Below are 85,019 nucleotides of genomic sequence, written 5' to 3'. Positions count from 1 at the left end.
ATCAGTCCACGAGCAGCATCGATGTCACCGACCTGTAAGTGAAGGCCCTCGTTGAGACGCAGTCCCATGGAGTAGACGGTCCAAAAGTACGCGAACATGCGTTGAGTGGTAGTGGCGGCGATGAGTCTGTCTAGCGACAATTAGTTTTCCCCCTCCGCGGCAATTAAAATTCCCCTGTTGAGGTAACGGGCGTGGGTTTCACGACCCCCGCGTTTCCCAGCTCAGCGACAATTAGAATTCCCCTGTTGGGAAAGATAATCGCACCATCGCAAGCTCCTACTTTCCAAGGAGATAGCGATGGTCACGGACGGACAAGTTTCTGAACTCAGGCGATGGCTGGCTGCTGGCAAGTCACTCGCCGCATCTGCCAGGATGGCTTCGATGGACAAGAAAACAGCAAGGTCGTATCGCGATGATGGGCGACTGCCGTCCCAGCGAAAGACGACGCGGAACTACCGGACTCGGACCGATCCTTTTGCGGACGTTTGGGCCGATGTGGAGCAACAGCTCCGGGGCGAACCGCGGCTCAAGGCGAAGACCCTCTTTGACGATTTACAGCGACAGCGTCCCGGCGAATTCGATGACTCAACGCGTCGAACGTTCGAGCGGCGGGTCGCCAACTGGCGAGCGATTCATGGCCCCGAAAAGACCGTGTTCTTCCCGCAAGATCACCACCCCGGTCGATTCGCCGCGAGCGATTTCACGGTTTGCAATTCGCTCGGCGTCAAGATCGCCGGAGCCGTTTTCAAGCACACGCTGTTTCACTGCGTGCTGACCTACAGCAACGTCGAATCCGTTTCCCTGTGTTTCTCCGAGTCCTTCGAAGCACTCAGCGAGGGAATTCAAAATGCGTTCTGGCAGTTTGGTGGCGTTCCGATTCAGCATCGTACCGACTCGCTCAGCGCGGCTGTTCGCAACCACTCCGACGGCAAGTCACTGACGAAGCGATACTCGGCACTGATGCAGCACTACGGCTGTGCGGCTCAGAAGACCAACGCCCGATGCGCCAATGAGAACGGGGATGTCGAATAGGGATTAATTGGTGCCACCCACCATTGACCAGTGGCGTGGTGGTCCGTAGAATTCGGGAAATTACTCAAACCGGGAGATTGCCATGCCTCGTCCACAACGCTCCGAACAGTTCTCGCCAGAAGAGATTTGTTATGTGCACTGCATACAACGCTGTGTTCGGAGAGCATGGCTGGCTGGGGTCGATCCGGTCTCGGGGGTCGATTATTCGTTCCGGAAAGAATGGATTCGCAGGAGAATGGAGGCACTCGCCTCGGTGTTCGCGATCGATGTGCTTTCCTATGCGATTATGAGCAATCATATCCACCAGATCCTGCGAAATCGGCCCGATGTCTGTGCGCAGTGGTCCGACGAAGAGGTCGCGATCCGCTGGTTACGGGTCTTTCCTGGTCGACGGATGGAAGAACATTTGGCTGAACCGACCGAGAATGATGTCAAAACACTTGTCCGGGATAAGAAACGACTGGCGGAGGTGCGTAGGCGACTCTGCGATGTATCCTGGTTCATGAGGGCACTTTCGGAGCCGATCGCACGGATGGCTAATTTTCAAGATCAGTGCACGGGTCGATTTTGGGAAGGTAGGTTCAAGGCTCAAAGAATTATCGATGACGCAGGGTTGCTTGCCTGCAGCATGTACGTGGATTTAAACCCAGTGCGGGCGGCAATCGCGGGAGGTCCAGAAGGGTGTCGGTTTACGAGTGCTTATGATCGCGCTGAGGCACAAAAGGGAGAACAAGTCGACTCCGCCGCGTTCGATTTGAAGCCGATTCCGACGGAGGAAGCCGGCCGCAAGATCCGCGAAACACCGGTCGATGACCTGCGGAAAGAACGCAAAGCGAAGCGAAAGAACCCAACCGGCCGTCGGATCCTGCGTGACGCTTGGTTGAGCCCCTTGACCATGAAACCCAATGTCCTGTCCGGCGAAGCCGAGGTTCACTCCGGTGGCGTTCGCAGTAGTGATCGTGGGTTCTTGAATCTGTCTTGGGAGGACTACTGGGAACTGCTTTGCTGGACGGCCAAGCAAAGTGTCCAGGGCGTCAAAGCGGAGGTGCCTTCACGACTGGCGAAGCGTTTAGCGGCGTTGGGTATTGACGTGTCGATGTGGCGAGATTTGGTATGGAACTGGCAGCGTTACTTTGGCAAGAGCGCGTGTGTGGGTCGTCCTGAGTCCATGAAGCAGCACGCCGAGCAAACGGGCCGTCACCACTACCGAGGCCAGGGTAGCGGCGCGGCCTGCTTCGCGTAGTCGCCCTGCTTCCAGTCGTCGTCCGTTCAAACTGACAGCTGAACCGGTCGGTTAGGCTTGCCGCTGCCCTGATCGTCATATCAAACGTGAAAATCGCAATCATTGCAATTCAATGCCAACCGAATTGCAGCGATGACCGAACCAGCGTTCGACCACGATTGGCTCGATTACTATCGTCCTTCGATCGATTACGAGCACGAGCACCGCGATGCTGAGCACGAGCACGAAAGAGGGTCGAAACCAGGCCGTGCACCGAGCGATTGGAAACGTGGATGGCACCTTCCGGATTGCTATTCGTTAACGCTTGCCGATCTTTTGCCGCCCGATTTGTTCGGCGGTTTTGTTTTGATAGAATCCGGTCGACGGTCCTGTCCGGCCGAGTCCCTTTGCCGCGACAGGTTTCAACAATTGATCTTTGAGACAAAAACAATTGATCCTTTGAGTTTCAATCATGAAGAACCGAACTGAAGTATCCTCATGATTACTGACGTTGAAGAGTACTTTCTGAACGGTTGTGGTCGCTGCGAACGGTTTGCGACTTCGGACTGTTCCGCTCGGCAGTGGAGTGCGGGTCTCGCAAAACTCCGCCAAATATGTCTTGGCGTGAATTTGACCGAGACCGTCAAATGGGGGCATCCTTGTTACATGCACGCCGATCGCAACGTCGTCATCATTGGAGCCTTGCGCAATGACTTCCGCCTGAGTTTCTTTAACGCCGCACTGATGAAGGACCCCAATGGGGTGCTCGAGAAGCAGGGACCCAATACTCAGCATCCGGACATGATCCGATTTACGGCGAACAACCAAGTAGCGAAGATGAAGGAGGTGATTGAGTCTTATTTGCTTGAGGCAATGGGATATGCCGAATCGGGCATCAAGCCTCCGAAGCACACGAGCGACATTCAAATTCCCGACGAATTGTTAGAGGCGTTTGAATCCGATCCCGAACTTGCTGATTCCTTCTACAAGTTAACGCCTGGTCGCCAAAAGAGTTATGTGATCAACCTGAATTCAGCCAAGAAGGCCGAAACGCGTATTTCACGTATCAACAAGTTCCGAGACAAAATCCTAGCGGGGAAAGGCGCGCTGGAACGGTGAAACCACCAGAAGGTCAACGTCGGTGGGTGACGTTGTGCCGTGTCGGGTTCAAATCGGTATGGTTAGTTTGGCCCAGCTTCTGGAATGGGCCGGCCGTGCGGGTCAGTCGACGGCGAATCGGTTTGCGCGTCGAGTTGGTCTTGTAGATCGCGGTTGGTGAAATGTTCGAGCGTGTGCGCCGTTTGGTGCAAACGTTTGTCTTCGACTTCAAACCGTGTGACTAAGTACTGCTCCCACAAACGGTGGGAACGGACGATCGTTTCGGCTTCCGTCCTGCCGAGTTCGGTCAACTGCGGCAATTCTGGCGAGTCCTCGTGATCGGATGCGGTAATCCGCATGTTGGATTCGACGCGTCCGCGCCACCGGTGAAAACGAATCGCCATCCGAGCTGCCGTTGGCGTTGTCAGGAGCGTTTCGGCTATCCAATCGATTGCATTGGTTTGTGATTTCTTCCAAGGCGTCCGCAACGGAATCGCTTGATCGCCATTAACTGATTCATCCAGCCGATAGAGCAACGTCAAAACGTCATCCGTCAAGATTGACCACCGCAGCCGTTGTCTGCGCACGAGTCCCGGTACGACGCCTTGCTGCGGCGCGAACAGAAACGCGAGCGCGAAAGCCACACCTGAGGCGACCGCCATCATGCCCGCCGTCGTCGTGCTGCGATATCCGAACCAAGTCGGCACGTGCAACGCACCTAAGTGACCGACAACGGCGGAGGTCGCACCGATCAAACATGCCAAAACGACCATTATGCTGAGCCGGTTCGTTAACAGATACGCCGTCGCGGGTGGCACGATCAACATGGCAACGACCAAGATGTTCCCGACGCTTTCGAACGAAGCGACCGCCGTGATCGCGACGAGCGTCATCAGCACGTAATGAATCAACGTCGCCGAGAAGCCGCTCGCGGTCGCCAAGGCTGGATCGAACGTCGAGATCTTCAGTTCTTTAAAAAACAAACCGACGAACAACGCATTGATCATCGTCACTACGGACAGCACCGCGACGACTCGGGGAACCTGCATCGAGCCGAAGCCTGGTACTGGGATTTCCCACCGATCCCACGGCGTTTGTTCGATCGCGCCGTAAAGTACGCATCCGGGGTCCAGGTCGACACGATCGGCTGCGACGACGATCATCAACAAACCTGCAGCGAATAGGGTGGTAAAGACGACGCCCATCGAGGCTCCTTCGTCGACTTGGCCGCGATTGTGAATCCAATCAGATAATAACGCCGTCAAGATGCCGACCAAGACCGCACCGACGAACATCCAAATGCTGCTGCGAGAGCCCGAGATCAAAAATGCCGCCGCCAATCCGGGCAATACAGCGTGGGAAATCGCGTCGCCGAGTAAGCTCATCCGTCGTAGCAGCAGAAAACATCCCAGCAATGACGACGCGACCGCGCACAGCACGCCGGCGGCGACGATCCAACCATCGAACGACCATTTCCACGCGATTTCGATCATAAGCTTCTGCCAGTGCGATTCGTATCGACCATCGAAATTGGTTTGGATTCGAGGTCGGCCGTGTCGCTCGAATTATCGCCTACTAATTCGCCCGCATGGGGATCGTCAGGCATGCGGGATCGGCCTAGTTCCGCATCGAGTAGCGTTTCCAATTCGGCGACAATTTCTGGCTCGAGCACGTGTTCGATCGCGTCAGCGTCGCGATCGACACGTTGGGGTGCGATGTCGGCGTGTTGAATCAGATACAGCTCCCACAACCGGTGGCGGCGGGTCAATCGTTTGGCTTCGTCCTTGCCTTTGGCGGTCAATGCAAATTCCATTCGCGAGATGTTCTCGGTAATCCAACTTTCTCGCGACGCCTGATTGAGCATTCGCCGCAATCGTTTCTTCGACCAACTTCGACGCGGCAGTAGTTCCTCGTACGGGACCGATAACCGCGACGGATCCTGTTCAAACATTTCGAACAACTCTCGGAGCAAATGTTGATGATCGATACTGTCATTGAGGCGTTTGCGTCGCCACCATCGCACGGCCACGCCGCGTTGACGGCCGAACATCAAGCTGACGAGGAACCCCACTCCTGTGACGAGCACGATCATTGCTCCGCTGGGTAAACGCGGAAAGATCGCACTGGCGGAAGCTCCGAACAAGCAACCGAGCATCCCGAGAACGGAAGCGATCATCATCATCACGATTAAGCGATCCGTCCAAAAGCGAGCCGAAGCGGCTGGAATGACCAATAAGGCGATCACCAAGACTAAACCGACCGCCTGCAAACCTACGATCGTAACGACGACCACCACGCCCATTAACACGGTATCGAGCAACAGCACCGGATAGCCGCGCGCGCCAGCAAACGCTTCGTCGAAACACAGTAGCTTGAGTTCTTTGAACAACGCTAGCGAAACGAGCACGCAGCCGATCGACGCGGCACCGATCAACCATGCGTCGCCGGAAGTCATCGTGGCCGTCTTGCCATAAATGAACGCTTCCAATCCCGCCGCATGACCGCTGCTCATTTGTTGCACGACGCCCAACAACGCTACTCCCGCGCCGAAAAACACGCTCAGCACGATCCCTAACGCTGCGTCTTCTTTAATCCTGGTGTTTTTGCGGATTAATAGAATCGTCACGATGCCCAGCAAGCCCGACGCGGTCGCACCAACGAGTAATAGCGGCAAGGACTTGCCGTTGTACCCCAGCGCGGTCGCGGTCAAGAAAGCAATCGCAATACCCGGCAGCGCCGCATGGGCGAGCGCGTCACCGACGAGGGCACGACGTCGCAACAAAGTCAGGCAACCCACCAAGCCGGAGGCGAACCCCAGCATCGCGGTGCCTAGGATGACCACCCGAGTATTGTGGTCCTGCAAACTCAACACTCGCCATAAGTGTTCGTTCAAATCCCTCGCTCCCGTCGACGCATGGCCTCCGTCGCTTCCTCCAACAACGTCAAGCGACCGCCATAGGTTCGTTGCAAGTTCTCATTCGTGAACACGTCTTCGGTCTTGCCTGCCGCGACGACTCGCATGTTCAACAACACCACGTAATCGAAATACTCCGGGACGCTCTGCAGGTCATGGTGAATGACGACCGCGGTCTTGCCGTCCGCTTGCATTTGTTTGAGCAGTTCGACAATCGCCGCTTCGGTGGCCGCATCGACGGCGGCGAGCGGTTCGTCCATCAGATACAGATCGGCATCTTGGACAAGGGCGCGAGCCAAGAAGGTTCGCTGCTGTTGCCCGCCCGAAAGCTGACTGATTTGTCGGTGGGCGAGATCGGCGATCCCGACCCGCGCGAGCGCTTCTCGAGCGGCGTCGCGGTGTTTTTTTCGCAAGGGCAAGCACCAGCCCACGCGGCGATACAACCCCATGGCCACGACATCTAACGCATCGACGGGAAAATCCCAATCGACGCTCTCTCGTTGCGGAACGTAACCGACCCGTTGAATCGATTCGGCGTAAGGTTGTCCGAACACCTCCACGCGACCGGATGCCCGTGGGATCAGGTCCATAATGGCCTTGAGCAACGTACTTTTGCCGGCCCCATTGGGGCCGACGATCCCGACCAGTTTGCCTTCGGGAATCTCAAATTCCACGTCCCAAATCACCGGTTTGCGGTGATAGGCAACAGTCAGATCGTCGACGGAAAGTGCGGGGACCAAGGGAGACGTTATCGGCAAAAAGGAGAAATTCAGGAAGACGAGCTCCGCCCATTGTAGCGACACCTGGAACGCACGACACGGCATCGAAGTCGACACCTCGTCGCATCGCTCGCCAGTGGTTAAGGTGCCCCGAGTTGCCCACCCACATGGCGAAGCTACAATCAGCAGCATGGCAACGCGCGAGAACGAAACGGATTCCGCTCCCCCCGATCCGCCGTCGGGCGACGAAGCGATCCAATCTCCCTACGACCGTCTAATTAACCGAACGCTGCAACAGATCGAGGCGGCACGGAGTCTGCTTGAGTTGCACCTGCCCGAAGAACTGACTCAGCATTTGAAGTTGGCAACCATGGCCCAGGTTGACACAAGTTTTATCGATCGGAATCTGCGACGTCGATTCGCCGATCGACTCTTTTCGGTCGATGTCTCTGATGAGATCGTCAACAGTTTGGAGATGAGGACCAAGTACGCGTATCTGTTAGTTCTGATCGATCACAAGAGCACGGACGATTCGCAGACTCTGATTCAAATGCTCGGTTATATCGTCCGCATTTGGGAGAATGCACTTGAGAATCACCAACCCCTCATGCCCATTATTCCTTGGGTCATCTACAACGGGGTCCGCCCGTGGCGATCCGCCCGCAGCCTCGATCAGTTGATTCCGGTCCCGGCCAGCTGGAAACGTTACGTTCCGGGGCTGGAAATACCGATTTTGGATGTTAGTCGGATGGACGACACCACAATGGTTGGCGAACCAATTTTGCAACTCGCCTTGACGTTGTTAAAATACGGACGAGAGCCAACCTTGGATGTCGCGCTGCGTCCCGTGCTGCAGTTACTCGCCCAAACGGTCAGCCCGCAGCAGGCTCGAAATCTGCTTGATACCATTAGGATTTATGTTATGTCAGTGAACCCAATCATCGGCGAAGAAAAATTCAACGAAATCGTTACTGAATTTTGGCCCGTGAAGCCCGAACCGGGCTCGGTAGCGGATCAATTGATTCGAAAGGGGGAAGCACGTGGAGAAACGCGTGGAAGAGTGGAGACGATTCGGATTCTCCAATCAATCCTCGGCGTTCCTCCGTCGACCGACGACTCGCTGGCAGGCAAGAGCCTCGATGAAATGCAGGCGACCATCGAATCGCTGCAACAACAAATTATTGACCGGCGGGGCGATTGAGGATTGCACGGACACTGCCCAATTCTTAACACCAAAGCATTTCCCCTCGCGAAGTGATCATTCTTCGTTGAGTTTGCCTGATCGCCCACGCTGCGGGGCGGTGCCTCCGAGGGCTCGGGCGATGATGGTGACGTTGTGGTCGATCATGCCCTCGTAAGTGCCCTCGTAGGTTCCCGCCGGTCCGGCGGCGTCGGAGTACATTTCGCCGCCGATCGTGACGGTATGTCCCCGAGATGCGGCGCCCTCGATGAGCGCTTCGATGCTCTTCTGCGACACACTGGTTTCAACGAATACCGAGGGAATCTTCTTTTCAACGAGCAAATCCACCAACTCATTGACTCGTCGCAAGCCGGCTTCGGAATCCGTTGATATGCCTTGCACGCCCATCACTTCGATCCCGTAGGCGCGACCGAGGTAGCCGAACGCGTCGTGCGAAGTGATTAGGATTCGCTGGGATTCGGGAATCGTCGCGAGTGTCTCGTTGGCGTAATCGGCAAGTGGTTTCAGCTCGGCTTGATAGGCATCCGCGTTCGCTTTGAACTGTGCGGCGTGTGCCGGCAAGGATTCGGCAAGTACCGCGGCGACCACATCGGCGGTTCGCGACCACAACTCCACGTCAAACCACACGTGCGGGTCGGGGTGATGAGCGTCGCCAAGGAGTTGATCTGATTTCAAGTCGCGGGTAATCGCGTGGACTGGTTTCGACTTTCCGACTTGATCGAGCGTGTAAGTCATTTTCCCTTCGAGCAACAACCCGGAATAAAAAACCACGTCCGCGTCCATGATCATGGCGACATCGTCGCGCGATGTTTTGTACAAGTGTGGATCAATCCCAGGACCTAACATGACGGTCACGTTGACGTGCTCGCCGCCGACACCGCGAACGACATCACCGACCATCGCGGTGGTGGCGACCACATTCAATTGACCGTTTGCGGTTGCCGAAGTTTTTTGTGGAGGCGTGGAGGACTGGCATCCGAACGCACATGCGGTCGCCAGACAAATGGCACCGAAGAGATAACGATTCAAGGCAAGCATGGAGTCAGGCGATCTTTGTTTGGGTTCATTCATGCGATCGAATCTTCAGCCAATGCTCCAGCGCCCGGCGATTGGAAAAGAAAGCCATGTCGTCGAGATACTCAGGGCCGGGAACGCACCAGCGGTAATCGTTCAACTCCGAAGCGGCCAGCTCGACGGACTGTTCATTTTCCACAGAGCACAGATAAAACAGATCGATCACATCGGCGGTGACACCCGCGTAGGTGTAACGATTCGGACCGGTCAACATAAGTGAACAATCGCGGACGACGAGTGACGTTTCTTCCAGCACTTCGCGAGCCAAGGCTTCCTCGATGGTTTCATCGCGATCAACAAACCCGCCAGGAAGCCCCCATTGGTTTTTGCCGGGATTGCGTGATCGGCGGACCAACAGGACATTGTTGTCGGAATTGATGATCAATGCTCCGACGGCCGCCACAGGACCAAAGAAAAATGCAAATCCGCATTCTAGGCATCGAAACGGAATCGAGCCTCCGCCCTGGTTGGCAACGCCGCAACTGGGGCAGAAACGAAAGGCTTGTTCGATCGGTTCGTTGCGGGACGTTTGCGTCATGAATCCTGATCATCGTACTGGGTGAGACGGGCCACCGAAGCGGCGTGAAATTGAGCGGCACGGATCACACCGGCACCTTGGAATGATTCGCCGAGTTTGCGAAGTTCCTCGACCGAGCCGATGACGCCCACCCCGAGGGCTTCAACATCCGCACTCGCCAGTTCGCTGTGCAATAAAATTCGGTGATCCGACAGCAACATCGCCAACCGCCTTGCCAAGACTCGTTCGCCATGCCAATCATTGAACTCATCCACCGATCGCGGAGTCGATTCCCAATCGTCAGGTCCGAGTTCGCTTTGCCAAACTTCGTTGGGTGCATGATCGATCCGCGACCAAATCACGATCATCCCTTCCCCTTCAGTGTGCTCTGCTGCGGCGATCGCCGCGCGGGCGACATTAGCCCATGTTTGCGCCGTCGCGTCACCATCGAGCGCCGCGATCACCAAACCTGCCTTCGGGCTGGTTTCGGTTTCGACGACGGCATGCAACGTTTCCAATTCATGGCGGATCGCGTCAGGGGTTCCCGCCAAGATCCGTCCGACCAAACCATCGACCTTGGACGATACGACGATCATCAATTGAATGCCCAATAAAAACCCGACTTCATTGACGGCAGCGTTGGACGCCGTAACGGACGCGTTTGATTGCGGCTCACTCGCCGACTCGACGTCTTCGTCGATCGTATCATCGCCGCCGGTAAACGTCGGCAGGATCCCACCCTGATACCGCCTCGTCGTCGATGAATCGGCGAACATCGGAAAAACGCCCGTCTTGTCGAGTCGACCGATCGCGTCGGCCGCACGCGCCGCGACGATCGGAATGGCGAAGTCCGCGTCGACCAAGTCCCGCGACAGGTAGATTGCCTCGGCATCGGCGTCGGCAGCGACGTATCGCATCAGCGATCGCATTTGGGGTTCATGCCGGATCACGGTCACCGCCGGTCCACCGCTCGGAGGGCTCACGTCGCTCGCATCAGGATCCACGTTTTGAAAACGTGTTTTCAACGATTCAACGACCATCGCTGAGGTCTCCGGCCACAACACGATACTGATCCTGCCCGCTTGGCAACCGGAGAGCGCTTCGATCACGCCCTCGATCACGTCACCGACTTGCGGCACATTGGGGTCGACCGCCAAGGCCACATGATCACCATCGAGGATCGCGGCATCGATCGACGGAAAGTCAACCGGTGTGGCCAACGAAGACGTCGCGAGTTTCGCGACCGACGCGGATGAATTGTCTCGCGGTTCACTTCGGTACGAGATCGGCCCCACGATGGACGCGGGACTGAGTTCCCACATTTCACCGGGAACGGCGTGCCGATAGTCCGCAGCGGCAACGACCGGCAGCGAGATGGATCTTGGATTTGAATTCATAACGTCAGACCGGTTCAACCTTTCGCGGCGATCTTGGCCCATGTGTCACGCAGTCCGACGATGCGATTGAAAATCACCTCCTCGGCGGTGCTGTCGGGGTCGACGACGTAGTAGCCCAATCGTTCGAATTGTACCCGCTCGCCGATCGCGGCTTTAGCCAACGCAGGTTCGACGAGCGCCGTCGTGGTGGTCAACGAATCTGGGTTCAAGTGATCCAGAAATGTCTTGCCCTCGGCGGTCGAGTCGGGGTTCTCGACCGAGAACAATCGATCGTAGTTGCGGACCGTCACGCTTGCCGCGTGATCACGACTAACCCAATGGATCGTGCCTTTGACTTTGCGACCCGAATCGTCATGTCCGCTTTTGGTTTGCGGATCGTAAGTGCATAAAATTTCGATCACCTTGCCGTCGGCGTCTTTGACCACGTCGTGACAATCGATGATGTAGCCCGAACGCAAACGAACGGCTCCGCCTTTTTTCAATCGGAAAAATTTACCCGGGGCCTGTTCCATAAAGTCATCTTGTTCGATCCATAGTTTCCCGGTGAATGGAATCATGCGACTGCCCGCCGATTCGTCGCCAGGGTTGTTGGTCGCTTCAACCATTTCGACAACGTCCTCGCCGTTTTCTTGAGGCCAGTTCGTAATCGTCAATTTGATCGGATCCAATACCGCCATGCGACGAGGCGCGACCTCATTGAGATGTTCGCGAATGGCGTTCTCCAATCGAACGACATCGATCGTGCTGTTGAACTTGGCGACGCCGATATCCGCACAGAACATCCGAATCGATTCGGGCGTGTAACCACGTCGGCGAAGCCCCACGATGGTTGGCATTCGCGGATCGTCCCAACCGTTAACGTGTTTCTCTTGAACCAGCTGCAACAGCTTACGTTTGCTCATCACGGTGTAGGTGATATTCAAACGTGCGAACTCGATTTGTCGCGGGTGGTGGATGTCGAGCGACTCGCAGTACCAATCGTAGAGCGGTCGGTGCTGTTCAAATTCCAGCGTGCAGATACTGAACGAGATCTTCTCCAACGAATCGCTCTGTCCGTGCGCCCAGTCGTACATCGGATAAATGCACCATTTGTCACCGGTTCGGTGATGGGAGACCTTGGCGATGCGGTACATGACCGGGTCACGTAGATTGATATTCGCCGCGGCCATGTCGATCTTCGCCCGCAAGGTCCGCGAACCATCGGGGAACTCGCCCGCTTTCATGCGGCGGAACAGGTCCAGGTTTTCGTCTGACGTGCGATCGCGATGCGGGCTGTTGCGTCCCGGTTCGGTGAGCGTCCCACGGTAGGTGCGAGTTTCCTCAGCGGTCAAGTCGCAAACATAGGCCTTGCCGTCTTGGATCAACTTTTCCGCCCAATCGTAAAGTTGGTCAAAGTAATCGCTCGCGAAGTGCAGTCCGTCCCAATCAAATCCGAGCCACCGCACGTCCTCTTGGATCGAGTCGACGTACTCAGTGTCCTCCTTGATCGGATTGGTGTCGTCGAAACGTAAGTTGCACGTCCCACCCATGTCCGCGGCCAAACCGAAATTCAAGCAAATGCTTTTGGCGTGACCGATGTGCAGGTATCCGTTCGGTTCGGGCGGGAATCGTGTGCGAACGGCATCGAAACGTCCCGACTTCAAGTCGGACTCGATCGCCTGGCGAATGAAGTGTTTCGACGGTTCAGGTTTGTCGGAATCCGAATTCGGCGTCGGGTCGGGCGAGGAAGATGCGTTCACGGCGTGCGATAGACAAAGGGGGGAAAGGAACGGAGCGTCCGTCCGGAAGAACCGCGGACCGACCGATCCGTCTGAACTGGTTCCGGTGAAGTCCGATTGTGACCTTTTCGGGGGTGTCTTGGCTAGACGGTTGCAGAAATCGTCGGAAAGCGTTCGGCGACATTGTCAGACTTTTTTACCGACTGCGGAGCGTTCGGCCACTCTCATGCCAAATCAAATTGGTTAGATTGATGGCGATCGCTTCCATTGCCTCAATACATTGGTGCTCATGAAACCGTTAATGCAACGCACGCTCGCCACCGCCGGGCCGCTGTTGGCCCTCCTAATAGTCATCGCGTTCTTTGCGCTCGCCGAGTGGGTATCGGGAACCGAAGGCAACTTCACCTCGATCTCGTCAACGCGTTTAGTCGGCGTGCAATCGATCAAGGTCGGGATTGCTGCGTTGGGAATGACTTTAATCATCATCAGCGGTGGGATCGATTTGTCGGCTGGGACTGCGTCGGCGTTGTGCGGTTGTGTCGCGGCGGCCTGTTTGGATTCGGGTTGGTCCATCTATGCCTCCATTGTCGCTGCCGTCGTGGCGGGCGCCGCGTGTGGTTTATTCAACGGCGTGTTGATTGCCGGATTGCGTTTGGTCCCGTTTATCATCACGCTCGGCTCGATGACGATATTCATGGGGATCGGCAAGTTTCTTTCCGATCAAGGCGGCACGATCACGCCGCCCCGCGAGACGATTCCGGATTGGCTGCGGATGATGGTGACGCAGTATCCCGATCCGGCGTGGATCGCCTACCCGTTGATTCCGAATTTTGGTTGGGGCGTTTGGATGACGCTCGTGTTGGCAATCATGGTCGCCGTCGGTTTGCACAGGACGATCCTGGGACGGCATATTTTTGCGATCGGCTCGAGCGAGGCGACCGCACGGTTGTGCGGCGTGCGGGTGCAGTCAACCAAGGTGCTTGTTTATGTAATCGCCGGCGCGTTGTTCGGTTTAGCCGGTTGCGTCGATATCGCCCGACTCGAAAAAGGCGACGCAACGGCGGGATTGGGGATGGAACTGGAGATCATCGCGGCGGTCGTGATCGGCGGTGGTTCCCTGCTCGGCGGCCGAGGCAGCGTTGTGGGAACGCTGTGCGGCGTTCTGATCATGGGCGTGATCAATCTCGGGTGCACCGCCTTGGAACTGGAAAACCAAGTCGAGAATATATTGTTGGGCGTGATCATCATCGCCGCCGTGTATGTCGATCGATTGCGAAGTCTCAAGACAAGTAAATCTTAAAGCCTATCCGAAAAGGGGGCTGCCCCTCTCCGACGATGCTTAAGGCGGCTACGCCGCAAACAAACAAGCCCGACGCGCAAGCGAGTGGATTCGCTGGTATTGAAAAGTTTGGAAGTAATTTCCTCGCTCGCACGTCGGGCTTGTATCAATTGCGTTCAAAAAACAACAAAAGCGGCGATAACTGCCGTAGCTAGCTACTGTTTCCATGCCTGGAAAGGCTTTCGATTCATGGGAGCACTACGTCCCGATGCTTTGAGCCTACGCAATAATTCCTGAAGCTCATTCCGTTTGGTTTCTTCCGAGAAATAGAGATTGTTCGTTTCATACGGATCGTCGTTCAGGTTGTAGAGTTGGCCCGGTGCGTTCGAAGCCTTCTCTGGAATGATCCACCGCTTCATGTTCGGCACGTCGTAGTTGTTTCCGCCGGAGCCTTTGTGATCCAAATATTTCCATGCACCTTGACGAATCTGAAACTCGCCACCAAAGCTCTGCGTCAGCAAGTGCGGGCGTACGGAAATTGATTCATCTTGCTGACCCAACATCACAGGCCACATGTCAAAGCTGTCGGTGGCTGCATCATCAGGAAGCGACACGCCAACAATTGAGGCCACTGTTGCAAAGATGTCGGTGGTGCTGGTCATCTGAGACGACACCTGGTTCGGTGGAATCTTGCCGGGCCAGCGAGCGATGAAGGGAACGCGATGACCGCCTTCCCATCCATCCCGCTTCATGCCACGCCATCCACCTGACGGATCGTGGTCATGATCTTCTCGCATCCAATTGACGTGAACCGTTTCGGCACCGTTGTCTGAATTGAACAAGACTAAAGTCTCGTCATCGATATCCAGTTCTTTCAACAGATCGAGAACTCGGCCGACGATCACATCCAACTCCCAAACGAAATCAGCTCGTGGTCCGGCATCGGTTGCCCCGTTGAATTCTTCAGCGGGCAAGACAGGAGCATGAGCTATCTGAGTTGAGAGGACGGCAAAGAATGGTTGGTCGGGAGTGTCTTTTCGATGCTCCGTAATGAACGTCTTTGCCTTTTCAAAAAACAACAGGTCCGCGTTCATGAAGTCATATCCTGGTGACATCCAGCCGGCATCGTTGTCCCATCGCCATTTGCCGCCGGGGTTGGGAAGGCTTTTCGGATCGTGTCGCTGACTTGCTCGCGTGGCCACCATTCCATTCTCGATGTAAACGTACAGCGGGTCGGTGTTGGGGCAGTTTGGCGTGATGAAAGACTCGTCGAAACCACGCTCGTTAGGGCCATCAATCAGCGGTGTGCTCTTCTCGTAATCAATCAGCAAAGAATTTTCAAAACCACCGCCCAGTCGTTGGCCATCCTTATCGAACCAGGTGAGTCCCACGTGCCACTTGCCAAAGACCCCCGTGCGATATCCTTGCTCCTTTAGCATCTGGCCAATTGTCAGGGTGTCGGGCTTGAGATAACTGGGGCCTCCCGGCCCCTCAAACGCTCCACCACCACGACCGGTCGATCGGAAAATCTGTTGTCCTGAGAAGAGCCCGTACCGCGAAGGTGAACAAATCGTTGACGGGCTGTGGGCGTCGGTAAACCGAATCCCCTCGGCGGCCATTTGATCCAGTCGAGGAGTCTCGTAGGCGGCGTTGTTGTTGTAACAGGACAGGTCGCCGAAACCGAGATCGTCGGTATAGATGATGAGGATGTTGGGACGTTCGTTAGCCCGAATCGCGTCAGTCATCGACCACAACACACCAATCCAGCACAAGCATCGAACGATGGTTGCACAAAGCCGGCTCGCGTGAATCAAAACGAAAACCAGGAAAAGTTTGTTAGGAATTAGAGGTTTCATCGTGATTCAGGGACGACGTTCGTTGTCGCGTCGACCTTGGGCTGGTCATGCCGCGCGGACAGCGTTTTTGGGATTTCGTTGAGAGTGTAATAGGCATTGGCATGCAGCAGTTTTTCCTGATCTCGGGAACGCAGATCGGGCAAAAAGAAATCATGCACATGGCCTTGTACTAGACCATCGACTTCAATCACCACGCTCATCGCATCATCGGCAACGGTGACCGCGGACACTTTCGGTTCGGTCTGATCGACTTCGGGACTTCCGTACGCTTGGCGATACATGTGCGTGAACGTTTTCAACTGATACGTCGTCGCCTGAGCCGCTAGCTTGCGATCAACGGGTTTGGTAAACGCGATGTTAAATCCTTCCGGTCGGGCGGTGATCTGTTTGATTTCAAAAGGCATCCGTCCGGTCCAGTCCAGCCTTTGAATGGCGTACGCCTTGGAGCCGCGAACCGGCCAGCCTCGATTGGTTCCCCCGGCAATCAGGCTGCCTGTGGGCGTGAACTGAACTGCCAATAAACCGGTGTCGAACCCTTCGCGAAACGGGTAGCAGGCTCCTTGCCAGACGCCGTTGACCTTTTCAGTCGTTGCCCGCATGACCACTCCGAGACTGAAGTCCGCGACGAACAACTGGTTCTCAAACGGTCCAAACTTTCCCCCTGTTTGATCGACTTGGAATCCGGAGATGGATCGGCCCATCCGAATGTATGGAAAGACAACGGCGTAGGGAACAAGCTGCTTGACTCTTTGGCGTTCGATTTCCAGACGGGACGGAGTATTGGGCTGCACCGGGACGGGGCCCATTTCGGGTGCCAACTCGTACCAGTTGAAGCTGATCGGATGGCCCATGAAACCGCCCGGTTCCAGTACTTTTAAACTACACGAACCGTTCCACGGTCCCTGGCTTTCGGCATAGAACATCACTCCATGTTCGTTGGGGCCGATACCGCAGGGACTGCGAATGCCACTGCAAATTGGGATGGCTTTGCCCTCAGGCGTAATCTTCAGGCACCATCCGCGAAAGGGTTCGTCGGAGTGATAAGACTTTGACAAGCAAAGAGCAACCCAAACGTTTCCGTCGGCATCCGGCTTGGAACCGAATGCGAACTCGTGGTAGTTTCCGAATCCCCAAGCATCACTGATCGTGTCGAAACGGTCGGCTCGACCATCGTTGTCAGTATCGGTAATTCGGCTGACTTCGGCTTGCTGAGTCGCGATGAAAGAACCGTCGCGATAGGCCAGCCCGAAAATCTCATCGAGACCTTCGGCGAACTTACGGAATTTTGGTTCAGGGTGTTCGTCAAAAACACCTTCGGCGATGAAGATGTCTCCGCGTCGCGTTGCGATGGCAAGTGCTTGGCCGTCGGGCATGACCTCAAAGCTACCCGCTTCGATCGCAAGTTCCTTGGGCAATGGAACGTCAACCAACTTGTAGTACGTTGACTCCTCCTCACCGCTGCCCCAGTACTCGCCCAGCGGCTCGGCTTGAGGAGCACACGTGATCGTGATGGCGGCTAATGTTTTTAGAAGTATGGTGAACATGATTGCTAATGTTTTGGTGAAAGTGGGCTATGTTAAACGCAGGAACCATTTCGTTTCCGTCACTCCCAAAGATATTCGACTAAGATTTTCTGTGTCTGATTGCGGGCGAGTGTCAACGGAACGATAAGCTGTTTGTCTTCCACAAGTTCTGCGGATTGGTCGGCCGGTACCCGAATGGTTAGGCCGTTGCCGATTTGATATTCGTTGTCAGTACTCGATTCAATCTTATCGTTGCTGGCCAAACGAAACCGCAGTGTTTTACGTTCTTCACTCGACGTGAATGTCACATGCCGTCGCAGCTGAATTCGCCCGCTGGGATCTTCGTTGAATTCGCAGAAGTAATCTTCGACTGCAACCGAACCAAACTCGTACCGAAATGTCGGACGGCGTTGATCATCGAGTGAATAGCCTTTGAATCGGTAGCCATCGGGTCGGCTGTCATCTCGGACCATCCGTTTCGTGGAATCATACAACTCGGGCCCCTTGGGCAATTGAATTGGTGGTCCCATCGCGTGAACGCTGCCGCTGCCTTGACCGTACCAAGCCGCCGAAGGGTCGGCAAATTTGCCTTTCCAAACGGTGGCTAGTCTCATCTGTTGTGCGTCGTAGGCGAGGTTCACTCCACCTGGATAGCCGATGCCAATGCCACGTTTTCCGATTTCTGGATACTGACGTCGCAACATTCGTGCTTCGTTGGTGACAACAATCTCCAGTGGCTCCCTGACAACGCCGGCTGGTGCTCTAGCTTGTCGCCCCTCTAAGAGATACTGCCAGATCGATTCAATCTGTTCTTCGGGAGTACCGGAGATGTCGGCTCGTAGCGCTTTGCCGCTTGGCCAATACGAAGGCATGACGGTGTTGGGGCTGAATTTCTGCGGGCTCAACATGTAGTGGTAGAACCAATCTTTCTTCAAGCGTTGCGCCATCTCAGTCAGATCGACGGCCGGCATCGTGTCGGACAATTTGTACTGATACGTATGACAAGCGGCGCAGTTGAGCCCTTCATTACCGACCAGTTTCCATCCTTCTTTTCGGCTTTCATCGACGTCGGCGGAGGCCGCGAATGTTGTTTCGGCAAGCTCGTCCGTTGATTGAAACAAGTCGATCAGATGTCCAATGTTTGATTCTCCAAATTGTGGCATCCGGGTTTTCATGTACGGACGAATGGAACGACCGTTCACAAGGACATCACGCATCCATTTCGGATTCAGTTTGGCACCGACGCCGTTAAGTGTCGGCGGAATGCTTCCTTGCTCGCCAAGATTCTCGTTGGTCGTTTGGAAATGACTTCGTCGGTCCTGGGCAACACCGCCCAGGTTGTCGCGAGAATGGCAGGACGTACAGCGGAAAGTTACCAGCGTGAAGTCGATCGTTTGCCGAGCATCCAAGGTAGCAAACTCGCTAGCAACCGCTGCTCTGATGTCGTTCGCTTCCACCTCGGTTAAGGTAAAGTCCGGCCAATCGCCGGTTGCATCGGACAGGCAACCTTGGTCTGTATTCAGCTTCGAAAGTTGTTCAAAAGGCGTCGATGCCACATTGGGCTCAAGGATACCGGCATGACATTGGCCGCAGTTGAACTTGGTAAATAGTCGTTTTCCCTTTTCTACTAATTGTGTGTCAACGGCCCACGGGCTGTCTAATACAGCGGTTAACAACTTGTCGTTCTGAAGTAAGTAGTTGGCGATGTCACTAGCTTGTCCACGAGCCAAACGCAGACTGGGCATGCGGCCGGACGGTCTCGCAACGTGTGGATTTTCGAGGAAGTCAACGAGACTTTGCCAACTGTATTTGTCTCGGAGCTCTCCCATCGGGACAGAGCCGACTATCGGTAGTTCCTGCGCCGATTCGTCGCGTGGTGAGTGGCAGGCCACGCAGCCGACGGAATGAAACAAATTGCGACCGCTGACGATTGAATCCTGATCAACCTCGACAACTTCTTCAGGGATCCGATCGCCGGTCTTGGAGATTAAAAAATGAACGATTGCTTCGGCCGTTGCGGCACGTTCGGCTTGATCCATTTGTCCCAGCAACGACGGCATGTCCGATCCAGGTTTGGTTTGTTGTGGATCGGCAATGAATCGGGCCAGATAACGCGGATTCAATCGCTGAGCCGACCAGATCAGGTTGGGGCCTGGACGAGCCGCCGGTAACGCGGAGATTGACGACGATCCATGACAAGCAGTGCAGTTGCGTTCGCGAATGAGTATCAAGCCTTTCATTTCGGCGGTGAGTTCACGAATTGCCGAGGAATGGGATCTAACCATCTCATTTGCGGGGCCGCGTTCTTTCAGGTCGATGACATATCTCAACAAATCCAAGAATTGCTGACGCCCAGTCAATTGATCGGCCAGCCCGCCGGGCATGATCGAAACCTTAACGGGACTTGATTCGTCAACGTCGACTCGCGGGATCGCGTGCAGCTTATCAATGTCCTGGCTGTCTCTGAGCACAAGCAGATTGTCGTCCTGGCTAGCAACAAGGCCATTGAAGACACGGCCATCTACGGTCAAGACGCTCAGCGTCTCGTATCCTTCTGAAATCGCCTTGGATGGTTCAAGGATGGATTCGACCAACGAGGCATCGGTGATCTTGTCATCAAGTCGGCTCAGGTCCGGTGCCAAGCGTTTCTCGCCAGTGATCGATTGATGACATTTGGCACAATTGATGTTGCCCTGATGAAAAAGGATCGCGCCTCGCACGATATCGCCGGACTGACGCGACTGAAGAACAAGCTTCTCCGGGGATTCCTGAAGGAGTTGCTCCGTCAGCGTTTTCTCCTGGCCGAAGCAAGGGCCTGCGCAGAATACGATGAATGCTATCGCAAGCCAAATGACTTGCTGTGTCCTAATTGTCCGTCTAAACGAACTGTCGTGGAGTGGTGGCTCAACGCGATGTGCAATCATACTTGTGATCTTCAAGACAACTGACCCTGTGGAATAAACTTCTCTTAGTTGAGAAGGAGATAAACGATTCGCTTTCGAATAGGCTCTAAATGTACCATCGCCGCAGCGTTTCAGGTGAGACACCCAATGCGAACGCGAGTTGGATCATCCAGTTGCGGACCGTTTGGCGGACGACGCCGTATTGGTTCCAACGTCGCGGGCTGACGACCAATTTGCCGGGAAGCAGCGAAGCCGATTGGATCCGTTTGAGCTTTGCCGACAACAGGACATCTTCCATCAGATCGACTTCGTCGAAACCGCCCACGTTTTGGTAGGTGGTTCGGTCGACGAATATGCCTTGGTCGCCAAAGACGCGCGAAAACCAACGAGCCCTCGCCGCGTTGCCGAACTCGAGCCAGCGAAACCGCCATCGTTCATCGTCGATGCGTTGTTCGAACCCGCCCCATACCGGCCAATCGGCGTCGGTCATTTGCTCGGTCAGATCGCCGCCGAGTCGGTTGTCGCAGTGCAAGAACACGAATAACTCTCCCGTCGCACGTCGGGCCCCGGCGGCCAGTTGCCGACCACGGCCTTGTGCCTCGTTGATCACCGTGATTCGAGGATCGTCCCTTTGCATCGTGGTCGCGATCGTCCGTGTGGCGTCGACGCTGCCGCCATCACTGATGATGATTTCGACCACGTCGTGCCTGCACGCCGACCGGATCGCTTCCTCGATCGTCGCTTCTTCGTTGAAAGTCGGGATGATGATCGAGATCGCTTTCATGTGGGATAGGCTACTAAGACGTTTTTCGTTGACGTTTAATCAACCAGCTCATTGCCCGGTGGGCGGCGTGAAAGAGGTGTTCGATCGGAACTCGACGGACGTGACCGTGGCGGTCGGTTTGAGTCAGCTCTTCGGTCTCCAAGTTCATTGCCGTTAGGTAACCGCCGCCGAAACAATACGTATCCACGCCGACCAAGTGGGCGTGCCGCAGGATGTCGCCGCCTGATTGAGGTGAATGGCCGACGTACACACGTTTTCCGCTGTAATGGGGCAACGGAACCGGAGTCGGTAAATGCGTCCAGTATGTAAGCTCGTCGCTTTGTTCGCGTATGTTTTGCTGTGGATGGTACATCGCGTGAACGAAGATTTCTTTGGACGTCTCATGATAGCGTTGCAGGTCTTGAAAGAAGTCCAGGTGTTTCGAAGGAATCTTCGTTGCCGAACCGCCATAGCTCGCGATCGTTGCGTTGCCGCCGCTGCGCATCCATGTTTCGTCACTCATGTCGCACATCACGACGCCTTGCAACATGACTTCATGGTTTCCCCTCAGCGTCGTCAAGCGACATTGCTGTTTGAGCGTCAAGAGTTGGTCGATCACATCGCGGCTGTTGGGACCGCGGTCGACATAATCGCCGACGAAGATCACTTCGTCGGTTGATCCGAGTTGAAGGGCTTCAAGCAGTGACCGCAATGCCTTGCTGCAACCGTGGACATCGCCGATCACGTAGCGTGCCATCGGCGCTAATTCATACCTGGATCGAACGACTCGCTCTCCGCCGGCATCGCCAAGTCGGGTCGTAGGTCTTTTAAGATCGCGTGGCCGCATCGTTTGACGAGTTTTTCCCAAACGTCATCTTCGTTGCCGAAGATCGATTCGGCTTCGGCGGGCGTGACCAACCAACCGCCTGCTTCGAGTTCATCGTCCAATTGGCCTGCACCCCAGCCCGAATAACCGACGATGAATCGGAGCTTGGCGTCTTCGCGACGAGATAAGAGCCGCAAGTGGTCCTCGTCTGCGGTCATCCACGCCGGAACATCGGCCCACTGGATCGACATCGACCCGAACGACTCGGCGGGATGATCGTTCACGACCGCCTGGGTTCCATGGGAATCCGATTCGTCGTCGATACCGCACGGTTCGCCGATCCCGGCGATGTTGTGAAGGGCCAGCAACGGTCCATCAACCGGTCCGCCGATGTGGATCCAATCGCGATAGACATCCGATCGAGCCAGCTGGTCGTTCGAACTCGAAGATGGATTCGCGAACGAGGCTTCGTTCAAATTCAGGTCCGACGCCGTATCCACCAGCTTGGACGACTTGATTTTGGATGACGATTTTGAAGACGATTTTTGCCAAGTCGGGTCGGACATTTCGACCACTTCGCTGAACCGTTGCTCGCCGACTCGATTGATTACAACGCCGAACGCCCCTTCGCTCGTATGTCGGACGATGAATACGACCGCGCGAAAAAAATGCCCGTCGGCGAGATAGGGCGAGGCGACGAGAAAACAACCAGTGCAGTTCGGTGTGTCGCTCATTGGGGGTCCCCGTAAGGAATGATTATTTTGCAGCCTGAAATTGGTCTCGCCATAGGCATCCCGCCCACGACAGCCCGACCCCGAAACCGACCAACAGATTGGTGTGATCGGCGGCGAGTTCGTTCCGCGACCGAACACGATCGATCAAAATGGGTAACGTGCAGGAAACGGTGTTGCCGATGTCCGCCATATCGATCGGCAGTCGCTGTTCACACACGTTCATCCGCAACCGCAATTGATCGAGCATTTTCCAGGTCGCTTGATGCATTAAGTATCGGTGCACGTCGGCGTCCGTCAAACCGTTTTCGCTGAGGATCTCTTCGCACAATCGCGGGATCGCCTCGACGGTGAAATTGATCAGGCTCGGCCCGTCCATGTACAGACGGCTTTTCCAACGTTTTCGGTGCCGGGGCCGGATGGCGTCGTCGGCGGACCGGCATCCCCCGTCGCCTACGATCAGCATGTCGGCACCGCTGCCGTCGCTGCCAAATTGAAACCCCCATAGGCTCGGCGACTCTTCGGCGGTCAGAAGCGTGGCCGCCGCCGCGTCCCCGAAAATCGTTCTCAGGCTCCGGTCCGCTTCGTCGATGTACTTGCTGTACGTTTCGGCCGTCAAAAGCAAGATCCGCTTGGCCGCACCGCTTTTCATCAGCCCGTCGGCCATCGCCAGCCCGTAGACAAAACCGCTGCATCCCAAATTAAAATCGATCGCCCCGCACCGGGTCGACAATCCTAAACGGTCTTGGATCAAGCAAGCCGTCGTCGGCAACGGGTAGTCGGGGGTTTGCGTGCAGAACAGCACGAAATCGATCGTCGACCGATCGATCGATTCCCGCTCGAAAAGATCTTCCGCAGCGGCAACGGCCAAGTCCGATGAGGTGACTCCCTCGGCCGCAATGTGACGCTGAGTAATGCCGGTTTTTTCGGCAATCAGGTCCAAATCCCAACCCGGGTATTGCTGTTTTAGCGATTCGTTGTCATCCACCCGAGGCGGCAAATGCACCGCGATAGGACCAATTTGAGCGTGAGGCACGATAAAAACTGCGAAGAATGAAACGGTTTGGTGGGGATCGCCCCAAGGTTAGCAGTCCGGCCCGTCCGGCGGAAGGAATCTTGACGCGAAACCAAATCCATCTCGACAAAAACAAGGGATCGTAGGACCATGCGGCCTCCACGACTCGCCCCAATCCTTTTTTTCAGACGGCTTCCATGATCGAACGCATTCTCGTTACCGGTGGTGCCGGTTTTCTTGGCTCTCACATCTGTGAGCGTCTTGTCGACGCCGGACACGATGTGATTTGTTTGGACAATTTCTTCACCAGCCAAAAGACCAACGTGGTCCATCTGCTCGACCGGCCGAACTTCGAGCTGATCCGCCACGATATCACTTTGCCGATTCACCTCGAAGTCGACAAGATTTACAACATGGCCTGCCCGGCTGCACCGGGGCACTATCAATTCAATCCGATCAAGACAATCAAAACGAGCGTTCTCGGGTCGATCAATATGCTGGGCATCGCCAAACGATGCGGGGCAAGAATCTTGCAAGCGAGTACGTCAGAGGTTTACGGCGATCCGGAGGAACACCCGCAAACCGAATCGTATCGCGGCAATGTTAACCCGATCGGCATCCGCGCTTGTTACGACGAAGGCAAACGTGTGGCCGAAACGTTGTTCATGGATTATCACCGTTCCAACGGAGTCGACGTCCGCATCGTTCGCATCTTCAACACCTACGGACCACGGATGCATCCTTACGACGGTCGCGTTGTATCGACGTTCATTCGCCAAGCGATGGCGGGCGACGACATCACGTTATTCGGTGACGGATCTCAAACGCGGTCGTTCTGTTACCGCAATGATCTCGTCGACGCGATCATCGCGATGATGGACCAAGACGATTTCATCGGTCCGGTCAACATCGGCAACCCGGACGAATTCACGATCAAAGAACTCGCCGAAAAAGTCATCGCCATGTCGGGTTCCAAGAGCAAGTTGTCCTTCGAACCGCTTCCCGCCGACGACCCCACCCGTCGACGACCGGATATCTCGTTGGCCAAGCAAAAGTTGGGTTGGGTTCCCGGTATCAAACTCGACGACGGACTTGAAAGCACGATCGATTGGTTCAAGACGATCCGCTTGAGCGATTACCGGCCGCCGACGCCGAACTTCAAGTAATGAGCATGACAGAGAAACGCTCCAGTCGCGTCATCGGGATCACCACGCTCGCTTCGGCGGTACTGTTGTACTTGACCGGGCCGGGCATCAACTTGTGGCCTTTGGCGTTCGTGGCTTTGGTGCCGTTGATCCAATTGGCTCGTGACGAGCGTTTGTCCGCACGAAGCGGTGTGAAATGGAAACGCATCGTTTATTCGGTGTTCGTCGGTTATTACTTGGCGTCTTTACAAGGATTGCGGCACGCTCATCCGTTGATGTTCGTGCCTTTGACGGCGATGGCCGCTTACCTTGCGATCTACCCGCTGTTGTTCGTCGTGCTCTTGCGTCGGCATGACCACCCGCTCACTGCGGCGGCGTTGTGGGTCGGTGGCGAATGGGTTCGCAATTATTTTGCGACCGGAATTTCCGTCTTGATGCTAGGTCACACTCTCGTTGACATGCCCGGCGGATGGTTGATTCAAATTGCGGACTTGCAAGGCACCTACGCGGTCAGTTTCCTAATCGTGATCGTCAACTACGCGATCGCCGACGCGGTTTCGGCCTACCAAGGCACGCCAGCACGATGGATACGGTCGACGTCGATGGCTGCGGTCTTTCTGATCACCTCAGGTCTATACGGCAACCATCGTTTGAGCTATCCGGTTACGCCGTCGGACACTCGGATCCTATTGGTCGGACGTGACGAACAAACCGAATACCAGCAAGACCTCGGCCGCGAACAAGAAATTTTCAATCGTTACGCGTCGCAAACAATCGACGCGATCGCCAATTCGGACGTACCGATCGATGCGGTCGTTTGGCCGGAGTCGATGTTCTCGGGCGGGCAACCTTGGATCATCGCCGACGCCGAACTGACCGTTCCAGAAGAAGCAGGCGGCGAGAAATTCCGATTCACCGAATCGCAATTTCGCGAGATTATCGCGGACACTCAGCGACAATTCGTTCGCCGATCGATCAATTTGCAAGCCGCTATGACGCCGTTGAACGAAGGCGATGCATTCCCACCGCCGTCGATCATCGGAGGCTGCGGGGTGGTTCGTTACGGCCGGACCGCAAAACAGTACAGCGGCGTGTTGCACGTTGATCCGAGCGGGCAAGTCGAAGGGGTGTATGCCAAGAATCATTTGGTCATGTTCGGCGAGTACATTCCATTGATTCGTTCGATCCCGATCTTGCGAGATCATGTGCCGCCGGGGTTAGGATTGGACGCCGGCGATGGTCCCAACGTTTTTAACGTGGGCGGTTTGAAACTGTTGCCAAATCTGTGCATTGAGACCGCCGTCGAACGAATCGCCGTGAATCATCTGCACGAGCGTCCTGAAGCGAATGCGATCGTGACGTTGACCAACGATGCGTGGTTCGATCACACCGCCGTGGTCAGTCATCATCTACGATGCGCTCAAATGGTGGCGATCGGAACGCGGCGTCCAGTGTTGTCGGCGGCCAACGGAGGCCCGACCGCCTGGATCGATAGCTTCGGCAAGATCGTCGAGAAAGTCCCGTTGGATGAGGCGGGCCAAATCATGACCACGCCCGGCCTCGACGACCGCCGCACGTTGTACGTTCGCGTCGGTTCGTGGCCGACCGCGATTGCCGGAGGCTGGTTTATCGCGATGTTGGCCATGATGATTCGGCGCGATCCCACTCGCGATCAGCCATAAGATCGGCGAGTTCATCGAGTGTTCGTTTCGGGGCGGATTGGTTGCGACGAAGTTTCAATAATTCAAGAGGCAACGCCAATGCAGCGGACTCAGGAATCTTACTGCCGCTTTGTCGACTCTTGAGAACGCGTTGAATGATTTCTAAATCACGAAAACCAAACTCGCGACTGGGTTCGATCTGGGTTCCCTCACCCCAATCGTTCCAGGTCGCGATCTGGATTGCGACCGGGTTCCATTTCAGTGCATGCATGAGGGACCCCGACAACGTGCGTCCCTGGTTGTCGTCGAGTATCGGATAGCCTTCGCTCACATTGGCTTCCGAATAGATATCGTTGAATCTTGGAAACGCCGCCGGGATCGCGTGCGTCCACTTCTGGGCTTCGCTCGCAAATCGTCCCACTTGGGTCAGACCGTTGCGTGGCGAAGGCCAGCCGAATCCGCCGACGGCACATGAACGACGATAGTCTTGACTGAAGTAAGCAATCGGCGTCGGAACCTGGACTAGGCACTGGGTCCACTCATCATCGTTCAGGCCCGCATGTCCAAACGACAAGAGGATCGGTCGGTCGTCGAGCTTCAGGTAGGCTGGCGACTGAAACCAATACTGGGTGAGCCACTGAATCTCGGATGCCGCATGAGAGACCCGTTCGGTCGCATCGATTCGCTGGGCATCGACGAGTTTCGGGATCGTTTGATCTTCGTAACAGATCACGAACTTCATTTTCAATCGTTCACACTGTTGCAGAACTCGCGTCGTGTTTCGATGAAGGATCGCATAGTCGTTCAAATCCGTCAGCCCGTACCAATCCACGATCACTCCGTCGATGCCGGCGGCTTTCATCATCAGTAAATGGCACTCGATCACGTCTTCGTCGCCCGAATCGTAGGGACCGATTATTGGATAGTAATGGGACGCGATCTCGCGTTGACCGTCTACCGTCTTCTCGGGATCGAATCGATCCATCGTCCAGTGCCACCCCCAACGTTCGCTCATCGGTTTCGCCGCGTACCACGGCATGTAGTGCGCGAGGATGGTTGGATTTCGAACCGGCGGCTGAGCGTACAACGGTGGGTTTGGCGCAAATGCGGTGGCACCAACAACGACCATCAACAGAACGACGCGAATCATGCTTGTTCCTCACGAACAGAGTCTTTCATTTTTTCCCCGGTAGATCGAACGCGACGGCTTCTTCGCCGTTGCGAACGAGTAGTATATTGCCTGAAAGACTCGGTACATTCCAGGTTTTTTGGTCCAGAGCCGGGATTCGAATCAGCTCGTTGAACTCGTTCGGTTCGGCGGCGACGAGTGCGACGTCGCCCATTTCCGCTTGAACGATCAGGACGTCTTCGGCCAAGATCACTTGGCCTTGACCGTAGCGACCTCCTCGGCCTTGTTCCCATAACCGTTCGCCGGACTCCAGTTCGACCGCTTGCAACGCCCCGTTGGACAATCCGTAGGCAATGCCATCGCGGACGACACAGTGGTTGAACTTGGTTTTCATGACGCGATTGGAACGCCAAATGTCGTTGACCTGCCAATCTTCACCGTTAAGAGTGACTTCGATCAAAGCGCTGCCGCCGCCGTAGCCTTTTCCGACAACGAAGCGGTTCGTTCCCGCCGCAATGGCAGCGGCGCAGTTCGCGCCGCCACTCGATTGACCCGGCCAATCGGTTTGCCAAAGGACCTTGCCGGTATCGATGGCATGGCCGGTGATGTTCGATTCATTGACCGAAACGATCTGTCGCACGCCATCGAGTGTCATCAACTGAGGCGACGCGTAGCTGATTTGTTGATCGCCCGCTGTCCAACGCGTTTCACCCGTTTGGGCGTTAAGCGAGATCAGTGCACGGTCGGCTTGCTCGCCATTGACCACCGTCGGCCCTCCCAGGGGAACGATGCACTGCCCGTCGACCAACAGCGGCGAGCCGCTGCGTCCCCAAGTGATCGCGATTTCCGAGGCGGCTTGATCCCAACCACCGGCCTGCAATAAATCCCGTTTCCAAATCTGCTCGCCCGTTTCGAGGCTCAAACACCACACCATCCCCGTCGCGCCTTGGGCGTAGACTCGATTGTCGTGGATTGTCGGTGTTGATCTTGGGCCGCCTTCGCCGAGCGGATGAAAGTGATACGCTTCATGATCGACGATCCATTTCAATTCACCATTCGATAGATCGTACGCGGTGACACACTCGCGAGCTTCACGCTGTTCGAGTGTCACCGCAATGCCGTTGCCGTCGGCATCGGTCGCGATCGCAAACGAAGCCCAACCGCCACCGATGCCGATGTTCCAACGTTTGGTTACCTCTGCCGAAGATTCAGGAATCTCGAACAAACGCTCTCCGACCACGCCGTCGCGTTGGTTACCCAGGAACTGGCCCCAGGTGGTGATCCACTGAGACGATGGCGGTTCGATGAGCTCGGTGGTGGTGTCGTCGGCATTCGGATTCGTTTCCGCTTGAACGGATTCGATCGGCACCGCTTGGGGTGCAATTTGAAGTTCGGGTACCTTCCGCGACGCGAACCGCCACTCAAATTGAGGAATCATTTCGCCCGAGAGCGTCTTCACACGGACGGTGCCGAAAAAGGTGATCGCCACCAACGTCGCGACGGCGGGGACAAGCCATGGATATCCGGTGCGGTGAAACGCGATCTGTAAGAACAACGAAACCGTCGCGATCGTTACCAAGCCGATGGCCACCGTTGCGAAGAACGCATATTGATAATCCGTCGAAGGGGCATAGACTTGAACCGCGACCAACAATCCGCCACCGATCAAACCAGACGCGATCGCTCGGCGTAATGGACCACGAGCGGAATTTTGCGAAGGCGTGGGCATTTTCGAATTCATTTGTCAGGTTGCTCGTTTTTGGGCAGGCTCGATACCGCGAGATACATACTGATGCACGATACCAGCTCGCCAAGAATCGTGAAATTGGTTCGTTCGGGCGACGGCGATCTTGGCAATCCGTTGACGATCGCGTTCATTTCCGATTTGCATCTGCTCAGCTCCCGCCATGATTACGCACGCCACGAGGCATCGGTGCGCCGCGCCATCGAATCATGCAACGTGTGCATTTGGGGCGGCGATTTGTTTGATTTCCATTGGTCATGCGAAGGCGACGGGGCGACTTCGCGGCGAATCGCGATCGCGTGGTTGCAGCGTTGGCGTGATGAGTTCGATCAGAAAACGTTCGTGTATTTGACCGGGAATCACGACGCTCAACCGTCCTTTCAAACCGAACTTCGTTCTTGGGCCGGACCGTCGCCCGAGGGCGACGTCTGGGCGATGCCCGCCGGATCGACGTTCGCCGGGTTGGACGCCGTTCGGATCGACGATTGTTTGTTTTTGCACGGCGACGTGATCGAGTCGATGCCCAAGCGAATCGGTCGAAACGTCTCATTGACCCACTATCGACGTCGATGGGAGCACGAACGTGTCGGCGACCATGAGCCGCCCATGATTCGCAATCGTTTGTATAACGCCGCCGTCGCAGCGCGGCTGCACTTGGCAACGGCCGGAGTGGCACATCGACGGCGCAGCGTCTGTTTGCGGATCTTGAGATGGGTTCGCGACCAACCGGAATGGGTCGGCGACGGGATCGAACGTATCGTGTTCGGACACACACATCGTCGCATGGATGCCGTGACCGTCGCAGGTGTGGAATTTCACAACGGGGGCGCGGCGGTGCGTCACGTTCCGTTCGAACCGGTTATCGTCCTCGTTTGAATAGATACTTGCCGAAATCGATCAGACCGGTGAAGCGGTATTTACTGTCGACGTAATGTTCGATCACGTAAAACGCAAAGTAATAAAACCGACAAAAGCTCCAAATGGTCAGTCCGAGCAACAACAGATTTCGGATCGAAAAGATCGAAGTGAGCAATAACCCGCCACTGAAGATTCCCAGCAGCAAAAACAGCATCCCTTTGGCGATGATCACCGGTTTCGACCGAAGGTCACGTTGAAGCATCAGCCTAACCCCGCGTCTTTCATCAGCATTTGCAGATCGGCCCAGGCGGCTCGTTTGGCCTCGGGTTCTCGCAACAGATAAGCCGGATGATAGATCACGAGCACTTTGGAATCGCGGTACTGATGAAAGGTTTGTCGCAATCGGCCGACCGAGAGCTTGGTGTTTAGCAACGCCTGTGAAGGAACCGCACCCAAGCAGATAATGTATTCAGGCTGCAAAATTTCGAATTGTTTTTCAAAGTACTCGCGACAATTCGCGATCTCCCCCGGGGCCGGGTTGCGATTGCCGGGCGGGCGGCATTTGACGGTGTTGAGGATGTAGACCTCGTCACGCGACAACTTGCAAGCCTCGATCATCTTCGTCAACAGTTGGCCTGCTTTGCCAACGAACGGTCGCCCGGTGGCATCTTCGTCTGCCCCAGGTCCTTCGCCGAAGAAAACGAACCGGGGGGTCAAGTTGCCCTCGCCAAACACGGTATGTGTTCGACACGCGGCCAGTTCTTTACATCGTGTGCACGCTGAGACCGTGCCGGCCATTTCCGCAAAGACGGCCTCCCGATCGGCCAGTGGCAAGGCACCCCCCGAGTACCCGGAGCCATCGGACCGCACTGCCGCGACCGGTGCCAAGCGGCTGGTCGCCGGGTTGACGGCTGGGCTGACCGCAGGCCCCGCAGCAGCCGAAACCGGTTTCTTGAGCGGCGAATCTACCGACGCTGAGGCTGGCGGTGCGGGGTCGGCGGACGAAGTGACAGCCGCTTCCGCTTCGGATGCGAACTGTGTTGACCATGATTCCACACCATGTTGACTCGCGATGGGCACAAATCGAATGCCGCTTCGCCGCAAATGCTCCAACAACTCGTGTCCGGCGGCGGCAATTTCGCCCGCATCGAGCGATTGAAGCGGCTGATCGGTGGTGGATTCGGTTTTGGTCATGAATCCGTTAAGGCTTTGCGTCGGAAGGGATTCTTGAAAATGGCCCAGCAGACTAAGATGAAAGCGAAGAGCCTATCCGAAAAGGGGTCTGACCCTCTCCCGCGATACTAAAAAGACAGCAAGACTTGACTCGCCTCCAAAGGGTCAGACCCCTTTTCGGACAGGCTCTAAGAATAGAGAAAACATCACCATATCAGATACGCTCGTTCCGGTCCCTCCCCGAAAAATATGCCCGTTCCCCAAGTCGCCATCGTCGGTCGCCCCAATGTGGGCAAAAGCAGCCTTTTCAATTGGCTGGCCCGACGCCGTCTCGCCATCGTCGATAACTACGAAGGGGTGACGCGCGACCGGATGACGACGTTGATCGAGACCGATGATCGTTTTTTTGAATTGATCGACACGGGCGGAATCGGCGTGGTCGATGCCGACAACTTGACGGCCGATGTTTCTCGCCAAATCGAAATCGCCTTGGTTTCAGCCGACGTGATCATTCTCGTCGTGGACGTGCAAACAGGCATCATGCCTCTGGACGTCGAGGTCGTCGAGCGACTTCGCGGCATCGAGCGGCCGGTGATCTTGGTCGTCAACAAAGCCGACCAGGAACACCAAGATATCCACGCCGAAGAATTCCGTCAGCTCGGTCGCGGTTTGCTGTTGACCGTCAGCACGATGCAAAACCGGGGTCGCGAAGACTTACTTCAGGCGATCGTCGAAAGATTACCCGAAGACGATAACACCGTGTCGCCTGAATCGACGATGAAGATGACGATCGTCGGACGACGTAACGTCGGCAAGAGCACGTTCGTCAACTCGTTAGCCGAAACCGACCGGATGATCGTCAGCGAAGTCGCCGGCACGACGCGTGACAGCGTCGATGTTCACTTCGAACTCGACGGACAAACCTTCACGGCGATCGACACCCCAGGTTTGCGAAAACGCAAATCGGTGCGAACCGACCTGGAGTTCTACAGCACACACCGCGCCCAACGCAGTGTCCGCCGTGCGGACGTTGTGCTGATGTTTTTCGATGCCGCTGAGAAGATCAGCAAAGTCGACAAACAACTCGTCGGCTACATTATGGAGAACCATAAGCCGGTGATTTTCGTCGTCAATAAGTGGGACTTGTACGCGGGCCAAGTCCCGTCCGAGAAATGGGTAGACTACCTTCATCACCAGTTCACGACGTTGACCTACGCTCCGATCGCATTCATCACGGGCAAAGCAGGCAAGAACGTCAAGACATTGCTCAATCACGCTCAGATGCTGTTCAAGCAAGCTCAAACGCGGGTCTCGACCGGTGAACTCAACCGGATCGTCCAGGCCGCGATCGTCCAACATCCGCCACCGATGTATCAAAACCGCCGTCCCAAGATTTTTTACGCGACCCAGGTATCGACCGAACCGCCGACGATCGTCGTGATGTGCAGCGAGCCGAACGCGTTGGGCCATGATTACCAGCGTTATTTGTTGAGTTGGTTTCGTGATCACCTGCCATTCGGCGAGGTTCCGATTAAACTGTATTTGCAGAAACGGTCCCGAGCGGAGGCGAACACTTGACGCAACCTAATCGAAAAGCCCCCTTGGCCGCGCACGTACAGTCCGCCGGTCGCCAGCACGAAGCCGGTCGTCACAACGTTCCCGGTCGAATCAATGAGGCCTTGGTAGGCGTCGGTAACCGCCGTGGATTTTTTGCCAAAAGCTCGATGGCGATCGCCGGCGGAGCCGTCTTGGCGGCCGAGCAAACGATCGCACGCGCCGCTCATGCGTTCGGCAGCGACACCCTCCGCGTCGGCTTGATCGGTTGCGGGGCCCGTGGCAAGGCCGCCGCGATCGAAGCGTTGCAAACCAACCATCTGCTCGATTCCGGACGTGTCGAGTTGTTTGCGATGGCCGACGCATTTGGTAACCAACTGCAATCCGCCTATCGAGCGATCAACAGCCGTCAGTCTGGATTCGTCAACGTAGGCGATCGCCGTTTCGTCGGACTAACCGCCTGGCGACAATTGCTCGCCACCGACATCGACTTGGTCATCTTGGCGGCCCCGCCCGTGTTTCGCGCCGACCAATTTTCCGCCGCAATCGAGGCGGGTAAACATGTGATGATGGAAAGCCACGTGGCGATCGATCAAAACGGCTTGGAGAAAATCCAGGCGGCCGCGATCGCCGCGCGAAACCAACGATTGGCCGTGGCCTCCGGATTACAACGACGCCACGAGGTCCGGTCACAACAGACGATTGAACAACTTCGCATTGGAAAGATCGGTCGCCTCGTCAGCGCCAATCTGTACGCTTCGCAAATCGGCTTACCGCCATCGGCCGAGCGGAACCAGACCCGATCGGGTGACTTCGAGCTGAAGCACTGGATGCATTTCCGCTGGGCAGGCGGTGACGTGATCGATCACCGTTTGCTCCACTCGCTCGACGTTGTCAATTGGGCTTTCGGCGCAACACCTATCTACGCCGAATCCGAGGATCAAGCCATACGTTATACTTATTCCGACGGTCGGATCGCGCTAGCGAGTTATGGTGGCGACCACAGCCAACGTCGTGGAATGGGCGAGTTGCTCGAAGGCAGCTTGGGAAGTTGTGATTTCGCCCGAGGCTTGATCCGCGATGCTGCGGGAAAGATTGTCTGGCAAAGCGACGCGAAAGAAATCGCCGGTAAAGGCTGGCAAGGCCAGTTCAATGCGTTCATTTCAGCGATCCGCTCGGGGCAACCCTTGGACGAAACGGACCTAGCGATTCAAAGCACCTCGAGTTGGTTGGTCGGACGCGAATCGTTGCTAGCGGTTGCGGCACATTCCTAATCAAATCAGCCCTAACGCTTCCACTCGTTCCCTAGGCTCCCGCCCTCTTTATCCTACACATCTTTTTGACCCCCACGAGCTCGTCTCGTGGGTGAATAAGGTTTGCAAGCTAGACACCGACGCCCTCCCAACCTTCCGAGTTTCACTTGTGCTCGCGGCTTCAAGCGGCGAGCACAAGTGAAACTCGGAAGGTTGGGAAAACTGCGGTTTGTGTCTAGCTTGCCAACCTCGGCTTCCTGCCAGACGAGCTGGCAGGGGAGCAATTCATAATGACTTGTGGGGTATAACGAGCGCGGCAGCCTGGAAACCAGTTTGGACAATCCACTCGTTCCCAGACTCCCGCCTGGGAACGCACTGCCTAGGAGGCTCCGCCTCCCGATCCCGAAGTTCCGTACCTCGAAGTCACCCCGTAGCGCTGCGGCCGATAACATGTTTCTGGTCGGTTCTTTGTTCTCTATTCACCATTTGATTTTCCGATGAATACTCGCCTTTTTGCTTTGCTGATTGTTGTTTGCGTTTGGTTCAAGCCGACGCTCGCATCCGATCCACCCAACGTCGTCTTTATCCTTAGCGATGACCAAGCGTGGACCGACTACGGTTTCATGGGCCATCCCGATATCCAGACGCCGCATTTAGACGCATTAGCCCGGCGCAGTTTGGTGTTCGAACGTGGCTACGTCGCCTCACCGTTGTGTCGTCCTTCGCTCGCATCCATGTTGACGGGGCGGTATCCGTTCGAGCATGGGATCACGGGCAACGATGTCGACGGAAAGAACCAACGGGCGGCGCTCGATGCGCCGATGCGCGAGGCGTTTCATCAGTATGCCAGTTTTGTCCGCTGGTTGACCGATCGCGGATACCTGGCTCATCAATCCGGCAAATGGTGGGAAGGTTCCTGGAGCGACGGCGGATTTACCGACGGCATGACGCACGGCGATCCCCAGCGTGGCGGACGTCATGGCGATGAGGGATTGAAGATCGGCCGCGAGACGATGCGACCGGTGACTGAATTCATCGACCGGGCGACGCAAGCCAACAAACCGTTCTTAGTTTGGTACGCTCCATTCATGCCGCACTCGCCTCACAATCCGCCGAAGCGACTATGGGACAAATATCGTCGCGACGGTCGGGCCGAAGACGTCGCGTGCTATGATGCGATGTGTGAATGGTTCGACGAAACGTGCGGTGTGTTGCTCGATCATCTCGATGCCAAAGGAGTGCGTGAGAACACGTTGGTTATTTATATCTGCGACAACGGATGGATGCCGATCAGTACCAACGCCGACGACCCGAACCAAAAACAATGGCGTCAGTATGCATTGCGTTCCAAGGGTTCGCCCTATGAATACGGCATCCGCACCCCGATCATGATCTCGTGGCCCGATAGAATTCGCGCCGGTCGCTCGGACGACCTAGCCCACGCCATCGATATTTTCCCGACGATTGCCGCCGCCGTAGGTGAGCGACCGCCGGCGGACTTGCCGGGTATCAACTTGATGGACGACAACGCGAGATCGAAGCGCCAAGCCGTCTACGGCGTGACGCACGCGATTCACAACATGACCCCCGACGCGCCCGACGACACGTTGCAATATCTGTGGTGCGTCGAAGACGATTGGAAACTGCTGGTCCGCTATCATGGAAAAGACACAACGCTTTATCGCGACGTGCATTCATGGGATGATCAACCAGTGCGTTTGTATCATCTCAAGACCGATCCGCATGAAAAGATCGAAGTCTCCGCGAACCATCCCGACGTGGTCTCGCGGATGAGGCGTCAAATCGAAGCTTGGCACCTAGTCGATTTGAAGTAGGGCGTGTGTTTCAGCTTGCCAGTACGGCTGAATCGCCAATCCGGTGAACATGAGCACCCTTGATGCGGATTAAGGGCTAGTTCATCTTCGTTCACACTTCGGCTCATCATCCGATCAACCGGACCGCGAGAAAACCGGCCAAGATTATTCGGGTGGGGGTGATACCAACCGGAAGATTTGTTCTACACTCTGACGGTTCCGCCAACCAAAATGGGGACCATGAATACAGAATCACTTTATTCGTCGACAGACGCGTTCGACGCCGCAGTGCTCGCCAACCGACCGCCTTCGACTCAGCCGGCATCAAGTCGCCCTGAAGCCGTCACGGATTTTGATTTGTCCGTTGTCGTTCCGGCGATGAACGAGGAAGACTCCGTCGCACGTCTGCACGGCCGTGTAGTTGAAGTTTGTCGTTCGTGCGATAAGTCGGTCGAGGTAATCTTCATTGACGATGGCTCCACCGATGCGACGTGGGAGAAGATGAGCGGATTGGCGGGGTTGGTATCGTCGTCCGTTCCGGCATCGCGAACTTTGGCGATCCGTTTGCGTCGCAACTTTGGCAAGGCGGCGGCACTTGCGGCCGGGTTTGCAGTCGCTCGTGGTCGCGTCGTGCTAACGATGGACGCGGACTTACAAGACGATCCCGATGAGATCCCACGTTTCTTGGATGCGATCGGACAGGGGCACGACGTGGTCAGCGGATGGAAGCGGGTCCGGCATGACCCATGGCACAAGGTCTTGCCCAGTCGTGTGTTCAACGCGATGGTCAGCGGGCTAACCGGAGTTCGGCTGCATGACCACAACTGCGGCTTCAAAGCCTATCGGCGTGAAGTGCTCGCGGAAGTCGATTTGTACGGCGAGCGGCATCGTTTTATCCCCGTCTTGGCGTCCGCTCGCGGATGGCGGGTGGGCGAGATTGAGGTGCTGCATCATCCCCGGCAGCACGGCCATTCGAAGTACGGGTGGTCGCGAATCGGCAAGGGATTCTTGGACCTGATGAGCGTTTATTTGTTGACCGGTTACGGTCGCCGGCCGCTGCATCTGATCGGCTCGGCGGGATTGGCTTGTTTCGCTGCCGGGTCGTTGGGCATGTTGTATCTCAGCGCCATGTGGGTGATTACTCGAGTCTCTGGCGGCGAGCCATTGCATTTGCACGCGACCGCGATTTTTTATTACTGCATTCTCGCTGTGTTGTTGGGAGCGCAATGTGTGCTCGCGGGATTGATCGCGGAGTTGATCGTTTCAGTTTCGGCGGCTCGAGACCGCTCTTTAAGGCAAATCCAGATTCAATCCAACGTCGGAGGTGGAGCGAGCGTTTTGCCGATGCAACATGTCACCTACAGCGTCTCGCAAGTTGTCGGCTTTGATGATCCACGCGGAACCCATTCGTAATGCGGAAACACGAGCAACCGCAGCAGCGGCGGATCCGGATGCACTTCATCCTGATCGCGATCACGTTGGCGTTAGTATCCGGCCGGATCGCGACCGTCATCAATCCCGAGGGGGATTCAGCATTTCTGAGCGCGAACGATCGCAGTCGATGGGTTAGCGTTGCCGCGTTGGTCGAGAAAGGCACCTTTGCGATCGACGAACTGATCGTGATTAAGACGCCCAAAGGTCATCGGTTATGGGATACGATCGACAAAGTCCGACACGTCGGCCCGGATGGACGGCTGCACTACTACAGTAGCAAACCCACTTTGCTGACCACGTTGATCGCAGGTGTTTACAAAGCGTTGCACTGGAGCACCGGCTTGTCGATGACGGATCAACCGATCTACGTGCCGCGAATGTTGCTGTTGTTGATCAATGTGCCCACGCTCGCACTGTTTTTGGTCACCATGATGTGGACGGTCGAACGCACCGACACGACCGATTTTGCCAAACGGCTCGTCGTCGCCGCAGCGTGTTTCGGCACGATGCTGACACCGTTTGCCATTGCACTGAACAATCATTTGTTCGCCGCTGCGGCGACTTCACTGACGTTATGGATTTACCTGCGTTGTTGCGAACGAATTCATGACGATTTCAGTTCACTGACCTATATGCCGCGATTTTGGCCATGGTTTGTCGCCGGCACCTCAGCCGCTTTTACGGTCGCGTGTGAATTGCCCGCCCTTTCCATGTTCTGTTTATGGGGCGTGCTGTTTGCGTGGGAGGCTCCTCGATCGATTCCCGGCTTTCTGCTCGGCGCGATGATCGTTGCCGCTGGCATCTTCGGCACCAATTACTGGGCGCACCAAAGCTGGCGGACGCCGTATGCCCATCGAGGTTACGGCGACGTTCAAGACACGTTTGAGTGGAATGTTGCGGCACAAGATTCTGAAAAGGCGGTCGCCGACTCGCTGCGCGACGCGTTGCGAGAAACTCAGCCGCTCGAATCGGCAAAGAGCATTTTGGTGCGATCCCTGTTCGAGGGTGGATACGCGATCGTCGCGGAATTTGAGCAAGATGGGAAGTTTCGAGAGATTCAGTATAAGGTCGAGCAAGATCCGGCATCCAAATCCGGAGCACGGTGGAATCTCCGCAGTTGGGATGATTGGTACGAATACCCTCGCAGTTATTGGCGGTCGGGCAACCGACGCGGGGTAGATTTGGGTGAACCGAGCCGAGCGGCTTACCTGTTTCACGCGACCGTCGGACACTACGGCCTGTTTTCCTTGACTCCGATTTGGATTCTCATGCCGTTTGGGCTGGCTTATCGTTGCCTAAAGGGACCGGGATACGAACGAAGATTGGCGGTTTCGGTTGCCCTTTCCTCTCTCGTATGCTTCGCGTTTTACGTGGCCAGACCCGAGATCGACCGAAATTATGGCGGTGTCAGCATTTGTTTCCGTTGGATGCTGTGGTTCGCCCCCCTGTGGTTGTACGGGATGCTGGCCGAAGCGGACTCGTGGAGCGAAAAGGCGGTAGGGCGAATTATGTTGGGAGTGCTTCTTGCGGCGAGTGTTTTCTCGATGTCGACATCGCTCGATTCGCCATGGCAAAGTCCTTGGTTGTATCGTTTTGCATCGTTTTTGGGGTGGTTGAGTTAGGAAACAAGGCGGTAACATTGGGAATTCCTCCACGTTCTCAAGGACGAGACCGTTACGTTGCCCAAGCCGGAATCCGATCCCCCGTCACCACCGAAACCGGGACGCGTGAAAGCGTTGCTGGTCTTGGTGGTCGTCTGCGCGGCGATCTTCTTTGTCGGGCGGACGATCGCACCTCAAACGATCGGGGAACAAGCCCGGCGTGTATTTGAAAAACAACTACGAGAGCATTACGTCGATTGGGACGTTTCAATCCGCCGTGGTATTTATCGCCCGGGAATCGGCCTGCAGTTTGAAGGCATCGCCTTTTCACCCAAGTCATCGGGTTCGGGCGTCCTTCCGCTGGCCGCCTCGGTGTCCAAATGGATCTCGCGGGCCCCGGTCGAGATCGCCTCGATTACCGTTTTCGCGGACGTTCATCCGGAAAAGTTCTTCGGAGATGGAAATCCCCTAACGACCCGTCGGGTTGTTTTGGACGGGGTCCATGCAGCATTGAACTTGGGTGCCGATGGAGCGGTGTCGCTTGCAGGTTTGTGGCCGCCGCCGCAACTCGGTCCGGTTTGCCCGCAAATCGAACTGCGTTCGACAGCGATCGATTTGACCGTCGCCGATCAAACCGAACGACCTTTGCAAATTCGTTGCAACGACATGGTGGTCTTATCGTCTTGCGATTCGGGAGGGGGCACCCAACTTGGCGCGAAAACGCCATCGGTTCCGTCGGACAAACGAATCACGATCCGAGGCGAAAGCGACCTTTGCGGCGGTTTTGAAATGAAACTGAGGTCCCACGACGATGGACAGCAGCGACGTCTGACGCAGATGCAGATGTCGGTGACAAATTGGAAGATCGATCAATCGGTTCTAAGCCGTTTGCAGCCATGGTTGGGCGATTCGAAGATCATCACCCCGGAGCTCAAATTCGAGATGCTGGGCGACTTGCAAGTGCAGTTCCAACATCTTGTCCGACCAAACCAGCCGACCACACTGGACTATACCGCTGACTTGGCCGTCCATCGAGCGATGTGGCTGGACAAGCGAATCGGAGACGACATTCGCGATTTAAAAGGGGCGATTCATTGCACACCGCAACGCATCGAGTTGCTGCCGTCGTCAGTACGGTTGGGCGATGCTCTTTGCCAGGCAACCGCATCGGCTGATCTGAATCTGCAGATGCTGCCGAGTGAATTCGTCGTTACGACACCACAAGATTCGCCAGTGCTCCGCATTCCAATGGGACCATCGACGCTCGTTGTTTCTGTCGCCAACGCTGACCTCGTGTTGTCCGCCGAAGACTTGCAGATCGATCGCCGCTACGAGTCGATCCTTCCTTCCCGCTCGATGGTACTGTTCGATCGGTTTGAACCGAACGGTCAGATCGACGTGAACGCTCGATTGCGTTCCGCTTTCCCACTCGCCCTTGGATCGCTAGCCGGATCGTGGCTCTCGCAATGGCAGATCAATGCGGAAGTTTATTGCGACCAAGTCGACGTGAACTATGAGAAGTTCCCTTACCCGATCGAGCAGTTGACCGGATGGATTCATATCGCCGACGGACAAGTCAACGCCGAACGCTTAACCGGCTTGGCGGGCGGTCGACGTATGCACTGTCAATTTGAAGTTCCTTTGAAATTGACTCCCGAGCAGGTCGTCACTCCCAAGAAGAAGATCTTAATCCAATCCGAAGGGGCGATACCGATTGACCACGCTTTGATCGCTTCATTGACACCACGCGATGGCGAATTCGCACGAGTCCGAATGCCGCATCCGCTACCGGGTGCAACAATTCAAAGTGATAGCCGATCGGTCTCGAAACTCGAGTCATTCGTACGATCGTTGCATCCGCGAGGTGCCGTGGAACTCGCATCCGCCCTCTTTCAAACCGATGAACAAGGGACGACGACTCGCCAAGTGGACCTGCGAGTCACCGGTGGAACATTGCGATATGACCACTTCGCCTATCCCCTCTACAATGTCGATGGACGAATACAAGTTCGGGACGATCTTGTCCGGATCATCGGGTTCACGGCCAACAACGCGGGCGCGGCTAAGATCGCTTGTGATGGTCTCTACGAGATGCCATTGGCGGAAGACCGAACGGACGGACTGTCCAGGCCATCGGAGCTGAACCTGCGATTCCGCGTGGCCGACTTGGCGATGGACCAAGCATTGCGGGTGTCATTGCCCGAGTCGTCTCGTCCGATTTGGGACGCATTGACGCCCGCCGGCACATTGGACCAGGTCGACGTTCAAATACACCAGCGCGGCTCTCAACCGATCGATTTGTCATTGACGGCAGCGCAACGGTCCGGCGAAAGCGTCCAGCCGAACGCCTTAAGCATACGCCCAAAAGCGATCCCATATCGGATCGATATCGTCGGTGGCAAAGTAACTTATCAGAATCAACGCGTTGTGATCGAGAATCTGCGTGGCCGCCACGACGCATCGCGACTGATTGCCGACGGCGTATGTGAGCCGGACACGGGCGGACAGTGGTGGTTGTCGATGGACTTGCACACCGGTTGTCGCCTGATCCCCGACGAAGAACTCATCGCGGCCCTGCCCGAACAAATGGCGTGGGCGATGCGTGGATTGGATCTACGAGGACCGTTAGGGATTCGAGGTACGACTCACATCCGCCTTCCCGATGAGACTCATCCCGACCCGGCGTTGGATTGGGACGTGACGGTGCAATTGGAAGGCAATCGAATCAGTGACGTCGGCCCGGTCCATTCGTTGCGTGGGGAAATCGACGTTCGTGGCATTAAAGAGGGCGAAATCATTCGTGCAGGCGGGCGGGTTGCGATCGACTCGTTGCACGCCTTCGGACTGCAAGCGACAGGAATTCGAGGCCCGTTTTCGATCGCCGGCGATCTCTTGCGATTGGGGACTCTCTCCAGTGCCGACGATCCGATCACCGGGCAACCGCTGCGATCGACCAATCCGCTTAACGAACGTCCGGTGACCGGCCAAGCGCCGGTGGTTGGCAACCTATTCGGCGGTTTGATCGACATCAGTGGGACGGTGGCGCTATCGAGTGGTGATTTTGACGTCGGCGTTTCATTGTCGGACGCCAAGATCGCCACGATCCTGGCAGAAATGGGACAAACCCGTTCGGGCATCAAGGGGAGGTTTGACATGAACTCCCGAATCGAAGGACGCTTGAACGACACCGATCTATTAAAAGGATCGGGAACAGGAAGACTCAGCGGCGCAAACCTATACGAACTACCCTTGATCGTGCAGACGCTCAACCTACTGCGAATCACGCCCACCGAAGCGGTTGCGTTCACCGACGGTGAGACCCAGTTCAGCCTGTTCGGGGAAGATGTTCATTTCAATCGTTTGACATTGTGGGGCGATCTGGTCGCACTCGATGGCGGAGGCACGCTGTCGCGACAAGAGCACTTGGATCTGACATTCAACACCCGCGTCAGTCCACAAAACTTGTTCAGCAAAGTCATCAGCCCGCTGCGTGATACGAGTTACACGTTTTGGACCATCGAGGTCGACGGGCCGCTGGCATCGCCTACGATCCAACGCCGCGCTCTTTCCGGAGTCAGCCAAACGCTTGAAGATTGGTTCCCCGGCATGGTCCGTTCGACAACCGCCGACACGTCTGCCGTCTCGAGGTAGGTCACCCGCTTTGCCGAGTCCTTTCCAGGCTTCCTTAACGGGCGACAAGACTGGATTGACGAACTTGGTCGTCCATCAATTTCCGGCATGTGGTCAACGCGTCTTTCCAATCGCCGACTTTGGCACGACTGATGACCATGGCGATTGCATGTCTGGATTCGTTTGAAAGACTCTGAAGTTCAGGGGATTGATCAAGGCTACGAGCTACTTTCTCGAGACCCTCGGCGTCTTCCTGGTTGCAGATTCGATACAGTGCCATGGTGAGTTGGTAGCCAGCGTCATCGAGTGTCACCGTCGGCGTCGGCCAGAGCCAATACGCCGATGATACTAGCACGACGAGCGAGGCGAATGCGATGCTCCAGGAGCGTTGCTTTGATGGGCCCGCCGATCGATTTTTGGATTGAGACGATGGCATCAGAACTTCTCCCAATCAATCTGTTCACCTTCGTTCATGCTCGATAGCTCGGCCCAGAGGTAGAGATCGACGAAGTTGGAGACGAAGCGAACCGATCCGTCGCCCAAGCCGACCATCCCGCCTCCGGGATGCTCCGAGAACATCTGGCCGACGTGATAGGTCGGGAAGTTCACCGGGTGAATGATCGGCGAGCCGGTGATGTCGAGTTCACCTCCGGACGGTCCGGCGTGAACGAGCGTCAGCGTTGCCGCAGCGTCGGGGCCGTTCTCGGGCGAGAGAACCTGCGGGTGAGTGAAGGCCCCCGGTACGACTCCGACCCATGTTTTCTCGCTCAACGCCGAACTATGCTCACCGAAAAAAATGGTATTCGAGGTGCCATCGAGTACATCGCGCATCCGGGTTTTTGAATTGCGAAAGAATGGACCGTCGGCAACTCGGCCGGCATCACCATCGATCGGTACGATGGTCGTAGTTGAAGTGTAGATGTTGGTAAACACTTCTCCGGTTGCTGCCGAACCGCATTCGCCCCAACAGCTTTCTTGGCCGTGGCTGGCCACGTAGTGACTGCGTCCGATACGCACTTCACGACCGGCGATCACCAAAGGATTGCCCGACTCGTCGCGAATCACAAACGGCTCATCGCCGCCGGTGGTGCTGGGACACAGAAACATCGGGATCGTCGAGCCGATCGCCTGCTCGTTCGAGGCTGACCAAATCGGATCGTCCATTCGCAACTGGCCGACCACCGCACTGGCTTCGGCAAAGGGCAACAACCCGGCGGCCCATCCCCAACCCGGTCCGGCGTCCCAGGTGGTCGCGTCCATATGGACCGATGCGGGGGCCAATCCGTTGTTCGTCGCGAACGACACATAGCCGGAGGGGAAGCGGTTGTAAGCGGCATGATAATTGTGAGATGCCAGCCCCACTTGGCGAAGGTTGTTGCTGCATGACATCCGTCGCGCCGCTTCGCGGGCCGCTTGCACGGCGGGCAATAGCAGTCCGACCAACAAGCCGATGATCGCGATGACCACGAGCAGTTCGATCAACGTAAACGCTCTATATCGTGCACGGTGTTTCAATATTTTCATCGGATTGTTTCCTTCATTCAATGTTAGCTGCGACTAACTTTTGCGCGGGAAGTTAGCCCGGGCTAACTTTTCGCCCAACGATAAAGGTCGGTCGAGCCGAGATCAAGAGGGTTGGCGAAGTTTTCATCGTTCGCTAACATGCGCTTCCGCTTGGCGGATCGACCGCAGGCGTCATCCACGCCGTCAACCAGACCCAAAGGGGTGGCCGTTTGCCATCGAGAAAATATCAGCGAACTCGATCCGATCACGCCAGTGAGGTGGCCGAGGATTACGTCGAGGCGATCGCGGACGCCATCGCCGACGCCGGCGTCTGCCGAGCGATGGACCTGGTCTCGCATTTCGACGTTACTCATGCGACGGTCAGCAAGACGGTCGGCCGATTGCAACGAGACGGGCTGGTCGAAACATCGCCTTATCAGCCGATCACGCTGACGAGCAAAGGGAAACGCTTGGCAACCAAATCGCGACGGCGGCACGAGGTCGTCAAGTCGTTCTTAAAGCGGATCGGCGTCAGCGAATCGGCGGCGGCGATCGACAGCGAAGGGATCGAACATCATGTCAGCGACGAGACGCTAGCGGCGATGAAACAGGTACTGGACTCGGGGTTGCCGATGAAGCAGATTGACTAGTGGTCTGTTACAGCTAAGAACTAGGGTTGGCTGTAGTGGATCTTGTTAAAGATCCGACCGCTACAGGATCTTTAACAAGATCCACTACCCTAACTTTTAGCTGTCCCAGACCACTAGAGACAATGCCGGGTCTTCGCCGAAGCGGCTGCGACCCAGCCTACAGGAAGACAAAAAAACCTCAGGGCTTTCTTGCGAAAACCCTGAGGTGTCGATTGTCACCGGGAATCCCGGACAGGTCGCCGGTGACGGTCGTTGAGCAGCGGTGGCGTCCGCGTCGAAGCCAGATCAAGAGCCGCGACGAAGACTTTTATGCCACCACGATCAACTTAGAAGTTGAAGTCGGCTCCGACGTAGGCACCGTGGAGAATCAAGCTCTTGTCGGCATGAATCGCTGCGGCTGCGGTCGATGACGTGTAGTCGCGGGCATAGTCGCTCGCGGTAGCGATTCCGGTCACACCCATGATCCGGTAACCGCCGCGAACCGTCCAAGCATTGCTTACGCGGATGCCCAAACCGAGGTCGAGTTCGCCCAAGGTCGACAAGACGGTATCTTCAGATTCGTAATTGATATCCAAGCCTGGCATCGCGGCGAGCTCGGCGAAATCGTTGAGCGAACCCAAGGTATGGCGTTGTTCGACGTTGTTCCCGTAGATACCGAACTTGCCGGCGACGTTGAAGTTCACCCGATTGTGCAGGCAGTAAATCAAACGGCTTCCGAATTGGTATCCGAACAGGTTGTTTTCGACTCGTGTGAAATCGTAAATGTCGTTGTCGGTGTATCCAACTCGTCCATCGACGTCGTAAGCGAAGTCGGTGGTCTCTTCAAACTGGAACCAACGGAATCCGTGACTGGTGACGACTTGGACCTTCCCGTTGCAGGGTCGAACGAGTGGGCCGGCCGCACCACCGAACCCGAAACGCGGTCCGCAGGATTGGGCACATGGATCGCCACAGGGCTGGCATGAGTCGCCACATGCACCGCCGCCGTAGCCGCCGATACCGCGGTAACCGCCTAGACCCAAGAACGAACCGATTCCGGTTCCGCAACCACCACCGCCGCAGCTCAGCGCCGACGCACGTTGGGCACCCATCAGACCGAAGCTGAACAAATTGAATTCGATGCCTTGGATATCAACGTCACGCTGTGCGCGAATCCGTACGGCTTCGGCGTTCGAGGTTACGCCCGCGCCACCTGGGGCGGCATCGGTGTCGCCACCATCCAGCGCGGTTTGTCCGGCATTACCGTCGATGATGTCGTAGACGGTGTACGGCGACCCGGCACCCGTGACAGGGTTGTAGACTCCTCCGCCGTTGTCATACAGGTATGCCATTGTGGCGCCGTTGTATTGCGGCATTCCAGCTCGCAAACCACCTTCGCCGTTGGCAGCATCGATCGGACCGGCACTGAACAACGAGACACTCTCTTGGCTCGGATCGAAGTTGAAGTACGACACACCAAGGCCGTATTGCCCGCAACCGAGATACCGTCCGAACGTCAGGTTGTAACCCAAGGCGTTATCAGGATCGATCGACGAGGAACCCATCGCGGGCAAGTAAGGTCGGGTCGGATCAACTGCGGAATAGGCTGCCGCGACGGTGCGATCTTTTCCGTTGGTTTCGAGGTCGAAAAACAGCAGGTCGAACGATCCGAACCACGGGAACAGCGGCGCACGGACGGGTGCGGCGACAGGCATTCCGCACGACTGTGCTGCGTAGGAAACACCTTCCCAAGGCTGGGAAGCGGCTTGGACGAATTGGCTTTGAACTGGGGCTTGGTTGCATGATTCGCAGTATGCATCATTAACCGGTGCACCGATGTGAACCGGAGCACCGTGTTGCTCCATCGTCGAGTACTGCACGGGAGCGGAGTGCTGCACAGGTGCCGAGTACTGCATCGGTGCCGGTGCCGAGTACTGAGCCTGCGGCGCGTGTTGATAGGAGTCTTGCGAAGGAGCGTTGGAATACGAAGGACCACCGTAGTTCGGTGTCGGCGTAGGAATCGGTTCGGGCGCCGGAAGCATCTCTGCTTGACCAGTGGACGCAGGTTGAAAAAGAGCCGGACCGCTGTTGTTTCCGATCCCGAAGTTGCTCCATTTGGACGGGCTCTGGTAGCTCGGTGGCTGGTAGGCCGGTTGCTGGTAGACGTTGCTACCGTAGGACTGGAACGCCTGAGTTCTCGGCACGCCAGCTTGAGCTTGCGAAGGAGCTTGTGAGTGGTACGACTGAGGCGCACCGTAACCATAGCCGGCCTGTCCGTAGGGGCCAGCGGGTGTTGGGCCGTATTGCGCCGAAGCGATGGTGCATACTCCCAAAGAAAGGGACGCGGCCACGCTTCGCAAGACATTGAATTTCATTGTTTCGACTCCTTCGTTCAGTCGCTTCAGGTGCGTCATTGCATTGACCGATCCGCGAGGCCCGAACGAAGTCGTATGGAAGGTTGATCGTTTTTGTGGCGGAACGAAGCCGGATGACCGTGAGGCCTGTCCGACGGGAGAGGCACTTGCTCCAACAAAATCGTATCAATCCAGTCACCAGTTATCTTCGATTGGGAAGACAATGGTGACTACACGACCGTCCAGCTTGATTGCGGGTTGGCATGGAAAGGGATTTGTGGTGAATACGCCTAGATTCGCACGCCTATGCTCGCGATCAACCGCAATCCCAACGCCCTATCTGATCGGCGAGGGTGAAACCTTATCCACCGTGCAAAACCAGGAAAGTGAGTAAACCCGCGTCGTCGGCAGATCACAATGCATTCGACCGCCAAACGCCCCTCAACCGGTCCAGTGTGACTACCGGGAGGACTTTGCCCATCCGTTACAGGTTCCATGTCTAGGGAATACAGGATGTCAGGAAGACAGGGAAACAGGAAGACAGGGAAACAGGAAGACAGGAAGACAGGAAGACAGGAAGACAGGGAAACAGGGAAACAGGGAAATAGGGAGGGCAGGATGGGGGAAACCTTGTCATTGGACTGTCGTTGATCGGGGAGTTTTTTCTATCCTTGGGAAGACCGAAAAATCCTCACGGGGGACACCAATATCATGCACGAACGAACCACGCGGGCGATCGCTCGATGGCTGTTCGTTGCCTGCTGCGCTCTTCCGACCGCCCTGACTTTGGTTGCGATCGTCGTCACTTGGACACCATGGTATGAGAGCCAGGTTCGGGAACAACTGCAGCGTGAACTGGCTCTTCAAACGGGCTTGGATGTGAAAATCGGGCGATTCGAACGTTCCAATCCCCAAACTTGGCGGCTCTACGACGTTCAATTGTCCGACGGTGAGACGATGCAAACGATCGCCACGGTCCGTTCGCTATGTTGGATCAGCGAGTCGCCCACGACCGTCATTCGGCTCAGCCAACCTGAAATTCGGGTCGAGTCGCTCGACCGGATTGCTAGCCTGGTACACGACCGATTCTTGTGCCGGCCGGAACAGACCCGACATGCCGTACGAATCGCCGCCGACGATCTGACCCTGCGAGGCTCCACTGTTTCGCAGACGATTCGGGATTTAGACGCCCATTTGACGCCCCAAGGGCCGCGGGTCTCGATCAGCGTGCGGTGCGTTCCTGCCGAGGGTGAGTTGCACGTCGAGGGGCTCAATGCCCACATCACCCGTGACCGATCAACGTCGCCGCCGACGACGGCGTGGTCGTTGCAGACCGGCCCGATGGCTTTGAACGTCGCGACCTTGAGCGATTATCTGCCTTTCCTGCGGCGATTTGGAGACGATGCGACGTTCAGCGGGCTGATTTCGGGACATCGGCAGGATGGGCTATCCCAGGGTTTCGGACCGCCGCCATGGGCGATCGACCTGACCGGACGGTTTGACCAGGTGGATCTAGGTCGGCTCACCGAAGAGCTCCCGCATCGAGTGACCGGACGCGCCACATTGGCCTTTTCGCGATGCCGATTAGACCGCAGCGACGCCGAAGGCGGCGTGAACGTTTCAGGCGAACTTCGGTCAGGCACGGGGTGGATGTCCGCATCATTGCTGCCGCGCCTGGCTGAAGATTTGGGGTGCGAACTGACCGCCGTGACGGCGACTGATTTTAGTTACGACGCACTGGCCCTGCGGTTCGAATTGTACGCGGCGCAACTCCGCGTCGAGGGCATCTGTCGAACTCAACCTGGGCAGGAGTGGTTGCCCGCGGGCGTCGTTGTTTCCGCAGCCGGACGCCCGGTCGTCGTTTCGGCTGACCAGTGGTTGCCGGCTACTAATTTGGCACGGTTGGTCGCTTCGCCGCATTCGGTTTCGATTCCTCTGTCCAGTCAAACGGCGGGCCTCTTGCAGATCTTGCAACCACCACGACAAACTTTGCCGCAGATGATCTCCCCCAACGGCGAATCGCTCGTTCCGGCTGCCGCCGACGCCAATCCCACCGAACCGGCCGCCCGGATCGGGCGTTTGCAGCCATGGAGCGACCAGCCACGCTCGATCGCACAACCGTTTTGAAAGTCCTCATGCTCTTTGACACCCACGCCCACCTGAACTCCGATGTCTTTCGCGAGAATGTCGACGAAGTCGTCGAGCGTTCACGTGCCGCCGGGGTCACCGGCATCGGCGTGATTGGAATCGATGTGACCACTAGTCGCCGGGCGTGCGAATTAGCCGCGATGTATCCGGGCTACTTGCACGCCGTCGTCGGTATTCAACCCAACTGCGCCGCCGAAGCCGGGCCGGACGATTTCGCCGTGATCGAGGAATTGGCCGGACAACCCGGTGTGCGAGGCATCGGTGAAACCGGGCTGGATTGCTATTGGGACGATACTCCGATGGACCTTCAACGCGAGTACTTCGATCGACATTTAAATCTCGCCCGCCAAACCCGACTGCCGGTCGTGATTCACATGCGTGAGAGCTGCCCGTTGGTGATTGAACAACTCCAACGCCAATCCGGACCGCTTCCGCACTGCGTGATGCACTCCTTCACCGGGAATCTCGACGAGGCACGCCAGTGCTTGGATCTCGGGCTGATGATCAGTTTCGCGGGAATGGTCACGTTCAAGAAAAGCGATGAACTTCGTGAAGTCGCCAAGATCGTACCGGATGATCGATTGTTGATTGAAACCGACTCACCCTATCTGTCTCCCGAACCGATGCGAGGCAAACGGCCCAACGAGCCGGCTCGAGTGCGGCACACGCTCAACAAACTGGCCGAGGTTCGAAACGTCGCGCCGGAGCGACTGGCGGAGATCACCACGGCCAACGCCAAACGCTTTTTTCAGTTGCCCTAGTAGGCTGGGTGGAGGAGGGCTTTGACGACGAACACCCGGCGGACTTGAAAGTGACGAACAGCCTTCCGCTTTTTAGCGGGAATAAGGCTAAACAGGTCAGCCAAGAACCAAGAACCAAGAACCAAGAACCAAGAACCAAGAACCAAGAACCAAGAACCAAGAACCAAGAACCAAGAACCAAGAACCAAGAACCAAGAACCAAGAACCAAGAACCAAGAACCAAGAACCAAGAACCAAGAACCAAGAACCAAGAACCAAGAACCAAGAACCAAGAACCCGCAGCCCCTCAATGCCGGGTCTCCGCTATCGCTGCGACCCAGCCTACTTTTTTAAGGATATTGATCTGATGTCGGTTGAACTGACCGCCCTTTACAATGGCAAATTGCACTGCACTGCTACCCACGGGCCCAGCGGAAAGACTCTGACGACCGATGCCCCGGTCGACAACGGCGGATCCGGGTCGGCGTTTTCGCCGACGGATTTAGTGGCGACGGCACTGGGGACTTGTGTTCTGACAATCCTTGGTTTGGTTGCTCAACGACACGAGCTCGATTTAGCGGGAACGACCGTGCACGTCACCAAAGAGATGGTTCAAACTCCGATTCGCCGGATCGGCAGCCTCGTCACGACGGTCACTTTTCCGTCCGGATTGCGACTCGATGCGGCGATGCGAGCGCGTCTTCAGGCAGCCGCCGAACACTGCCCCGTCCATCAAAGTCTGCATCCGGACATTCACGCCCCGATCGAGTTGGTGGGTGGCGAGTAATTTCGGTATTTTCGGCAAAAAAGTGGAAGATCGTCGTGGTTTCCTAGGAATTCTGCTCCTCCCGACTGGTGATCGCGCCGGGAGGCGATCATACTTTGCCAGCAACCGCTTCTCGCTTCCCGCCCCCCCACACACTTGAACTCCGTTATTGCTCGCGATCGGCCGTCTTTCATGAATCCTTCCGACCTCGTCATCACCGGTGTTGGAATGGTCTCGTCGATCGGTATCGGACGCGATCTGTTCGCTCAATCCTTGTTGACCGGACGCAGTGGTTTGATGTTGATGGAGGACATTGATACGTTATCCGATGAACAAAAGAGCACGGATTACGTCGTGCGTCGTTATCGGTATTGCGATGGCGAGGTTCGTTTGGACCCGCGAACGGCCGTGACGGCCCCGATTGTCGATTTCGACGCCAAGCAGTTCGTCAAACCGCGCAAGGCCCTCAAGGTCATGTGCCGAGAGATTCAAACTGGATATGCGGCGTCCCAGCTCGCTGTCCACGATGCGGGGCTGGATCACTACCTCCCGGCGGAGCTCGAGGCCGATCCGGATTACCGACATGGTGGCAAGATCTCCAGTGACCGGATCGGCACGGTCTTTGGCAGTGAAATGCTTTATGGTCCACCGGCGGAATTGTCCGACGCGTTTGCCGCCTGCATCGACGAACAAGGGAACGTCGACACCACGCCGTTCGGGGCCGCCGCGATGCGAGGCATCACGCCCTTGTGGATGTTGAAGTACCTACCCAATATGCCCGCGTGCCACTACGGCATCGTGATCAATGCCCACGGGCCCAACAATACGATTACCGTCGGTGACACCTCAGGACCTGCGGCGTTCATCGAAGGATGTGGCTACTTGCGCCGCGATATCGCTGACGTGATGGTCGTTTCGGCCGTCGGCAGTCGGCTCAATGCGACGCGTGCCTTGTTCACCGAAGACCAGCCCCTCGCATCGGTCTGCGATCCGATCGCTTGGGCCAGCCGTCCACATGCGAAAGACGCCGACGGTTTCGTTCGCGGCGAAGCGGCGGGCAGCCTCGTGTTGGAGACGAGCGAATCAGCACGTTTGCGGGACCGCAAGCCGATCGCGACCGTGTGCGGCGCGGCATCCCGGTTCGTCCCGTCGATCAGCTTCAAGACCAACGAACGAACCGCCGAGATTCGTCCCGATGCGGGGCGAGGTTCAACGGCCGCGATCGTCACCGCGATACAAGGTGCGATGCAGCAAGCCGGTATCACCGGTGAACAAGTCGGCGCGATCGTGGGCCATGCGTTCGGCGATCCGATCATCGATGCCTGTGAACGAGAAGCGATCCATCAGATCGCGCCGAACGTGCCGGTAACGTTCCCGGCTGGATTGATCGGACACACGTCAGCGGCCAGTGGAATGATGGTGTTGTTGGCCGCTTGCATTTGCGTGCAGTCGCAACAAGTCCCACCGGTCCCACATGCAGCGTTGTGTGAGGAAGGCTTGAATGTCAGCGACCGAGCTCGCCCACTCGAGAAACCCTATGTCATCGCGATCGCTCACACGTCACCCGGTAATGCTACCGCCGTGGTTTTGAAGTAGCTAGCTAGTACTTTGGACAACTCTAAATTTAGGGTTAGCCGTTTTGACGCTAGCGGGCTGTTGATTTAGTTTGCATCGTAACCCGAAGCGTGAGCGAGGGATACCTACAAAGGATTTAATGACGTTCAATCCCTCGCTGACGCTTCGGGTTTCGATTAAATCAACAGCCCGCTAGGCCCAAACGGCTAATGTTGCCAACCCTAAAGTTGAATCTAGACAAAGCACTAAGGGTCTGGCACGACTTAAGTTTAGGGTAGAGAAACGTGCCAAGATTTTCGGATTGGCCTATTAGTCGCCGAAAGTCTTGGCGAGTTTTGATTCGCCATAAGCTCAAGAACGTCATTGATTCATGTGCGTTAACGATCGCTTGCCGACGCCGGTTGTTCGGTCGTCGGGGCTACTTTCCCGTCGCGTGCGTTAGCGATTTGAGCTGCGGCCTCTTTTTCATTGAGGTTAGCTTCCTTCAGTTCTGCGTCAGCTTTCGCGGCTGCTTCGGCGGCGGACTTTTGAACCGCTTCTGCGGTTCTTTTTGCACCGATCGCACGCTTGGCATCTTCGACCGCTTGCAGAGCTTTTTCGGCAGCCGATTTGGCAACTAACGCGGATTCACGTTCGCGGTTAGCACGCAAGATGGTCTCGTCGGCTTGACGTTTGAGTTCTCGAGCGAAGCCCAATTGCTCGTTCGCTTGACTCATCAGCGCCGCAGCGGCCTTCTGTTCCATCTTCGCCGCTTCGACGGCGGCATCGGCTTCGGCGATACGGGAGGCGGCGACTTCCTGTGCGGAAGTGGATTCTTGCATCGATTCGTTCGCCCTTCGCTGGGCGGCGATCGCTGCATTTTCAGCTTGCCTCGCTGCGGTCTGTGCCGTTTCGGCTTTCTCGGCAATTGCCGCGATACTTGCCTTCTCTTCCGCCGCTGCTTGGCGAGCGGATTCGGCGGCGGCTTGAGCGTTGGTGGCTGCGGTTTGGCTTTCCTGCATCGCCTTCATCACCACGTCGATGGCGTCGCGTTCTTTTTTTGCCGCGTTCTGCAAGTCGACGAGCGAGGCCTTTTCTCGAATCGCAGCTGCTTTGGCTTTCGCCGCCTGCTCGCTGGCTTGGCCTGCCAATTCGATCGCCCGCTCGGCATCAGCTCGCGCATGGCGAGCGGCTTCGGTTTGCTTTTCCGCTTCCAAGATTCTAGCTTCCGCTTCGCGGCGGATCTCTTCCGTTCGGGCACGCTCTTTGGAAGCTTCTTGTTTGGCGAGCGTCGCCGCGTGACGAACTTCTTTTGACGCGATCGTCTGCATTTCCAATGCCGACTGCGCTGCTTTGACGGCTTCGAGTTCTTGTTTGGCGGACTCACGTTCGGCGGTCAAGGAAGCGACCAGGTCTTTTGTCTCCTGCATTGCTTTTTCGGCAGCAGCCCGATCGCGGGCGGCTTTCGAGGCGGTCTGATCGACCTTCTTTTGGGCAGTCACGACTTCAGCGAGTTTCTTTTCGTTGGCAGCCTGAGCGGATTCGGCATCCATCTTAGCTTGCGTCGACTTCTCTAAAACCACTTTACTGTCAGCGACCAGTTTCTCAAAATCGGCCTTTTCCTTCTTGGCCGCCTCGAGCATTTCTTGAGCTTGTTTGCGATCGGATGCCGCTTGCGTCTGTTGCATCTTTGCGGTTGCGAGATCGGCTTTGGCGGCCGCAGCGTTCTTCATCGCTTCGGTTTTTAGCTTGGCAGTTTCTTCCGCCACTCGGTTCGCTTCAACAAGTTTGGCGTCCGTTTGTTTGGCGAGTTCTTCGTTGCTCTTGAACTTAGCGTCAAGTTCCTTCGCTCTTTCTTCGAGTGACTTCGCCTTTGTTGCGATTTCTTTGGTCATCGCGTTAAGAGACTCGGCCTTCGCCTCGAGTTTCTTCGCTTCGATCTCGTTGACTTTGGCTTTTTCATTGGCCATTTGCATCTGCCGGTCGGACTTGGCTTGGGCTTCATCGACGGACTGTTTCATCACCAATACTTCCGACTTCATCCGCTGAGTTTCGGTTTGGCTCTTGGTCGATTTCTCGTTAAGTTCCAACGCCTGCGCTAATTGCTTCTTTGCATCTTGCATCATCGCCTCGGCTGCCTTCATCACTGCTTCGCTTGCCTGTTGTTTTTGCATGGCTTGCTCAGCGATCGCTTTGGATTCAGACATCTCTTTTTGGGCTTGGGAGGCGTCGGTCTTGGCCATTTCGATGGATTGCTTGGCTTGCTCTTGGGCCAAGGAGGCAGCTTCCTCACGTTTCTTGGTGGCTTGCAGCTTTGCCGTTAATTGCTCAGTAAGTTCATTGTTCGCGTTCAGCTTTTCGCTCAGCTCCTTCGTATCAGCACTGAGTTTCTTGGCGAGTTGCTCCGCACGCTCGCTTTGCGTCTTGAGTTCGCGTTCGGTCTGTTCCAGTTGCTTTTCTTTTGCCTGGAATGACTCCGCTTGCTTCCGGTTTTCCGACGTCACCGCTTCCGCTTTTGCCAACGTTTGTTTGGCTTGATAATCGAGCAACTCGGCGGATCTCATCATCGCTTGAGCTTCGGTTTTCATCGCGACCAACTCGGTTTCCCGTTCAGCTAAAGCCTGCTTCTCTTCGGCTGCCTTTCGGAGTTCCTCGGCGGTCGGTCCGCAACCCAGAACGAGCAGACCCAAGAACGGAATGATCAGGCAACGTCGGATCGTCATCGAAATAATTTCCTGCTTGTTGTTGTCTCAAAGAAGTTTCATCGCTCAAGCCCCTCGCGATGTCCATACGCTTTTGGAGTATAACTACGCTGACGATTGGTAGCGCATCGGAACCGGCGGTTGAGCGCTCTTTTTGAATGCCGATCGTGTTTTCTTACTTAATGGATTGATACAAACGAATGAATGCTATCACGTTGACTACATCTGAGTTGCGGTGCGATCGGTTGTTGGAGCGATTCTTGCGTTACGTCCAAATCAACACGGCCGCGAACCCGCAGGCGACGGGTTACCCGAGCAGCGCAGGCCAATTGGAATTGGGCCGCATCTTGGCCGACGAATTGTCGGCGATGGGGCTGGACGATGTTCGGTTCACTGATGACGGGTTGGTGATCGCGACCGTGCCTGCGACGGTTCCGGGCACCTTGCCAACCGTGGCTTTAGTCGCCCATTTAGACACATCACCGGAAGCCCCCAGCGATCACGTCCGACCGCAAGTAATCGAGAACTACGCGGGCGGCGACATCGCCTTGCCCAACGGCCGTGTGATCAGGGTTGCCGATTGCCGCGACCTGGAATCGATGGTCGGGGAAACGCTGGTAACGACCGACGGCAATACTTTGCTCGGCGGGGATGACAAGGCAGGCGTGGCCATCATCATGGAACTTGCTCACACGCTCGTCGAGCATCCTGAGATTCCACACGGCCCCGTTCGCGTCGTGATGACGTGTGATGAAGAGATCGGTCGCGGGACGGACAAGATCGATCTGGCCGAATTGGACGCCACGGTTGCCTACACGATCGACGGGGGTGGTCGTGGCGTCGTCGATGTGGAAACGTTTTCAGCCGATGCGATGACGGTGACGTTCGATGGTCACAACATTCACCCGGCGATCGCCAAAGATAGGATGCTAAACTCGATTCGAGCGGCGGCGAAGTTTGTCGACTCGTTGCCCATTGATTCGCAAACCCCCGAAACGACCGAAGGACGCGATGGGTTTATTCATGTTCACGATATCTTTGGTGGGGTCGGGACGACGCGTGTTGAGTTGATTTTGCGTAGTTTTGAAAGTGACGAGTTGGTTTCCTTCGCTGCCCAAGTTCGTTCGCTCGCCGAGCAGGCCGCTGCGACGATTCCGGGAACAAAGGTGGAATGCCAAGTCCGACGACAGTATCGCAACTTGCGCGACGGATTAGCCGATCTTCCCGAGGCGATCGATTTGGCAGAGCAAGCCTTCGAAACGATCGGCGTGAAACCGACCAAGGCGATCATTCGTGGCGGCACCGACGGCAGTCAATTGACCGAGAAAGGTTTACCGACGCCGAATTTGTCCTCGGGGCAGCACAACATTCACAGCGTATTGGAATTCGCCAACCTAAACGAAATGGCCGATTCGCTGCGGCATTTGCTCGAACTACTGAAGCTCTGGGGGCAAATTCGTTCATGATTGGTCTGGCGATTGGACCAGGACACGTGGTATCGCGGACGCATCCTCGGATGCTTCTTACCCGGAGTCTTATCTTATGTTCGAGTTTTTGAAAAAAATCGGCCAAGTCGCCCGTCATGGTTCCCTTTCCATCGGCAGTACGAAATCTGCGTCGGACGTCACCTTTTGGGTCGACATGCCATCGATCCCCGATGTCCCCGACCGTCGCTGCGATGCAACGCCACGATTGATCGCCGCGTCCGACATCGTTCCCCAAATGATCCCCTGTGAGAACGCCGTCGCGCGTGGAGAGGCGGCCCTTCGAAACGGATCGCATCGAGAGCGATTGTTGGCGATGAAGTTGGAGCATCTTCAATTCTGTCCTCCACGTCGATGTCACCAACTAGCCGACGTCGGCGTCCAAACCGCTGGGGACTTGGTCTACAGCGATTTACCGAAGATCGCATCTCGTCTGAGCCATCCCGAACGTGCCGAGCGTGCTTTGCGACGATATCGGGCGGCGATCCGAATGTCGTTGGCGATCGATACGATGATGCCCCGAGACGCGTTGCTGTTGGTCGCGATTCATCGCCGCAGCGTGGCAAGTTTATCGCGAGAATCCGCCGCCCAATTGCATCGTGATTTGGAACGTTTTTCTCTCAGCAGTCGAGGCAGCAAACTGTTGGGAAATCGCGGCGTTCCCAGTCTCCGCCGCGTCAAAGCATGGGTGTCAACGTGCCGCCACCTCGCCGAACACCACTCGGCCCCGAACACACAGCCTGCGCTTCAGTAAGCGGGTGGACATCCGCATCAGGGTTCACTCGCTTGGTGACAAACGCCAACGGCTCGGTGGCGTGAAGTCTTTTCCACCTACTGAGTAAGGTGGTACGGAATCGACCGGTTGAAGCGATCGATGTTGGATCAGCATTCTCCCTAACTCGGCGACTTGCTCAGGATGAGCTGCACTTACATCGTTATTCTCAAGCGGATCGTTCGAGAGTTGAAACAGTTCGACACGATTGGTCCCATCGGAAAGTTGATCCAAGGTTTCAAGTCGCGGCCCATTGACCTTGAGTTTCCAGCCCTCACTGGTAACGGCTAGGTGTTCGTTGTCTTCACCCTGTTGACCGTGATACGAAAACCAATGTCGGGACCGAAAATCTTGTTTGGTTGACGGTTCTCCGGTCAGCAGGCCGAGCAGGTTCATTCCGTCGAGCGGTTCTGATGAAATGTAGGGCGGATCTCCACCGGCGGCGGCTACGACCGTCGGGAAGATATCAATGTACCCGACCGTTTCGTCGCAGCGACTTCCCGGCGAAATACGGGACGGCCAACGTACACAAGCCGGCACCCGTATGCCGCCCTCGTATACGGTCAACTTGTTTCCACGCAAAGGACGGTTGTTGCCCGGGATCTCGCCGACTCCGCCGTTGTCACTGAGGAACCAAACCATGGTGTTGTCGGATTCACCCGAACGCTCGATCGCATCCAGTATCCGACCGATTCCTTGATCCATGACCCACACCATCGCCGCGAGCGTTTGCAGCTTCTTTTCGCGTGACTTGGCTTGCTTGCCACTTCCACCGGTGGAAAGTTGCGAGAACCGTTGAATCGCCTCGTCAGGTGCCTGGAACGGCGAGTGCGGTGCATTGAAAGGGACATAGCAAAAATACGGCTGATCCAGCCGGGCGGCTTCACTGATCCAATTCGCCGCCGCATCAGCGATCAAGTCCGTGCTGTAACCTTCCTCGTCGCTTGGTTGCCAATCGGTGTGCCAATCACGCTCGCCGTCACGCGTCAGGTCGAAATAATCGATCGCACCGTTGTAGTGACCGTGGAAATGCGAAAAACCTTGGTTCAGCGGATGCCATTGGGCACGCAAATGTCCCAAATGCCATTTCCCGAAAACGCCACGTCGGTCGTAACCCAGCTTACCGAGTGACTCGGCCAGCGTTGTTTCGTCGACCGGTAGCCCGAAGTCGCGTTGCGGAGGGATGACCGCGCGGGCAAGCCCGAATCGGATCGGATAACGCCCGGTCATCAAACCCGCGCGTGTCGGGCTACACATCGGCGCGACGTAAAACCGGTCCAACTCCACGCCGTCGGCGACGAGTCGGTCGATGTTGGGTGTTTGAAACCAATCTTCGTGATAACCCACACCCGCCCATCCTAAGTCGTCCGCCAACAAGACGACCACGTTGGGAGGATCCGCGGCACTTGCTCGCTCTGCAATACTGCCCACCGCTGCAAGTGCAAGACAAATCAAAAGGTTGGATGAAGCGAACAAATAAAAGGTTGAACGACGACGATCCATGAATAACTCGCAAAGTTGGGCTGTTAATAGTGAAGACCTATTCTAGTGCCTTTCCATTCCCTTGATGCATGGAACGGCCCCAACGTTGAATTTTGAAAAACACTTATTGACATGTCGCAATATGACGATATGTTTTAGATATCGAATCGAGGAGAGATCACAGTGTGATGCAGAGAGACGCGATGACCACCAGCAAGCCGATCAAGAAAGCGAAGAAGCAAACGAAGCCGCCCGGTAGCGTGCGGGACTTTGCCGATGCGGCGGAGTGCTTGAAAACACTGGCGCATCCGGTCCGATTGCGAATGGTTCAATTGCTACTTCATGGTCGGTTCACGGTGGGGGAGATCGCCGAAGATTGCGAGGTTCCCGACAACGTCGCGTCGGAAAATTTGCGTCTGTTGCAACGATGCGGCTTCCTTGTCAGTGAGCGTGAAGGCCGCAAAGTGTTCTACCAGATCGCCGAACCGCACCTGGCTGGGTTGATGAACTGCATCGAAGGGCGTTTTTTGAAAACCGGTTCGGCGAGTGGATAAAGTTTTTTTCGGCGAAGCCGATTGCTAATGAATCACAACTTAACGTATCGCCAACTATCGATACAACGACATAATGACCAGCGGTCAAATGGAAAGGATTTTTCGATGCAAACGATTGACGTGAAACGATTGGCCGACGAGCAAAGTCGCGGCGAAATTGACTTGATTGATGTTCGGATGCCGACGGAATTTCGTGGGGTGCATGCGGAGTGCGCACGCAATGTTCCGCTGGATTCGCTGAATCCCGATCAAGTGATGGCATCACGAAAGAGTTCGGCGGATCGGCCGCTATATGTGATTTGCCAAAGTGGTGCTCGTTCGGCTCAGGCCTGCAAGAAGTTCCGAGACGCCGGATTTGACAACATCGTTGACGTCGAGGGTGGCACGACCGCATGGGAGCGAGCGGGGCTACCTGTCGTCCGAGGCAAGAAGGCATTCCCGCTCATGCGACAAGTCCAACTGACGGCCGGTTTCCTCACCGTGCTTGGCGTCGTGTTGGCCTACTTGGTTCATCCTAATTTTGTTGGACTGTCGGCTTTCATCGGTGCAGGATTGATGTTTGCCGGTGCGACGGGCTTCTGTCCGATGGCAAATGCGATCGCCAAGATGCCATGGAATCAATGCCAAGGCAGCTCCTGTTCGACCTAGTTACAGAACCCGTCCGGAAAGAATAGCCAAGATGCGACGCAAACAATCGATTGAAAATCTACAGCTTGCCCTGCCGATGGAACTGACCGCCATGCACATGTCGACGGGTTCGGCCAAGTAGTTTTTCGTTTCACTATTTAACCTTTTGACGGAGCCAACCCATGAGCCGTTCGACTAACTTTTTGAGCCTGGTCTTCCTTGGCGGGCTCGCCGTGACGTTCGCTTTTGCTCCGGCAGTTACGACGGCATCGGCGCAAGATCAACCCGGAACGAGACGCGGGATGGGATTCGGCGGGGGTGGAGGCCCCGGTCATGGACGTGGCATGGGTGGGCCTCAGGGTCGCGGGATGATGCAGCGATCCGCAGCCGAGGAACATGTGGATCGACAGAGTGAAGTCACTTATCCGGCAATCGCGGGATACGGCGGCGTTGTTCGTTTACCCAATGCCGATCAACAACCTCGTGCCTCGACGAAGTTGCTCGTCGACCTGACCAGCGGCGGCGATGCAGATCGACTGAACCCCGGCCTCGAGAAAGTTGCCAAGTATCTGAATATCTACGCGGGTGGAGGAGCTCGACCGGTCGACGTCAAAGTCGCCGTTGTCTTTCATGGCGAGGCAACTCTGGCGGTTCTCAATGAAGACGCATACGCCGCGAAGTTTGAAACCAACGGCAATCCCAACTTGAATCTGCTTCGACAACTCGATGAGTCGGGTGTGGATCTGTACGTGTGTGGCCAGTCATTGATTTCAAAAGGATCATCGACCAATGACGTAGCGGGTTTTGTCAAGACGGCCGTGTCGGCGTTGACGGCTGTCGTCAACCTTCAAACCGATGGCTTCGCATACGTTCCGATCGCGCAAGCCTCACCCGCGCCGTCGCCCCAATCGCAACCGTCGAAGGCAGAAAAAAACCGAGATCTCGCCCAAGAAGGACACGGCCATGGACCGGGACCGGGGATGGGACGCGGTCGCATGGCAACGCAAGGACACGGTTCCGCACCGGGCATGCAATCCGACATGAGCACGCTGCACGCTATGTTCGCCGACCGGCACAAGATCAAGCGAACCGTGAAGATGTTACCTGATGGGGCGGTGGCGGTCACAGAATCCGATGATGAAATGATCGCTGCGATGCTGAAAGAACATGTGCCGGCAATGGAAGACCGAGTCCTCGGGAACAAACCCCTGCCTCCGATGACGTTTCATCCGGTATTCGTTGGCTTGATCCAACACGCTGACGACTACACGCTGACCCATGAAGAAACGGACAAAGGTGTCAAAGTTACCTATCACTCCGACAATCCCTACGTCATCATGCTGGTCCAGGAGCACGCCAAACTAGTCAGCCGGTTCATTAAGAACGGCATGGAAGAAATTCACACTCCCTACGAGCTTCCCGAGGTTTCGAATAAGGTTGATCCGAATGATCGCTAGCAATCTTTCACTTCGAAACGATCCTCGTCCACTTGGCGACAAAGACTACATGTCAAACACGACTACCAAATCGATCAAGCTTTCGCTGCTTTTCGCGTGCTTTCTATCGATGGTCGGGTGTTCGTCGAAAGAGAAATTCGATCCCGTCGTCGCCTCCGGCGAAGAGCGTGAGGCAACGATCGTCCCGGGGCAATCACCCAGCGAGGAAGCAAAGGCCGAATTGCTCGCCGCGAAAGAAGCCTTGTTCACAAGACTATCCGGTCGACTAATGGAAGCGATCGCGAACCGAGGACCAGCCGCCGCGATCGCCGTCTGTCAACAAGAAGCCCCGACGATCGCCAAAGAAGTGGGTGCCGAACAGGGACTACAAATCGGACGCGTCGGCGTGCGTTTGAGAAACCCAAACAATGTCGCGCCATCATGGGCGGCCGAACTGGTGCGAGATAAAACCGAGTTACCGATGTTTGTTACCCTCGACAACGGTCACGCTGCCGCACTCCTTCCGATCAAGTTGCAGACGCAATGTCTGATGTGCCACGGTCCCAATGACCAGATTCCGCAAATGATTCAAGAGCAACTAACAAGACAGTATCCAAACGATCAAGCCACCGGGTTCCAGGAAGGTGAACTGCGCGGCTGGTTTTGGATTGATTCACCAAACACTTAAAAGAATCGTTGGCAAAAGTGGCGGCGACTGTCAGTCACCCGACCCGGAATCGTCGACTAAGGGTCGGCGCCACGGAAAAAACTTTTATTTCCATACTCAGTTCACTAAGGCACCGATCCATGAAAAGCAATCTCGTTGTCCCCATGATCGCCCTCGTCCTAACGTTATTCGTTGAAGCTCCGATCGCTTCGGCGCAATTTGGCGGGTTGTTCGGTGGTCCAACCGTCGAAACGATCGAAACAAGTTCGCTCGCCAAGATGCTTCAGCAACAACAGCAAGCCGAAACCAAAGCGAATGAATCCGGAGAAGCTCCACCGAAGTCGGACTTTGTCGTTGTCGACGTGCGGAGCGAAGCGGAAGTCAACGTTTCGGTGATTCCTGGTGCGATCACGAAAGCTCAATATGAAAAGAACAAGGCACAATACCAAGGTCGATTGGTGATTCCCTATTGCACCGTCGGTGGACGCAGCGGGGCGTACGCTAAACAACTCGCCAAAGCGGGCGTGAAGGTCAAGAACTACCAAGGCAGCATTCTGGAATGGGCTCGCGCGGGGCTTCCCGTGGTCACACTGGATGGCCAACCGACCAATCGAATCCACACCTACAGCGATCGACATCGCATCCCCGACAAATACGAGCAGGTGACCGAGTGACCGCACGGACCAAGCACGTCGTTCTGCTTGGTATCGGCCACACGAACGCTCATGTCGTCAAGCAATGGGCGAGCGAACCGATTCCGGGTTGCACACTCACGTGCATCAGTCGCTTCTCAACGGCAACGTACTCGGGCATGTTGCCGGGAACGCTCGGAGGTCAGTTCGACGACGACGAAATGAGAATCGACTTGCAAGGGCTTGCCGATCGTGCCAGCGCAAAACTGATACTCGCGGATACTTGTGGGCTTGATCTTGATAACGGGCAAATTCACTTTTCCGATCATGAACCGATTCCTTTTGACGCACTTTCGATCGGCGTCGGCTCAATGCCAACGGGGTGGAGCGATCACGCCGATTCGCCGCTGATGGTTCCGATCAAACCGATGCAGACATTTATACAGCGGTTCGACGCGCACTTGTCGGCCGCAAATCGCCCCGTGCGGGTTTCGATCGTCGGCGGAGGCGTCGCCGGACTCGAGATCGCGTATTGCCTGGACGAAAAATTTCGCAAACGTGATCCTGAGCATCGGGCAACCATTGAAATTTTTACGAGCGGTGACCGCATCGCCGACGGCATGACCGATCGCAGCATTCGTCGCGCTGAGAAGTTATTGGCTACGAAGAGCATCGCCGTCCACCGTGGCCAACGCGTGACTGAGGTGGCGGAAACGCACCTTGCGACCGAAGACGGCATACGACACGCGACCGACTGTGTCGTCTGGGCGACCGGAGCATCGCCACCGCCGGTTCTCGCGACGCTCGGCCTGCAGCGCGACCGACGTGGTTTTCTCGCAACAAGTGAAACCCTTCAGTCCCTATCGGATCCACGAATCTTTGCGGTCGGCGACAGCGGCACCGTCGTCAAGTCGCCATCGCCCAAAGCGGGTGTGTATGCGGTACGACAATGCCCAATCCTGTGGCACAACTTGCAAGCATTGCTTCGGGGAGGTGCGATGAAGTCGTTCTGTCCCCAAAACGACTTTCTGAAAATCCTCAACACGGGCGATGGAAAAGCATTGTTGCAATACGGTTGGTTGACCGCTCACGCTCGCTGGTGTTGGCATCTAAAAACATGGATCGACAAACGCTTCGTAAACGAATTTCAAGTCGCCCAAAATGATTGAACCCTATGACTATTGAAGATCCTCATCACGCGTTGGTCGATCGAATCCAGCGAATCCTTCAACGTCTCGGCTTCGACGATTGCGACGTGCTTGACATCCATGAAGGGCGGGCGAAATTGCTAGCCTCGGAAATGGATCGCGACGATCAATGTCTGATCCAAGCGGCGATACGTGTGATTCCCGGTGTTCAATCGGTGGTGTTTGTAGACCATTCGGAACAGGAAAACAAATTATGAAATCGATTGCCTTTCGCAGGTGGACGAGCGGGATCGTGCGAGTGTTCACGGTGATCGCCGGACTCGTCGTCTTGGTGATTACCATTGGCTGGCTATCCGGGATGTTTGAATCGAAGGTTCAGCCGGGACGCTCCGATCGTCATGTCCGTCGACTCGCCAATGAACGGACCGATGTCGTCCACGAAATCGAGAAATCAACGATCGAGGAAGCTATCGGAACGCTCAAAGCGTCCAGCCGGACCGTCGTGTCATCAAAGATTATGGCAACGATTGATGAGATTGCCGTGGTGGCAGGCGACCAAGTCGAGCAGGGGCAAGTTTTGATCCGGCTCGACGACAAAGAGTATCAATCGCGATTGGATCAAGCAAAGCGAGCGCTCGATGCGGCGATCGCGAATCGCAAACAGGCGGAAAAACAATATCAACGAGTTGAAACACTGAGCCAACAAAACGCCGCCTCGCGTTCTGAGTTTGATTCCGCCTCGCGTGACGTTCAGGTAACGCTCGCGGACGAAGCTCGCTCCCGCCAAGCCGTTTCGGAAGCGGAAGTGATGTTGTCGTACACGACGATTGACGCCGCAAAAAGCGGCCGGATCGTCGATCGTTTGGCCGAACCGGGAGACATCTCCCAGCCCGGCGTCCCGATACTGGTTCTTTACGATGCGACGTCCTTGCGATTGGAAGCACCCGTGATGGAACACTTGGCCGTCCAGTTGAAACCGGGCGACCAACTCAAGGTCTACGTCGACGCGCACCAGCGTGAATACAGCGCAACAGTCGACGAAATCGTTCCGCAAGCCGACGCACCGAGTCGTTCGTTCTTGGTTAAAGCAAGTCTGCCTAAGTCGGACGATTTGTATGAAGGTATGTTTGGACGACTGTTGATTCCGGCGGGCGAGCGACGTCACCTTTGTCTTAACACCGACGCACTGATCGAGGTCGGACAACTTGAGTTTGTCGACGTGGTTCTTCCGGAGGGAACGATCGAGCGCCGCCTCGTCAAGATCGGCCAGCTTGGGATGCCGGGACGACGAGAAGTCCTCAGTGGTGTCGAGGCCGGCGAACGAGTCCTGATCCGCTCCGAGGAGACATCCGATGCCCAATAGTATGGATGCCGAGGAACCGAATGTTCCAATGATGACTCGCATTGTCGAGGTCTTTCTTCGTGGCGACGTCGCGATACTGCTGATCTTTGTTTCGTTGATGTTAGGGGCTGCCGCGTTGGTGCTGACTCCTCGTGAAGAAGAACCGCAGATCGTGGTGCCGATGGCCGACGTGTTCGCATTCGCACCCGGTCTCTCCGCGGCCGAGGTCGAGCGTCAAGTCACCGATCGCCTCGAAAAACTGCTTTACCAAATCGACGGTGTTGAATTCGTGTACTCGATGTCCCAGCCGGGGCAGTGCGTGGTCACCGTCCGATTCTATGTCGGCGAGGACCGCGAAGATTCGCTGGTGAAGATCTACAACAAGATCAATTCTTCGGTGGACCAGATTCCATCAGTCGTGGAGTCTTGGGTCGTTAAGCCGATCGAGGTCGACGACGTGCCGATCGTGATCGCGACCTTGTGGTCCGATCAAACGCGACGATACGGCGATCACGAACTGAGACGCATCGCAGAGGAAGTTCAACATGAATTGCAGGCGATTCCCAACACCAATCGTGTCGAAGTGGTCGGCGGTCGCCCGCGACGGATCCTTGTCAATTTGGATGCGCAGCGTCTAGCGGCGCATGCCACCTCTCCGATGCAGGTCGCGCGGGCGTTGCAGGTCAGCAACGTCACGGCACGCAACGGAAGTTTCGAACAACAAAACACCCAATTCAATGTCGAGACCGGCACATTCATCCGCAGTGTTGACGATCTGAATGAGATCGTTGTGAATGTCTCCGGCGGTCGCCCTGTCCATTTGAAGAATGTCGCAACGATCACCGATGGACCGGCGGAACCGGATAATTACAGTTGGATCGGGTTCGGCGCGGCCGATGAAGAGCACTCCGACAAGACCGAAGTGTATCCCGCTGTTCATATTTCAGTGGCCAAACGCAAAGGAGCCAACGCTGTCCACGTCGCCCATGCGGTCGATGCAAAACTTGACGAATTGAAAACGACCCATCTGCCCGATGGCGTCCATTTTCGGATCACCCGCGACTACGGCGAAACCGCGAACGAGAAAGTCAATGAACTGATCGAGGGCCTCTTGGTCGCGGTGCTCACCGTGATCGGATTGATCGGTTTGACGATGGGATGGCGTCCGGCTCTCGTAATCGCGTTGGCGATTCCGGTCTGCTATAGCTTGACGTTGTTCATCAACCTGATGGTGGGTTACTCCATCAATCGGGTGACGATGTTTGCGTTGATCTTAGCGCTCGGGCTGCTCGTCGACGATCCGATTACGGATGTCGAGAACATCGCCCGCTATTTCACGATGAAGGTCTTTCCACCGCGGAAGTCGGTGTTGCGAGCGGTTCAAGAGGTTCGGCCCGCGTTGATTCTTTCGACACTCGCGATCATCGTCAGTTTCTTGCCGCTGGCATTCATCACCGGCATGATGGGACCCTACATGGCACCGATGGCGCTCAATGTTCCCTTAACGGTGACGGTATCGACGGTGGTGGCGTTCTTGATCACGCCTTGGCTGGCAATGGTATCACTGAAGCAACTCAACGACACGATTGGTGAGGAACAATCATACGACCTTAAGAAAACGGTGCTTTACCGATTATCCCGTTGGATGTTGTCGCCGATTTTGAAAGGCCGCGTTGCTGCCGTGGCGGTGCTATTGCTGATCGCTGGCCTGTTCGTTGTCGCGTTGATTCCACCGGTCATGCGGTGGGTTCCGGTGAAGATGCTTCCCTACGACAACAAAAACGAGTTTCAAGTCGTCATCGACATGCCTGAAGGCACGACGCTGGAACGTACCGATGTGGTAGCACGTCGGCTGGGCGCGTTTCTGGGAAGTCAGTCCGAAGTGAAGGATTATGAAATCATCGTCGGCAAGTCCTCACCGATGGATTTCAATGGTTTAGTTCGGCACTACTTCTTGCGGCAGGGAACCAACGTCGCCGACATACGCGTGAATCTTCTTGCGAAAGAACATCGCGTGCAGCAGTCCCATGAGATTTTACTTCGTATCCGGGACGAGATGACAGCGCTAGCCGAATCAATGGACGCGAACATCAAGTTGGTCGAAGTTCCACCGGGGCCGCCGGTACTCGCTTCGATCACGGCGGAGGTCTACGGTCCGCCCGATGGGAACTACGCCGCCCAAATCGATGTTGCTCGTACCGTCAAGAAGCGTTTGCGATACGAACCCGGAGTCGTTGATCTGGATACCAGTGCTGAGGACGACCAAGTCCGGTTCGTTTTTGAAACCGACAAACAGAAAGCCGCGTTGTCGGGTATTTCCACCCAAACGGTCGCCGACACCATCGCGACGGTCCTCAGCGGCCACAAAGCGACGGTTTTCCATTTGCCGCGTGAAGTCGAACCGTTGTGGGTTGAATTACGGCTTCCACGGGCGAGCCGATCGGCGCTCGATGATCTTGAAGAGGTCTATGTGCAAGGTGACGCGGGGCAGTCGGTGCAGCTGGGATCGTTGGGCGAGTTTCGTGAGACGATTGAAGACAAGACAATCTATCACAAGAATTTGCGACGAGCTGTTTATGTTTACGCCGAAGTCGCCGGAAGGCCACCGGCCGATGCGATTGTCGATGTGGAATGGGATCGATCATCGAGTGCCGCGATCCCGAGTGACCCAACACCGCGGCCCATCAGCCAGCGATCTTGGATATCGCCCGGTGGCGATGTCCCTTGGTCGGTTCCCTCTGGCTACGTCGTCGAGTGGGCTGGCGAGGGTGAATGGGACATCACGCTCGATGTTTTTCGTGACCTCGGGTTGGCATTCGGTGCCGCGTTGCTCGGCATCTTCGTTGTCTTGATGTTTCAAACCGGTTCGCGAACGTTGCCGGTCCTCATCATGTCCGCCATCCCACTCTCGATGATCGGGATCATGCCAGGTTTCTGGGGGCTCAACGCGATCATGAATGTCCCCGTCGGCGGGCATCCCAACCCGGTCTTCGTTACGGCCACTGCGATGATCGGCATGATCGCGTTGGCAGGAATCGTTGTGCGAAACTCAGTCGTCTTGATTGATTTCATTCACTTGGCCCAAGCCGAGGGGCACGATCTGCGCGAATCGATCATCCGCAGCGTCGCCGTCCGCACGCGTCCGATTCTACTGACGGCGGGAACGACCTTGCTGGCCAACTGGGTCATCACGCTCGATCCTGTTTTCTCAGGCCTCGCCTGGGCGATCATCTTTGGAATCGTCACATCAACGTTCTTCACATTGATCGTGATCCCGGCGGCCTACTGGCTTCTCTATCAAGCGGATTCAGCTTAGAGCCTTTCCGAAGAGGGGTCTGACCCTGTCCGGCGATACCATGAAAGTAACGAATATCGACTCGCCTCCAAAAGGTCAGACCCCTTATCGGACACGTCTTACAACTACTGAACTTGGCTGAGTGACTCAAGGTAGTCGAGCAATGATGCGAGTTCGTGCGTGCTGTATTCGTTCATCACGCCGGTCGGCATTACCGAAATCGCGGACGTGATTCTGTCTTCGATCTCGTCTTTGCTGATCGTGTGTTCTTTCGCCTGTTGATCACGCAAGGTCACTTGGTCGCTCTCCTCCAACGTGACAAACCCTGTCAATACGTTCCCGTCGATCGTTAGGATTGTGTTGGTAGCGAAACCCTGAGCAATCGTTTTGCTGGGATCCAAGATAGCGACGGCTAGATCAGGCCGCTTGTACGTTTTCGCGATGTTCCCCAGATACGGTCCCTTTTGGGCTTCGTCCTGGCTGACCGTATGGCAGGAAACGCAGTTCGCCTTGGTGAAGATTTGTTTGCCCAGTGACACGTCCCCCTTCATCGCGACCACCTGTCCGACCGCATCGGCGGGTGACAATGAACCGATCTTGGGAGTGTCGTCGGTCACCTGCGATTGAATCTTCATCTTGGCTATCGTGGAATTGGCAATCTCAGCGATCGCCGGGTCTTGGTCGTCACGAGCGGCCAGTATTTTCTGGTCCAGATAATGGTTGTCGACTCGGGCTGCCGCTTGCATTAATCGCCCCCGCCGTTTGGCATCTTGCCATGCTTTCTCGATCGCCGCTTTCGCCGCCTCGGCGGGCTCGGGGCTGGCATTCGGCTTGGTCGCGACGGTCAGTAACGCAATGTCGGCCCAGAAACCTTGGTTGGAAACATCTTTGGCGGCGACCTCTTGGTAGATCGGTAGGAGCGATTCCAAATGAACGGAACGCAAAAATATCTCGCGAGCTTTGTTCTGCTCATTGCCGGCGCTGCGTGACCGGTCGAGCGTTGAGAGTGCCGCAAGCATTCCGGTCGATGCCTCCGGGACATTGAGTTTCGCCAATGCGGCCATCGCGTCAACGAGAACTACCGGATTGATGTCATTCTTGGTGGCTGCTTTCATGAGTAGGGCGACTCCGTTTTGCGGGATGTCGTCCGCTGACGCTAATTGCGAAACCGCTGCGGCGAGTAGTTCATCGTTCGACATCGCGAGTTGCAGCATTTGGTCGCGTGCTTCGTCGGAATGGATTCGATTGCGATGCATGGCTTGCAGCAGGTCTGCTGCATCGCTGGGACTTGCCGAATCGAGTGCGGCTTTCAGGATGCTCGCGATTCGATTCGTTTCGCTCCATGGTTCCGGTTGGTAGTACGGGCCGCGCGTGTCAGGTCGTGTCCCCCAAGAATCACCCTTCCAAGGGCCTTCGGTGTGATAGAGCCGACAAAGTGCCACGAGAATCTCTCGCTGTAAAACAGGTTGGGCTCGAGGCAGCCGTTGGATCAAGCCATCGACGACTTCGGGCTGGTGCATCATTGCGAGGGCACGGAGAATTAGTTTTGACGGCTGCGTGCCGTCGTCGATTGCTTGCATGCAGGCTGTCGATGCATTGCGTTTGGCGAGACAACGGACCGCCGTGTGAACGACGACTGGATCTTCACTCGACATCGCTTCAATGCATTGTTGATCGGTCGCATCCGATTGAAGTTGATCGAGCAAGTTTCGCAACGGGCTGCGAGATGCAACGCCTGCTTCGAGCAGCTGCTTCCACGCCGAATTGCCACGCCGGATTAATTCGCGTTGGGCTTCCACTCGACGGCGATAGCTCGGTGATTCCAGCACATTGATGAGTTCTTGATCAGTCGCCGATGCAAAGTTCGGCATCGGAGCCGGCTGGAACGACTTCGGCTTGACGCAAACGATGTAGCCGACATCCGGTCCAGCCCAATTGAACGTCGCACCACGCCAACTGGCACAATACACTCGGCTGTTCCCATCGACGTCCGCATCGGTGGGGCGTGTCATCTTAATGAACGACTTCGGCGATTCGGTCTCTTGGTAGGTTGCACCGACGGGGGCGACCGTATGACGATAGAGCGATCCGGTGCCCCAGTCGGCCGTGAAGGGAGCACCATTCCAATCGCCAAATCCCGGCTCGTCGATGTAGACCGCACCGCACCCGGAACCGCCACCGTAGTCGGCCAGCGGTTGCACACATTCGTCGTTGAAGTTCTTGTAGAGACGAGGATAGCCGTGGTCATCCATCCCCGTGAAGTGATGCAGCCGAACGTCCCATCCGCCACCGTCGTTGGTGTTATCGCGAGTGAACATATCCATCGTGGGGCTGATCGCGACCTCGAGGATGTTACGCGTCCCGGTCGAGTAAACTTCCAAACCGGTTCCGTCGGGGCGGACTCGGATCACGCCACCGCCGCGATGAGTTAACTTTCGTCCGTCGGTTCCCTCGGCGTCGATGAAGCCAAAATCACCGCCGGCGATATAGAGCCAACCATCGACCCCAAGGCTGACGCCGTTGGTCGTGTGATCGGCGGGCCGCTTGTTGTAGCCGAACGCGAGATTTTTCACGAGCGTCTTTTGCTCATCGGCCACTCCGTCGCCATCATGGTCAATGAACGCGCTCAAATTGGGCGGATGCATGAGATACAGGCGATCGTGATCCCAAACCAATCCTCGGGGTGAGTCGATCTCGCAAAACACCTTCGTTTCGTCCGCTCTTCCGTCACCGTCTGTATCCCTCAATCGAATCACGCGGCCCCGTTGAGGATCTCGGCCGAGCGAACCGTTGCCGTCCGAACTTACGTAGACGGTGCCATCGGTCGCCGCCGCAACGAACACTGGATAGTTCACCGCCGGCGGGGCGGCAAAAACAGTCACGTCAAATCCTTCGGGGACTGTCACATCACGCAGGATCTGAGCTTCCTCGTCGGGAGATCGACTCTCGATTCGTGGAGGGACATTGCCGCGATCGACGTATGGATCGCTCTTGACCGGGACGAACGCTCCGTCGGCTTTCGGGTCTGCCGGCCATAGCGTGCCAATTCCCTCGCCCTTGAGTTGAACGTTCCACAAACTGCACCATCCGGCGTGGCTGCCAACCCCGGTAATGCGGATGTACTTGACGGCGGTCTGGTTTGCCAGTGAATCCGCGTCCTGGTTGCCGCTTGAATTTTTTGTCTTGTCGAGCAACGTAATCCATGTCGTGGCGTCAACGGATCCTTCCACTTGATACTGATAGGCGGCGTTTCGGGATTCCCAATCGATCGCAATCTCGGTGAGCACATGCGGTTGCTCGAATTCAAATTGCAGCCATTGGGGATAGCTGCCACCGTCGGCACACCACCGCGTTTGTCGACTTTGGTCGATCGCATGATACGGAGGATGGCCGCTCTGGGTGCTCGATGCGGTGACCTTCGTAAAAGTTGCATCGGCGGGCGTTTCACCGAGGTCCATCGGATCGATCGGCTTGTACTTGTCTTTGTCGATGAAGGTAACTTCGCCCTCGCCTTGGAAGGGTCGCAAATACTCCGGCGTTAACTTTCCACATGACCAAAGTAGTCCGCGGGTGATCAGATCTAAATAACGAGGGTCACGTACGGTTTCGGTGTTATGCCCGATCGTGGTACTAAAACTACGAGCGCCTGCGGATTCATTGGTCCAAGCCACGATAGCTTGTTCGACTCGCCGGTTGTCACCGGGGATCTCTTGCTTGCCGATAGCGAGTGGGTGCGCGTCGAAAACTTTGACGTTGTTGTAAAGCTCTTCGCGGATCGTCGTCCAGTCCTCGAGCGTGTTCGTGATGGGGTGATTGGTGTCAACAAAGCTGATCGCGATCGGTTCTTGCGGTCCGTGCCCGCTTGATTGCAGTCCCAGGTGTTTGAACCAAGCGTCGGTCCCGGTACGAAAACTGTGCATGGCGCAGTGCAGATGAACGGCCGGCAACTTCTGATGGACTTGAACGATTCGGTTCACGATCGCTGGGTCCTTGATGTCGGCCGCACACTCATCGTGAATGATGACGTCGTAGTCTTCCGCCCAATTCAACTTCGAGTACAGCGGCAGCACTGGTGCCGTCGTCGAATTGTCCGTCCAATAAACATCGACACGAATGTTCGCGCGAGCCTCAATCCCTTTGCGGATCGCGTCTTGCTGGTTCGCGTAGTCGTGGCAACAACCACCCGCGATCAGCAACGCCCGAAGTGGACGAGTTTCATCGGCAAGACCGATCTCTGAAAGACAAGAAGCGGCAAGGAGCAGACAGGTCAGCAGGGTCCAGCGAAACATCAAAACGACTAAGCCTCAAGGAAAATTAAAACTAGTGGTGTGTCAATTCTTAGGTTTAGGGGAACCCGAACGCGCGGGGGACTGTTGATTAGATCGTAACCCGATGCGTCAAGGTCTGTTGATTTAATCGTTTAACGGCAAGCCGCAGGCGACGGGGTTTGAAAACGCAGGCGCCTGCGGCTTGCCGTTAAACGAAAACTCCCAAACGTGCACTCAATCAACACGCCGGTCAGCGAGGGATTGAAATGCAGACAAAATCAATAGCCCGCTAGCGCCGTCAGCTGGCTTCGCTAACCGCTATTTTCTATCCGGACTCACCACGAGGAGCTGGAACTGACACGAAGTCATTATTGCGAACTCGACTTCGCTTGGTAACCGTGCCATACCCATTCGATCGCGTGAGGTAGGAACTGTTCTTTCGCGTTTCGCACTCCGTGGCCGGAGTTTTGACAATACAGATATTGATACTCATAACCTTTGGCTTGGAGCACCTTTGCCATGCGATGGTTGGCCTCGACCCAGTCGTGCATGCCGTCACGCATCACGTTCGGGTTGTAGTTATCACGGTCTCCAACGGCCATGAACAATCGAATGGGCTTTTTGGGTGTTTCAGGGATCAGCTTGTTGTGGAAGCCCCAGGCTCCGTCGGGCGTCTCGGGATTGAAGGGCCACTGCTGGTTCACGAACGTGCCCGATGTTGTCAGCACGCGATGATACAAATCCGTGCGATACCAAGCCATGATCAATGCGGCTGATCCGCCTGAGCTGTTCCCCATCGTGGCACGACCGTCGGGGTCTTTGGTTAGCTTGACGTTACATTGTTTTTCGACCCTTGGTAGTACCTCAGCTTCGATGTAATCGGCAAGCATGCTGGACATCGTGTCGTACTCTTTCCCCCGCTGGTGACCCTGCGCATCGCCACCGCCGTTGGCGACCATGATGGCAATCAGTGGCGGAACGCGACCTTGAGCGATCAGGTTGTCCAGGATGCGAGGAAGCGTCATGTCGGGACGTCCTTTGGGACCATCGTGACAGACCATGAAAGGAGCCTCTCCGCCGGGCACATACTGCGCAGGCACGTAAACGGTGATCTGACGCGTGTAGTCGATCTCATGCGTATCGACGATCAAGGTCTTGGGATTGTTGGGATCAATGGTACCGAAGACTTCGCGAGCAATTCCTGGATTGAAGAGCTCGGTGTCCTTCGAATCGATCGTGAACTGCTCAATACGGCCCTTCGGAACACCAGCGACGACAGAGAGTTCTGGAGCCGGCAAGTACTCCGGACCGACGAGAAAATTACCATTGGCATCGAGCGGCGGATTCATGCCGGGCCCGTCGTCGAGTCGAACGAACGGCGGTGAACCGGCGGCATCGAATGGACGCGCATGCGGTTCGGCGTTCGCTTGCCCGATTGGCGTGATGAAGATCACGACTACGGAAGCGAACAACAGGTGATACGTTTTGATCATAGAAGATTCGTTGAAGGACTGCTAATTACTTTGAATTGATCGTGACGCCAGGCCAGTCATCGGTGCGGAATGGTGTCAGCGGTAGATCGTCTTTGTTGTATAGGTTAACGATCGGGTTGTCCGCCCAACCATAACGCACGGCCGCAGGACTCTGCACTGCATCGGCCGAGACTTCGACGCGACCGTCTGGCAAGGCAGTCGCCTTGGCATTGACGAATTGATGGTCTTCACCGGCGATCGTGAAGCCTCGCAACTCGTTGACATCGAACGGACGCCATCCGTTGCCGATGTGATCAAACGACAAAACGACTTTGTTGCCCGTTACCTCCATCGACTTGTATTGCGGGCTACGAAACGGGATCGAAAGCCCGTATTCATTGGCAAGTGCCCAGCGGGCCAGACGCATTCCCACGTCCACTTTGTTGCGAGGGTGGATGTCTTTTCCTTCGCCAATGTCAATGATGACCGCCTGGCCGGTGTGCGGAAGCTTCTCCATCGTCATCGTTTGCGCTTCGCGAAGTTCGGCCCAGGCGCTTTCAGCCGGTTCGGACTTTTCGCCCATGAAGTCGGCGAGTTGAACCCAATAGAAAGGGAAGTCGCCTTGCCCCCATTCTTTACGCCACGAATCAATCATCAGCGGAAACAATTCGCGATACTGGTACGCTCGGCCGGCGTTGGATTCACCTTGATACCAAATCGCACCGCGAATTCCGTAGCCCAAATGCGATTTCAATACGCCGTTGTAAATGTTGCCAGGCCGACTGTTGCCACGCATTTGATTGCCAAGATTCTTGAACTCCTTCTCTTCGTTTTCATTACGATCTGTTTTAGCTGATAGATCAGCAAAACGGCTTTCACTGTTGGACCAACGCTCCATCAACGGCTTGAATTGCTCGTCGGCAGCGAGCGTATCGCGATTGATCCATGCTTCACATGCGGATCCGCCCCAGGCGTTGTTGATCATGCCGATCGGCACATTCAACGTTTGGTTGAGTTGCCGCGCAAAGAAGTAGCCAACCGCTGAAAAACCGCCAACGGTTTGTGGGCTACATACCATCCATTTTCGATCGTTGTGCGACCAAATGGGATCTTGTGTTCCGACCTGTGGAAAGTTGATCATTCGAATATTCGGATGGCCTGCGGCGGCTTGCTCGAGTGCGAAGTTATTCGAGGCGGAAACCGACCATTGCATGTTCGATTGTCCCGAACAAATCCAAACTTCACCCACAAGAACGTCGGTCAATCGGATCTCATTTTTGCCTTGAACGACTAGTTCTTTCGGTTCGCCAACCTCCATCGGATCGAGCGACACACTCCACTGACCCGCGTCATCTGCCGACGTGGAATGTTTCTGAGAATCGATGGTCACAGTGATGGATTCACCGGGCTCCCCCTTCCCCCAAATTTTGTTGGAATGGTCACGTTGCAGGACCATCGAGTTGCTGAAGATGTTAGGGAGAGTGACATCTGCAATCGCCATTTGGCTAGCCAAGGCGATCGAAAGAAACAATCCAGCCCGAGAAAAACGACGAATCATCAATGACTTCCTAATACGGTATTAAATAAAGAAAACGTTAAATGGTTGAATCTGGAAAAGACGCGATAGATCAATGTTTACAACGGCTTCAGGACGGACTTAACCACATCGCCCTTGTGCATTTTCTTAAACGCATCGTGCCACTGATCGATCGGCCAGACACCGCCAATGATCGGCTGGACGTTGAGCTGGCCACCTGCCAGCAGGGCCAACACCCGTTCCCAGATCGGCCAATTATGACTGAAGCTTCCCTGGAGTGTGACATTTTTCTGGACCAACGGGTCGAGATTAAAATTCAGAGGTTGCGGTCCCCAACCGACCTTGCTGATCCATCCGGCGGGACGGACGATGTCCATGGCGATCTTCAGCGTCACGCTGGCACCAGCCGCATCGATTACACCGTCGCATCCAAGCCCGTCTCGCTGGCGTGCCCAATCGATCGGATCGCCCACGATTTGTTCGCATCCGTAATGGTCGCTGGCAATCGCCAAACGATGCCGATCCGATTCCAAACCAACCAGTGCCACCTGGGCTCCGCATAAACGAGCCATCGCCGCGCATAGGATGCCAATCGTTCCCGGACCGAGAACGACGACTCGGTCACCCGGTTCGATCCTTGCATTGCGAACCACCGCGTTGTAGGCCACGCAGCAAGGCTCAGTCAGACACGCATGTTCGAACGGAAGAGTATCAGGGACCAAGTGCAAGATGCGCGACGGGACCCGGACGTACTTCGTCATTGCACCATCGACGCCGTAGCCGAATCCTTTGCGAGTGGGGTCCAGGTTATACAGGCCACGACGCGACATCGGATTGCATTGGTCAATGATGGCAGCCGTCTCGCTAACCACGCGATCTCCTTCCGCCCATCCTTCGACCGCAGACCCCGTCTGAACGACGTGTCCACCGAACTCGTGTCCGAGTACAACGGGATAGTTGACCGGCCAAGAATGATCCGCCGTCCATTGATGTAAGTCGCTGCCGCAGACACCCACATTGGCAACTTCCAGCAAGACGTCGTCGGGGCCGATGGTTGGCTTCTCGATCTCGCGAATCTCGACGCATCCTTTCTCGGGCGCGAAGTTAACAACCGCGGCTGATTTCATGATCCTACCTTTTGTTCGTGAACGGCATCACAGATCATTCGGAGCGACGCTTCCAGGTCTCCGTCGGCTGTTTTGAAAGCATCCGCATCGATCGTCAGCGGTGCCCCCAAGACGACGAGCGGAGCACCGTACTTTGGACACTCGATCGCCTGTTCGAGCGAGAGGCCACCGACGGCTTGAACGGGGATTCTCACCGCCTCGACGACTTCGCGAAGTCGGTCGAGCGGGCTTGGCATTCGTTCGCCCCTCGCCGCGATCCCACGACGCTCGTCGTAACCGATGTGGTGAATCACGAAATCACAGCCGAGATCTTCAAGCCACTTTGCGCCGGCGACCATGTCTTCGCAAACCATGTTGTCGCCCATCACCTGGCATCCAAAATCAGCACCGGCCTTGACGACACAGCGAATGGTTTCCTCGTGGGCGCGAGCCATCACGACCACATGAGTCGCGCCGGCCTTGGCCATCATCTCGGCCTCGAGGTACCCGCCGTCCATGGTCTTCAGATCGGCCACTATCGGCGTCTGGGGAAACGCGGCTCGCAACGCGCGTACCCCGTGCAGGCCTTCCGCAAGGATCAACGGGGTACCAGCCTCAAGCCAATCCACGCCGGCACGCATCGCAAGGTGGGCCGTTTCCAACGCCTCGTCGATGTTGGTCAGGTCGAGTGATATCTGAACGATCGGTCGCATCGCGGGTCTTGCCTGTGGGTTGCTTGGGAATCCGTTCTCACCGAAGAGTTTGCTCAGATCTCACGGATTCGCAGGTTTCGCCAGCGGACTTCGTATGGACCTTGACCGGCACCGATTCCATGGACCTGTAAGCCAATGAACCCTTTGGGATGCGACCGGTAACGTTCTTCGTGCGTCAGGTCAGAAATCGGCGTGCCGTTAATCCAAGTTTGAATCAGCGGGCCTTTCGCGACAATACGATACGAGTTCCACTGGCCGTCTTGGAAAGTATCATGCGGTTTGCGATCGGCGTCCGGCGTCATCCATCCGCCGGCAGCTTCGCCATAAATGTAGCCTGCCATCTTGTCGAGCGAGATCTCGACTTGCGGTCCGTTGACACGTCCTTCAGGTTTGTCGCCTTGGCTTTGCGAGCGAATTTGCACGCCTGAGTTCAAACGGCTATCCACTTTGACGTCAAATGTCAATTCAAAGTCACCGTAAGATTTGTCCGTGCAAAGGAACGAATTGGGACTGCCTTCGTTCGTTTTTCCAACGATCGCATCACCTTCAACGCGGTAGGTCGCCGTCCCGTTTCGTTGGTGCCAGCCAGTCAAGTCCGTGCCGTTGAAAAGTTCCACGAAACCAGCGTCTTGGGCGAGTACCGTCGGAGCAATCAGGAGCGTCAAAAAAGCACTCATGCAAAGGTTCTTCATCGATCAAATTTCTTTCAAAGGGGACAACTGATACTACTTCAAGCACTGCAACGATTGGCTCTTTGTTCCCATCGTAACCCGAAGCGTGAGCGAGGGATACTAACAGAGGATTCAATGCCACTAAGATCCCTCGCTCACGCTTCGGGTTACGATTAAATCAACACGCCGCTAGCGGGCTGTTGATTTAGTCCTCATTGAAACCCGAAGCGTGAGCGAGGGATACATACAAAGGACTTAATGGCGCTCAATCCCTCGCTCACGCTTCGGGTTACGATTAAATCAACACGCCGCTAGCGCCGTCGGTTCACTCGATCAACAGCTGATCGAGAGCCGGGGTTCAGTTTTGACCTCGTAGCCGGATCAAGGGAGTTCCATAACTTCCACTTTGCGGATGTGCACGATGCTGCCCGGATCATGATGTTGGAAGGCGAAGTGACCTTCCTTGAAAGTCAATGCAAAATCCAGGTACTCATAAAGCTCATCGCCATCGACGGTGACTTTGATCCGCGTCATCTCGCGTCCACGCCAAACGTCATCACGAACTTCGATTTCGTACGTGAACCAAGTGTCGGGTTTCACGAGCTCTTTGTACACATGGCACATTCCATAGATCGAGCCGGTACGGATCGGATCGGTGTGTGTGCTATCAATTTGTGCTTCGTAACCGTCGGCGAAACCGGGGCGTCGCGTCGTGCGAAAATACATTCCGGAATTACCGCCGTCGCTGATCTTGATCTCCGCACGATAGCGAAAGTTTTTATACGCCTTCGTCGTGTTAACTAGCATCGAGGCTTGCCCGGACCCACTCAGCGCCCCGTCTTTGACTTCCCACTGACTTTTATCACCGCCGATCATCTCCCATCCTTCCATGGTTTTACCATCGAACAAGGACTTCCACTGGCCGTCCGCTGCGACCGCAAGCGAACCAATTGAGACAATTGACAGTACGAAAACGAGTCGAAGAGACGTAAGCAGCATGGTGAAACCGATTGAGAGAGTGAAATGGCAATGACACACGCATTGATAGATTCGCATGTGGCGGCACAGTTTACCAAAACGCCATCGGTTCGCCACTTCGAAATGTAGAGCCTATCCGAAAAAGGGTCTGACCCTCTCCGGCGATGCATTTGCTGGCCTATTGAAAGACAAAAACAGCCTCGGGGCATTCCCTCTTTTTTGTAGTATCCATTCGCCAGTGTATAGTCAACTGGCCTGCTAAAAGGTCGGTATTGACGCGAACTTTCCAAGATTTGTTTTTGTTCCGCATGCCGGCTTGGCTCCGACTTCTAGCGAGTATCGCGAGAGCGTCTTAGGGCCGAAGGCCAGGCCGTTTGCTAGCGACACGAACAAACGGCCGGGCCGTTGGTCCTACCCGGCAAAGCGATGCTGGTACATCCCGCTCATCAAGTCGGCACGCGAGGGGGAGCAGACCGGATGCGTCGCGTAGCCGTCGGTGAACCGCACGCCGCTGTTGGCGATCGCATCAACGTGAGGTGTTGGAATATCTTTGCATCCGTAGACACCAATATCAGCGTAACCAAGGTCGTCCGCGAAGAAGATGATGATGTTGGGTTTCTCAGCGGCAGTCACAAAGCCGACAAGAGATAAAGTAAAAAGATGGGTGGGCAAAAAGATAAAGATGATTGACAACATTCGATTCATTCTTGATTCCTGTTTGCTGGATTTCATTTTTCTGCCCTAACATCGTTTTGCCCGTCTCGATTAAACGCGATGACTGTCAGTTCGCTTTTGGAGTCGCCGTGAAGCTTCTTCGTTACCCCCTCAAGATCCGCAAATTCGAAGTCAGGGACGAAGCGACCGATGCCGTGCTCTCCGGGAGTGATCAGCTTCGGTCCTTGGCGAACCGGAGCGTCAAGTGACTTTGCTGGCTCGGCTGGAACAACCTCGTCGTTCGAGTTGTTCCTTCCCATGGCTCCGCCAATTGCATTTTTCAATCGACCGCGCAAGGCAGCTCGCGTGGCTTCTTCTTTTGTGATCTCGCCGTTGCCATCCATGTCGAGGGCTTTGAAAATAGCCGGCTGACGCAACTCATCCGGCGTGACTTTTCCATCGCGATTGTCATCGAGTTGCTCGAATCGCTTTTCGATTTCTTGCTGTGCATCGACACGTTTAGCCACAACAGCAAACAAGAACATTATCGAACAGGCGGAAACAGTGTAGATAGAAAACTTACGTATCATCGGAGTACTCGCAAGACAGCGAAAAAAGGGCAAAAGGATGGGGACAGAGATGATGGGAAACAAATTTGTTAACTTGCATTTTTCTTCCCCACCATCTTCTTGCCCAATTTATCCCCATCCTAATTACAACATCTGTCCCGCTGCGGCACTACTGCCAAGATGAGTTTGGCAAGGTCGCGTACGAAGTGGTTCATCATGCTTTTGAAGTCCACGGCTCGTTGAGGCGGATCTTTCATGAATCGATCTATCGCTCCACTCTGAACCAGATACTTGGTAACAGATCGATCCAAGAACTGGAGAAGCGAGTCGGCAGTTTGACACCGGTCTGGGAATCCTGCACCTCGACCCGTCAGGTGAACAGCGACGTCTCGATGCCGGTGCTGCCAAGGTGAAAAAGTCTGTCCAGCACAGTGGACAGTATCTATCCACGGGAGGAAAAATAACTACGTGAGGAAACCCATGGAACAAAATTCGTTGCCGAATCTCGCGGAATTTTCCTTCATCGGTTCAACTGATCTTGGTTCGGTACCCGCTTTGCATTCACAATGCGACTCGCGGCAGTTTCATCGGACGATGCCCGCTATCTTACCCAGCAAAATCTCAAAGGATGCTGATATGCGTTGCTCCCATTCTTATCTCACTCGGATCAACGTGGTGGCAACGATCGCGTTGGCGTGGATCATCTTCGCTAGCATCGCTCCCGTCGCTTGTTCCCAGGACGCAACCACGCCTTCTTACAAGCCGGGCGATGTCCAGACTCAAGCGAGTCGTGTTTATGTTTTCGTTGATAAAACAGGACTCGGCCACCAACACGGCGTCGAAGCGAAGTTGTTGTCCAGCAGACTGGAGTTGGGGGCGGACCAGAATGCAGGAAAACTCACCTTCGACATGAACTCCTTCGACGCCGACACGCAAGCTGCCCGTAAGTACGTCGGCCTGCAAGGAACGACCGACGAGGGAACACGCTCGGCGGTAAACAACAATATGAAGGGATCGGCGATCTTAAATGTTGCTCAATATCCCACTGCGACTTTCGATGTCGCTTCGGCAATCGCTACCGGCCAAACCGGTTCGGACGGATTGCCCATCTACGAACTCAAGGGCAACTTCACACTACACGGCACGACGCATCCGCTGGAGTTCAGCGTCGAAGTCGAGCAGACCCGTGGTTGGTTGCACGTTCGTGGTAACTTTGTCATCAAACAAACGTCGTTCGGCATCACTCCGTACTCGAAAGCCTTCGGTGCAATCGGTGTAGCTGACTCATTGAAGATTTACGGCGATCTGTTTGTCGCTCCGACAGCTAACGTCGCGATGTCCGACATTCCAACGCGTCAATAATCAATCTTTGCGGCAACAACATGATCTCGATCGACGGAGTACAGAAAAGCTCCATACGCAGCCACTACCAACTCGGCACGCTGTTCTATCGTTTGCTTTGGGGACCTCATATCCACCATGGCTTGTGGAGCGGGGACGAGTCGCCCTATGAAGCTCAATGCAATTTAACCGACACGCTGGCCGATCTTGCCGGCATTTCCGCCGACGACAAAGTTGTCGATATCGGTTGCGGGATGGGCGGATCGTCGATCCGTTTAGCAAAGATGCGAGGGTGCGATGTCACCGGGGTGACGCTCAGTCCGCTGCAACGCCGCTGGGCTGCCGTTTCATCGAAGGTTCACCGAGTCGGCAAGCGTACGCGGTTTTTGGCCGAGGATGCCGAGAAAGTTGTCTTTTCAGACGGAAGCTTTGATGTGATGTGGAGTGTGGAATGCACCGAACATCTTTTTGAAAAACCTGATTTTTTTCGCAAAGCTTATCAGTGGCTTCGGCCCGGTGGCCGCATGGCGATCTGCGTCTGGTTCGAAGGCGAAGACACGACGCGCGAAGACCATCGCCGACAATGCGAAGAAGTTTGCGAGCGATTTGTGTGCCCTTCTTTGGCGACTCGCGACGACTATGCCGCATGGATGACTGACCACGGAATGAAAATCGTCCACAACGTCGACTGGACTGAGAGAGTCACCCGTACTTGGGAAATTTGCAAGCAACGGGTGGATCGAAGCGGCGTACGACATCTCGCTAAGATCCTCGACAAAGAACAAGTCGATTTTATCGACGGGTTCGAAGCGCTACTCAATGCGTACCGAAGCGGCGCGATGCAGTACGGGGCGATCGTCGCCGAAAAACCTAAACTATCGTAACGCCGAACGCGTCTTGGAGAACAATACAATGGATGTCTCGATCTCACACTCGCCAAGCACATCAACGCTGCGTCGTTTGACAGGGTTGAGTTTTGGATTCGGTAACCAGATCTTGTTCCTCGTTACGGTATGGTTTCTGTTTTGGTTTCTTCGAGACGGGGCGATCAGCCGGTCTCACGACGATTGGATCGCGCGAGACTGCGGACTGGCGATCTTTTTCGCGTTTTCACACAGTGTCATGCTGGTACCCAAGACTCGCAAGTATCTGACACGGTGGATCCCCCAAGCATTCTACGATAGCACGTTTTGCGTTGTTACATGCGTTAGCTTGTTGGCGTTGTTCTTTGGATGGCGAAATAGCGAAACCGTTCTTTGGGAGGCGAGCGGCCTTACGAAGTCGTTGGTTCGCATTTGTTTTTATGGTTGCTGGGTAGCGCTCTTTTACTCGTTAGCGCTGACCGGCCTGGGATACCAGAACGGATGGACGCCGTTTTACTATTGGTTACGAAACCAGAAACCACCGCGACGGGAGTTTAGACCGCGCGGTGCCTACAAGCTAATCCGACATCCGGTCTACCTCAGCTTTCTTGGGCTGATCTGGTTTACGCCAACGATGACGCTCGACCACGCCGCTCTCACCGCGATTTGGACAAGCTATATTTTTTATGGGAGCTTCTTAAAGGATCGCCGACTAGAACATTTCATCGGCGAACCGTACAAAGCTTACGAGCGATCGGTTCCAGGATATCCGTTTGTTACGGTCGGCCTACTCGCCAAAAAGCCGCTCGTTGCGGATCCAGTGACGCCGACGTCGCTTCCTTCGGAGCACTCTCAACGGCCTCGCGTTGCAGCATGAATGAGACAATGAACCATCAACGGTTCAAAATTATTCTGCTCTACCTGTTACTGCTTTCACCGTGGATTGCTGTCGGAGCGATCGGTGCACTCCGTCCAGCCGCAAATTCACCGCTTGACTGGGTTGATGCCAGCTTCGCTCCACGAGCCGATTACGACGCGTTCAGCGAGCGATTTGGAGCGGCGGACGTTGTTGTCATCAGTTGGCCTGGCTGCACGCTTGAGAACTCAAGTCTTGATCTATTCTGTCAGGCGCTGCGGGAATCGCCATGCTTTTTTGAGAATGGAAAATGGCTTTTTCATCGAGTTGTTTCAGGGCGTGATCTCCATCGAACCTTCTCAAACTTCGCGACGAGGCTGAGCGATCAACAAGCCCGCCAAAGACTTTCAGGATCACTGCTAGGTCCTGACGATTCCACGACCGCGGTCGTGATCGCATTCAACAAAGAAGGCCTGCGCCAACGAACACGGCTAGTCCCGCTAATTCAATTGGCGGCATCCAAATACGCCGGAGTCGAATACTCGCAGCAGCACTTGGCTGGGCCGATCATGGACGGGTATGCCGTCGACCGAGCTAGCGAAATGACGATGAGTCGCTATGCACCGATGTCGTCGATCATTGTGCTGTGCGTCTGTGTTTTATGTCTCGAATCGTTCTATGCTGCCATTCTCGTGTTTGCGACGTCATGCATTAGCCAAGTGATCGCACTGTCCATTCTGCATCATTGCGGCGGCGAGATGACGGCATTGATGATCGTACTGCCCCCTCTGATCCAGGTGCTTGCCATCGCAGGGGGGATTCATTTAGTCAATTACACCATGGACGCGGCTAGAGATACAGGCGATCGGACCGCTGTTGCAAAAGCCGTTCAGATCGGCTGGCTACCATGCGTTCTCTCTTCGGCTACCACCGCCATCGGTCTTGGATCACTCGCCGTTAGCGGATTGACGGCGGTGCGTGAATTTGGCGTTTTCGCAGCGTTCGGCGTAATCGTAACGGTCGCGGTTTTGCTAGTTTTGTTGCCCGGTTTCTTGGCTTGGCGATCGATTGAACTTAAACAGCAGAAAACATTCGACCGCTTGAGTTTTTTGTGGACATGGCTGATGAACTTACAAACCAGGCACGCGTCTCACATCTGTCTAATCCTCAATCAAGCGACTGCTGACTGAGGTTTTGGCTGAATTTTGGCGTTCATTACAGGCGGACCGGGGGCTCGGCTTGGTGTTGGTTCGTGATCGAATTGGCATGGCGGTGGTCTTTCGTGGCTGGGTGGTTGCGGCGGTACTGAAGCATCCAGACTTCAGCTTCAACGTGCGTTGTGCAGTCAACTTCGCAGCGGCATCGAGACGTG

The 85,019-nt window shown here is 55.8% G+C and carries 67 protein-coding genes; 35 read left to right on the top strand and 32 right to left on the bottom strand.

Annotation, left to right across the window (positions count from 1 at the left end; genetic code table 11):
* The first annotated feature begins 297 nt into the window (after positions 1 to 297).
* The 3 genes from istA to Pla100_RS26680 all read left to right on the top strand — a co-directional run bounded on the left by istA (position 298) and on the right by Pla100_RS26680 (position 3,373).
* Positions 298 to 1,032: an IS21 family transposase gene (istA, locus tag Pla100_RS26690; protein WP_146581809.1), complete on the top strand. Its 735-nt coding sequence runs from the start codon at positions 298 to 300 to the stop codon at positions 1,030 to 1,032.
* Between the two features lie 82 nt (positions 1,033 to 1,114).
* A complete protein-coding gene (locus tag Pla100_RS26685; RefSeq protein WP_146581807.1) occupies positions 1,115 to 2,275 on the top strand; it encodes a hypothetical protein in 1,161 nt (386 codons plus the stop codon).
* Between the two features lie 477 nt (positions 2,276 to 2,752).
* Positions 2,753 to 3,373: a YdeI/OmpD-associated family protein gene (locus Pla100_RS26680; RefSeq protein ID WP_146581805.1), complete on the top strand. Its 621-nt coding sequence runs from the start codon at positions 2,753 to 2,755 to the stop codon at positions 3,371 to 3,373.
* A 62-nt stretch (positions 3,374 to 3,435) separates the two neighbouring features.
* Here the strand turns inward: Pla100_RS26680 and Pla100_RS26675 are convergent, their stop codons facing one another.
* Genes Pla100_RS26675 through Pla100_RS26665 form a run of 3 tightly spaced genes read right to left on the bottom strand, consistent with a single transcriptional unit; the run spans position 3,436 to position 7,006 of the window.
* The gene (locus Pla100_RS26675) at positions 3,436 to 4,845 is read right to left on the bottom strand and encodes a metal ABC transporter permease (RefSeq protein ID WP_146581803.1); all 1,410 of its coding nucleotides are present in this window, start codon (positions 4,843 to 4,845) and stop codon (positions 3,436 to 3,438) included.
* On the bottom strand, positions 4,842 to 6,245 hold the full coding sequence (locus tag Pla100_RS26670) for a metal ABC transporter permease (protein ID WP_146581801.1): 1,404 nt from the start codon (positions 6,243 to 6,245) through the stop codon (positions 4,842 to 4,844). The genes Pla100_RS26675 and Pla100_RS26670 overlap by 4 nt, the downstream gene beginning before the upstream one ends.
* Positions 6,242 to 7,006, bottom strand: a complete 765-nt coding sequence (locus Pla100_RS26665; protein ID WP_197168261.1) for a metal ABC transporter ATP-binding protein — start codon at positions 7,004 to 7,006, stop codon at positions 6,242 to 6,244. The genes Pla100_RS26670 and Pla100_RS26665 overlap by 4 nt, the downstream gene beginning before the upstream one ends.
* 169 nt (positions 7,007 to 7,175) lie before the next feature.
* Between Pla100_RS26665 and Pla100_RS26660 the strand changes: the two genes are divergently transcribed.
* The gene (locus Pla100_RS26660; RefSeq protein WP_146581799.1) at positions 7,176 to 8,186 is read left to right on the top strand and encodes an Rpn family recombination-promoting nuclease/putative transposase; all 1,011 of its coding nucleotides are present in this window, start codon (positions 7,176 to 7,178) and stop codon (positions 8,184 to 8,186) included.
* A gap of 57 nt (positions 8,187 to 8,243) precedes the next feature.
* Here the strand turns inward: Pla100_RS26660 and Pla100_RS26655 are convergent, their stop codons facing one another.
* Genes Pla100_RS26655 through Pla100_RS26640 form a run of 4 tightly spaced genes read right to left on the bottom strand, consistent with a single transcriptional unit; the run spans position 8,244 to position 12,913 of the window.
* Positions 8,244 to 9,257, bottom strand: a complete 1,014-nt coding sequence (locus Pla100_RS26655; protein ID WP_197168260.1) for a metal ABC transporter solute-binding protein, Zn/Mn family — start codon at positions 9,255 to 9,257, stop codon at positions 8,244 to 8,246.
* Complete coding sequence (locus tag Pla100_RS26650) at positions 9,250 to 9,798, bottom strand: NUDIX hydrolase (protein ID WP_146581797.1); 549 nt, start codon at positions 9,796 to 9,798, stop codon at positions 9,250 to 9,252. Before Pla100_RS26650 ends, Pla100_RS26655 begins: the two co-directional genes overlap by 8 nt.
* On the bottom strand, positions 9,795 to 11,174 hold the full coding sequence (locus Pla100_RS26645) for a transcriptional regulator (protein WP_146581795.1): 1,380 nt from the start codon (positions 11,172 to 11,174) through the stop codon (positions 9,795 to 9,797). Before Pla100_RS26645 ends, Pla100_RS26650 begins: the two co-directional genes overlap by 4 nt.
* A 14-nt stretch (positions 11,175 to 11,188) precedes the next feature.
* Positions 11,189 to 12,913: a glutamine--tRNA ligase/YqeY domain fusion protein gene (locus Pla100_RS26640; protein WP_146581793.1), complete on the bottom strand. Its 1,725-nt coding sequence runs from the start codon at positions 12,911 to 12,913 to the stop codon at positions 11,189 to 11,191.
* A gap of 280 nt (positions 12,914 to 13,193) precedes the next feature.
* On the opposite strand from Pla100_RS26640, the gene Pla100_RS26635 reads away from it, so the two are divergent.
* On the top strand, positions 13,194 to 14,192 hold the full coding sequence (locus Pla100_RS26635) for an ABC transporter permease (protein ID WP_146581791.1): 999 nt from the start codon (positions 13,194 to 13,196) through the stop codon (positions 14,190 to 14,192).
* Between the two features lie 194 nt (positions 14,193 to 14,386).
* On the opposite strand, the gene Pla100_RS26630 is transcribed toward Pla100_RS26635, so the two are convergent.
* The 3 genes from Pla100_RS26630 to Pla100_RS26620 all read right to left on the bottom strand — a co-directional run bounded on the left by Pla100_RS26630 (position 14,387) and on the right by Pla100_RS26620 (position 20,192).
* Entirely contained in the window at positions 14,387 to 15,916 is a 1,530-nt protein-coding gene (locus Pla100_RS26630; protein ID WP_231603661.1) for a sulfatase family protein, read from the bottom strand.
* A 107-nt stretch (positions 15,917 to 16,023) separates the two neighbouring features.
* Complete coding sequence (locus tag Pla100_RS26625) at positions 16,024 to 17,571, bottom strand: DUF7133 domain-containing protein (RefSeq protein WP_197168259.1); 1,548 nt, start codon at positions 17,569 to 17,571, stop codon at positions 16,024 to 16,026.
* A gap of 59 nt (positions 17,572 to 17,630) precedes the next feature.
* Positions 17,631 to 20,192, bottom strand: coding sequence for a c-type cytochrome (locus Pla100_RS26620; protein ID WP_197168258.1), 2,562 nt, complete (start codon positions 20,190 to 20,192; stop codon positions 17,631 to 17,633).
* A gap of 24 nt (positions 20,193 to 20,216) precedes the next feature.
* Between Pla100_RS26620 and Pla100_RS31250 the strand changes: the two genes are divergently transcribed.
* Positions 20,217 to 20,498 carry a hypothetical protein gene (locus Pla100_RS31250; RefSeq protein WP_197168257.1) on the top strand — a complete coding sequence of 94 codons (282 nt, stop codon included), beginning with the start codon at positions 20,217 to 20,219 and terminating at the stop codon, positions 20,496 to 20,498.
* A 61-nt stretch (positions 20,499 to 20,559) separates the two neighbouring features.
* Here the strand turns inward: Pla100_RS31250 and Pla100_RS26615 are convergent, their stop codons facing one another.
* The 4 genes from Pla100_RS26615 to Pla100_RS26600 are packed head-to-tail and all read right to left on the bottom strand — an operon-like array spanning position 20,560 to position 23,809.
* On the bottom strand, positions 20,560 to 21,237 hold the full coding sequence (locus Pla100_RS26615; protein ID WP_146581784.1) for a TIGR04283 family arsenosugar biosynthesis glycosyltransferase: 678 nt from the start codon (positions 21,235 to 21,237) through the stop codon (positions 20,560 to 20,562).
* Between the two features lie 13 nt (positions 21,238 to 21,250).
* Entirely contained in the window at positions 21,251 to 21,973 is a 723-nt protein-coding gene (locus tag Pla100_RS26610) for a metallophosphoesterase family protein (protein WP_146581782.1), read from the bottom strand.
* Between the two features lie 5 nt (positions 21,974 to 21,978).
* Positions 21,979 to 22,776 carry a YqgE/AlgH family protein gene (locus Pla100_RS26605; RefSeq protein WP_146581780.1) on the bottom strand — a complete coding sequence of 266 codons (798 nt, stop codon included), beginning with the start codon at positions 22,774 to 22,776 and terminating at the stop codon, positions 21,979 to 21,981.
* Between the two features lie 22 nt (positions 22,777 to 22,798).
* Positions 22,799 to 23,809 carry a ketoacyl-ACP synthase III gene (locus Pla100_RS26600; protein ID WP_146581777.1) on the bottom strand — a complete coding sequence of 337 codons (1,011 nt, stop codon included), beginning with the start codon at positions 23,807 to 23,809 and terminating at the stop codon, positions 22,799 to 22,801.
* Positions 23,810 to 23,985: 176 nt separating this feature from the next.
* Here Pla100_RS26600 and Pla100_RS26595 point away from each other — a divergent pair, with 176 nt between their 5' ends.
* Both Pla100_RS26595 and lnt read left to right on the top strand, forming a co-directional pair.
* The gene (locus tag Pla100_RS26595; protein ID WP_146581775.1) at positions 23,986 to 24,954 is read left to right on the top strand and encodes a UDP-glucuronic acid decarboxylase family protein; all 969 of its coding nucleotides are present in this window, start codon (positions 23,986 to 23,988) and stop codon (positions 24,952 to 24,954) included.
* Positions 24,955 to 24,959: 5 nt separating this feature from the next.
* Positions 24,960 to 26,615: an apolipoprotein N-acyltransferase gene (gene lnt / locus Pla100_RS26590; protein WP_231603659.1), complete on the top strand. Its 1,656-nt coding sequence runs from the start codon at positions 24,960 to 24,962 to the stop codon at positions 26,613 to 26,615.
* Here the strand turns inward: lnt and Pla100_RS26585 are convergent.
* Both Pla100_RS26585 and Pla100_RS26580 read right to left on the bottom strand, forming a co-directional pair.
* On the bottom strand, positions 26,560 to 27,744 hold the full coding sequence (locus tag Pla100_RS26585; RefSeq protein WP_146581771.1) for a glycoside hydrolase family 71/99-like protein: 1,185 nt from the start codon (positions 27,742 to 27,744) through the stop codon (positions 26,560 to 26,562). The genes lnt and Pla100_RS26585 overlap by 56 nt on opposite strands.
* 25 nt (positions 27,745 to 27,769) lie before the next feature.
* A complete protein-coding gene (locus tag Pla100_RS26580) occupies positions 27,770 to 29,452 on the bottom strand; it encodes an outer membrane protein assembly factor BamB family protein (protein WP_146581769.1) in 1,683 nt (560 codons plus the stop codon).
* A gap of 63 nt (positions 29,453 to 29,515) precedes the next feature.
* Here Pla100_RS26580 and Pla100_RS26575 point away from each other — a divergent pair, with 63 nt between their 5' ends.
* Complete coding sequence (locus Pla100_RS26575; protein WP_146581767.1) at positions 29,516 to 30,343, top strand: metallophosphoesterase; 828 nt, start codon at positions 29,516 to 29,518, stop codon at positions 30,341 to 30,343.
* On the opposite strand, the gene Pla100_RS26570 is transcribed toward Pla100_RS26575, so the two are convergent.
* The gene (locus tag Pla100_RS26570; RefSeq protein ID WP_146581765.1) at positions 30,327 to 30,587 is read right to left on the bottom strand and encodes a hypothetical protein; all 261 of its coding nucleotides are present in this window, start codon (positions 30,585 to 30,587) and stop codon (positions 30,327 to 30,329) included. The genes Pla100_RS26575 and Pla100_RS26570 overlap by 17 nt on opposite strands.
* Entirely contained in the window at positions 30,587 to 31,519 is a 933-nt protein-coding gene (locus tag Pla100_RS26565; RefSeq protein WP_146581763.1) for a uracil-DNA glycosylase, read from the bottom strand. The genes Pla100_RS26570 and Pla100_RS26565 overlap by 1 nt, the downstream gene beginning before the upstream one ends.
* A gap of 228 nt (positions 31,520 to 31,747) precedes the next feature.
* On the opposite strand from Pla100_RS26565, the gene der reads away from it, so the two are divergent.
* The 6 genes from der to Pla100_RS26535 all read left to right on the top strand — a co-directional run bounded on the left by der (position 31,748) and on the right by Pla100_RS26535 (position 42,805).
* Positions 31,748 to 33,076, top strand: a complete 1,329-nt coding sequence (gene der / locus Pla100_RS26560; protein WP_146581761.1) for a ribosome biogenesis GTPase Der — start codon at positions 31,748 to 31,750, stop codon at positions 33,074 to 33,076.
* Positions 33,077 to 33,099: 23 nt separating this feature from the next.
* On the top strand, positions 33,100 to 34,326 hold the full coding sequence (locus Pla100_RS26555; protein WP_146581759.1) for a Gfo/Idh/MocA family protein: 1,227 nt from the start codon (positions 33,100 to 33,102) through the stop codon (positions 34,324 to 34,326).
* 476 nt (positions 34,327 to 34,802) lie between these two features.
* A complete protein-coding gene (locus tag Pla100_RS26550) occupies positions 34,803 to 36,140 on the top strand; it encodes a sulfatase family protein (RefSeq protein ID WP_146581757.1) in 1,338 nt (445 codons plus the stop codon).
* A gap of 219 nt (positions 36,141 to 36,359) precedes the next feature.
* Positions 36,360 to 37,532, top strand: coding sequence for a glycosyltransferase family 2 protein (locus Pla100_RS26545; protein WP_231603657.1), 1,173 nt, complete (start codon positions 36,360 to 36,362; stop codon positions 37,530 to 37,532).
* Positions 37,532 to 39,175 carry a hypothetical protein gene (locus Pla100_RS26540; protein ID WP_146581755.1) on the top strand — a complete coding sequence of 548 codons (1,644 nt, stop codon included), beginning with the start codon at positions 37,532 to 37,534 and terminating at the stop codon, positions 39,173 to 39,175. Before Pla100_RS26545 ends, Pla100_RS26540 begins: the two co-directional genes overlap by 1 nt.
* Positions 39,176 to 39,280: 105 nt before the next feature.
* The gene (locus Pla100_RS26535; RefSeq protein ID WP_231603656.1) at positions 39,281 to 42,805 is read left to right on the top strand and encodes a hypothetical protein; all 3,525 of its coding nucleotides are present in this window, start codon (positions 39,281 to 39,283) and stop codon (positions 42,803 to 42,805) included.
* A gap of 34 nt (positions 42,806 to 42,839) precedes the next feature.
* On the opposite strand, the gene Pla100_RS26530 is transcribed toward Pla100_RS26535, so the two are convergent.
* Together Pla100_RS26530 and Pla100_RS26525 are read right to left on the bottom strand one after the other, a co-directional pair.
* Positions 42,840 to 43,220, bottom strand: coding sequence for a hypothetical protein (locus Pla100_RS26530; RefSeq protein ID WP_146581751.1), 381 nt, complete (start codon positions 43,218 to 43,220; stop codon positions 42,840 to 42,842).
* Positions 43,220 to 44,308 carry a DUF1559 family PulG-like putative transporter gene (locus tag Pla100_RS26525; RefSeq protein ID WP_146581749.1) on the bottom strand — a complete coding sequence of 363 codons (1,089 nt, stop codon included), beginning with the start codon at positions 44,306 to 44,308 and terminating at the stop codon, positions 43,220 to 43,222. The genes Pla100_RS26530 and Pla100_RS26525 overlap by 1 nt, the downstream gene beginning before the upstream one ends.
* Positions 44,309 to 44,517: 209 nt before the next feature.
* Between Pla100_RS26525 and mntR the strand changes: the two genes are divergently transcribed.
* A complete protein-coding gene (mntR, locus tag Pla100_RS26520; protein ID WP_146581747.1) occupies positions 44,518 to 44,937 on the top strand; it encodes a manganese-binding transcriptional regulator MntR in 420 nt (139 codons plus the stop codon).
* Positions 44,938 to 45,263: 326 nt separating this feature from the next.
* Here mntR and Pla100_RS26515 read toward each other — a convergent pair whose 3' ends face one another.
* Complete coding sequence (locus Pla100_RS26515; RefSeq protein WP_231603654.1) at positions 45,264 to 47,330, bottom strand: hypothetical protein; 2,067 nt, start codon at positions 47,328 to 47,330, stop codon at positions 45,264 to 45,266.
* Between the two features lie 651 nt (positions 47,331 to 47,981).
* On the opposite strand from Pla100_RS26515, the gene Pla100_RS26510 reads away from it, so the two are divergent.
* The 4 genes from Pla100_RS26510 (at position 47,982) to Pla100_RS26490 (ending at position 52,520) form a co-directional block, all read left to right on the top strand.
* Positions 47,982 to 49,397, top strand: coding sequence for a hypothetical protein (locus tag Pla100_RS26510; protein WP_146581745.1), 1,416 nt, complete (start codon positions 47,982 to 47,984; stop codon positions 49,395 to 49,397).
* Between the two features lie 8 nt (positions 49,398 to 49,405).
* On the top strand, positions 49,406 to 50,179 hold the full coding sequence (locus Pla100_RS26505) for a TatD family hydrolase (RefSeq protein WP_231603652.1): 774 nt from the start codon (positions 49,406 to 49,408) through the stop codon (positions 50,177 to 50,179).
* Between the two features lie 346 nt (positions 50,180 to 50,525).
* Complete coding sequence (locus Pla100_RS26495; RefSeq protein ID WP_146581740.1) at positions 50,526 to 50,945, top strand: OsmC family protein; 420 nt, start codon at positions 50,526 to 50,528, stop codon at positions 50,943 to 50,945.
* A gap of 171 nt (positions 50,946 to 51,116) precedes the next feature.
* A complete protein-coding gene (locus Pla100_RS26490; RefSeq protein ID WP_146581738.1) occupies positions 51,117 to 52,520 on the top strand; it encodes a beta-ketoacyl-[acyl-carrier-protein] synthase family protein in 1,404 nt (467 codons plus the stop codon).
* A gap of 356 nt (positions 52,521 to 52,876) precedes the next feature.
* Here Pla100_RS26490 and Pla100_RS26485 read toward each other — a convergent pair whose 3' ends face one another.
* Positions 52,877 to 55,201 carry a hypothetical protein gene (locus tag Pla100_RS26485; protein WP_146581736.1) on the bottom strand — a complete coding sequence of 775 codons (2,325 nt, stop codon included), beginning with the start codon at positions 55,199 to 55,201 and terminating at the stop codon, positions 52,877 to 52,879.
* Between the two features lie 179 nt (positions 55,202 to 55,380).
* Here Pla100_RS26485 and pepT point away from each other — a divergent pair, with 179 nt between their 5' ends.
* Both pepT and Pla100_RS26475 read left to right on the top strand, forming a co-directional pair.
* Entirely contained in the window at positions 55,381 to 56,646 is a 1,266-nt protein-coding gene (gene pepT / locus Pla100_RS26480) for a peptidase T (RefSeq protein ID WP_146581734.1), read from the top strand.
* Positions 56,647 to 56,722: 76 nt separating this feature from the next.
* Positions 56,723 to 57,418, top strand: coding sequence for a DUF4332 domain-containing protein (locus tag Pla100_RS26475; RefSeq protein ID WP_146581732.1), 696 nt, complete (start codon positions 56,723 to 56,725; stop codon positions 57,416 to 57,418).
* 24 nt (positions 57,419 to 57,442) lie between these two features.
* Here the strand turns inward: Pla100_RS26475 and Pla100_RS26470 are convergent, their stop codons facing one another.
* The gene (locus tag Pla100_RS26470) at positions 57,443 to 58,939 is read right to left on the bottom strand and encodes a sulfatase-like hydrolase/transferase (RefSeq protein ID WP_146581730.1); all 1,497 of its coding nucleotides are present in this window, start codon (positions 58,937 to 58,939) and stop codon (positions 57,443 to 57,445) included.
* A 182-nt stretch (positions 58,940 to 59,121) separates the two neighbouring features.
* On the opposite strand from Pla100_RS26470, the gene Pla100_RS26465 reads away from it, so the two are divergent.
* From Pla100_RS26465 to Pla100_RS26425, 9 genes are all read left to right on the top strand, one after another.
* On the top strand, positions 59,122 to 59,472 hold the full coding sequence (locus tag Pla100_RS26465) for an ArsR/SmtB family transcription factor (RefSeq protein WP_146581728.1): 351 nt from the start codon (positions 59,122 to 59,124) through the stop codon (positions 59,470 to 59,472).
* A gap of 105 nt (positions 59,473 to 59,577) precedes the next feature.
* Entirely contained in the window at positions 59,578 to 60,120 is a 543-nt protein-coding gene (locus Pla100_RS26460) for a rhodanese-like domain-containing protein (RefSeq protein WP_146581726.1), read from the top strand.
* A 161-nt stretch (positions 60,121 to 60,281) separates the two neighbouring features.
* Positions 60,282 to 61,556, top strand: coding sequence for a DsrE family protein (locus tag Pla100_RS26455; protein ID WP_146581724.1), 1,275 nt, complete (start codon positions 60,282 to 60,284; stop codon positions 61,554 to 61,556).
* Positions 61,557 to 61,605: 49 nt separating this feature from the next.
* Positions 61,606 to 62,223, top strand: a complete 618-nt coding sequence (locus Pla100_RS26450) for a c-type heme family protein (RefSeq protein WP_231603651.1) — start codon at positions 61,606 to 61,608, stop codon at positions 62,221 to 62,223.
* A gap of 119 nt (positions 62,224 to 62,342) precedes the next feature.
* Entirely contained in the window at positions 62,343 to 62,876 is a 534-nt protein-coding gene (locus Pla100_RS26445; RefSeq protein WP_231603649.1) for a rhodanese-like domain-containing protein, read from the top strand.
* Positions 62,873 to 64,003: an FAD-dependent oxidoreductase gene (locus Pla100_RS26440; protein ID WP_231603647.1), complete on the top strand. Its 1,131-nt coding sequence runs from the start codon at positions 62,873 to 62,875 to the stop codon at positions 64,001 to 64,003. Before Pla100_RS26445 ends, Pla100_RS26440 begins: the two co-directional genes overlap by 4 nt.
* A 5-nt stretch (positions 64,004 to 64,008) precedes the next feature.
* On the top strand, positions 64,009 to 64,239 hold the full coding sequence (locus tag Pla100_RS26435) for a hypothetical protein (RefSeq protein WP_146581719.1): 231 nt from the start codon (positions 64,009 to 64,011) through the stop codon (positions 64,237 to 64,239).
* Positions 64,236 to 65,345: an efflux RND transporter periplasmic adaptor subunit gene (locus Pla100_RS26430; RefSeq protein WP_146581717.1), complete on the top strand. Its 1,110-nt coding sequence runs from the start codon at positions 64,236 to 64,238 to the stop codon at positions 65,343 to 65,345. Before Pla100_RS26435 ends, Pla100_RS26430 begins: the two co-directional genes overlap by 4 nt.
* On the top strand, positions 65,335 to 68,640 hold the full coding sequence (locus Pla100_RS26425; protein ID WP_231603645.1) for an efflux RND transporter permease subunit: 3,306 nt from the start codon (positions 65,335 to 65,337) through the stop codon (positions 68,638 to 68,640). The genes Pla100_RS26430 and Pla100_RS26425 overlap by 11 nt, the downstream gene beginning before the upstream one ends.
* A 104-nt stretch (positions 68,641 to 68,744) precedes the next feature.
* Here Pla100_RS26425 and Pla100_RS26420 read toward each other — a convergent pair whose 3' ends face one another.
* The 9 genes from Pla100_RS26420 to Pla100_RS26380 all read right to left on the bottom strand — a co-directional run bounded on the left by Pla100_RS26420 (position 68,745) and on the right by Pla100_RS26380 (position 80,608).
* Positions 68,745 to 72,908 (bottom strand): DUF7133 domain-containing protein, encoded by a 4,164-nt coding sequence (locus Pla100_RS26420; RefSeq protein ID WP_146581715.1) that lies wholly within the window; start codon positions 72,906 to 72,908, stop codon positions 68,745 to 68,747.
* Positions 72,909 to 73,255: 347 nt separating this feature from the next.
* Positions 73,256 to 74,380, bottom strand: coding sequence for an alpha/beta hydrolase (locus Pla100_RS26415; RefSeq protein ID WP_146581713.1), 1,125 nt, complete (start codon positions 74,378 to 74,380; stop codon positions 73,256 to 73,258).
* Between the two features lie 25 nt (positions 74,381 to 74,405).
* On the bottom strand, positions 74,406 to 75,917 hold the full coding sequence (locus Pla100_RS26410) for a sialate O-acetylesterase (protein ID WP_146581711.1): 1,512 nt from the start codon (positions 75,915 to 75,917) through the stop codon (positions 74,406 to 74,408).
* 77 nt (positions 75,918 to 75,994) lie between these two features.
* On the bottom strand, positions 75,995 to 77,023 hold the full coding sequence (locus Pla100_RS26405) for a zinc-binding dehydrogenase (protein WP_146581709.1): 1,029 nt from the start codon (positions 77,021 to 77,023) through the stop codon (positions 75,995 to 75,997).
* Positions 77,020 to 77,715 (bottom strand): orotidine 5'-phosphate decarboxylase / HUMPS family protein, encoded by a 696-nt coding sequence (locus Pla100_RS26400; protein ID WP_146581706.1) that lies wholly within the window; start codon positions 77,713 to 77,715, stop codon positions 77,020 to 77,022. Before Pla100_RS26400 ends, Pla100_RS26405 begins: the two co-directional genes overlap by 4 nt.
* A gap of 53 nt (positions 77,716 to 77,768) precedes the next feature.
* The gene (locus Pla100_RS26395; RefSeq protein ID WP_231603643.1) at positions 77,769 to 78,392 is read right to left on the bottom strand and encodes a 3-keto-disaccharide hydrolase; all 624 of its coding nucleotides are present in this window, start codon (positions 78,390 to 78,392) and stop codon (positions 77,769 to 77,771) included.
* A gap of 375 nt (positions 78,393 to 78,767) precedes the next feature.
* Positions 78,768 to 79,385 (bottom strand): 3-keto-disaccharide hydrolase, encoded by a 618-nt coding sequence (locus Pla100_RS26390; protein ID WP_231603641.1) that lies wholly within the window; start codon positions 79,383 to 79,385, stop codon positions 78,768 to 78,770.
* 390 nt (positions 79,386 to 79,775) lie between these two features.
* Entirely contained in the window at positions 79,776 to 80,060 is a 285-nt protein-coding gene (locus Pla100_RS26385; RefSeq protein WP_146581700.1) for a sulfatase family protein, read from the bottom strand.
* A gap of 32 nt (positions 80,061 to 80,092) precedes the next feature.
* The gene (locus tag Pla100_RS26380) at positions 80,093 to 80,608 is read right to left on the bottom strand and encodes an EF-hand domain-containing protein (protein ID WP_146581699.1); all 516 of its coding nucleotides are present in this window, start codon (positions 80,606 to 80,608) and stop codon (positions 80,093 to 80,095) included.
* Between the two features lie 615 nt (positions 80,609 to 81,223).
* Between Pla100_RS26380 and Pla100_RS26375 the strand changes: the two genes are divergently transcribed.
* From Pla100_RS26375 to Pla100_RS26360, 4 genes are read left to right on the top strand one after another with little or no spacing between them, the layout of a single operon-like run.
* A complete protein-coding gene (locus Pla100_RS26375) occupies positions 81,224 to 81,949 on the top strand; it encodes a YceI family protein (RefSeq protein ID WP_197168255.1) in 726 nt (241 codons plus the stop codon).
* A gap of 20 nt (positions 81,950 to 81,969) precedes the next feature.
* Positions 81,970 to 82,812, top strand: a complete 843-nt coding sequence (locus tag Pla100_RS26370; protein WP_146581695.1) for a methyltransferase domain-containing protein — start codon at positions 81,970 to 81,972, stop codon at positions 82,810 to 82,812.
* A 28-nt stretch (positions 82,813 to 82,840) separates the two neighbouring features.
* Positions 82,841 to 83,668: a methyltransferase family protein gene (locus tag Pla100_RS26365; RefSeq protein WP_197168254.1), complete on the top strand. Its 828-nt coding sequence runs from the start codon at positions 82,841 to 82,843 to the stop codon at positions 83,666 to 83,668.
* Between the two features lie 8 nt (positions 83,669 to 83,676).
* On the top strand, positions 83,677 to 84,837 hold the full coding sequence (locus Pla100_RS26360) for an MMPL family transporter (RefSeq protein WP_197168253.1): 1,161 nt from the start codon (positions 83,677 to 83,679) through the stop codon (positions 84,835 to 84,837).
* Positions 84,838 to 85,019 lie beyond the last annotated feature (182 nt).

Origin of the sequence: Neorhodopirellula pilleata (assembly GCF_007859915.1) — a bacterium.
GTDB classification, from domain to species: domain Bacteria; phylum Planctomycetota; class Planctomycetia; order Pirellulales; family Pirellulaceae; genus Rhodopirellula; species Rhodopirellula pilleata.
The sequence above is the reverse complement of the archived record's forward strand: the minus strand, read 5'-3'. Positions and strand labels throughout refer to the sequence as shown.

Excerpts from the sequence above, each read along its gene's own strand:
- Pla100_RS26615 (WP_146581784.1), bottom strand. The coding sequence starts at position 21,237 with ATGAAAGCGATCTCGATCATCATCCCGACTTTCAACGAAGAAGCGACG.
- Pla100_RS26365 (WP_197168254.1), top strand. The coding sequence starts at position 82,841 with ATGGATGTCTCGATCTCACACTCGCCAAGCACATCAACGCTGCGTCGT.
- Pla100_RS26540 (WP_146581755.1), top strand. The coding sequence starts at position 37,532 with ATGCGGAAACACGAGCAACCGCAGCAGCGGCGGATCCGGATGCACTTC.
- Pla100_RS26425 (WP_231603645.1), top strand. The coding sequence starts at position 65,335 with ATGCCCAATAGTATGGATGCCGAGGAACCGAATGTTCCAATGATGACT.
- Pla100_RS26660 (WP_146581799.1), top strand. The coding sequence starts at position 7,176 with ATGGCAACGCGCGAGAACGAAACGGATTCCGCTCCCCCCGATCCGCCG.
- Pla100_RS26475 (WP_146581732.1), top strand. The coding sequence starts at position 56,723 with ATGTTCGAGTTTTTGAAAAAAATCGGCCAAGTCGCCCGTCATGGTTCC.
- pepT (WP_146581734.1), top strand. The coding sequence starts at position 55,381 with ATGAATGCTATCACGTTGACTACATCTGAGTTGCGGTGCGATCGGTTG.
- Pla100_RS26575 (WP_146581767.1), top strand. The coding sequence starts at position 29,516 with ATGCACGATACCAGCTCGCCAAGAATCGTGAAATTGGTTCGTTCGGGC.
- Pla100_RS26470 (WP_146581730.1), bottom strand. The coding sequence starts at position 58,939 with ATGGATCGTCGTCGTTCAACCTTTTATTTGTTCGCTTCATCCAACCTT.
- Pla100_RS26525 (WP_146581749.1), bottom strand. The coding sequence starts at position 44,308 with ATGAAAATATTGAAACACCGTGCACGATATAGAGCGTTTACGTTGATC.
- Pla100_RS26685 (WP_146581807.1), top strand. The coding sequence starts at position 1,115 with ATGCCTCGTCCACAACGCTCCGAACAGTTCTCGCCAGAAGAGATTTGT.
- Pla100_RS26455 (WP_146581724.1), top strand. The coding sequence starts at position 60,282 with ATGAGCCGTTCGACTAACTTTTTGAGCCTGGTCTTCCTTGGCGGGCTC.
- Pla100_RS26485 (WP_146581736.1), bottom strand. The coding sequence starts at position 55,201 with ATGACGATCCGACGTTGCCTGATCATTCCGTTCTTGGGTCTGCTCGTT.
- Pla100_RS26565 (WP_146581763.1), bottom strand. The coding sequence starts at position 31,519 with ATGACCAAAACCGAATCCACCACCGATCAGCCGCTTCAATCGCTCGAT.
- Pla100_RS26675 (WP_146581803.1), bottom strand. The coding sequence starts at position 4,845 with ATGATCGAAATCGCGTGGAAATGGTCGTTCGATGGTTGGATCGTCGCC.
- Pla100_RS31250 (WP_197168257.1), top strand. The coding sequence starts at position 20,217 with ATGACATTTGGCACAATTGATGTTGCCCTGATGAAAAAGGATCGCGCC.
- Pla100_RS26430 (WP_146581717.1), top strand. The coding sequence starts at position 64,236 with ATGAAATCGATTGCCTTTCGCAGGTGGACGAGCGGGATCGTGCGAGTG.
- Pla100_RS26360 (WP_197168253.1), top strand. The coding sequence starts at position 83,677 with ATGAACCATCAACGGTTCAAAATTATTCTGCTCTACCTGTTACTGCTT.
- Pla100_RS26415 (WP_146581713.1), bottom strand. The coding sequence starts at position 74,380 with ATGATCAAAACGTATCACCTGTTGTTCGCTTCCGTAGTCGTGATCTTC.
- der (WP_146581761.1), top strand. The coding sequence starts at position 31,748 with ATGCCCGTTCCCCAAGTCGCCATCGTCGGTCGCCCCAATGTGGGCAAA.
- Pla100_RS26580 (WP_146581769.1), bottom strand. The coding sequence starts at position 29,452 with ATGCCCACGCCTTCGCAAAATTCCGCTCGTGGTCCATTACGCCGAGCG.
- Pla100_RS26410 (WP_146581711.1), bottom strand. The coding sequence starts at position 75,917 with ATGATTCGTCGTTTTTCTCGGGCTGGATTGTTTCTTTCGATCGCCTTG.
- Pla100_RS26450 (WP_231603651.1), top strand. The coding sequence starts at position 61,606 with ATGTCAAACACGACTACCAAATCGATCAAGCTTTCGCTGCTTTTCGCG.
- Pla100_RS26380 (WP_146581699.1), bottom strand. The coding sequence starts at position 80,608 with ATGATACGTAAGTTTTCTATCTACACTGTTTCCGCCTGTTCGATAATG.
- Pla100_RS26610 (WP_146581782.1), bottom strand. The coding sequence starts at position 21,973 with ATGGCACGCTACGTGATCGGCGATGTCCACGGTTGCAGCAAGGCATTG.
- Pla100_RS26445 (WP_231603649.1), top strand. The coding sequence starts at position 62,343 with ATGAAAAGCAATCTCGTTGTCCCCATGATCGCCCTCGTCCTAACGTTA.
- istA (WP_146581809.1), top strand. The coding sequence starts at position 298 with ATGGTCACGGACGGACAAGTTTCTGAACTCAGGCGATGGCTGGCTGCT.
- Pla100_RS26490 (WP_146581738.1), top strand. The coding sequence starts at position 51,117 with ATGAATCCTTCCGACCTCGTCATCACCGGTGTTGGAATGGTCTCGTCG.
- Pla100_RS26550 (WP_146581757.1), top strand. The coding sequence starts at position 34,803 with ATGAATACTCGCCTTTTTGCTTTGCTGATTGTTGTTTGCGTTTGGTTC.
- Pla100_RS26395 (WP_231603643.1), bottom strand. The coding sequence starts at position 78,392 with ATGAGTGCTTTTTTGACGCTCCTGATTGCTCCGACGGTACTCGCCCAA.
- Pla100_RS26625 (WP_197168259.1), bottom strand. The coding sequence starts at position 17,571 with ATGTTCACCATACTTCTAAAAACATTAGCCGCCATCACGATCACGTGT.
- Pla100_RS26460 (WP_146581726.1), top strand. The coding sequence starts at position 59,578 with ATGCAAACGATTGACGTGAAACGATTGGCCGACGAGCAAAGTCGCGGC.
- Pla100_RS26370 (WP_146581695.1), top strand. The coding sequence starts at position 81,970 with ATGATCTCGATCGACGGAGTACAGAAAAGCTCCATACGCAGCCACTAC.
- Pla100_RS26545 (WP_231603657.1), top strand. The coding sequence starts at position 36,360 with ATGAATACAGAATCACTTTATTCGTCGACAGACGCGTTCGACGCCGCA.
- Pla100_RS26420 (WP_146581715.1), bottom strand. The coding sequence starts at position 72,908 with ATGTTTCGCTGGACCCTGCTGACCTGTCTGCTCCTTGCCGCTTCTTGT.
- Pla100_RS26385 (WP_146581700.1), bottom strand. The coding sequence starts at position 80,060 with ATGTTGTCAATCATCTTTATCTTTTTGCCCACCCATCTTTTTACTTTA.
- Pla100_RS26595 (WP_146581775.1), top strand. The coding sequence starts at position 23,986 with ATGATCGAACGCATTCTCGTTACCGGTGGTGCCGGTTTTCTTGGCTCT.
- Pla100_RS26645 (WP_146581795.1), bottom strand. The coding sequence starts at position 11,174 with ATGAATTCAAATCCAAGATCCATCTCGCTGCCGGTCGTTGCCGCTGCG.
- Pla100_RS26505 (WP_231603652.1), top strand. The coding sequence starts at position 49,406 with ATGCTCTTTGACACCCACGCCCACCTGAACTCCGATGTCTTTCGCGAG.
- Pla100_RS26635 (WP_146581791.1), top strand. The coding sequence starts at position 13,194 with ATGCAACGCACGCTCGCCACCGCCGGGCCGCTGTTGGCCCTCCTAATA.
- Pla100_RS26495 (WP_146581740.1), top strand. The coding sequence starts at position 50,526 with ATGTCGGTTGAACTGACCGCCCTTTACAATGGCAAATTGCACTGCACT.
- Pla100_RS26390 (WP_231603641.1), bottom strand. The coding sequence starts at position 79,385 with ATGCTGCTTACGTCTCTTCGACTCGTTTTCGTACTGTCAATTGTCTCA.
- Pla100_RS26585 (WP_146581771.1), bottom strand. The coding sequence starts at position 27,744 with ATGATTCGCGTCGTTCTGTTGATGGTCGTTGTTGGTGCCACCGCATTT.
- lnt (WP_231603659.1), top strand. The coding sequence starts at position 24,960 with ATGACAGAGAAACGCTCCAGTCGCGTCATCGGGATCACCACGCTCGCT.
- Pla100_RS26400 (WP_146581706.1), bottom strand. The coding sequence starts at position 77,715 with ATGCGACCGATCGTTCAGATATCACTCGACCTGACCAACATCGACGAG.
- Pla100_RS26650 (WP_146581797.1), bottom strand. The coding sequence starts at position 9,798 with ATGACGCAAACGTCCCGCAACGAACCGATCGAACAAGCCTTTCGTTTC.
- Pla100_RS26510 (WP_146581745.1), top strand. The coding sequence starts at position 47,982 with ATGCACGAACGAACCACGCGGGCGATCGCTCGATGGCTGTTCGTTGCC.
- Pla100_RS26570 (WP_146581765.1), bottom strand. The coding sequence starts at position 30,587 with ATGCTTCAACGTGACCTTCGGTCGAAACCGGTGATCATCGCCAAAGGG.
- Pla100_RS26605 (WP_146581780.1), bottom strand. The coding sequence starts at position 22,776 with ATGAGCGACACACCGAACTGCACTGGTTGTTTTCTCGTCGCCTCGCCC.
- Pla100_RS26680 (WP_146581805.1), top strand. The coding sequence starts at position 2,753 with ATGATTACTGACGTTGAAGAGTACTTTCTGAACGGTTGTGGTCGCTGC.
- Pla100_RS26405 (WP_146581709.1), bottom strand. The coding sequence starts at position 77,023 with ATGAAATCAGCCGCGGTTGTTAACTTCGCGCCCGAGAAAGGATGCGTC.
- Pla100_RS26530 (WP_146581751.1), bottom strand. The coding sequence starts at position 43,220 with ATGCCATCGTCTCAATCCAAAAATCGATCGGCGGGCCCATCAAAGCAA.
- Pla100_RS26465 (WP_146581728.1), top strand. The coding sequence starts at position 59,122 with ATGACCACCAGCAAGCCGATCAAGAAAGCGAAGAAGCAAACGAAGCCG.
- Pla100_RS26435 (WP_146581719.1), top strand. The coding sequence starts at position 64,009 with ATGACTATTGAAGATCCTCATCACGCGTTGGTCGATCGAATCCAGCGA.
- Pla100_RS26375 (WP_197168255.1), top strand. The coding sequence starts at position 81,224 with ATGCGTTGCTCCCATTCTTATCTCACTCGGATCAACGTGGTGGCAACG.
- Pla100_RS26515 (WP_231603654.1), bottom strand. The coding sequence starts at position 47,330 with ATGACGCACCTGAAGCGACTGAACGAAGGAGTCGAAACAATGAAATTC.
- Pla100_RS26630 (WP_231603661.1), bottom strand. The coding sequence starts at position 15,916 with ATGACTGACGCGATTCGGGCTAACGAACGTCCCAACATCCTCATCATC.
- Pla100_RS26655 (WP_197168260.1), bottom strand. The coding sequence starts at position 9,257 with ATGAATGAACCCAAACAAAGATCGCCTGACTCCATGCTTGCCTTGAAT.